The 112796-nt window shown below is 64.7% G+C and carries 104 protein-coding genes and 1 pseudogene (2 of these 105 running past the window's edge); 46 read left to right on the forward strand and 59 right to left on the reverse strand.

Annotated elements, in window-relative coordinates; translation table 11 throughout:
* The 5 genes from ABIB66_RS02090 to ABIB66_RS02110 form a co-directional block, all read right to left on the reverse strand.
* On the reverse strand, positions 1-691 hold the 5' portion of the coding sequence (locus ABIB66_RS02090; protein WP_354206920.1) for an anti-sigma factor family protein. It extends 71 nt beyond the left edge of the window; 691 of the gene's 762 nt are visible here — the first part of the coding sequence; its start codon is at positions 689-691; its stop codon lies off the left edge, out of view.
* The gene (locus tag ABIB66_RS02095) at positions 688-1236 is read right to left on the reverse strand and encodes a sigma-70 family RNA polymerase sigma factor (RefSeq protein ID WP_275170615.1); all 549 of its coding nucleotides are present in this window, start codon (positions 1234-1236) and stop codon (positions 688-690) included. Before ABIB66_RS02095 ends, ABIB66_RS02090 begins: the two co-directional genes overlap by 4 nt.
* Positions 1237-1393: 157 nt before the next feature.
* Positions 1394-1729: a cupredoxin domain-containing protein gene (locus tag ABIB66_RS02100; protein WP_354206918.1), complete on the reverse strand. Its 336-nt coding sequence runs from the start codon at positions 1727-1729 to the stop codon at positions 1394-1396.
* 23 nt (positions 1730-1752) lie between these two features.
* Positions 1753-2697 carry a metallophosphoesterase family protein gene (locus ABIB66_RS02105; RefSeq protein WP_354206916.1) on the reverse strand — a complete coding sequence of 315 codons (945 nt, stop codon included), beginning with the start codon at positions 2695-2697 and terminating at the stop codon, positions 1753-1755.
* 186 nt (positions 2698-2883) lie between these two features.
* Positions 2884-4503 (reverse strand): GMC family oxidoreductase, encoded by a 1620-nt coding sequence (locus tag ABIB66_RS02110; RefSeq protein WP_354206914.1) that lies wholly within the window; start codon positions 4501-4503, stop codon positions 2884-2886.
* Between the two features lie 201 nt (positions 4504-4704).
* On the opposite strand from ABIB66_RS02110, the gene ABIB66_RS02115 reads away from it, so the two are divergent.
* A complete protein-coding gene (locus tag ABIB66_RS02115; protein WP_354206912.1) occupies positions 4705-5877 on the forward strand; it encodes a M20 aminoacylase family protein in 1173 nt (390 codons plus the stop codon).
* Between the two features lie 74 nt (positions 5878-5951).
* On the opposite strand, the gene ABIB66_RS02120 is transcribed toward ABIB66_RS02115, so the two are convergent.
* From ABIB66_RS02120 to ABIB66_RS02130, 3 genes are all read right to left on the reverse strand, one after another.
* Positions 5952-7580, reverse strand: coding sequence for an inorganic phosphate transporter (locus tag ABIB66_RS02120; protein ID WP_354206910.1), 1629 nt, complete (start codon positions 7578-7580; stop codon positions 5952-5954).
* 97 nt (positions 7581-7677) lie between these two features.
* Positions 7678-9120 carry a UdgX family uracil-DNA binding protein gene (locus tag ABIB66_RS02125; RefSeq protein WP_354206908.1) on the reverse strand — a complete coding sequence of 481 codons (1443 nt, stop codon included), beginning with the start codon at positions 9118-9120 and terminating at the stop codon, positions 7678-7680.
* Complete coding sequence (locus ABIB66_RS02130) at positions 9120-10355, reverse strand: putative DNA modification/repair radical SAM protein (protein WP_354206906.1); 1236 nt, start codon at positions 10353-10355, stop codon at positions 9120-9122. The genes ABIB66_RS02125 and ABIB66_RS02130 overlap by 1 nt, the downstream gene beginning before the upstream one ends.
* 162 nt (positions 10356-10517) lie before the next feature.
* Here ABIB66_RS02130 and ABIB66_RS02135 point away from each other — a divergent pair, with 162 nt between their 5' ends.
* Genes ABIB66_RS02135 through ABIB66_RS02145 form a run of 3 tightly spaced genes read left to right on the forward strand, consistent with a single transcriptional unit; the run spans position 10518 to position 16160 of the window.
* The gene (locus ABIB66_RS02135) at positions 10518-11306 is read left to right on the forward strand and encodes an ImuA family protein (protein ID WP_354206904.1); all 789 of its coding nucleotides are present in this window, start codon (positions 10518-10520) and stop codon (positions 11304-11306) included.
* Positions 11203-12795 (forward strand): Y-family DNA polymerase, encoded by a 1593-nt coding sequence (locus tag ABIB66_RS02140; protein WP_354206902.1) that lies wholly within the window; start codon positions 11203-11205, stop codon positions 12793-12795. The genes ABIB66_RS02135 and ABIB66_RS02140 overlap by 104 nt, the downstream gene beginning before the upstream one ends.
* The gene (locus ABIB66_RS02145; protein ID WP_354206900.1) at positions 12792-16160 is read left to right on the forward strand and encodes an error-prone DNA polymerase; all 3369 of its coding nucleotides are present in this window, start codon (positions 12792-12794) and stop codon (positions 16158-16160) included. Before ABIB66_RS02140 ends, ABIB66_RS02145 begins: the two co-directional genes overlap by 4 nt.
* A 181-nt stretch (positions 16161-16341) precedes the next feature.
* Here the strand turns inward: ABIB66_RS02145 and ABIB66_RS02150 are convergent, their stop codons facing one another.
* Both ABIB66_RS02150 and ABIB66_RS02155 read right to left on the reverse strand, forming a co-directional pair.
* Positions 16342-17112, reverse strand: a complete 771-nt coding sequence (locus ABIB66_RS02150; RefSeq protein WP_354206898.1) for an SDR family NAD(P)-dependent oxidoreductase — start codon at positions 17110-17112, stop codon at positions 16342-16344.
* A gap of 176 nt (positions 17113-17288) precedes the next feature.
* On the reverse strand, positions 17289-17576 hold the full coding sequence (locus ABIB66_RS02155) for a hypothetical protein (protein WP_092024185.1): 288 nt from the start codon (positions 17574-17576) through the stop codon (positions 17289-17291).
* Positions 17577-17630: 54 nt separating this feature from the next.
* Here ABIB66_RS02155 and ABIB66_RS02160 point away from each other — a divergent pair, with 54 nt between their 5' ends.
* The 3 genes from ABIB66_RS02160 (at position 17631) to ABIB66_RS02170 (ending at position 23586) form a co-directional block, all read left to right on the forward strand.
* Positions 17631-19043, forward strand: a complete 1413-nt coding sequence (locus tag ABIB66_RS02160; RefSeq protein ID WP_354254070.1) for a CoA transferase — start codon at positions 17631-17633, stop codon at positions 19041-19043.
* Between the two features lie 145 nt (positions 19044-19188).
* Entirely contained in the window at positions 19189-20433 is a 1245-nt protein-coding gene (locus ABIB66_RS02165) for an efflux RND transporter periplasmic adaptor subunit (RefSeq protein WP_354056287.1), read from the forward strand.
* A 36-nt stretch (positions 20434-20469) separates the two neighbouring features.
* Positions 20470-23586 (forward strand): efflux RND transporter permease subunit, encoded by a 3117-nt coding sequence (locus ABIB66_RS02170; RefSeq protein WP_354206893.1) that lies wholly within the window; start codon positions 20470-20472, stop codon positions 23584-23586.
* Between the two features lie 2 nt (positions 23587-23588).
* Here the strand turns inward: ABIB66_RS02170 and ABIB66_RS02175 are convergent, their stop codons facing one another.
* The 5 genes from ABIB66_RS02175 to ABIB66_RS02195 form a co-directional block, all read right to left on the reverse strand.
* Positions 23589-24551 carry an amidohydrolase family protein gene (locus ABIB66_RS02175; protein WP_354254072.1) on the reverse strand — a complete coding sequence of 321 codons (963 nt, stop codon included), beginning with the start codon at positions 24549-24551 and terminating at the stop codon, positions 23589-23591.
* A gap of 53 nt (positions 24552-24604) precedes the next feature.
* Positions 24605-25162, reverse strand: a complete 558-nt coding sequence (locus ABIB66_RS02180; RefSeq protein WP_354206889.1) for a P-loop NTPase family protein — start codon at positions 25160-25162, stop codon at positions 24605-24607.
* A gap of 25 nt (positions 25163-25187) precedes the next feature.
* Complete coding sequence (locus ABIB66_RS02185; protein ID WP_502917387.1) at positions 25188-26618, reverse strand: TolC family outer membrane protein; 1431 nt, start codon at positions 26616-26618, stop codon at positions 25188-25190.
* 186 nt (positions 26619-26804) lie between these two features.
* Positions 26805-27584, reverse strand: coding sequence for an enoyl-CoA hydratase (locus tag ABIB66_RS02190; RefSeq protein WP_354206885.1), 780 nt, complete (start codon positions 27582-27584; stop codon positions 26805-26807).
* 136 nt (positions 27585-27720) lie between these two features.
* Positions 27721-28404, reverse strand: coding sequence for a hypothetical protein (locus ABIB66_RS02195; RefSeq protein WP_275170640.1), 684 nt, complete (start codon positions 28402-28404; stop codon positions 27721-27723).
* Positions 28405-28696: 292 nt separating this feature from the next.
* Between ABIB66_RS02195 and ABIB66_RS02200 the strand changes: the two genes are divergently transcribed.
* Together ABIB66_RS02200 and ABIB66_RS02205 are read left to right on the forward strand one after the other, a co-directional pair.
* Positions 28697-29242, forward strand: coding sequence for a sigma-70 family RNA polymerase sigma factor (locus ABIB66_RS02200; RefSeq protein ID WP_354206883.1), 546 nt, complete (start codon positions 28697-28699; stop codon positions 29240-29242).
* A 2-nt stretch (positions 29243-29244) separates the two neighbouring features.
* Positions 29245-29883 (forward strand): NrsF family protein, encoded by a 639-nt coding sequence (locus ABIB66_RS02205; RefSeq protein ID WP_354206881.1) that lies wholly within the window; start codon positions 29245-29247, stop codon positions 29881-29883.
* A gap of 10 nt (positions 29884-29893) precedes the next feature.
* Here the strand turns inward: ABIB66_RS02205 and ABIB66_RS02210 are convergent, their stop codons facing one another.
* Positions 29894-30997 (reverse strand): DUF2336 domain-containing protein, encoded by a 1104-nt coding sequence (locus ABIB66_RS02210; protein ID WP_354206879.1) that lies wholly within the window; start codon positions 30995-30997, stop codon positions 29894-29896.
* Positions 30998-31060: 63 nt separating this feature from the next.
* Positions 31061-32218 carry a GGDEF domain-containing protein gene (locus ABIB66_RS02215; protein WP_354206877.1) on the reverse strand — a complete coding sequence of 386 codons (1158 nt, stop codon included), beginning with the start codon at positions 32216-32218 and terminating at the stop codon, positions 31061-31063.
* Positions 32219-32652: 434 nt separating this feature from the next.
* On the opposite strand from ABIB66_RS02215, the gene ABIB66_RS02220 reads away from it, so the two are divergent.
* The 4 genes from ABIB66_RS02220 to ABIB66_RS02235 all read left to right on the forward strand — a co-directional run bounded on the left by ABIB66_RS02220 (position 32653) and on the right by ABIB66_RS02235 (position 36785).
* Positions 32653-33222 (forward strand): sigma-70 family RNA polymerase sigma factor, encoded by a 570-nt coding sequence (locus ABIB66_RS02220; RefSeq protein ID WP_354206875.1) that lies wholly within the window; start codon positions 32653-32655, stop codon positions 33220-33222.
* A complete protein-coding gene (locus ABIB66_RS02225) occupies positions 33219-33914 on the forward strand; it encodes a hypothetical protein (protein WP_275170645.1) in 696 nt (231 codons plus the stop codon). Before ABIB66_RS02220 ends, ABIB66_RS02225 begins: the two co-directional genes overlap by 4 nt.
* 13 nt (positions 33915-33927) lie before the next feature.
* The gene (locus ABIB66_RS02230) at positions 33928-35634 is read left to right on the forward strand and encodes a S8 family serine peptidase (RefSeq protein ID WP_354206873.1); all 1707 of its coding nucleotides are present in this window, start codon (positions 33928-33930) and stop codon (positions 35632-35634) included.
* Between the two features lie 509 nt (positions 35635-36143).
* Complete coding sequence (locus ABIB66_RS02235; RefSeq protein ID WP_354207341.1) at positions 36144-36785, forward strand: TIGR03809 family protein; 642 nt, start codon at positions 36144-36146, stop codon at positions 36783-36785.
* Between the two features lie 30 nt (positions 36786-36815).
* Here ABIB66_RS02235 and ABIB66_RS02240 read toward each other — a convergent pair whose 3' ends face one another.
* The 16 genes from ABIB66_RS02240 to ABIB66_RS02315 all read right to left on the reverse strand — a co-directional run bounded on the left by ABIB66_RS02240 (position 36816) and on the right by ABIB66_RS02315 (position 51615).
* Positions 36816-38186, reverse strand: coding sequence for a TIGR03808 family TAT-translocated repetitive protein (locus ABIB66_RS02240; RefSeq protein WP_354206871.1), 1371 nt, complete (start codon positions 38184-38186; stop codon positions 36816-36818).
* 91 nt (positions 38187-38277) lie between these two features.
* Positions 38278-38931, reverse strand: coding sequence for a pyroglutamyl-peptidase I (locus tag ABIB66_RS02245; RefSeq protein ID WP_354206869.1), 654 nt, complete (start codon positions 38929-38931; stop codon positions 38278-38280).
* A complete protein-coding gene (gene meaB / locus ABIB66_RS02250) occupies positions 38928-39917 on the reverse strand; it encodes a methylmalonyl Co-A mutase-associated GTPase MeaB (RefSeq protein WP_354206867.1) in 990 nt (329 codons plus the stop codon). The genes ABIB66_RS02245 and meaB overlap by 4 nt, the downstream gene beginning before the upstream one ends.
* Before the next feature lie 51 nt (positions 39918-39968).
* A complete protein-coding gene (locus ABIB66_RS02255; RefSeq protein WP_354206865.1) occupies positions 39969-41483 on the reverse strand; it encodes a tripartite tricarboxylate transporter permease in 1515 nt (504 codons plus the stop codon).
* A 5-nt stretch (positions 41484-41488) separates the two neighbouring features.
* Positions 41489-41983 carry a tripartite tricarboxylate transporter TctB family protein gene (locus tag ABIB66_RS02260; RefSeq protein WP_354254074.1) on the reverse strand — a complete coding sequence of 165 codons (495 nt, stop codon included), beginning with the start codon at positions 41981-41983 and terminating at the stop codon, positions 41489-41491.
* Positions 41984-42157: 174 nt separating this feature from the next.
* Positions 42158-43150: a tripartite tricarboxylate transporter substrate binding protein gene (locus ABIB66_RS02265; protein WP_354206861.1), complete on the reverse strand. Its 993-nt coding sequence runs from the start codon at positions 43148-43150 to the stop codon at positions 42158-42160.
* A 128-nt stretch (positions 43151-43278) separates the two neighbouring features.
* A complete protein-coding gene (locus ABIB66_RS02270) occupies positions 43279-44049 on the reverse strand; it encodes an RsiV family protein (protein WP_354207339.1) in 771 nt (256 codons plus the stop codon).
* A gap of 53 nt (positions 44050-44102) precedes the next feature.
* Positions 44103-46259, reverse strand: coding sequence for a methylmalonyl-CoA mutase (scpA, locus tag ABIB66_RS02275; RefSeq protein ID WP_354206859.1), 2157 nt, complete (start codon positions 46257-46259; stop codon positions 44103-44105).
* On the reverse strand, positions 46256-46441 hold the full coding sequence (locus ABIB66_RS02280; protein WP_354206857.1) for a hypothetical protein: 186 nt from the start codon (positions 46439-46441) through the stop codon (positions 46256-46258). The genes scpA and ABIB66_RS02280 overlap by 4 nt, the downstream gene beginning before the upstream one ends.
* A 9-nt stretch (positions 46442-46450) precedes the next feature.
* Entirely contained in the window at positions 46451-46915 is a 465-nt protein-coding gene (locus tag ABIB66_RS02285; RefSeq protein ID WP_275170656.1) for a GFA family protein, read from the reverse strand.
* Positions 46912-48783 (reverse strand): methylmalonyl-CoA mutase family protein, encoded by a 1872-nt coding sequence (locus tag ABIB66_RS02290; RefSeq protein WP_354206854.1) that lies wholly within the window; start codon positions 48781-48783, stop codon positions 46912-46914. Before ABIB66_RS02290 ends, ABIB66_RS02285 begins: the two co-directional genes overlap by 4 nt.
* Positions 48784-48864: 81 nt before the next feature.
* The gene (folK, locus tag ABIB66_RS02295; RefSeq protein ID WP_354206852.1) at positions 48865-49356 is read right to left on the reverse strand and encodes a 2-amino-4-hydroxy-6-hydroxymethyldihydropteridine diphosphokinase; all 492 of its coding nucleotides are present in this window, start codon (positions 49354-49356) and stop codon (positions 48865-48867) included.
* A gap of 1 nt (position 49357) precedes the next feature.
* Positions 49358-49726, reverse strand: coding sequence for a dihydroneopterin aldolase (gene folB, locus ABIB66_RS02300; RefSeq protein ID WP_007608190.1), 369 nt, complete (start codon positions 49724-49726; stop codon positions 49358-49360).
* Positions 49723-50583, reverse strand: a complete 861-nt coding sequence (gene folP, locus ABIB66_RS02305) for a dihydropteroate synthase (RefSeq protein ID WP_354206850.1) — start codon at positions 50581-50583, stop codon at positions 49723-49725. Before folP ends, folB begins: the two co-directional genes overlap by 4 nt.
* Positions 50584-50815: 232 nt before the next feature.
* Positions 50816-51223 (reverse strand): DUF4332 domain-containing protein, encoded by a 408-nt coding sequence (locus tag ABIB66_RS02310; protein ID WP_007608193.1) that lies wholly within the window; start codon positions 51221-51223, stop codon positions 50816-50818.
* A gap of 26 nt (positions 51224-51249) precedes the next feature.
* Positions 51250-51615, reverse strand: coding sequence for a DUF2267 domain-containing protein (locus tag ABIB66_RS02315; RefSeq protein ID WP_247399217.1), 366 nt, complete (start codon positions 51613-51615; stop codon positions 51250-51252).
* A gap of 345 nt (positions 51616-51960) precedes the next feature.
* Here ABIB66_RS02315 and ABIB66_RS02320 point away from each other — a divergent pair, with 345 nt between their 5' ends.
* The 3 genes from ABIB66_RS02320 to ABIB66_RS02330 all read left to right on the forward strand — a co-directional run bounded on the left by ABIB66_RS02320 (position 51961) and on the right by ABIB66_RS02330 (position 56614).
* Positions 51961-53583 carry a helicase HerA-like domain-containing protein gene (locus tag ABIB66_RS02320; protein WP_354206847.1) on the forward strand — a complete coding sequence of 541 codons (1623 nt, stop codon included), beginning with the start codon at positions 51961-51963 and terminating at the stop codon, positions 53581-53583.
* A 254-nt stretch (positions 53584-53837) separates the two neighbouring features.
* Complete coding sequence (locus ABIB66_RS02325) at positions 53838-55166, forward strand: glycosyltransferase family 87 protein (RefSeq protein ID WP_354206845.1); 1329 nt, start codon at positions 53838-53840, stop codon at positions 55164-55166.
* A 53-nt stretch (positions 55167-55219) separates the two neighbouring features.
* A complete protein-coding gene (locus ABIB66_RS02330; RefSeq protein WP_354206843.1) occupies positions 55220-56614 on the forward strand; it encodes a M20/M25/M40 family metallo-hydrolase in 1395 nt (464 codons plus the stop codon).
* A 218-nt stretch (positions 56615-56832) separates the two neighbouring features.
* On the opposite strand, the gene ABIB66_RS02335 is transcribed toward ABIB66_RS02330, so the two are convergent.
* Positions 56833-57612, reverse strand: a complete 780-nt coding sequence (locus tag ABIB66_RS02335) for a class II aldolase/adducin family protein (RefSeq protein WP_275167785.1) — start codon at positions 57610-57612, stop codon at positions 56833-56835.
* Positions 57613-57798: 186 nt separating this feature from the next.
* Complete coding sequence (locus tag ABIB66_RS02340; protein ID WP_354206841.1) at positions 57799-59448, reverse strand: glycosyltransferase family 39 protein; 1650 nt, start codon at positions 59446-59448, stop codon at positions 57799-57801.
* A gap of 312 nt (positions 59449-59760) precedes the next feature.
* Between ABIB66_RS02340 and ABIB66_RS02345 the strand changes: the two genes are divergently transcribed.
* Entirely contained in the window at positions 59761-60633 is an 873-nt protein-coding gene (locus ABIB66_RS02345) for a DUF308 domain-containing protein (RefSeq protein ID WP_354206839.1), read from the forward strand.
* Positions 60634-60803: 170 nt separating this feature from the next.
* Entirely contained in the window at positions 60804-61220 is a 417-nt protein-coding gene (locus ABIB66_RS02350; RefSeq protein ID WP_354206837.1) for a Ros/MucR family transcriptional regulator, read from the forward strand.
* A gap of 5 nt (positions 61221-61225) precedes the next feature.
* On the opposite strand, the gene ABIB66_RS02355 is transcribed toward ABIB66_RS02350, so the two are convergent.
* Entirely contained in the window at positions 61226-61657 is a 432-nt protein-coding gene (locus ABIB66_RS02355) for a SufE family protein (protein ID WP_275167781.1), read from the reverse strand.
* Positions 61658-61725: 68 nt separating this feature from the next.
* Positions 61726-62151: a DUF5330 domain-containing protein gene (locus tag ABIB66_RS02360; RefSeq protein WP_354206834.1), complete on the reverse strand. Its 426-nt coding sequence runs from the start codon at positions 62149-62151 to the stop codon at positions 61726-61728.
* Positions 62152-62534: 383 nt separating this feature from the next.
* Here ABIB66_RS02360 and ABIB66_RS02365 point away from each other — a divergent pair, with 383 nt between their 5' ends.
* From ABIB66_RS02365 to ABIB66_RS02375, 3 genes are all read left to right on the forward strand, one after another.
* Positions 62535-64436 carry a PAS domain-containing sensor histidine kinase gene (locus tag ABIB66_RS02365; RefSeq protein ID WP_354206832.1) on the forward strand — a complete coding sequence of 634 codons (1902 nt, stop codon included), beginning with the start codon at positions 62535-62537 and terminating at the stop codon, positions 64434-64436.
* Positions 64429-65124, forward strand: a complete 696-nt coding sequence (locus tag ABIB66_RS02370) for a peptidoglycan-binding domain-containing protein (RefSeq protein WP_354206830.1) — start codon at positions 64429-64431, stop codon at positions 65122-65124. The genes ABIB66_RS02365 and ABIB66_RS02370 overlap by 8 nt, the downstream gene beginning before the upstream one ends.
* A gap of 69 nt (positions 65125-65193) precedes the next feature.
* Complete coding sequence (locus ABIB66_RS02375; RefSeq protein ID WP_275167775.1) at positions 65194-65538, forward strand: DUF1491 family protein; 345 nt, start codon at positions 65194-65196, stop codon at positions 65536-65538.
* A gap of 144 nt (positions 65539-65682) precedes the next feature.
* Here the strand turns inward: ABIB66_RS02375 and ABIB66_RS02380 are convergent, their stop codons facing one another.
* A complete protein-coding gene (locus ABIB66_RS02380) occupies positions 65683-66684 on the reverse strand; it encodes a DUF2336 domain-containing protein (RefSeq protein ID WP_354206828.1) in 1002 nt (333 codons plus the stop codon).
* A 253-nt stretch (positions 66685-66937) separates the two neighbouring features.
* Between ABIB66_RS02380 and ABIB66_RS02385 the strand changes: the two genes are divergently transcribed.
* Both ABIB66_RS02385 and ABIB66_RS02390 read left to right on the forward strand, forming a co-directional pair.
* Positions 66938-67126 carry a hypothetical protein gene (locus ABIB66_RS02385; protein ID WP_027516916.1) on the forward strand — a complete coding sequence of 63 codons (189 nt, stop codon included), beginning with the start codon at positions 66938-66940 and terminating at the stop codon, positions 67124-67126.
* A gap of 15 nt (positions 67127-67141) precedes the next feature.
* Positions 67142-67903: a hypothetical protein gene (locus ABIB66_RS02390; protein ID WP_354206826.1), complete on the forward strand. Its 762-nt coding sequence runs from the start codon at positions 67142-67144 to the stop codon at positions 67901-67903.
* Positions 67904-67997: 94 nt separating this feature from the next.
* Here the strand turns inward: ABIB66_RS02390 and ABIB66_RS02395 are convergent, their stop codons facing one another.
* The 3 genes from ABIB66_RS02395 to ABIB66_RS02405 form a co-directional block, all read right to left on the reverse strand.
* Positions 67998-68591 carry an amino acid synthesis family protein gene (locus ABIB66_RS02395; protein ID WP_275167772.1) on the reverse strand — a complete coding sequence of 198 codons (594 nt, stop codon included), beginning with the start codon at positions 68589-68591 and terminating at the stop codon, positions 67998-68000.
* A gap of 9 nt (positions 68592-68600) precedes the next feature.
* Positions 68601-69464 carry a fumarylacetoacetate hydrolase family protein gene (locus tag ABIB66_RS02400; protein WP_354206823.1) on the reverse strand — a complete coding sequence of 288 codons (864 nt, stop codon included), beginning with the start codon at positions 69462-69464 and terminating at the stop codon, positions 68601-68603.
* A 94-nt stretch (positions 69465-69558) separates the two neighbouring features.
* Positions 69559-70260 (reverse strand): GntR family transcriptional regulator, encoded by a 702-nt coding sequence (locus ABIB66_RS02405; RefSeq protein WP_354206821.1) that lies wholly within the window; start codon positions 70258-70260, stop codon positions 69559-69561.
* Between the two features lie 111 nt (positions 70261-70371).
* Between ABIB66_RS02405 and ABIB66_RS02410 the strand changes: the two genes are divergently transcribed.
* The 3 genes from ABIB66_RS02410 (at position 70372) to ABIB66_RS02420 (ending at position 73337) form a co-directional block, all read left to right on the forward strand.
* Entirely contained in the window at positions 70372-71364 is a 993-nt protein-coding gene (locus tag ABIB66_RS02410) for a zinc-dependent alcohol dehydrogenase family protein (RefSeq protein WP_354206819.1), read from the forward strand.
* Between the two features lie 16 nt (positions 71365-71380).
* Positions 71381-72286 carry a VOC family protein gene (locus tag ABIB66_RS02415; protein WP_354206817.1) on the forward strand — a complete coding sequence of 302 codons (906 nt, stop codon included), beginning with the start codon at positions 71381-71383 and terminating at the stop codon, positions 72284-72286.
* Between the two features lie 73 nt (positions 72287-72359).
* A complete protein-coding gene (locus tag ABIB66_RS02420) occupies positions 72360-73337 on the forward strand; it encodes a tripartite tricarboxylate transporter substrate binding protein (protein WP_354206815.1) in 978 nt (325 codons plus the stop codon).
* Between the two features lie 28 nt (positions 73338-73365).
* On the opposite strand, the gene arsC is transcribed toward ABIB66_RS02420, so the two are convergent.
* Genes arsC through ABIB66_RS02435 form a run of 3 tightly spaced genes read right to left on the reverse strand, consistent with a single transcriptional unit; the run spans position 73366 to position 74823 of the window.
* Positions 73366-73767: an arsenate reductase (glutaredoxin) gene (arsC, locus tag ABIB66_RS02425; protein ID WP_354206813.1), complete on the reverse strand. Its 402-nt coding sequence runs from the start codon at positions 73765-73767 to the stop codon at positions 73366-73368.
* Complete coding sequence (locus ABIB66_RS02430) at positions 73764-74468, reverse strand: aquaporin (RefSeq protein WP_354206811.1); 705 nt, start codon at positions 74466-74468, stop codon at positions 73764-73766. The genes arsC and ABIB66_RS02430 overlap by 4 nt, the downstream gene beginning before the upstream one ends.
* Positions 74461-74823, reverse strand: coding sequence for an ArsR/SmtB family transcription factor (locus tag ABIB66_RS02435; RefSeq protein ID WP_354206809.1), 363 nt, complete (start codon positions 74821-74823; stop codon positions 74461-74463). Before ABIB66_RS02435 ends, ABIB66_RS02430 begins: the two co-directional genes overlap by 8 nt.
* Positions 74824-74947: 124 nt before the next feature.
* On the opposite strand from ABIB66_RS02435, the gene ABIB66_RS02440 reads away from it, so the two are divergent.
* The 3 genes from ABIB66_RS02440 to ABIB66_RS02450 all read left to right on the forward strand — a co-directional run bounded on the left by ABIB66_RS02440 (position 74948) and on the right by ABIB66_RS02450 (position 77986).
* Entirely contained in the window at positions 74948-75265 is a 318-nt protein-coding gene (locus ABIB66_RS02440; RefSeq protein WP_354056201.1) for an ArsR/SmtB family transcription factor, read from the forward strand.
* Between the two features lie 53 nt (positions 75266-75318).
* Positions 75319-76689 carry an NAD(P)-binding domain-containing protein gene (locus ABIB66_RS02445; RefSeq protein WP_354206805.1) on the forward strand — a complete coding sequence of 457 codons (1371 nt, stop codon included), beginning with the start codon at positions 75319-75321 and terminating at the stop codon, positions 76687-76689.
* 115 nt (positions 76690-76804) lie between these two features.
* Positions 76805-77986, forward strand: a complete 1182-nt coding sequence (locus ABIB66_RS02450; protein WP_354206803.1) for an MFS transporter — start codon at positions 76805-76807, stop codon at positions 77984-77986.
* A 21-nt stretch (positions 77987-78007) separates the two neighbouring features.
* Here the strand turns inward: ABIB66_RS02450 and ABIB66_RS02455 are convergent, their stop codons facing one another.
* A complete protein-coding gene (locus ABIB66_RS02455; protein WP_354207336.1) occupies positions 78008-79060 on the reverse strand; it encodes a Cj0069 family protein in 1053 nt (350 codons plus the stop codon).
* 524 nt (positions 79061-79584) lie between these two features.
* Here ABIB66_RS02455 and ABIB66_RS02460 point away from each other — a divergent pair.
* The 3 genes and pseudogenes from ABIB66_RS02460 (at position 79585) to ABIB66_RS02470 (ending at position 81682) form a co-directional block, all read left to right on the forward strand.
* Positions 79585-80489 (forward strand): annotated as a pseudogene (locus tag ABIB66_RS02460) (DUF1259 domain-containing protein).
* A 15-nt stretch (positions 80490-80504) separates the two neighbouring features.
* Entirely contained in the window at positions 80505-81152 is a 648-nt protein-coding gene (locus ABIB66_RS02465) for a hypothetical protein (protein ID WP_354206801.1), read from the forward strand.
* Positions 81153-81181: 29 nt separating this feature from the next.
* Positions 81182-81682, forward strand: coding sequence for a GlcG/HbpS family heme-binding protein (locus tag ABIB66_RS02470; protein WP_354206799.1), 501 nt, complete (start codon positions 81182-81184; stop codon positions 81680-81682).
* 101 nt (positions 81683-81783) lie between these two features.
* Here the strand turns inward: ABIB66_RS02470 and ABIB66_RS02475 are convergent, their stop codons facing one another.
* Positions 81784-82023 carry a YjiS-like domain-containing protein gene (locus ABIB66_RS02475; protein WP_354206797.1) on the reverse strand — a complete coding sequence of 80 codons (240 nt, stop codon included), beginning with the start codon at positions 82021-82023 and terminating at the stop codon, positions 81784-81786.
* 358 nt (positions 82024-82381) lie between these two features.
* The gene (locus ABIB66_RS02480; RefSeq protein WP_354206795.1) at positions 82382-82558 is read right to left on the reverse strand and encodes a hypothetical protein; all 177 of its coding nucleotides are present in this window, start codon (positions 82556-82558) and stop codon (positions 82382-82384) included.
* 301 nt (positions 82559-82859) lie between these two features.
* Between ABIB66_RS02480 and ABIB66_RS02485 the strand changes: the two genes are divergently transcribed.
* The 4 genes from ABIB66_RS02485 (at position 82860) to ABIB66_RS02500 (ending at position 88694) form a co-directional block, all read left to right on the forward strand.
* The gene (locus ABIB66_RS02485) at positions 82860-83252 is read left to right on the forward strand and encodes a FixH family protein (protein ID WP_354206793.1); all 393 of its coding nucleotides are present in this window, start codon (positions 82860-82862) and stop codon (positions 83250-83252) included.
* Positions 83253-83336: 84 nt separating this feature from the next.
* Positions 83337-84761: an efflux RND transporter periplasmic adaptor subunit gene (locus ABIB66_RS02490; RefSeq protein WP_354206791.1), complete on the forward strand. Its 1425-nt coding sequence runs from the start codon at positions 83337-83339 to the stop codon at positions 84759-84761.
* Positions 84758-87928, forward strand: coding sequence for an efflux RND transporter permease subunit (locus tag ABIB66_RS02495; RefSeq protein ID WP_354254078.1), 3171 nt, complete (start codon positions 84758-84760; stop codon positions 87926-87928). Before ABIB66_RS02490 ends, ABIB66_RS02495 begins: the two co-directional genes overlap by 4 nt.
* A 322-nt stretch (positions 87929-88250) precedes the next feature.
* Positions 88251-88694, forward strand: a complete 444-nt coding sequence (locus ABIB66_RS02500) for a hypothetical protein (protein WP_354206787.1) — start codon at positions 88251-88253, stop codon at positions 88692-88694.
* A gap of 471 nt (positions 88695-89165) precedes the next feature.
* On the opposite strand, the gene ABIB66_RS02505 is transcribed toward ABIB66_RS02500, so the two are convergent.
* From ABIB66_RS02505 to ABIB66_RS02515, 3 genes are read right to left on the reverse strand one after another with little or no spacing between them, the layout of a single operon-like run.
* Positions 89166-89750, reverse strand: coding sequence for a DUF1254 domain-containing protein (locus tag ABIB66_RS02505; protein WP_275167754.1), 585 nt, complete (start codon positions 89748-89750; stop codon positions 89166-89168).
* The gene (locus ABIB66_RS02510) at positions 89747-90325 is read right to left on the reverse strand and encodes a DUF1214 domain-containing protein (RefSeq protein WP_007593444.1); all 579 of its coding nucleotides are present in this window, start codon (positions 90323-90325) and stop codon (positions 89747-89749) included. Before ABIB66_RS02510 ends, ABIB66_RS02505 begins: the two co-directional genes overlap by 4 nt.
* A gap of 25 nt (positions 90326-90350) precedes the next feature.
* Positions 90351-92639, reverse strand: a complete 2289-nt coding sequence (locus ABIB66_RS02515; protein WP_275167753.1) for a transglycosylase domain-containing protein — start codon at positions 92637-92639, stop codon at positions 90351-90353.
* Between the two features lie 294 nt (positions 92640-92933).
* Here ABIB66_RS02515 and ABIB66_RS02520 point away from each other — a divergent pair, with 294 nt between their 5' ends.
* Positions 92934-93449 carry a YcgN family cysteine cluster protein gene (locus tag ABIB66_RS02520; protein WP_275167752.1) on the forward strand — a complete coding sequence of 172 codons (516 nt, stop codon included), beginning with the start codon at positions 92934-92936 and terminating at the stop codon, positions 93447-93449.
* A gap of 155 nt (positions 93450-93604) precedes the next feature.
* The gene (locus ABIB66_RS02525) at positions 93605-95185 is read left to right on the forward strand and encodes an MDR family MFS transporter (RefSeq protein WP_354254080.1); all 1581 of its coding nucleotides are present in this window, start codon (positions 93605-93607) and stop codon (positions 95183-95185) included.
* A 6-nt stretch (positions 95186-95191) separates the two neighbouring features.
* On the opposite strand, the gene ABIB66_RS02530 is transcribed toward ABIB66_RS02525, so the two are convergent.
* Positions 95192-97693 (reverse strand): GAF domain-containing sensor histidine kinase, encoded by a 2502-nt coding sequence (locus tag ABIB66_RS02530; protein WP_354206782.1) that lies wholly within the window; start codon positions 97691-97693, stop codon positions 95192-95194.
* Between the two features lie 114 nt (positions 97694-97807).
* Positions 97808-99532: a thiamine pyrophosphate-requiring protein gene (locus ABIB66_RS02535; RefSeq protein WP_354254219.1), complete on the reverse strand. Its 1725-nt coding sequence runs from the start codon at positions 99530-99532 to the stop codon at positions 97808-97810.
* 350 nt (positions 99533-99882) lie between these two features.
* Between ABIB66_RS02535 and ABIB66_RS02540 the strand changes: the two genes are divergently transcribed.
* Together ABIB66_RS02540 and ABIB66_RS02545 are read left to right on the forward strand one after the other, a co-directional pair.
* A complete protein-coding gene (locus tag ABIB66_RS02540) occupies positions 99883-100119 on the forward strand; it encodes a hypothetical protein (protein WP_354206780.1) in 237 nt (78 codons plus the stop codon).
* 155 nt (positions 100120-100274) lie between these two features.
* Positions 100275-101720, forward strand: coding sequence for a hypothetical protein (locus ABIB66_RS02545; protein WP_354254082.1), 1446 nt, complete (start codon positions 100275-100277; stop codon positions 101718-101720).
* 1 nt (position 101721) lies between these two features.
* On the opposite strand, the gene ABIB66_RS02550 is transcribed toward ABIB66_RS02545, so the two are convergent.
* From ABIB66_RS02550 to ku, 7 genes are all read right to left on the reverse strand, one after another.
* Entirely contained in the window at positions 101722-102405 is a 684-nt protein-coding gene (locus ABIB66_RS02550) for a class I SAM-dependent methyltransferase (protein WP_354206776.1), read from the reverse strand.
* Between the two features lie 8 nt (positions 102406-102413).
* Complete coding sequence (locus ABIB66_RS02555; protein ID WP_354206774.1) at positions 102414-103409, reverse strand: glycosyltransferase family 2 protein; 996 nt, start codon at positions 103407-103409, stop codon at positions 102414-102416.
* 175 nt (positions 103410-103584) lie between these two features.
* Positions 103585-105147: a hypothetical protein gene (locus ABIB66_RS02560; RefSeq protein ID WP_354206772.1), complete on the reverse strand. Its 1563-nt coding sequence runs from the start codon at positions 105145-105147 to the stop codon at positions 103585-103587.
* A 181-nt stretch (positions 105148-105328) separates the two neighbouring features.
* The gene (locus ABIB66_RS02565; protein WP_275167744.1) at positions 105329-105493 is read right to left on the reverse strand and encodes a Flp family type IVb pilin; all 165 of its coding nucleotides are present in this window, start codon (positions 105491-105493) and stop codon (positions 105329-105331) included.
* 190 nt (positions 105494-105683) lie between these two features.
* Positions 105684-105866, reverse strand: a complete 183-nt coding sequence (locus ABIB66_RS02570; RefSeq protein ID WP_354206769.1) for a hypothetical protein — start codon at positions 105864-105866, stop codon at positions 105684-105686.
* A gap of 172 nt (positions 105867-106038) precedes the next feature.
* A complete protein-coding gene (locus ABIB66_RS02575) occupies positions 106039-106275 on the reverse strand; it encodes a hypothetical protein (protein WP_354206767.1) in 237 nt (78 codons plus the stop codon).
* A 58-nt stretch (positions 106276-106333) separates the two neighbouring features.
* Entirely contained in the window at positions 106334-107317 is a 984-nt protein-coding gene (gene ku / locus ABIB66_RS02580; RefSeq protein ID WP_354206765.1) for a non-homologous end joining protein Ku, read from the reverse strand.
* Positions 107318-107551: 234 nt separating this feature from the next.
* On the opposite strand from ku, the gene ABIB66_RS02585 reads away from it, so the two are divergent.
* The 6 genes from ABIB66_RS02585 to ccmI all read left to right on the forward strand — a co-directional run.
* Positions 107552-107707 carry a hypothetical protein gene (locus ABIB66_RS02585; RefSeq protein WP_007593402.1) on the forward strand — a complete coding sequence of 52 codons (156 nt, stop codon included), beginning with the start codon at positions 107552-107554 and terminating at the stop codon, positions 107705-107707.
* A 230-nt stretch (positions 107708-107937) separates the two neighbouring features.
* Positions 107938-108609, forward strand: a complete 672-nt coding sequence (locus ABIB66_RS02590; RefSeq protein WP_247349962.1) for a response regulator transcription factor — start codon at positions 107938-107940, stop codon at positions 108607-108609.
* 120 nt (positions 108610-108729) lie between these two features.
* The gene (locus ABIB66_RS02595) at positions 108730-110106 is read left to right on the forward strand and encodes an ATP-binding protein (protein WP_275167741.1); all 1377 of its coding nucleotides are present in this window, start codon (positions 108730-108732) and stop codon (positions 110104-110106) included.
* Between the two features lie 160 nt (positions 110107-110266).
* A complete protein-coding gene (locus ABIB66_RS02600; RefSeq protein WP_354206763.1) occupies positions 110267-111667 on the forward strand; it encodes a hypothetical protein in 1401 nt (466 codons plus the stop codon).
* Positions 111668-111767: 100 nt separating this feature from the next.
* Positions 111768-112037: a hypothetical protein gene (locus tag ABIB66_RS02605; protein WP_354057503.1), complete on the forward strand. Its 270-nt coding sequence runs from the start codon at positions 111768-111770 to the stop codon at positions 112035-112037.
* 131 nt (positions 112038-112168) lie between these two features.
* Positions 112169-112796: the 5' portion of a c-type cytochrome biogenesis protein CcmI gene (gene ccmI / locus ABIB66_RS02610; RefSeq protein WP_354206761.1), read on the forward strand. It continues 488 nt past the right edge of the window; 628 of the gene's 1116 nt are visible here — the first part of the coding sequence; its start codon is at positions 112169-112171; its stop codon lies beyond the right edge, outside the window.

The following is a 112796-nucleotide window of genomic DNA, read 5'->3' on the forward strand; positions in this document are numbered from 1 at the left end:
GATCGCTGACGGCCCAGAAGTTCAGGCCGCGATTGCCCCAGCGCCGGCAGTTGAAGCCCTGCATGGTTTCGGTCTTGGGCGCGCGGTATTCTGCGTTCGATGTCTGCGACACGAACAGATTGACCACGTGCTGCCGGCGCTTGTAGACGACCGCTCCGATGGCGCGTGCGTCGATATAGTCGAGCCTGCCGCCGACCAGCGTAAAACCTTGTGCGGTGAGGTCGATCACGGGCGGGGCGACGTCGAGCTTGCCGTTGAACCAGGGCTTCACCGTGTGCTGGTCGGTCGAGAGCACGTCGATGAGGTGGCCGGCCTGGAGCGAGCGCAGATGCGCGGAGACGACCTCCGACAGGATGCGCTGCTGGTCGTCCTGGCGCAGCACCAATGCGACAACGCCGGATGCGGCGAGCGCGGAGACTGCCGAGCCCATCGCAAAGCCGCGCAGCACGGAGCGGCGGCTCGGCTGTTGACGCTGCGGCAGCGAGGCCTCGATACGCGCACGCAGGCTCGCCGGCGCGGTGTAGCGCAAATTGGCGTCCGCGAGCACGCGCTGCATCTCGCGCTGTGCCGAAAGCTCCGCAGCGCAGGCCGGGCAGCCGGCGATATGGGCTTCGACCTCGCGCGCATGGCCGGCATCGAGCTCGTTATCGAGCAGCGCGTGAAGCAGGATCCTTGCTTCGTCGCAGGTCATCTTGCTTGCTCCTCATCCGCCGTCCAGGCCGCGCGCAGCATGGCGCGCGCGCGGGCGAGGCGGGACATCACGGTGCCGACGGGTGCACCGACGGCCTCGGCGATTTCACGATAGGACAGGTTGTTGATCTCCCGCAGCACGAATGTTTCCTTGAACGGTTCGGCGAGCGCATCGATCAGCTTGCGGATCGCGCCCGCATCGCGGCTGCGCAGCACTTCGGTTTCGGGGCTGGCCTCGGTCTCCTGCCAGATCGGCGTCTGCTCGGCAGCGCCGGGGGTATCCTCGATCGCGCCGTGCCTGTGCGCGCGGCGTGCATATTCGGCATTGCAGACGTTACGCAGGATCGCAAATAGCCAGGGCTTCATTGCCGGCCCGCGATAGCTGTCGAAATGCTTCAGCGCGCGCAGATAGCACTCCTGCACCGCGTCCTCTGCATCGGAGGCGTCACGCAAGAGATAGCGCGCGAGCGTGTAGACGTCGTCGAGATAGGGCAGCGCCGCCTCACGGAAGCGTTGCGCCTTCTGCAAATCGTCGTTAGCGGGCATCGCTCCTCGCTTTGCCTCTTGTTTTGCTCGTTGATTCGTCTCGTCGCTGTTCGTTTCGTCCCTGTTCGTCTTGTCTCTGTGTGTGACCGAAGGCACACGAGCCCGGCCGGCGTGGGACCACCGGCCGGGCAAGACGTTGATGCCTTGGTTCGAGATGTTACTCAACCTTGATCATCCCCGTCATGTGCGGGTGCAGAGAACAAAAATATTTGTAGTCGCCCGCATTGGTGAAGGTGAACGAAAACTTGTCGTCAGTGTCCAGGGTCTTGGACCTGAATTTGCCGGCCGACACCACGGTGTGGGGGATGTCGTCCCGGTTGGTCCAGGTCACGGTGGTGCCGACCTTGATCCTGAGCTCGGCCGGCTGGAAGACGAAATTGTCGATATGCACCTCCATGTCTTCGGCATGGGCGGTTGTGGCGGGTAACAGCATGGCCGCGGCCAAAGCGAGACCGAAGGCGGCACCGAAGTCGCGGCGATTGAGAGTCTTCATTGTCAGCTTCCGTTAGCCTTGCATCAACCCTGGAGCGGCGTGTCGATGATCGCGAGCCGCTGCTCGTTCTGCTTGAAGTTGATGCTGGCAACGCCAAGCATCGCGCGGAGCTTTGCGTCCTCGACCTTCATCGGTCCGGGCGAGGGGGCAGCTCCCGGCGCCGGCTGCGGGAAGGCGGTCGAGCGCGCGGTATGGAACGTGACGTTGCCCTCGACCTTCTGCATCACCTGGTGAATGTGGCCGTTCAGCACGGTGACCGAACCGAAGCCTTTCACCTGTTCCAGCGCGCGGGCGCCGTCCTCAGTGCCCCAGCCCCATTCGGGGTAGACGGTCCAGAGCGGGATGTGGGCGAACAGCACGATCGGCGTCGACTTCGGCTTGCCGCGCAGATCGTCCTCGAGCCAGGCCAGCTGCTCGGCGCCGAGATTGCCGAGGCCTCCGGCCTTGAGGTCGACGACATTGACGAGGCCGATGAAGTGCACGCCGCCGGCATCGAACGAATACCAGCCCGCGCCCTTGGTGCCGCGGCCGTAGCGCTCGCGATAGAACTTCACGTCCTCGTCGAGGAAGTCATGCTCGCCGGGCACGTAGTGCACGTCGAGCTTGCTCTGCGAGATGATGCGGTCGGCATTGTCGAACTCGGCGGCCTTGGAGAGATGCGTGATGTCGCCAGTGTGGATCATGAACGACGGCTTGACCGGCATCGCGTTGATCTTGTTGACGGCTTCCTCCAGCGTGCCGAGCGCGTTGGGATTGGCCGGCTTGTCGAAGCCGACATGGCTGTCGCTGATCTGGAGGAAGGTCATTCCGGGCGCAGCCGCGGTCGCGGCCTGCGCGGAATCGATGATGCCGAGCGAGCGCGGGACGCCACCGGTGATGGTCCAAAGCACCCCGGTGCCGGCCCAAGTCATGCATTCCAGCACCTTGCGGCGGCTTAAGCCGTCCTCGCCGTGATCGTGTCCGCTCATCGCGCAGCTCCACTTCGCCCGGAATTGGGCTTCGGGGAGGTGATTGGGGGACCGGGGGTCTTATTCCCGGACGCGATGACGTTTTCGTGAGGTGGTTGGACGCGTAGCCGGTATGGAGCGTAGCGGAATGCGGGACCAATCGAGCGTCCTTTCCCGGATTTCGCTGCGCCCCATCAAGCTACGCATTCACTTCGCATCCTCCAAAATCATCGTCGCGCCCTTCTCGGCGATCATCGCGGTCGGCGTGTTGGTGTTGCCCGACGTGATGGTCGGCATGATCGAGGCATCGATAATGCGAAGGCCGCCGAGACCGTAGAAGCGCAGGCGTTCGTCGACTACCGCCATGGGATCGCTCACCGCGCCCATCTTCGCGGTCCCGACGGGATGGAAGATGGTGGTGCCGATGTCGCCGGCAGCCTTGGCGAGTGAGGCATCGTCGTCGCCGACGGCGGGGCCGGGCAGATATTCGCTCGGACGATATTTTGCCAGCGCCTTCTGCTGCATCAGGCGGCGCGTGGTGCGGATGGCGTCGGCGCCGACCTGGCGGTCGTCATCCGTTGAAAGGTAATTCGGCGCGATGATCGGCTTCTCGTCCGGCGCCGCCGAACGCAGACGTACGGTGCCGCGCGATGTCGGCTGGAGATTGCAGGCGCTCACCGTGATCGCGGGGAAGCGGTGTAGAGGATCGCCGAACTTGTCGAGCGACAGCGGCTGCACGTGGAACTGGATGTTGGCGCGTGCGCGCGTCGCATCGGAGCGGGTGAAGATGCCGAGCTGCGACGGCGCCATCGTCAGCGGCCCGCGACGGCGTAAGGCGTAGTCGAGGCCCATCAAGCCGCGTCGAACCAGATTGTAATAGGTCTCGTTCAATGTGCGCACGCCCTCGACCTTGTAGATCGCGCGCTGCTGGAGATGATCCTGCAAATTGCGACCGATGCCGGGCTTGTCCATCACGATGTCGATGCCGAGCGGGGACAGCCAGTCGGCGGGCCCGATGCCGGAGCGATGCAGCACCTGCACCGAGCCGATCGCGCCTGCCGAGAGGACTACCTCGCGTTTCGCACGCGCCTCGATGATCTCGCCATTCTGGATGAAGCGCACGCCGACAGCGCGGCCCTGGTCGATGATCAGACGATCAACCAGCACATGCTTTTCGAGCCGTAGGTTCGGGCGGTTCAGTGCCGGCTTGAGGAAGCCACGCGCCGACGACCAGCGCCGGCCGCGCTTCTGATTAACGTGGAAATAGCTGGTGCCTTCGTTGTCGCCGGTATTGAAATCCGGGATGCGCTTGATGCCCATCTCTTCGGCCGCATCGCCCACCGCATCGAGGACGTCCCAGGACAGCCGCGGCGCCTCGATGCGCCAGCCGCCCCCGGTGCCATGATGCTCGCTCGCGCCGAGGAAGTGATCCTCGAGCCGCTTGAACAGCGGCAGCACGTCGTCATAACCCCAGCCGGTCATGCCGAGCTGGCGCCAGTGATCGTAATCGGCGGCCTGTCCTCGCATCGAAATCATGGCGTTGATCGCCGACGAGCCGCCGATCACCTTGCCACGGGGATAGGCGAGCGAGCGGCCGTTGAGGCCGGGCTCGGCCTCGGTCCTGAACATCCAGTCCGAGCGCGGATTGCCGATGGCGAAGAGATAGCCGACGGGAATGTGGAACCAGATCCAGTTGTCGTCGCCGCCCGCTTCGAGGATGAGGACGCGATTGCTGGAATTGGCCGACAGCCGGTTGGCGACGATGCAGCCGGCCGTGCCAGCCCCAACGACAATGTAGTCAAACTCACCTTCGAGCCGCCTTGGCATTCTGCTTCCACCCAATAGGAGTCATGCCCGGGCTTGTCCCGGGCATCCACGCGCTTTCCGTTCTAATAGTCAGACGTGGATGGCCGGGACAAGCCCGGCCATGACGAGAGGACAGAGCTACCCCAGACTCCCCGCCAGTTGGGTGGACTGGCGCTTGCATGGTAGACAGGCCTGCATTTTCAACAAAGCTTGAGACCCTCCATGCCCATCGTGAACCGCGTCGCCGACCTTCAACCCGATATTCAGGCCTGGCGCCGGGACATCCACCAGCATCCGGAGCTGCTCTACGACGTCCACCGCACCGCAGCATTCGTCGCGGACCGCCTGCGCGAATTCGGCTGCGATGAGGTCGTGACCGGCATCGGCCAGACCGGCGTGGTCGGCGTGATCAAGGGCAGCAAGCCGGCCGGCGGGGGCCTCAAGACCATCGGCCTGCGCGCCGATATGGATGCGCTCCCGGTCGAGGAGCAGACCAACCTGCCTTACGCGTCGAAGACTCCCGGCAAGATGCACGCCTGCGGCCATGACGGCCACACCGCGATGCTGCTCGGTGCTGCCCGTTATCTCGCCGAAACCCGCAACTTCGCCGGCGATGCGGTGGTGATCTTCCAGCCGGCCGAGGAGGGTGGCGCCGGCGGCTTGGCGATGGTCAAGGACGGAATGATGGAGCGCTTCGGCATCGAGCAGGTCTACGGCATGCACAACGGCCCGGGCATTCCGGTGGGCTCGTTCGCGATCCGGCCGGGTCCGATCATGGCGGCGACCGACGAGGTCGATATCATGATCGAGGGTCTCGGCGGCCATGCCGCGCGGCCGCACAAATGTGTCGATTCCGTTCTGGTCGGCGCGCAAGTGATCACGGCGCTGCAGTCGATCGTCGCGCGCAGCGTCGATCCGCTGGAATCGGCCGTGATCTCGATCTGCGAGTTCCACGCGGGCAATGCCCGCAATGTTATTCCGCAAACCGCGACACTGAGGGGCACCATCCGCACGCTGTCGCCGGAGGTGCGCAAGCTGGTCGAGAAGCGCGTGCACGAGGTTGTCGCGGGCGTGGCGCAGATCACCGGCGCCAAGATTGATCTGCACTACAAGCGGAATTATCCCGTGGTGAACAATCACGCCGCGGAGACCGAGATCGCGCGTCGCATCGCGGGGCAAGTTGCGGGCGAGGCCAACGTGCTCGAGATGCCGCCGCTGATGGGCGGCGAGGATTTCGCCTATATGCTTGAAGCGCGCCCCGGCGCCTTCATCTTCTGCGGCAACGGCGACAGCGCCGGCCTGCATCACCCCGCCTACAATTTCGATGACGAGGCGATCGTTTACGGCACGTCGTACTGGGTCAAGCTGGTCGAGCAATCGCTCGCGGCATCGTAAGGTCAAGCCGAAAGCACACATGAAAAGAGCCCGTGCACCGCACGGGCCCTTTGTCTTCGAGCGACGTGATCGGCTCAGAAGATCCGCGAGAAGATCACGTACAGCGTACCCGACAACAGGATGGCGACGGGCAAGGTCAGCACCCAGGCCATCACCATGTTCCTGATGGTGGCGACCTGAAGACCCGAACCGTTCGCGGCCATGGTGCCGGCGACGCCGGACGACAGCACGTGGGTGGTCGAGACCGGCAGGCCGAACACGTCGGCGGCGCCGATCGTGGCGGCGGCGACGAGCTCGGCGGAAGCGCCCTGCGCGTAGGTGAGGTGAGTCTTGCCGATCTTCTCACCGACGGTCACGACGATGCGCTTCCAGCCGATCATGGTGCCGAGGCCGAGCGCGATGGCGACCGCGACCTTCACCCAGGTCGGGATGAACTTGGTCGCGCTGTCGAGTCCGCCCTTGTAGGCGTTCAAGGTCGCGACCTCTTGCTTGCTGAGGTCGTTTTCCTTGTCCTTCATCAGGAAGCGGATCGCTTCCGAGGTCAGGTACATGTCGTTGCGGGTGTTGCCGACGACTTCCGCCGGCACCTTGTTCAGCGAACCGTATTTCGCGACCTGCTCGCCGACATCCTTCACCAGCACTGAGAGCGAAGGATAGGTGCCTTCGCTGATGTGATGCGAGGTGACGTACTGCGTCACCGCAGGACGGGGATCGCCGATGATCGCATGGCCCGCGCCCTTGGCCGCAACCACCTTGGAGGCGGCTTCCGAGATCTTCGCGAACTGGGCGACTTGCGACTCCGGCAATGCGCGGTTGAGCGCATAGGCCGTCGGCACGGTACCGATCAGGATCAGCATGATCAGGCCCATGCCCTTCTGGCCGTCGTTCGAACCGTGGGCGAAGCTGACACCGGTGCAGGTCAGGATCAGCAGGCCGCGAATCCAGATCGGCGGAGCTTTGTTACCCTCAGGGGCGGCATAGAGCGCCGGGTTCTTGACGATCAGCTTGAGCAGCAGCAGCAGGCCGGCGGCGCAGACGAAGCCGACCAGCGGCGACAGCAGGAGCGCATAGCCGATCTCCGTGGCCTTGCCCCAGTCCACGCCCGAGGTGCCGTCGCGGCCGCGCATCAGCGCGTTTGCGACGCCGACGCCGATGATCGAGCCGATCAGCGTGTGCGAGGAGGAGGCCGGCAGGCCGAAATACCAGGTGCCGAGGTTCCAAAGGATTGCGGCGATCAGTAGCGCGAACACCATCGCGAAACCGGCGCTGGAGCCGACCTGAAGGATCAACTCGACCGGCAGCAGCGAGACGATGCCGAAGGCCACGGCGCCAGACGAGAGTAGCACGCCGAGGAAGTTGAAGAAGCCCGACCACATCACCGCGACTTCGGCCGGCAGCGAATGGGTGTAGATAACGGTGGCCACCGCGTTGGCGGTGTCGTGGAAGCCGTTGACGAATTCGAAGCCGAGCGCGATCAGGAGCGCGACAAACAAGAGGATGTAGGGCAGGTAGCTCGTGACACGCGTGCCGGTCGCATCGACATCCGAATAGATGCTGTAGGCCACATAGAGCAGGCCCGCGGCGAGGATGCCGAAGAACAGGATCATCGTGAGCGGGTTGAAGCCCTTGTCGAGATTTGGCCGCGAGGCCGGCTGGATCGGCGCGGGATCGGCTACTGCGCGGTCGAATGCTACATCGGTCATGTCAGGACGCCCCTTAACTTTCAGGTAAGGGTATTGTCCGCGATGGATTTGAAGGCTGGATGACAAGCAGCGGTTGAAAGCCGATTTCCGCCGCTATTTACGCCGCCCGCGCGGCTTTCTTCTGCAAACCGGCGACGATCTTCAGGTCTTCGACAAAGCGCTGATATTCCAGCACCTTGGCTTCCGGATCGGGCAACCGTAGCAGATAGGACGGGTGCACCGTCACCAGCGCCTTGTGACCGTCAGGAAGATCGATCAGCCGGCCGCGGGTCTTGCCGATCGGGGTGATCTTGCCGAACACGCTTTGCGCGGCGGTCGCGCCCATCGCTACGATGAGATCGGGCTGGATGACGGAGACTTCCCGCTCATACCACTGTCGGCAGGCCTTTATCTCCGGCGTATTCGGCTTCTGATGCAGGCGGATTTTGCCGCGCGGCACGAATTTGAAGTGTTTCACCGCGTTGGTGACATAGACCTTCTTGCGGTCGACGCCGGCCTCCTGCAGTGCCCGGTCGAGCATCTGGCCGGCCGGACCGACGAAGGGATGGCCGGCGAGGTCTTCCTTGTCGCCGGGCTGTTCGCCGACCAGCATGATATTGGCGGATTTCGGACCTTCGCCGAACACGGTCTGGGTCGCGTCCTTGTAGAGATGGCAGGCGCGGCAGTGGGCGGCCTCCTCGCGGAGCGCTTCGAGATCGTCGGTAGCGGTCTTGCGTTTCATCGGAGCCTCCGGCCGCTTTTGAGGCTTGTGCGGATCGGTTGCGGCATTGGCGATCATGGCGCCGGTCATGCGTTCGGCATCCTCGATCAGAGGCTTAATGATCGAAGCCTCGGGCAGGTTCCTCCAATATTTCTTCGGCATCTCCGTTTGCATCGCCTTCACCTTCAGGCGGGCCGGATTGAAGATGCTGGCATAGTAGCGCCGCCAGGTTTCCTCCAGCCGGTCTTCGCTCGGCGCCTCGCTCTTGCTGACGCCTGATGTGAACGAGAGCGCATGGCCATCCCAATGCGCGCACAGATCCGGCGTCAGGATCGACCAGGGCATGTCGGCAAAGCGCTTGGCGAAGAACGGCGCGGCGAGCTCGACGATATGATGCTCCGGCTCGAACCACGCAACGTAGTGGGCTTCGCGTTCCCTGCCGATCTCGCGGAAGCGCACGAAGGCATGCATCTTGTGCTCGTCGCGGTAGATCGCCTTTGCCATGACCGTGACTTGCGCGACATCGGCATCGGTCGCGACCTCGATGAGGTCGTGATTGTCCTTCAGCCGAAACAGCAGGCGATAGAGGATGGCGAAACGCTCGGGATCGCGATGCAGGATCGCGGCCTTGGCGAGCTCGACGAATTTTGCAGGCACGTTGAAGGTGCCGTCGCCACCGGCCGGCAGCGGAGACGGCGAGGGCGGCGCGAACAGCTCCGCTTCGCCGCCCCGCACGGCCCAGGTGATGTCGGCCGGCTTCATTTGGTGAAGCACGAGGCTACGTGCGGCTTTGCGCCAGCCATCGAAATCGGTTTCGTTCTCGAGGGTGATGTACTGCATCAGAAGCCAAATCCCAGTTGTGTTGCCTTCGGCTTGAACCGTTCGATCAGCCGTGCCTCGTCGAGACGATGCGGCGTGGGCCGGTGATCGCTGAGGACGATGAACGGCAGCGCTTTATTCCGGGGCACATGCAGCCGCGCGAGATCGGCGACGCGGATCGTGGTCGTGCGGCGCGCCGCGATGATGCGCTCGACCGCTTTGGTGCCGAAGCCTGGCACGCGCAACAATTCCTCGCGGCTGGCGCGGTTGACGTCGAGCGGGAAGCGGTCGCGGTGGCGCAGCGCCCAGGCGAGTTTTGGATCGATGTCGAGCGGCAGCATCGCGCTGTCGTCGATGATCTCGCCGACGTCGAAGCCGTAGAACCGCATCAGCCAGTCGGCCTGGTAGAGACGGTGCTCGCGCAGCAAGGGCGGCGCGCGCAGAGGCAGCGCGCGGCTGGCGTCGGGGATCGGGCTGAACGCGGAATAATAGACGCGCCTCAGCCGGTATGAACCGTAGAGATTGGCGCTGGTGTGAAGGATGGTGTGGTCGGAGGCCGCGTCGGCGCCGACGATCATCTGCGTGCTTTGGCCAGCCGGCGCGAAGCGCTGCGGCTTGGCTTTCGTCTTCGCGCTGCGGCTTTCCTCGGCCTCGTCCAGCTTCAGCCGCAGCCGGCCCATGGTACGGCGGATCGCGCGCACGTCCTTCTCGGGCGCGAATTGCTGCAGGCTCGTCTCCTGCGGCATTTCGATGTTGATGGAGAGACGGTCGGCATATTTGCCGGCCTCGGAGATCAATGCATCGTCAGCCTCGGGGATCGTCTTGAGATGGATGTAGCCGCGGAAGTGATGCTCCTCCCGTAGTTTGCGCGCGACGCTCACCACCTGCTCCATGGTGTAGTCGGGGTTGCGGATGATGCCGGAGGAGAGAAACAGCCCTTCGATGTAATTGCGCCGGTAAAAGTCGAGCGTCAGCTTGACCACTTCGTCGATGGTGAAGCGGGCACGCGGCACGTTGGAGGAGGCCCTGTTGACGCAATAGAGGCAGTCGTAATTGCAGGCGTTGGTCAGCAGCACCTTGAGCAGCGAGATACAGCGGCCGTCCGGCGCGTAGGAATGGCAGATACCCATGCCGGGCGCGGTCGAGCCCATGCCCTTGCCGTCGCTGGAAGCCCGCCGCTCGGTGCCGCTGGAGGCGCAGGACGCATCATACTTGGCAGCGTCCGCCAGGATTTCCAGCTTGCGTTGCACGTCCATATTGGAATCCCTTTGATTCAGCTCATGAATCCCGAGGCCCGCCAATTCGATTGACTCCCGGGGCGTCGTTAGCTTTATATTAGAACATATCATGAACAAATGAGCTAGCCGCTGGTTCTCTTTTTGAGAGCCACCGGCAATCACCCTTGAGGAGCGGCGTATATGAGCGGCGCACGAACAAGCGCGCTTGCAGCCTTGCGCGGCCAGATCGAGCGCATCGAGATGGCGGAGGTCGTGCATCATCGCGACCGCGTCGCGCTGGGCCACCGCGAGGCCGACAGCGCGCTGAAGGGCGGGCTCGCGCGCGCGGCAATCCACGAGGTGTTTTGCGAGGGACGTCAGGGCGCGGCCGCGACGGGCTTTGTCACCGGACTTGCGGGGCGCGTGACGACACGCAAGCCGCTGCTGTGGGTGCGGCAGGATTTTTCAGAAATTGAAACCGGCGCGCTGTCGATGAGCGGGCTCGCCGAGATCGGCCTCGATCCGCGCCGCATGGTGATGGTGCGCGCCGCCGACGTGGAGAGTGCACTGCGCACGTCGGCCGATGCGCTCGCCTGCGACGCGCTGGGCGCCGTCGTGCTCGAGCTCTGGGGTGAGACCAGGCAGTTCGATCTCGTGGCGAGCCGCAAGCTGACACTGGCTGCGCAGTCTTCGGGCGTGACTGGCCTGTTGCTGCGGATGGCCGCGCAACCTTTGCCCTCGACCGCCGAGACCAGATGGATGCTTCGCGCGGCGCATTCGCCGCCGGGGGCGGTGTGGAGTGCCTGGGGCGCGCCGCGCTTCGATGCCGAGCTCCTGCGCAATCGTCATGGCCCGTGCGGCCGGTGGATCATGGAATGGAAATGTGATGAGTGCCAGTTCTCTGAATCGTCGGCGTGTTCTCAGCCTGTGGCTGCCGCGCCTGCCCATCGATCGGATCCAGCGGTTCTTCGGCAACGTCGGGCTGGGTAGAACCAATGATCCGAGCATTGTCGTCATCAAGGACAGCAACGCGCTGGTGATCCATGCGCTGGACGAGGCCGCCGAGCGCCTCGGTCTGTATATCGGCCAGCCCCTGGCCAATGCCCGGGCGATGTGTCCGGATCTAAAGGTGTTCGACGCCGATGCCGTGGCCGATGCCAAGACGATTAGCGACATCGCCGACTGGTGCGACCGCTTCACGCCGCTGGTGGCGCTCGATCCGCCGCACGGGCTGTTCCTCGACATCACCGGCTGCGCGCATCTGTTCGGCGGCGAGGCTGCGCTGTTGCAAACCCTTGTCCGTGCCCTCGACCGCCAGGGCTTTGCCGTCAGCGCGGCGATCGCCGGCACCTCGGTCTGCGCGCGTACGCTGACGCGGCAATCTTCAGGGACCATCGTTGCCGATGGTGGGGAGGCGGCGGCAATCAGCCGATTTCCGGTGTCCGCGCTTGGTGCGGGTGAGGCCATCAGCACCGGCCTGCGACGCGCCGGCCTGAAAACCATCGGCGATGTCGCCTCGCGCACGCCGAGCGAAATCACGGCGCGGTTCGGCGCGCGGTTCTCCACGCTGCTCGCGCATGCGCTGGGGCAGGGCGATGCGCCGATCAATCCACGAAAGCCGCTGCCCGATTACATCGTGGAGAAACGCTTTGCCGAGCCGATCGCGACCGACACCATGATCGCGATGACGCTGTCGCGCCTCGCGGACACGTTGATCGCGTCGATGGAGAAGCAGGGCAAGGGCGCGCGACGGCTGGAGGCCACCTTCTTCCGTACCGACGGCGCGGTGCGTGCGATCATGGTCGAGACCGGACGTCCCGTGACGCAAAGCAAAGTCATCGACCGGCTGTTCCGCGAGCGTCTCGATGCGCTTGCCGATCCGCTCGATCCCGGCTTCGGCTTCGACATGGTGCGGCTGTCGGCAAGCCGCACCGAGATCGTGGTGCAAGAGCAGCGCGATCTCGACGCCCATGTCCACGACAATGATGAGCTTGCCGCGCTGATCGACCGCATCGCCGCGCGCATCGGCGGAAAGCGCGTCGTCGTGCATCTGCCTGAGGATACCCATATCCCCGAATGTGCGGTGCTGGCCGCGCCGGCACAACATCATCTCGCCGTGGCCATGCAGGCCGAATGGCCTGCGCGCACCGAGACCGAGCCGCCATTGCGTCCGTTGCGGCTGTTCGACAAGCCTGAGCCGATCAATGTGCCGTTCGCGACCGTGCCCGACGGGCCGCCGCATCAATTCACCTGGCGTCGCGCGCTGCATGCGGTGGTGCGGGTGGAAGGCCCCGAGCGCATCGCCATGGAATGGTGGCGGCAGGACGGCAAGCAACTGACGCGGGACTATTTCCGTATCGAGGATGCCGAGGGCCTTCGCTTCTGGATCTTTCGCGACGGTCTTTACGAGGGGGAGTGCTTCGACGGCGACGGCAAGCCCGTTCCTCCCGGTTGGTATGTGCACGGTCTCTTCGCATGAACACGCCCGCCTATGCCGAGATCGGCATCACCACGAATTTCTCCTTCCTGCGCGGCGGCTCGGATCCGCGCGCCTATGTGCATCAGGCCAGCATCCTCGGCATTCCCGCGATCGGTATCGCCGACCACAACACGCTCGCCGGCGTGGTGCGGGCCTACAAGGAGCTCGACAATGACGAGGTGCTGCACAAGCCAAAACTGCTGATCGGCACGCGCATCGTCTTCATCGATGGTACGCCCGATATTCTGGTCTATCCGCGCGACCGCGCCGCCTATGGCCGGCTGTGTCAGCTTCTCACCAGGGGCAAGCGCGGCGACGACATCACGCGGATCGCGAAGGGCGAATGCCATCTCACCTTCGCCGACCTCCTTGCGTTTTCCGAAGGCCAGCTCCTGATCCTGACGCTGCCGCATCGCTTCGATACGGCGCAAGCGCAGGACACCCTCGCCAAGCTGAAGGCAAGTCGCGCCGAGGGCGTGTGGCTGGCGGCGAGCCTGGTCTATCGCGGCGACGACCGCCGTCGCCTCGCGCAGCTCGATGATCTCGCCGCAAAAGCAAAAGTGCCGCTGCTCGCGACCAACGAGGTGCTCTATCACCATCCCGCGCGCCGTCTCCTCCAGGACGTGCTGACCTGCATCCGGGAGAAAACCACGATCGAGGCAGTCGGCCGGAAGCTGGAAGCCAATGCAGAGCGGTTTCTGAAGACGCCCAGGGAGATGGCGCGGCTGTTCCGCGATTTTCCCGAGGCTATCGCGGAGACCATGCGCTTTACGGACAAGATCACCTTCTCGCTCGATCAGCTCAAATACCAGTATCCGGATGAGCCGGTGCCGCCGGGGAAGACCGCGCAAGGGCATCTGGAGGATCTGACCTGGGCCGGTGTCGACAAATATTTCGGCGGCAAGATCGACGACAAGCTGCGCGCCACCCTGAAGAAAGAACTCGCGTTGATCGCCGAGCTGAAATACGCGCATTACTTTCTCACCGTGCACGACATCGTGCATTACGCGCGCAGCCAGAACATTTTGTGCCAGGGGCGGGGATCGGCGGCGAATTCGGCGGTCTGTTACGTGCTCGGCATCACCTCGGTCGACCCGACCAAGGTCGATCTGCTGTTTGAGCGCTTCATCTCCAAGGAGCGGCTGGAGCCGCCCGACATCGACGTTGATTTCGAGCATTCGCGGCGCGAGGAGGTGATGCAATATGTCTATCGCCGTTACGGTCGCCATCGCGCCGCGATCATCGCCACCGTCATTCATTATCGCCCGCGCAGCGCCATCCGCGACGTCGGCAAGGCGCTGGGCCTGACCGAGGACGTCACCGCCGCACTCGCCGACACCGTCTGGGGAAGCTGGGGCAAGGGCCTCAACGACATGCAGGTCAGGCAGGCCGGCCTCGATCCGCAAAATTCCATGATCAACCTCGCGGTCGAGCTCGCGACCGAGCTGATCGAATTCCCGCGCCATCTGTCCCAGCATGTCGGCGGCTATGTGCTCACGCAAGACCGGCTCGACACCTATGTGCCGATCGGAAATGCCGCGATGGATGATCGCACCTTCATCGAATGGGACAAGGACGATATCGACGCGCTCAGCATGATGAAGGTCGACGTGCTCGCGCTGGGCATGCTGACCTGCATCCGCAAGTGCTTTGATCTGATCGAGCAGCACAAGGGCGAACGCTGGATGCTGGCGAGCGTCCCGCAGGATGATTCCAAAGTCTACGACATGCTGTGCGACGGGGAATCGCTCGGCGTGTTCCAGGTCGAGAGTCGCGCGCAGATGAACATGTTGCCCCGGCTGAGGCCACGGACCTTCTATGATCTCGTGATCGAGGTCGCGATCGTGCGGCCGGGCCCGATCCAGGGCGACATGGTGCATCCCTATTTGCGGCGGCGGAACGGCTTGGAAAAAGTGAATTATCCATCGCCGTCACCGGAGCATGGCGACAAGGACGAGCTCTACAGAGTGCTGCACAAGACACTCGGCGTGCCCTTGTTCCAGGAACAGGCGATGCGGATCGCGATCGAAGCCGCGAAGTTCACGGCCGAGGAGGCCAACGGCCTGCGCCGTGCGATGGCAACGTTCCGCAATGTCGGCACCATCGGCAAGTTCGAAGACAAGATGATCGGCAACATGATCGCGCGCGGCTATGCGCCTGATTTTGCCAGAAACTGTTTCGAACAGATCAAGGGCTTTGGCAGTTACGGTTTTCCGGAGAGCCATGCCGCAAGCTTCGCGCAGCTTGTCTATATCTCCTCATGGCTGAAGCATTACCATCCTGATGCATTCTGCTGCGGCCTTCTGAACTCGCAGCCGATGGGCTTTTACGCCCCGGCGCAGATCGTCAGCGACGCCCGCAAGAACGGCGTCGAGGTGCGCGACATCGACGTGTCCCACAGCTTTGCGCAGAATACGCTGGAAGAAGGACGTGGCAAATATTGCGCCGTGCGCCTGGGCTTCCGCCAGATCGACGGTTTCCATTGGCTCGATGAGGATGAGGAAAGGCTGAAAAGAGGCGCGCCTCGGAATGAAAATGTGGAGAGAGCGCCCGACTGGGCCGACCGTATCGTCGCCGCCCGCAACCGCCGGCCTTTCACCTCTCTGGAAGACTTCGCGCGCGACACCGGACTGCCCAAGCGCGCGCTGATCCTGCTCGCCGATGCCGACGCGTTCCGTTCGCTCGGGCTCGACCGCCGCGAGGCGCTGTGGCAGGTGCGGCGCCTGCCCGATGACGTGCCACTGCCGCTGTTCGAGGTGGCCACCGCACGCGAGCAGCCGGACGAGCACGCCAGGCCGTTGCCGGTGATGCCGCGCGCCGAACAGGTGGTCGCGGACTACCAGACCATTCGCCTTTCGCTCAAGGGCCATCCGATGGAATTTTTGCGCGAGATGTTTACGCGCGAGCGCATCGTCGCCTGCAAGGACATCAATCATGACAACGAGCGGCGCCGCGTCCGCTGTGCCGGCGTCGTGCTGGTACGGCAGCGGCCGGGCAGCGCCAGCGGCGTCGTGTTCATGACACTGGAGGACGAAACCGGCATCGCCAATGTCGTGGTATGGCCGAAAATCATGGAGCAGTACCGGAAAGAGGTGATGGGCGCGCGCCTCATCCTGGTCGAGGGCTATATCCAGAGCAGTCCCGAAAAGGTGACGCACCTCATTGCCCAGCGCATGGTCGACCGCTCGCACGATCTGGTCGGCCTCGCCAACGACGCCCTCGGCCGCAAGCATCCGGTGCCGGCAGGCGCCGCCCCGATCGAACCGCTCAACGACGATCCCCGCGCCCACCCGGATGCGCCCGCGCAAAAACTTCGCCATCCCCGTAATGTCCGCATCCTGCCGCCGTCGCGGGATTTTCATTGAGGGTGTGGGCCGCGCCGCTCTCGCACCGTCACCCTGAGGTGGCCGCTTCTTCAGCGGCCCTCGAAGGGCGACGGCCCGGCTGCATCCGGGCCGTTCATCCTTCGAGGCTCTTCTTGCGATGCTTTGCATCGCAAGCTTCGCACCTCAGGATGACGGAAACGCAGGGACGCGCATGCCCGCCTCAAAAATTCACCCGGTTCGAGATCGCGCCGTCCACCACCAGATTGGAGCCCGTGGTGAACCCCGACACCGGGCTCGCCAGAAACACCGCTGCGCTCGCGATTTCCTGCGGCGTCGCCATGCGGCCGGTGGGGTTACGCTTCATCGCATCATTGTAGCGCTCGGGCATGTTCTGCTCGATCATCTCCCAGACACCGCCCTTGAAATAGACCGTGCCGGGCGAGACCACGTTGACGCGGATCTTCTTCTTTGCGTACTGCCGCGCCAGTCCCTTGGCCATGTGGATCAACGCCGCCTTGATCGGGCCGTAGGAGCTCGCCGTGTCCGCTTGCGCCGCGGAGATAGATGAGATGATCACGAAGGCGGCGTCGCCACCCTTGTCGCCGCTGGCCTCGAGGAACGGCCGCGCGGCGTCGAACGCGTGCACGGCGCCGAGTAGGTCGAGCCGAAAATTCTGCTCCCACGATGCGGCATCATGGCCCTGCGCCATCGCGCCCGCGTTGGAGAACAGCATGTCGATGCCGCCAAGCTCCTTTGCCGCGCCCTCGATCCAGGATTTCAGCGCCGCGCCGTCGGTGACATCGACCGGGCCGCCGGTCGCGCGGATCCCGCTGGCCTTCAACTCCGTAACGGTGGCGGCAACCTGATCGGCGTTGCGTGCACACACCGCGACATTGCTGCCTTCGCCGGCCAGCGTCACCGCAATCGCCCGCCCGATGCCGCGCGTGCCGCCGAGCACGATGGCGTTCTTGCCTTTGAGACCGAGATCCATTGTTTGGTTTTCCTTTTTTGTTGGTCGCAGCGAGTGTAGCTGTTTCGAGGGAAGCCCAAAAGCCTCCACATCGTCATTGCGAGGAGCCCTTGCGACGAAGCAATCCAGACTGCCACCGCGGAAAGACTCTGGATTGCTTCGTTTCGCTCGCAATGACGGTGTGGAAGCAGCGGCCCTCACTCCGGTGCCGCGCCCACCGGCGGGCCGCCGGGCGGGCGGTGCAGGAATGTCAGGGAGGCGTAGGCGCCGGCCCAGGAGCCGATCGCCGCGAAAGCCACATAGAACGCGTTTTCGGTGTAGCTGATCACCGCATAGGACGAGAGCATGTACCAGACCGCGCTCCAGTTCGCCGCAGGCACGCGCTTGCGCGCGATCACGGCCGAGGTGAACATGACATAGACCGCGTCGGTGGCCGCCGTTGCGATGAACACGGCGCCTGCAGTGAGAGGATCGATGGCGGCCATTGCATGTCCTTGTGTGCTAATGCGATGGTCGCAAACTAGAGGGAGAGAAGGGTCATGCAAAGCCCCGCCGAGATTCTCAGTGGCATCTGGACCTCCGCCGGCGGTGACGCCGCTGCGCTTGCGCGCGTGCGGCTAACGGGCGAGGAGCCGCAAATCCCGTCTTCGTTTCGCGTCGCAATTGCCGGGCAGACGACGATAGCAGCCGCCGGCCTCGCCGCCGCGGAAATCTGGAGATTGCGCGGCGGCGAGGCGCAGGACGTTAGCGTCGACCTGCGCCATGCCGTCGCCGAATGCCGCTCCGAGCGCTACTTGCGTGTCGAAGACAAGCCGCCGCCGCCCGCCTGGGACGCCATCGCCGGCGTGTACAGAACCGGCGACAACCGCTTCGTCCGCTGCCACACCAATTTCCCACATCATCGCGACGCCGTCTGCAAGGTCCTCGGCTGCGAGCCCGAGCGCGAGAAGGTGCAGGCCGCATTGATGCATTGGAAGGGCGAGGATTTCGAGACCGCGGCCTACGCCGCGGGCGGCGTCGTCGCCCTGATGCGTTCCTACGACGAATGGTCGGCGCTGCCGCAGGCCCGCGCGCTCGCCGAATTGCCGCTGGTCTCGATCGAGAAGATCGGCGAGGCTCCGCCAAAGCCGTGGCCGCAACGACTGCCAAAAGGCGATCGCCCACTCTCCGGCCTGCGCGTGCTCGATCTCTCTCGCGTCATCGCGGGCCCCGTCGCCGGCCGCACGCTCGCCGCGCACGGCGCGGATGTGCTGCTCGTGTCGGGCCCTGCGCTGCCGGCGATTCCGTGGCTGACCATCGACACCGGCCGCGGCAAGCTCACCACCTTCATCGAGCTAAAGAGCGAGGCCGGGCGTACGCAGTTGCGTGAGCTCTTGAGAGACGCCGATATCTTCTCGCAAGGCTATCGCCCGCGCGCGCTCGCCGCTCTCGGCTTTACGCCGGAGGACGCAGCGACAATTAATCCCGGCATCGTCTACGTAACGCTATCGGCCTATGGCCATGCCGGTCCCTGGGCGGAACGGCGGGGCTTCGATTCGCTGGTGCAGACCACGACGGGCTTCAACCATGCCGAGGGAGAGGCCGCCGGCATCGATGGACCGAAGGAATTGCCGGCGCAGATGCTCGACCACGCCACCGGCTATCTGATGGCGTTCGGCGCGATCATGGCCAAGGCCCGCCAGGCCCGCGAAGGCGGCAGCTGGCACGTGCGCGTGTCGCTGGCGCAGACCGGGCGCTGGCTGTGGAATCTCGGACGGCTCGAAAATGGCCTGAACACCCCGGATATTACGGGCGAGGCCGTACATGCTGCATTCATCGAGAGCATGCCATCTGGCTTCGGCACGTTGAAGGCGGTGCGCCATTCAGCGCTGCTGTCGAAGACGCCGGCGCAATGGAGCCGTCCGGCGATGCCGCTCGGCAGTCATCCGGCAGAGTGGCCGGTGACAAGCTGACGTGAAGCTGACGCGTCGCAAATATTTAACGCAAACCGAAAGGCGCCCGGCGTTTTTTAGGTTGTTTGAAATTACAATTCGGCACTATTAGCGCGACCGATGAGGCAGGCATCCGCCGGTATCATCGCAGACATGACCGGGCCCCATGGTAGTTGAAAATACCAAGCGATTGCAGGTGCTTACAAAACAACGGGTGATTACATCCGTAGTTTTACTAGCTCTTGCCGGTGCCGGGGCCTACGGCTTCCTCCATACTGGAGCCAAGGAGAAGAACCACTCCGAGATCTCCAGCCAGTCGCGCAGGAATGCGCAGAACTTCACGCCGACGCCGTCGGAATGGGCGACGCTGACGATCGAGCCGGTCAAGGCCAAGACCTTCCGCGCCGAGTATGTCACCGAGGGCAAGGTCGCAGTCGACGAGGACCGTTCGACGCCGGTGTTTTCGCCCTATGCCGGGCGGGTGACCAAGCTGCTCGCCAAGCCCGGCGAGGTGCTGAAGCAAGGTCAACCGCTGTTCACAATCGAGGCCGCCGACACCGTGCAGGCCCAGAACGATTTCATTGCGGCGATGAGCTCGCAGAACAAGGCGAAGTCGGCGATCGATCTTGCCGACATCCAGTTCAAGCGCGCCAAGGACCTCTATGAGGGCCATGCCATCCCCCTGAAGGACTATCAGCAGGCGGAAGCGACCCAGGTTCAGGCGCAGAACGACATGCGCTCCTCGACGACAGCGCTGGAAGCCGCGCGCAACAAGCTGCGGATTCTCGGCTTCACCGACGAGACGATCAAGGCGTTCCAGGACAAGGGCGTCATCAATCCGGAAGTCACGATCTATTCGCCGATCGCGGGCACGGTCGTGCAGCGTAAGATCGGCCCCGGCCAGTACGTCAATTCCGGCGCCAGCGATCCGGTCTTCGTGGTCGGCGACCTCTCCACGGTCTGGCTCACCGCCTTTGTGCGCGAGAGCGATGCGGCTGCCGTGTGCATCGGGCAGGACATTACCGTCAACGTCATGGCGCTGCCGGGCCGCCCCTTGACCGCCAAGGTCAACTACGTCGCCGCCGCGATCGATCCGAACACCCGCCGCCTGCTGGTCCGCGCCACCATCGACAACAAGGACGGCCTGCTGAAGCCCGAGATGTTCGCCAATGTCACGATCTATTCGTCCGGCGACCGCGCCGCGCCGGCGGTACCGAAGCAGGCCTTGATCTACGAAGCCGACAAGGTCCGCCTTTGGGTGGCACGCGAGGACAAGTCGGTCGAGCTGCGCGAGATCAAGATCGGTCTCATCAATGGCAATCTCGTCGAGGTCACCAGTAATCTGAAGCCCGGCGAGCAGGTGGTCACCAAAGGCAGCCTGTTCATCGACCGCGCGGCGTCCGGCAGCTGATCGACTGGCCGGGAAAAAGACAAGCTGAAGACCTGAATGGATCGCCTCGTCGCCCTTGCCGTCAACCGGCGCTTCCTGATGGTCGGGATGTTCGTCGCTGTGCTCATCGGCGGCCTGATCGCGTTCAACCAGCTCAACATCGAGGCTTATCCCGATCCGACCCCGCCGATGGTCGACATCGTGACGCAGAGTCCGGGCCTGTCGGCGGAGGAGATCGAGCGCTACATCACGATTCCGATCGAGACCCAGGTCGCGGGTCTGAAGAACCTGGCGACCATTCGCACCATCTCGCTCTACGGCCTCTCCGACGTTAAACTGCAGTTCTCCTTCGCCTACACCTATGACGAGGCGTTGCAGCAGGTCTTGAACCGCCTGGCGCAGCTCGCGCCGCTGCCCGGCAACGTGCAGCCGCAGATCTCGCCGCTCAGTCCAATTGGCGAAATCTTCCGCTACCGTCTCGTCGGCCCGCCGAACTACAGCGTGCTCGACCTCAAGACCATCCAGGACTGGATCCTCCAGCGGCGCTTCCGTTCGGTGCCGGGCGTAATCGACGTCACCGGGTGGGGCGGCAAGAGCAAGACCTACGAGCTCCAGGTCGATTTCAACAAGCTGGTCGCCAACGGCCTGACGCTGCCGCAGTTGCTCCAGGCGGTCGGCAATTCCAACGTCAATGTCGGCGGTAACACCGTCAATATCGGTCAGCAATCGGCCGTGGTGCGCGGCGTCGGCCTGATCCGCTCGATCGACGACCTCGCTAACACCATGGTCTCGCAGACCAACGGCAACCCGGTTCTGGTCAAGGACGTCGCCACCGTCACCGTCGGCCAGAAGCCACGTCTCGGCATTGCCGGCCTCGACGAGTCCGACGACATCGTGCAAGGCATCGTCCTGATGCGCCGTGGCGAGCAGAGCTCGCCAACCATCAAGCGCGTCCACCAACTCGTTCAAACCATCAACAACTCCAGCATCCTGCCGCCCGGCGTGCGTATCGAACGCATCTACGACCGCGGCGACCTGATCGACCTCACGACCCACACCGTGTTGCACAACATGGTGATCGGCATTCTGCTGATCGTGCTGCTGCAATGGATCTTTCTCGGCGATCTCCGCAGTGCGCTGATCGTCGGCGCCACCATTCCGTTCGCGCTGTTCTTCGCGGTGATCATCCTGGTGCTGCGCGGGGAATCGGCGAACCTGCTGTCGGTCGGCGCGATCGATTTCGGCCTGATCGTCGATGCCACCGTCATCATGGTGGAGGCGATCTTCCGGCGCCTGACGCAGACGACGCCGATGTCGGAATCCGAGCAGATGTCGTCCGAGACGCTTTTCGGCATGAAAAGCCACGCCATCCTCAGCGCGGCGGCCGACGTCTCCCGTTCGATCTTCTTCGCCGCGGCGATCATCATCGCGGCCTTTCTGCCGCTGTTCACGCTCTCCGGCGTCGAGGGCAACATCTTCGGGCCGATGGCCCGGACCTACGCCTACGCGCTGGCCGGCGGTCTGCTTGCGACCTTCACCGTCACTCCGGCGCTATCCGCGATCATCCTGCCCGCGCATGTCAGGGAGACCGAGACCAGGGTGATGCTGATCCTGCATCGGATCTACATGCCGGTGCTGAATTGGGCGGTTGCCAACCGCGGCATCATGCTCGGTGGCGCGTTCGGCCTCGTGCTGATGACGGTTGCGCTCAGCCGGTTGCTTGGCCTCGAATTCCTGCCGAAGCTGGAGGAGGGCAATCTCTGGATCCGCGCCACGCTGCCGCCGACCATCTCACTCCAGGAAGGCAACTCCTATGTCAACGAGATGCGCAAGCTGATCCGCGCGCGGCCTGAAGTGGAATCCGTGGTGTCGCAGCACGGCCGCCCCGATGACGGCACCGACGCCGCCGGCTTCTTCAACGCCGAGTTCTTCGCGCCGCTCAAGCCCGCCAGCCAATGGCCCGGCACCCGCGACAAGGAAGAGCTGACGGCGCAACTGCTCAAGCAGCTCGACGATCGCTTCCCCGGCGTCGAGTTCAACTTCTCGCAATATCTCCAGGACAACGTCTCCGAAGCCGTCTCCGGCGTGAAGGGCGAGAACTCGATCAAGCTGTTCGGCAGCGATCTCCAGGCGCTGACCGACACCGCCAACAAGATCAAGTCGGTGCTGGCAACCGTGCAGGGCGTCACCGACCTTGCGGTGTTCACCTCCCTCGGGCAGCCGACCATCCAGATCGACATCAACCGTGCCAAGGCCGCGCGCTACGGCCTCGCGCCGGGCGACATCAACGCCACCATCAAGGTCGCGATCGGCGGCGACACCGCGGGTGACATCTACGAGGCGGGAAGCGACCGCCACTTCCCGATCATCGTTCGTCTCGCGCCGGAATTCCGCAGGAGCGCCGAGGCGATCCAGAATTTGCGGATCGGCGCGCCCGGACCGAACGGCACCGTCACGCAGATCCCGCTGAGCGAGGTCGCCACCATCAGCCTCGTCTCGGGTGCGGCCTACATTTATCGCGAGCAGCAGGAACGCTATCTGCCGATCAAATTCTCGGTGCGTGAACGCGACCTCGGCAGCGCGATCCGCGAGGCGCAGCAGAAGATCGCCGATCAGGTGCAGCTGCCGCCCGGCGCGCACATGGATTGGGTCGGCGAATTCGGCAATCTCCAGGACGCGATCCGGCGATTGTCGATCGTGGTGCCGATCTCGCTCGCGCTGATCGGCGTCCTGCTCTGGTTCAATTTCGGCTCGATGACCGACACGCTGCTCGCCATGAGCGTGATCCCGATGGCGATCTTCGGCGGCGTGCTCGGTCTCTTGATCACCGGCACCGCCTTTAGCGTCTCGGCGGCGATCGGCTTCATCGCGCTGTTCGGCATCGCCGTGATGGACGGCATCATCATCCTGTCGCAGTTCAACCAGCTCATCGAAGAGGGCATGGACCGCATGAGCGCGGTGATACGCACCGGCGAATTGCAGCTTCGGCCGGTGCTGATGACCTGCGTCGTCGCCGGCATCGGCTTGTTGCCGGCCGCGCTGTCGGAAGGCATCGGCTCGCAGGTGCAGAAGCCGCTCGCGGTGGTCGTGGTGACAGGCATGATGCTGGCACCGATCGTGATCCTGGTGACGCTGCCGGTGCTGATCTCCTTCTTCTCCCGCCGCGCACGCTGACGTCAAAACCCGTAGAGTCGCGCCGGGTTATCGACCAGGATATTCTTGCGCACATCCGCATCCGGCGCCCACACCGGAAGCTGGTTGAGCAGGCGGCCGTCGTCGATCTGATAAAGGGGCGCGATGTCGGTGGCCTTGCGTCCCTCGACACGGCTCGAATCCGGATGCGGCCAGTCCGTGCCCCAGACGATGCGATCCGCATTCGCCGCGATCAGCGCGCGGGCATACGGCACCATGTCCTGATAATCGGGTGCGAGCTTCGACGAGCGGTAGGCGCCGGAAATCTTGACATAGGCCTTGCCGGATTTCACGAGCGCGACCAAATCGGCAAATCCCGGCTGCTCCAGCCCGAGCGAAGCATCAAGGCCGCCGAAATGGTCGAACACGACGGGGACCGGCGCCGTCTCGACGAGGTCCTTGATCGCCGAGATCATGGGGAGCGTGGTGTACAGCTGTACGTGCCAGCCGCGCGCCTTCATGCGCTCGACTGCGGCGGTGAAGCGCGGCCGGCCGACATTGGGGTCGTTAACGCCGCCGGTCGCGAGATTGAGGCGGACACCGCGAAAGCCGTCTGCTTGCATCGTGTCGAGCTGGGCCTCGGTCGTTTTGTCGTCGATCACGGCCACCCCGCGCGCGGCCGCGCCGCGCGCCTTCATGCCGAACAGGGTGGAGGAGTTATCGGTGCCATAGACGCTCGGCGTCACGATAACCACGCGCTCGATATGCAGCGCCTTGTGCAGCGCGGCCATTTCTTCGGGGCTCGCCGGCTCGGGCGTATAGACGCGTCCGGCAAAAAACGGAAATTTCTCGACGTCGCCGTGGATGTGGGTGTGACAGTCGCAGGCGTGGGCCGGGACGTCGAAATTGACCGGCGTCGCGGGCTGCGCGGCACGAGCGTGGGCTTTGTCGGACATGGCAACTCCGGCGGCAAGGGAGGCAAGCAGGATGCTGCGTCGGCTGAGCATGGTTTTCTCTCCCCGTTTTTATTATCTGGCAGTGGCGTCGCGACAGTATCACATCAGCCCGGCAGTCGCTGCGCTTCGCTGCATAGCTGCTCGACGAGGTCCGCAAGCGGGCGTGAGCCGTCGACGCGCACGACCGGGCAGGGCAGCTTCGCGAGCCACGCCTCATCTTTTGCGAGACTGCGGCCGTCGCGATCGCCGGCTTCGTAGTGCGAGGCCCAATCGACGAACGACTCCACCTCCTCATGACGCCAGCCGCCCCGTGCGACGGCATCCGCTCCGAAATGCGTAGCCTCGCGGCCACGCAGCCGCTGCAAGCGAAGCTCGCGCGGCGTCGTCACAAAGACGACGAGATCGAAGACTGGGATGAGCTCGTCGCCCCAGCCGGTGACGGTTCCGCTCAGCACCCAATCGAGCCGCGGCAGAAACATCTCGCGCATCAGCCGCAAACGCTCGGCGGCGGGGCGCGTGGTCTGGTAGGGCGGCGCGGTCGGCAGCCAGAAATAATCATCGCTGTCGTGATGCGGCAGCGCAAGCCGGCCAGCGAGCGCGCGGCCGATCGTCGTCACGCCGGAGCCTGAAGCTCCCATCAGATGGATGCGGCAGCTTTTCATCGGCAGCAAGCTAGACGATTTGAAACTACTGCCCGGACGGCGTGCGCAGGCCGTGCCAGGCGTCGCGGACCTGATGGTAGTGTACCTCGGGCAGATAGTCCGGCGTATTCAGGCTCAAGGTTTTGACGTCGAGATGGCCGACGGCGCTGAGCAGCGTGTAGGAGGCGATCACGCGGTCGCGATTGGCGCCGATCAGGCGGGCCTTGGCCTGGATCAAATCGGCCTGCGAGTTCAGCACATCCACTGTCGTGCGCTGTCCGCCGGCGGCCTCGCGCTGCACGCCCTGGAGCGCGACGGTCGCCGCCTTCACTTCGGACTCCGAGGCCGAGACCGCGACCTTGGCACCTTCATTGGCAACCCACGCGCTGACCGCCGCGGTGCGCGCCTGGTTGCGCACCTGGTCGAGCACGAGCCGGCTCTGCGCCGTGATTTCCTTGGCCTGCCGGGTCTGTGCGGCGGCCTGGCCGCCGTCGTAGATCGGCACGGTGACATTGGCGACGATCGAGGCCTGATCTTCGGCGAAGGTGCCGAGCGTCGGGTCGTTGTTGCGGCTCTTGCTGGCGCTGCCCTGGACGCTGGCGCTCGGCAGCAGCGCGCCTTCGGCGACGCGGATGTTGGTGGAGGCGACATCGACGTCGAAGCCCGCCGCCATCACCGCCGGGTGCTGGCGGATCGCCATCGTCAGCGCGTCTTCGCGGCTCTTCGGCAGATAGCGGTCGACGACTTCGGCGACCCGAAGCTGCGACGGAGCATTGCCGATCACTTGCGCGTAGATCGCTTGGCTCACCGCCAGCGCGACTTCGGCGGCGTTGAGATCGGAAAGCCCGCGGTTGAGCCGCGCCTCGGCCTGGGCGCTGTCGGTCGGCGTGACGTCGCCGGCGTTGAGGCGCCGCTGGGTGACCGAAAGCGTTTCGCGCAGGAAGGCGACGTTGGAGCGCTGCGCCTCGACCAGCGACTGGTTGGCGAGCACATTGGTATAGGCGGTGACCGCGTCGAGCAGCACGCCCTGGCCGACGTTGCGCAGCGCCTCGCGGCCCGACTGTACCTGGAGTTCAGCGGCCCGCACGTTGTTGGCGGTGCGGAAACCGTTGAACAGGGTCTGCGACACGGTGACGCCGATGATCCATGGCTTCAGATTGGCGGTCTGGATGGTGTTGTTGGGCAGCAGATTGCGGACCGATTGCAGCCCGGCGCTGAGGCTTGCCTCGATCTGTGGCCGGTAGCCGGCGAGGGCCTGCGGCACGTTCTCGTCGGTGGCGCGCTGCCGCGCACGCTCGGCATTGAGCTGCGGATTGGTCTGGTAGGCTTTGGCGAGCGCCTCCGGGAGCGCTTCCGCCCGTGCAGCGGAGGGCAGGGCGCAACAGAGCGCCACCGTGGTCCATGTCGCGAGCAGAGGAGCCACGCCCGATCGATGCCGCGTCATCACGCGACCAGCTCTGGCGGCACGCCCAATCATGTAATCCGCAAATCCCGGCTGTCCGCCCCCGCCGACGGCGGCTCTCTTAACTGTTTAACCAGCCGAGGTCTCGCAGGCAAACTGCCGCGGGGGAAACCCCCATGTATTCCGTGCTTGTTGCAGGTACATCACAGGGATTCTGCGGGAAAGCGGCAGAGCCTTACACCAGCCTGACCGCTCCCCTCCTTACCGGTTCTTGTTCACCGGTTTGCGCTTCTCGATGAACGCCGCCATGCCTTCGGAGCGGTCCTCCAGCGCGAAGGTCGCGTGGAACAGGTTGCGCTCGACGCTCATGCCCTCGGCGAGCGTGGTCTCGAAGGCGCGGTTGACCGCTTCCTTGGCCATCGCGACCGCGGGCCGCGACATCGCGGCGATCTTCTCGGCCGCGGCCATCACCTCGTCCATCAGCTTGTCGGCCGGCACGATGCGGCTGACGAGGCCGCTGCGCTCGGCTTCGGCTGCATCCATCATGCGGCCGGTGAGGCAAAGGTCCATCGCCTTGGACTTGCCGATCGCACGGGTCAGGCGCTGGGTGCCGCCGATGCCGGGGATGGTGCCGAGCGTGATTTCGGGTTGACCAAATTTGGCGGTGTCGGCGGCGATGATGAAGTCGCACATCATCGCGAGCTCGCAGCCGCCGCCCAGCGCATAGCCCGCGACTGCGGCGATCGTCGGCTTGCGGCAGCGCGCGATCCGATCGCCGCCGATCGCGGCAAAATCCTCCGAGAACATGTCGATGAAGGCTTTCGGCTGCATCTCCTTGATGTCGGCGCCGGCGGCAAATGCCTTCTCGCTGCCGGTCACGACGATGGAGCCGATGGCGTCATCCGCTTCGAGATCGTCGACTGCCGCGGCGATCTCGCGGAAGACGCCGAAGGAGAGTGCGTTGAGCAGCTTCGGCCGGTTCAGCTTGATGATGCCGACCGCGCCTTTGCTTTCGACGATGATGTGTTCGAACGTGCTCATGCTCCACCCACGCTTTTGGTTGAGCGGGCAATGTGCCCGCTCGTGCGGTGGGCTTCAAGAGGCGCCAAGGCCATCGGAGCAGGAGCGCCCGGGACACGCGGCGAGGTCCGCGTTCCGGACGGCTATCAGGCCACAATCAGGCCATGAACATGCGCGCGGCCGAGGCCAGCGTCAGCAGCGTGCCGACGCCGATGAAGATTTTTCCGATCAGGGAGCTCTGGTCCCAGGCCGAACTCTGTTGGCTGCTTGCCATCACCGGTGCCGGACGCGGCTGCGCCTCGGTTGCGGCAATCACCGCCTTCGGCGCCGGCGCGTTGTCCCGTTGCAGGGCGCGGTCGATGTCGTTGAGCTGATCGGGTGGGACGACTTGGCTCTCGGCGTTCGGGGCGGCGGTATTATCGGCCGCTGCCTGGACGTTGTCGTTGGCGCGGCCCGTCATTGCGGAAGCGGCAGCTGCTGTCGGTGTTTCGGCGGCCGCGAGCTGCGCATTGGCGTTCGCAACTTCCGGCGGCATCTGGCTCGACGCCGGCATGTCACGATTGTCGGCCTTCGCCTCGTCGGCGGTTGCCGCGGCGTCCTTCTTGTCGGCCTTGTCGTCGGATTTCTGCGCCGTCTTGGTGCTGTCGCGGTGGCGCGACGTGTGACGCCGCTGCTGCTTGCTAGGCTTGACCGCGTCGGCCTGTTTGCCTGCACTGTCCGACTTGCTGCTTGCGGCTGAACCCGGCGCCGCCTGTGCAACGCCCCCGAACAGCACGAAAAGCCCGGCCAAGAAAAACCCGGCCAGGAGAATCACGGCCGCGCGCCCGCTGGCTTTCATCATGTTGACGATCTCCCCAAATTCCGCCCGTCCCGGGACCGAACAGAGACCCTGGGGCGTGACCACAGCGGGGCAGAAAATGGGAATCTTCGGGCCACACTGGGCAAAAGCGCGGCAAACCGCTGCCGTCGCGACTGGCCACGGGGTGCGAACGGGACCGATCGGTGTTAAGAGCCGTCGCAAATCCTGACGGCCGCTTCGGTCGCGTGGCCAGGCACAGATCACGAATTCGTGATCTTGCCGCTGCCGGCGTAACAAACTGAAAGAGCGGCCGAATTGCATGGTGAGGGCGCGCGTGCGCGGACGTGAGGACGAGTGGACCGGCCTGATGCGGTCGGCCATGGCAGGCGATGACGCGGCGTATCATCGCCTGTTGAAGGCGGTCACGCCTGTGCTGCGCGCTGCCGCGAGGCGTGGCCTGGCGCGGGCCGGGCAGCCTCCCGACCAGGCTGAGGATATCGTGCAGGAGATTCTGTTGGCGGTGCATCTGAAGCGGCACACTTGGGACAGCGAAGCCCCCTTCGCCCCGTGGCTGTTTGCGATCGGCCGCAACAAGCTGATCGACATGCTGCGGCGACGGGGCAGGCGGATCTTCGTCAATATCGACGATTTCGCCGAGATCCTGCCGGGCGAGGCGCCGCAGGAGACGGCTTCGGCAGGCGAAGTCGCCAGCCAGCTCAAGACGCTGCCGCAACGCCAGCGCGACGTGTTGCAGTCGATCGCGGTCGACAGCACCTCGATCAAGGACACGGCGGTGAAATATTCGATGAGCGAGGGCGCGGTGCGGGTCGCGCTGCATCGCGGACTTGCGGCGCTGACTGCCAAACTGCGGGAGCAGTAGTCATGGATACCGATCAACTCATTCGCTCGCTCGCGGCCGACAACGCCCATCGTCCGCCGCGCGTCGGCGCGGTGCTGACCATGGCGCTGCTGGTCGCCGCGCCCCTGTCGATCCTGATCTTCGCCACTTTCCTGGGTGTGCGTCACGACGTGATGAGTGCGATGCGCAACCCGTTCTTCGACATGAAGTTCGCGGTCACGCTGTCGCTCGCGATCCCGGCGATCATCGTCAGCCTGCATCTGTCGCGTCCCGAAGCCTTGCTGCGTGGCTGGGGCTGGCTGCTGCTGCTGCCCGTCGGGCTGCTCGCGGTGGCGATCGGCAGCGAGGCGATGATGGCGCCGGCCATGCCGGTGACGATGCGATTGATGGGCAAGAATTCCAGGGTGTGCCTGTTCGCAATCCCTGCGATGTCGCTGCCGCTGCTTGCGGGGGCCTTGTTCGGCCTGCGCCACGGCGCGCCGTCGCACCCCGCGCTCGCCGGAGCGCTCGCCGGCCTGGTGTCGGCCGGGCTCGCCGCGACGCTGTACGCCTCGCACTGCACCGATGACTCACCGCTGTTCGTCGCGACCTGGTACACGCTCGCCACCGCGTTGGTGACGGCAATTGGCGCGCTGGCGGGGGCGAAGGTCCTACGCTACTAGCTCGCCCGCTTTACGCCGCCGGCGTCGCACCCTGCTGCATGCGGTGGAAGCGCAGCACCTGCTGCGCGGTCGAGCTGCGCAGCGCCTCGTAAGCGTCGCGCAGCGTCAGCATGTCGGTCTGCGAGCCGCCTGAGAGCTTCTCGCGCAGGGCGATGATGGCGCGGACGCTCGACCATTGCATGGCCGCGACCTTGGCGAGGATCATCACGCCCTCGACCCGGCTTTCGATCATCATGGTCTCGGCGGTCTCGACCGCGACGCCCGCAAGCGCCGCGAGCCCCGCATTGGTCTCGTCGAACTTGCCCTGCTCTGCGAAGGTGGCGACCTGGAGCTCGGTGAGGCGGCCGTCCTCGTGCAGCGACTTCACCAGCGCCCGTGCCCTCTCGGTCTGCCTGGTCATGGCGGCGGCGCGGATCCGCTGGGCCGCTTCCTGGACCACGCTGGACACGTCGTCCGCAAGCTCCGGATGCGCGGCCTCCAGCTTCCGGCGCACGGCCAAGGAGGCCTTCGCGACCAGCTTCAAATAATGATGGCGGGGCAGGTCAGGCCGCAGGCCGATGCAGCTGGCGAGGTCGTCGTCACGCTCGGCGCGGGTCACGAGGTCGGCGAGACTTCCCTCGGACAGTTGCGCGCCCGGATTGCTGACGGTTGATTGCACCACGTCCTCGTCGCCGCGGGTCACCAGCACGTCGCTCAGCGCTTCCGACAGCACCCGCCGCAGCGAGATCGCCTTGAGATGGGCCTGGCCCCTGGTACGCGCAATCTCGATCAGGGTCGCCTCGTCCAGCCGTTCGGATTTCGACAGCACGGGGCCGGAAACCTCGATCACCTCGTCGAGCGCGAGCGTGCGGATGATCTTCGGCGGCGCAGCCGCGATCGGTGCGAGGCGCTCGGCAAGCAGCGCCCTGGCGGATGTCTCGATCTGCTCGATCAGGCATTGGAACACGTCGTCGAACACACGAACGTGGTCGCCGGAATAATCCACCGCATTGCCCACGAAGAGATCGGTGACGCGGCGCAGCATCTCGACCCGGTGCGCAACGGTGCCGTGCGAGAGCGTGGTTTGCAATTCCTCGAGCAAATTCTCGGATGATTTTGCGGATTTGGATCTCATTGCCCTGTCCTGGAGCGGTCGGCCCGGCAGCGGCTTCTGTCGCGCCGGGAGAAAATGGATTGGTCAGCTCGTTGCAATGCGGTTGCGCCCTTGTGCCTTGGCGGAATAGAGCGCGCTGTCGGCGCGCACGAGAAAGGTATCGGCAGTATCGTTGTCGCGCAGCGTCACAACGCCCGCGGAAATGGTCACGCGCATACCTGGGGAGAATGCGCTCCAGTCCAGATCTGCGACGATGCCGCGCAGCCGATCGAGCATGCGTGACGCCGCATCGCCGTCCATCCCCGGCAGCAGCAGCAAGAATTCCTCTCCGCCGTAGCGGCCGAAGCAGTCGGCCGGGCGGATATTGGCGAAAATGGTGATCGCGAAGGTGCGCAGCACCTCGTCGCCGACGGGATGGCCATGGGCGTCGTTGATGCGCTTGAACCAGTCGAGGTCGATCAGTGCGATCGCGCAAGGCTTCGATGTCTGCCGCGATTTTTCGATCTCGGCGTCGAGAAGCCGCATGATGCAGCGGCGGTTGTAGGAGCCGGTGAGCTCGTCGAGCTCCGCCAGCTCCTCGATGCGCTGATAGGCGGCCTTCAGCTCGATGCTGCGCCGGTACAGGATCTTGCGCAGCGTGGCGCCGAACAGGCCGAGGAAGGCGCACTGGCCGATTACCAGCACGAAGCACAGCATCGAAGCGGCCCGTTGCAGCTGGGTCGCAACCGGCAGTCCGATTGGCAAGTCCGAGGCGAGGAAGACCAAGGCGAGCCCGCACGTGGCGAGACCCCAGGTGAGCATCGCCTGACTCGAGGTCATGCGAAGCGTGCCGAAGGCGAAGATCAGAAACAGCACGGCCAGGAACGCGACTCCGACTGTCGGCACCGCGAGCAGGAACAGCAGTTGCAGCGTCATATGCGCCGAGATCTGGAAGACGGTGAGGTAATGATCCTCGAACCGGTCGGCGAAGCCCGCTTCCGACAGCACGGTGAAGGTACCGATGATCAGAAGGCCGCTGAGCCAGAACAGTGACGGAACGCCCATGGAGATCACGCCGTCAAAGGCGTAGAGCAGCAGGACGGAGGCGCCGAGCGAGTAGCTCGCCACCTGGCCGACATACATCTGGCGCCGCTGCCGGATCCGGCGCGCCAGGACTTCGGGTGCCGCTGCCTCGGTCGTCAGGGCGAGATCCGCGGCCTCAGCGGCATTCCTCTCGGGAAAGGACGTCGCAGCCGTGCTCATGGTCCCGCCAATGGTGGATGTCAGCGCAAAAATCTACGTCCCAAGCCTTTAGGTTTGGTATCCTTCGAAACCGAATCCACGCTGTGCAGCGCGGCAGCGCGGGATGTCGACCGCTCCAGGAATTTGCCGGCGATTAGGCATCGTGTGCGACGCGTTCGAGCCAAAGCAGGGCTTCGGAAGACATATGTCGTGCTAGGCTGCTAAGGTTCCATGCACGTCGGACCGTCTATGCTGGGACGGCATTGCGCAGGAAAGTGCTTCATTACTATGTTACCGTTCTTGAGCGAGGCGCCCAGCCGCGGGTGGCAACAGGAAATTTCGCGTATGTGGGGTAGATCACACAGCCCCCCGTATGACTGCGGTAGGTTGAAGAATTTTACCCCTCCCGTCGAACCGTCTGCCGCATCGACCCGACCAACCTTGCGAGACGGCCTTTGAGCGTGACACAAGCGGCTTCGGACGAGATCCTGATCGCCAGGATCGCTCAAGGCGACCGGCTCGCCATGCAGGTGCTGTACGGGCGGCACCATGTCAGGGTGTATCGGTTCGGCCTCCGGCTCGTGCGGGACGAGCAGACGGCAGAAGACCTCATCAGTGAGGTATTTCTCGACGTCTGGCGTCAAGCCGGCAAGTTCGAGGGCCGATCCGCCGTTTCCACCTGGCTGCTGGCCATTACCCGATTCAAGGCCCTGTCTGCGCTCCGGCGCAGGAAGGATTTTGAGTTGGACGACGACGCCGCGAACGCGATCGAGGATACGTCCGACAATCCGGAAACGGCGGTGCAGAAGAAGGATACCAGTGAAGCGTTGCGGGAGTGTCTGACGGGCCTCTCGCCGGATCATCGGGAAATCGTCGATCTCGTCTACTACCACGAAAAATCCGTGGAAGAGGTGGCCGAAATCGTTGGCATCCCGGAGAACACTGTGAAGACGCGCTTGTTCTATGCGCGCAAGAAATTGGCCGAACTGCTGAAGGCAGCCGGCATTGAGCGAGGCTGGCCATGATGGCTTTGAGCAAGAAGATGCTGGAGCAAGAGCCCGGTGAAATTGAACTGCTGCTGCCGTGGCACGCCGCCGGCACGCTGAACCCGCGCGATGCGCGCCGCGTCGACGAGGCGCTGGCGCGCGATCCGGAGCTCGCGAAGCAATACGCCGCGATCCGCGGCGAGTATGAAGAGACCATTCATCTGAACGAGAGCCTGGGTGCTCCGTCGGCGCGCGCGATGCAAAAGCTGTTCGCAGCGATCGACGCCGAGCCGGCGCGGGCGGCCGGTTCGCTGCCGCTGTCGGCGCGCATCGCCACCTTCTTTGCGAGCCTGTCGCCGCGCACTCTGGCCTGGTCGGCGAGCCTTGGCGCCATGGCGCTCGTGCTGCAAGCCGGAATCATCGGCGCCGTGTTGACGAAGACCCAGACTGCGACCTTCCAGACTGCTTCGCTCTCGACCAGCGCTCCGCTCACACGTGACCTCGGCACGAGCGTCCCGCCGGCGCGCGCGCTGGTGCGCTTTACGCCCGAGGCGCGCGTCGCCGACATTACGGCATTGCTCGACGGCTACCAGGCTTCGATCATCGGTGATGCCAAGGGCGGCATGTTCCGCCTCCAGTTCGACAAGGCGATGAGCCAGGACGAACTCGCCTCGCTGCTCGGCAAGATGCAGCGCGAGAAGTTCGTCAACCTCGCCGTCGCGGCGCCGTAGCGCTTCCAAGCCGATGACGCGCAAGTCCGAAAATGGAGTGAGAGCCGGGGCCTGGGCTTCGTCGGTCGCAGCCGCGCTTGTGCTCGCCGCCTGTCTCGGCGTCGAGGTTGCGCAGGCGCAGGCGATCATGCGCACGCCCACGATCAGCGTCCCCTCCCGAATGCCGACCATTTCACCTGGCATCGCCGCACGCGTCAGTCCCGGTGTTGCCGCCAGAGCGGTGGCTGTCGGCCGCGGTCCAGGTCCGATCGTGACGACGAGGATTTCGGCGCGGATAGGGCCGACGCCGGTGCTGCCTTATGCGCGCTACTCCCCGAACCTCTATCCCGCCTGTACCGCGGCCTATCGCGACGCCGCCGGCGAATGCCTGGCGCAGCAGAACGCGGGCGGCGATGGCTCGAGTAAATCGGGCAAGAAGACCGCCGGGAGGGGGCGCGGCAACAACACGCCCGTCGCCGCGGACTTGCGCACCTTTGCCAACGAATTCGTTGCCGAGATCGATGCCGGGCTGTCGTCGACGCAGGCCGATGAGCTTGCGCGCCGCCATGGCCTGACCCGCGTGTCCTCCGAGAATTTTCCGCTGATCGGGGCAACGTTCGGACTGTTCCGCATCACCGACGGCCGGCCCTCCGCGACGGTGCGGCGCGAATTCGCGGCGGACGGCAGCGTGCGCTCGGTCCAGCCGAATTTCCGCTACATGCTCCAGGACCAGAAATCGTCGGTGCCGACCGAGGGAGATCCCGCGCAATATGCGCTGGCCAAGCTCAGGCTGCCGCAGGCACATGCGCTGGCGCATGGCGCCAATGTGACGGTTGCCGTCATCGACTCCGGCATCGACGTCCAACATCCGGAACTTGCCAATTCCATTGCCGACAATTTCGATGCGCTCGGCATCGCCGAGGGCCCGCACATTCACGGCACCGGAATTGCCGGCGCCATCGTGGCGCATGCCAAGCTGATGGGCAGCGCGCCCGAGGCGCGCATCATCGCCATCCGCGCCTTCGGCGGCACCACCGGCGGGGCCGAGAGCTCGTCCTACATCATCTTGCGCTCGCTGAATTATGCCGCCGAGCATGGCGCGCAGATCGTCAACATGAGCTTTGCCGGCCCCAAAGACGCGGTGATCGAGCGGGCCATCGCCGCGACCGCCGCGCGTGGCCTGGTGCTGATCGCGGCCGCCGGCAATGCCGGCGCGAAGTCCCCGCCGCTCTATCCGGCCGCCAATCCCAACGTGATCGCGGTCAGCGCGACCGACCAGCAGGACAGGCTGTTCACCGCGTCCAACCGTGGCAACTACATCGCGGTCGCGGCCCCCGGCGTCGATATCTTCCTCCCCGCGCCTGACGGCAAATACCAGATGACGTCGGGTACTTCGTTCTCGGCCGCCTATGTCTCCGGCGTCGCGGCGCTGCTGCTCGAGCGCAACTACGCCTTGAAGCCGGAAGCGCTGCGCACGACGCTGGCGAAGACGGCGCGTGACCTCGGTTCACCCGGGCGCGACGATCTCTTCGGCGATGGCGAGGCCGACGCGTTTGCCGCGGTCATGGCCGTTCCCGCCGCCGGCGCGACGCCGGTCGCAGCCGCGTCCGGTACAACAAAACGTGAAGATATCGAGAAGCGTCGCGACGGGCCTGGCATCCGCGCATTAGAGCAACCTTCGTTGTCGAGCACCGAGGATAAAGCCATGGTTTCTCAGGCGGATAGTCCGGCGACGCGATAGCGACTGCGACAACTTTGCGCGCCGCGCGAAGGTCGAAAAATCAAACGCCGCATTGAACGTTCGGCCCGCTGCCACGACCAAATTATGTGGGAGCGGTTATCCCTCCCCATAAGTCATATCAGGCGCGAGCGCCCATCCACCCCAAGCGCCCATATGGCTCGACCCGTCCGGTTGTCCCCCCGGACGGGTCTTTTCTTTTCGGACGTCCGATTCCTCGAAGCCCTGCACGAGATCAGCTTCCGGTTGAGAGATCATGACTCCCTCATCCCCACCGCTCTGCCGGCACGCCGCAAGCGCGCTACGCTTGTGCGAAGCTTGACTCCAAATCCCATTGAATCTCCGCACGACTACGGAGTTTGGCGACGAAAACATCGTCGTTGCTGGACAAGTCAAAACTTTTCCACAAAATATTCACGTCGCGTCTAAATTGATTCGTGTGCGTTGCGTCGCGTCCGTATTTTCTCCTGACGGGCTGATTTATGACACATCGCCAAGAGGCTGTTCGCGACGTGGCCATTGGCCGCGACATTGCGGCACGCTGGTGCGCTCTCGCCGAGCAGCGGCTGGTGCATCTCTCCGAGATGTTCGAAACCGGGCGCTGGCGCCGCTATCACTCCGAGATCGCGTTTCTCGAAAACATCCAGGAAGCCAAGCTCGCGGTCCAGACCTGGCGCGCGCTTGCCACCGGCGCTGACGTCGCCACGGCGGCCGCGAGCGTGTCGCCCGCATTCGGCTGGTCGCCGGCGACAATGCCCCGCATGTTTCCGCGCGAGCAGCAGGCGCAGACCGTGCAACCGAAGGCCGTGCACATCGCCCCCGAGACCGCCGTGCCGGTCAGGCTCGATCCCAAGCCGGGCGTTCTCGCCGAAATCTCCGAAGCCCCGCCTACGCCGGTCGCCGCGCCGGCCCCGATGGCACCGCTCGAAGTGCCTGCTGCCATGGCGCCGCCCACCGCGCCCGTGGCAATGACAGGGCCCAAGGTGCCGCCCGCGATGGCAGCGCCCAAGGCGCTGGCCGCGATGGCGGCGCTTCTGCCGCAGTTCTCCCCGCCGGCGGCCGAAATTGTCGCCGCCCCCGAGCGCCTGGTTGAGTTCACCTTCAGCCTCGACGGCCTCGAAGCGAAGTACCCGCTGCTGCGGAACGCGTTCTAACGTTTGGGAGCCGGAGGCGAGGAACGGCAGCTACCGCCGCACCGCATTCCCGCCGACGACCAATTGCGCAAACCGCTGGGCGCCGTCCACCGACAGGTCGGACGTTACCGCGCGCGCGTGATCGAGGCCGACTACGGCGCCGCGCGGGGTTTCCGAGATCATGTTGTTGTTGACGAGCGCGGTGCCGGCGCCGGGCACGACGGACACGCCGACGCCGGCCATTGCCTTGCGGATCACGTTGCCCGTGATGGCGACGTCGCGGAGATATTTGCCCCAGCCGGCGACGATGCCGTAGGACGGCGCGTTCTCGATCACGTTGCCGGTGACCGATGAATCCGCCTCGATGTAGATGCCGATGCCGGCATCGTCATCCGGCGCGGTGCCGATCGGCCGCTTCGGGATCAGATTGCGGATGATGTTGCCCTGGACCACGGCGATGCGGCCGCCTTCGTTGAAATTGCAGACGGAGACGCCGACGGCGGCGCCGTCCACAATGTTGTTGGCGATCACCGCGGCCTCGAACGCGAATTCCGAATAGAGCGCGACCTCGCGCACGTCGCTGACGCTGTTGCCGGTGATGTGGATGTTCGAGGCCGAGTTGCCGCGCACGGCGGAGTAATCGCAGTTCTTGATGCGATTGCCGCGCACGATGACGTTGCCGGTGCGGAACGCGTTGATGGCGTTGCCGTACTGGCCGGAGCCGCCGGGGCCCGCCTTGATGTCCTCGATGCGGTTATCGGTGACCAGCGTGCCGTCATCGCCGATGGCCGTGCGCAGGATCTCGATGCCGTTGTCGTTGGTGCCGGTGATGGTGTTGTGGGAGACGCTGAGACCTCTGGCGTCGAACGACACCACCGCCGTCACCGCGATGTTGGTAAAGATGTTGCCCGAGATGTCGCCGGAGACTTGCTCGAGCCAGATGCCGCTGCCGCCGGACCCCGTGATCTCGCAACCGGTGATGCGGACGTCGCGCCCGCCGAGCACGTGGATCAGCCCGCGCCGCGTCGGCAGCGGAATGCCGCCACCGTCGAAGGTGAGACCGGTGAGCCCAATTGAATCGGAGCGGTCGCTCTGGATGGCCGAGGCCCCGCCAGTGAAGATGAGCTTGGTCGCGCCGCGCACGCCGATCAGTTGCGCGCCATTTGGCAAACGTAGCAACCCACTGCGGTAGATGCCGGGTGGCAGCGCCAGCGGCATCTGCGCTCGCGCGGCCTCGTCGATCGCACGCTGGAGCGCGCGGGTCTGATCCTCGCTGCTGCCGGGTCGCACGCCATATTGCGTGGCATCGCGGCCGAGCAGCGACGTCAGCGGCGCGGCACGCGCGGCGTCGGCTGGTATCGCGAGCGCGCCGGCGATGCCCGCGGTCGAAGCTCCGATGAGATGGCGGCGATTGAGGTCCATGACGCGTCCTCCGGCGGACGCGGGGGTCCGCAGCGGTTGGTAGCGCAGGGCGGCTGGTCGCGTGAGGATTGTTCGCGGTAGGGTTAAATGTTTACGCAGTCGTGTTCCGCGCCTTCCGTGCCAGCTGTACCATCTCCATCAGCATCGCTTCCCCGGCGTCCACCAGTTCCTCGAGCGTGATCCGCGGCGCGCCCTTGCGGCGCACGGCGCCACTGCGCGCGAGCAGGGGGATATGGATGAACGCCGCAAGCTGCGGCCCGCCGGCCCTGACGTTTTCGATCGCGCGCCAGCTTAGGTAGTTGCAGAGATAGGCGCCAGCATCGCGCGAGGGGCGCGCGTCGATGCCGGTGAGGCGCGCGGCGCGCAGCAGCCTTGCGGTGTGCGGGCCGAAAATCATCGCGTCCGCATGGCCGGCGATGCCGCGTTTGCTCGAGCGGGTGTTTGCGGCATCGGGCCACAGCATGGTGACGGCGTTGCGCGCGCGGCTCTCGATGCGCAGATAGGGCGTGCGTGCGGCGAGGCCGAACATCAGCAGAGCGTCGGGCTTCTCTTTCGCGAGCACCTCCGGCAATTGCCGGTCCACCGCAGCATAGGTGACCGGGAAGATGTGGCTGGAGATCGCGGCATCGTCGAGTGCGGGACGGCGTAATTGCGCCAGCCGGGCGACCAGCGGCTGGGTCGGATTGTAGGGCGCGCCGGGAAACGGGCCGAAGCCGGTGAGCAGAATGCGGAGCTTGTCGCTCATTGCAGCAACTCCAGGATCTTTTCGGCGGCGAGCGCCGGCGTGAGATGGCCGTCCGCCACTTCAGTCTCGATCTTCCGGACCTTGGTCCGCACCGACGCCTCGCTGCGCAACCGCGCCAGCATGCGCTGCTCCAGCATCGACCACATCCATTTCACCTGCTGCTGGCGGCGCCGTGCGGCGAAGTCGCCGGATGCATTCATCGCCTTGCGGTGATCGAGGACCTTTTGCCAGATCTTCGCGATGCCGTCGCCGGTCAGCGCCGAATAGGTTTCGACCGGCGGATGCCAATGTTCGGAGCGTGGCGTCAGGATATGCAGCGCGCCGCGATAATCGGCGGCGGTGATGTTGGCGCGCTTGAGATTGTCGCCGTCGGCCTTGTTGATCGCGATCATGTCGGCGAGCTCGACCAGACCCTTCTTGATCCCCTGGAGCTCGTCGCCGCCGCCCGGCAGCATCAGAGCCAGGAAGAAATCGGTCATGTCGCAGACCGCCGTCTCGGACTGGCCGATGCCGACGGTCTCGACCAGCACAACGTCGAAGCCGGCGGCTTCGCAGAGCAGCATCGCCTCGCGCGTTTTCGCGGCGACGCCGCCGAGCGTGCCGGAGGACGGCGAGGGGCGGATGAAGGCGTCGTCGGAGGCCGAGAGCCGGGCCATCCGCGTCTTGTCGCCGAGGATCGAGCCGCCGCTGCGCGCCGAGGATGGATCGACCGCGAGCACCGCGACCTTGTGGCCGTGCTCGATGAGATGGGTGCCGAGCGCGTCGATGGTGGTGGATTTGCCGACGCCGGGCGAGCCGGTGATGCCGACGCGGACCGCCCTGCCGGTGTCAGGCAAGAGCATCTGCACCAGCTCGCGCGCCAGCGCCTGATGGTCGCTGCGCCGGCTCTCGACCAGTGTGATGGCGCGCGCGAGCGCCGCGCGGCTGCCGGCGCGGAGATCATGGGCGAGGGATTTGATGTCCAGGGAAGGCTTTTTCTCAACCATGCCCTGCTTTACAACGCCCGCGCGGAGCAGGCGAGGGCCGCCCGCCCGATATCACCGGCCTGTCGCCGCCACCCCCGTCCGCACCGGTTTCAGCTTCCGCCACGCCCAGACCATCACCGGCCACAGCAGCGCCCCGATCGCCATGGCGGCGAGGATCGCGGCCACGGGGCGCTCGAAAAACGGCAAAATGCTGCCGTCCGACTTGATCAGCGACGTGACAAAAGCCTGCTCGACCATGGTGCCCATGACGATGCCGAGCACCATCGCGGCGACGGGATAGCCGTTCGCCTCCATGACATAGCCGATCACGCCGAAGGCGGCGACGGTGACGACGCCGAACATGTTGTTGCCGATCGCGAACGAGCCGACCGCGCAGCACAGCATGATGATTGGCATGATGGCGGCGCGCGGTGCCAGCAGGATGTAGGCGGCAACCCGGATCATGGCGATGCCGAGCGGGATCATCAAAATGTTCGCGATGATGAACATCAGGTAGATCGCGTACATGCTCGACGCTTTCTCGGTGAACAGCGTCGGTCCGGGGTTGAGCCCCTTCATGTAGAGCACGCCGATCGCGATCGCTGCGATGGTGTCGCCGGGGATGCCGAACAGCAATGATGGCACCCAGCCCGAGGCGATGCTGGCATTGTTGCTGGCGCCGGCCTCGACCAGGCCCTCGACATGGCCGGTGCCGAATTTCTCCGGTTCCTTGGAGAAGCGCTTCGACATCGCATAGGACACCCAGGCGGCCATGTCGGCGCCGGCGCCGGGCAGCACGCCGATGATGATGCCGACGATGTTTCCGCGCGTCATCTGCCAATGGTATTTCTTGGTCAGCTTCCACTGGCCGGCCATGATGCTTCCGAATTTGCGCCGCGGCAGCGGCGGCGGCTCGGGCGTCAGCATCGCGCGCATCACCTGGGCCACCGCGAACACGCCGACCAGCGCGGGGATCGGCTCGATGCCGCCGAACAGATCGGTGAGGCCGAAGGTGAAGCGCGGCACGCCGCCGGGATTTTCGATGCCGATGCAGGAGACCAGCAGGCCGAGGAACATGCCGGCGATCGCCTTCACCGGCGAGGAGCGCGCCACCAGCGTCGCGCACATCAGGCCGAGCAGCGCTAGCCAGAAATACTCGAAGGTCGAGAACGACAGCGCGATCTCGGCCAGCGGCGGCGCCAGGATCATCAGCGACAGCACGCCGGCAATGCCGCCGACGGCCGAGAACCACACGCCGGCCCCGAGCGCAAGCTCGGCCTGCCCCTTGCGTGTCATGGCGTAAGCCTCGTCCGCATAGGCGGCGGAGGCGGGCGTTCCCGGGATGCGCAGCAGCGCACCGGGAATGTCGCCGGAGAAGATCGCCATCGAGGACGCAGCCACGATGGTCGCAATCGCCGCGATCGGCGAGAGGTAGAAGGTGACGGGGACGAGCAGGGCGGTTGCCATCGTCGCCGACAGGCCCGGTAGCGAGCCGATCACGAGCCCGTACACGGAGGCTGCGAACATCGCGATGATGACCTCCCAGGTGGAGATCAGTGCGAACGCTTCGATCAGGGTTTTCATCATGGGGATCACCAGGGCGTCGGCAACAGGCCGGCGGGAAGCGGCACGCGCAGCAGCTTGCCGAAGATCAGGTGGATGGCGAAGGGCGCCAGCGCTGCGAGCGGCAGCGCCAGCTTCCACTTCGCCCCCAACGCCGTCGAGGTGACGTAGACCATGATCGCCGCGGTGATGATGAAGCCGAGCCGGTCGGCCGCCACTACGTAGAACAGCAGCAGCGCCGGCGGCAGCAGCGCGCGCAGGCCGTAGACCTTTCCTTGCGGCGGTGGGGCAGCCGCTGCCTGGTCATCCTCGAGCGGGATCAGCTCTTCCGTCTCCTCGAAGGTGTGACCGATACCGAACACGATTGCGAGCCCGCACAGCGCAAGTCCGATGCCGATCACGAGCGGAAATATGTTGGGGCCGACCGGCTGCCCGGGCACTGGCGGCAGCAGCCAGCCGCCATAGGCGGCTGCTGTGCCGAGCGCGACGAGAAACGATCCCGTGACGGAGTCGGGAAGGCGCATGGGAGAATCCTATGAGATTTCTTCTCCCTCGCCCCATTCTTACGGGGAGAGGGCTGGGGTGAGGGGCTGCGTCCACGAACGCGGTGAAAGCTGGACTCGCGGAGACTCCCCCTCACCCGAATTTGCGCTGCGCTCAATTCGACCTCTCCCCGCAAGCGGGGAGAGGTGACAAAATCACGCCTTGCTCAAACCCGCCGCCTTCATCGCTTCGCCCATTTGGGCGTCGCCCTTGTCCATGAAGCTTGCGAACTGGCCGGCATCGCCCCACACGGTGCCGAATCCGCGATTGCCCATGAAGTCCTTGAACTCGGCAGAGTCGTAGACCTTCTGCAGCGCCGCGGTGAGCTTCGTTGCGATCTCCGGCGGCAGGTTCTTCGGCCCGGCGATGCCGCGCCAGGCGCCGGTCGCGTAGTCGATGCCCATCGCCTCCTTAAGCGTCGGCACGTCCTTGAAGATCGGATTGCGGGCCGGCGCCATGATGGCAAGGCTCCTGGCCTTGCCGGCCTCGATGATGGCGCGGGCTTCCGGCACCGAGCAGGTGGTGAGGTCGAGGCCGCCGGCGGCGAGATCCTGCATCGCGGGTGCGGCGCCGTTCGACGGCACCCAGGCGACCTGGTTGGCGGGCAGGCCCATTGCCTGCATCCAGCCGACCAGCGCGAGGTGCCAAATGCCCCCTTGGCCGGTGCCGGAAGCCTTGAACTTGCCGGGAGGGGCCGCCTTGATGGCTTCGGCGAGTTCCTTCACCGTCTTGTAAGGCGAGGAGGAGGAGACCTGGATGCCCGGGGGGTCTTCGTTCATTAGCGCCAGCGGGGTGTAGCTCTTGGGCGCCAGTTCGGTCAGCCCCTGCCAGTGCATCATCGAGATTTCGACCGTGAGCATGCCGATGGTGTAGCCATCGGGCTGCGCGGTCGCGATCGCGGTATGGCCGACGACGCCGGAGCCGCCGGTGCGATTGACCACGTTGAAGGGCTGGCCGAGATCCTTCTCCAGCAGCGCTGCGACAATGCGCGCAGTCGCATCAGTGCCGCCACCCGCGCCCCAGGGCACGATGACGGTGACGGGCCGCGCCGGGTAGGCTTGCGCACGCGCGGGTGTGAGGCCGAATGCGGCGGATGCCGCGACTGCGGCAGATGAAGCCGCAAAGGTGCGGCGCGTAATCTTGGACATGAAAGCCTCCCAGCGGCGCCCATGATTTCGGGCGCTCTTGTCAATGGTGACATTCTAGTCGGCTTTGCAGCGCGGCCGCAAGGTAGCGCTACCAGCGGTGAGTGAGCTAGTCGCTGCTCAAAACACGATCACTGCGGTTCGTCCGCGTCGCTCTTCGGCCGCGCGCCGCCGAAGATACGGGTGCCTTCCGCGCTGAGATAAGGCTTCAGCGTTTCCCACGGCACGAACGCGACATATTCGCCCTCGGCGTAGGGACCGACCGCATAGGGCGGGTAGTGGAACGTGAGCCCGGAACTCTTGCCCGCGTCGGTTGACGGCGCGAGCGTCACCGCGCCGATCTTGAGCAGGCTCGGCTCCACGCTCTTGAACCATTCGTCGGTCGCGGTCTCGCCGGCGCCGCGCTTCTTCTTCTCGATTTTCAATGAGGCGATCACCGCCTTCATCATTGCCTTCATGACCGGGCCGTTGTCGGCGGTCTCGGTGAAGAACGGGCGGATGGAGATGCGCTTGTTCTCGGCCTTGTTCCACAGGATCGTGTTCACGTCGGAGTTGGGATGGGCGCCGCGGGTGTCCATGTAGTCGTTGCGGAGAATGCTGACATAGCGGTCAGCGACGACGGACCGGATCGTATATTTGCGCTCAAAGTCCCAGCCGCCGTCCCTGAAGAACTGCGGATCCTCTTTGCGCGAGGCGGCGGCTTCTGCCGCGTTCTTGTCGATCCACTTCTTGCCTTCCGCCAGGCAGTCGGCCGCCAGCGCTGCATCGAACTTGATCTTGTCGTCGAGGAAGACGCGGGCCTCGATGCTCTTGGTCTTGATGACCGCGTCGGGCTTGGGGTCGGCAGCATGGGCGGTCGCCAACAACGCGCTGCAGGCTGCGACCAAAGTTAGCGCGCGCATCAACGCTGGCGCGGAAAATATCACGCACTGTCCTTTCGAGGATCGATGGCGACCTACTCCGCCGCCTCGCTATGCCCGAGCCGGGCGTTCAGCTTGCGGATCAGCTCCTCGGCCGCGTCCGCGATCACCGTGCCCGGCGGGAAGATCGCTTCGGCGCCTGCCGCGTAGAGCGCGTCGTAATCCTGTGGCGGCACTACGCCGCCGACGATGATCATGATGTCATCGCGGCCCTGCTTCTTCAGCGCTGCCTTCAGCTCCGGCACGGCGGTGAGATGGGCGGCGGCGAGCGAGGAGACGCCGAGGATGTGGACGTCGTTCTCGACAGCTTGCCGCGCGGCTTCGTCGGCAGTCGCGAACAGCGGCCCGATATCGACGTCGAAGCCGATATCGGCGAAGGCCGACGCGATCACCTTCTGGCCGCGGTCGTGACCGTCCTGACCGATTTTTGCGACCAGGATGCGCGGACGGCGGCCTTCGGCCTCCTCGAAGGCGTCGATCAGCGCCTGAACCTTCTCGACCCGGTTGCCCATGCTGGACGCCTCCCGCTTGTAGACGCCGGTAATGGATTTGATCTCGGCGCGGTGCCGGCCGAACACCTTCTCCATCGCGTCCGAGATCTCGCCGACGGTTGCCTTCGCGCGCGCAGCGTCGATGGCGAGCGCCAACAGATTGCCGTTGCCTTCGCCGGCCGAGCGCGTCAGCGCGGCGAGCGCGGCCTCGACGTCCTTCTGGTTGCGTTCGGACTTCAGCCGCGTCAGCTTGTCGATCTGGAGCCGGCGGACATTGGTATTGTCGACCTTGAGGATATCGATTGGAGCTTCGTCGGTCGGCTTGTATTTGTTGACGCCGATCACCGCCTGCTTGCCGGCATCGATGCGGGCCTGGGTCTTGGCCGAGGCTTCCTCGATGCGCAGCTTTGGTAGGCCGGCCTCGATCGCCTTGGCCATGCCCCCGAGCTCCTCGACCTCCTGGATGTGGCTCCAGGCCTTTGCGGCGAGGTCGCGGGTGAGACGCTCGACATAATACGAGCCGCCCCAGGGGTCGATGATGCGGGTGGTGCCGCTCTCCTGCTGCAGAAAGAGCTGGGTGTTGCGGGCGATACGCGCGGAGAAATCGGTCGGCAGCGCCAGCGCCTCGTCGAGCGCGTTGGTGTGCAGCGACTGGGTGTGACCCTGCGTCGCCGCCATCGCTTCCACAGTCGTGCGCATCACGTTGTTGAAGACGTCCTGCGCGGTCAGCGACCAGCCGGATGTCTGGCAGTGCGTGCGCAGTGACAGCGAGCGCGGATCCTTCGGATTGAAGGGCTTTAGCAGCTTCGCCCAGAGCAGCCGCGCCGCGCGCATCTTGGCCACTTCCATGAAGAAGTTCATCCCGGTCGCCCAGAAGAACGACAGGCGCGGCGCGAAGCGGTCGACATCGAGGCCCGCCGCAAGTCCGGCGCGAAGATATTCGACGCCATCGGCCAGCGTATAGGCGAGCTCGAGGTCCTGCGTCGCCCCTGCCTCCTGCATGTGATAGCCGGAGATCGAGATCGAATTGTATTTCGGCATTTTTTGCGAGGTATACGCAAAAATGTCCGAGATGATCCGCATCGAAGGCGCGGGCGGATAGATGTAGGTGTTGCGCACCATGAACTCTTTCAGAATGTCGTTCTGAATGGTCCCTGAGAGCTTCTCCGGCGGCACGCCCTGTTCCTCGGCGGCCGCAACGTAGAGCGCGAGGATCGGCAGCACAGCGCCGTTCATGGTCATGGACACGCTCATCTGGTCGAGCGGAATCCCCGCAAACAGCGTGCGCATGTCGTAGATGGAATCGATGGCAACGCCGGCCATGCCGACGTCGCCGCCGACGCGTGGATGGTCGCTGTCATAGCCGCGATGAGTGGCGAGGTCGAAAGCGACCGAAAGGCCCTTCTGTCCCGCCGCGAGATTGCGGCGGTAGAACGCGTTGGAGTCCTCCGCCGTGGAGAAGCCGGCATATTGCCGCACGGTCCAGGGCTGGTTGACATACATGGTCGGGTAGGGGCCGCGCAGATAAGGCGCGATGCCCGGATAGGTCTCGAGGAAGTCGAGTCCGGCCAGATCGGCCTCACTATAAGCGGGCTTCACCAGAATGCCCTCGGGCGTCAGCCACGGCTCGGCGCTGCCGGTCGGGGCGCCGGTGGCGGCTCGCTCGAAGGCGACATCGGCGAAATTGGGAATGCGGGTCATTCCTCGGAATCCTCAAACCTGCGATTGCGCTCAATCAGTTCTTGCACATTTTTCTTGTAGACGGGATCGTCCAAGCGGCTCTGAGTAATTTGGCCGGTCCCGTCCCAGAGCAGCCGCGCGAACAGCTTTCCAATTTTCCATTCTGCCAGACCGAGCAACGTTTGTCCGAGCAGCTGAAACATGGCGGCGCCTCAATCATGATCCGGATGCTGATGGCTGACGATGGTCGCCATCTTTTCCGGTCCGTAATTCTGCTGCGTGGTCTGGCTCGGCAGATTGGCGATCCCGACCACCCAGCCGAGACGGGACTCGGAGCCGAACTGTCGCGTCGGCACCACGTGGTCGGGGCGGTCGAACGCGCCGGTCATGATCTCGATGCGGTCGCCGTCGATGCGGCCAAAGCTCAGCGGCGTGCCGCAGGCGGCGCAAAAGCCGCGCTCGGCGATGGAGGAGGAGCGGAAGAACGACGGCTGCCCCTTGGTCCAGGCGAAGTCCGTCTTGTTGATGTCGGCAAACGAGGCGAACGGTGCGCCGCTGGCCTTCTGGCACATCCGGCAGTGGCAGATCGAAACCCTGTTCGGCGCCGTCGTGACTCCAAAGCGCACTGCCCCGCATTGGCAGCCGCCGGTGAAAACTGGTTTGCTGGCTTCGGTCATGCCTGCTCCATCTGTCGATAGGCGTCTTGCAATGTCGCAAGCGCGTCGCCCCCGGCGAAGACAAAACCGGTGACGCCGGCTGCACGCAGCGCCGCCTCGGCATCGGTCGGGCGGCCTGCCAGATAGATAAGTCGGGCCCCGGCGGTTTGCAGGGCCTGTGCCGCCGCTTCGGCGTGTTCCGCATAGACCTTGTCGCTGGAACAAAGACAGGCGAGCCCGGCGCCCGAGGCCTTGAAGGCTGCAACTAACTGGGCCGGATCGGCGAAGCCCTCGCTGTCGACGGCCTGGATGCCGCCGGTCTCGAACAGGCTTTTGGCGAAGGTCGCGCGCGCCGTGAAATCGGCGGGCGTGCCGAGATTGGCCAAGAACACTTTCGGCCGCGCGCCGTGTGCCTTCAAGGCCGCATCGGATTTGTCCCGCAGCGCCTCGAACGGTTCCGCCAGCCGGATCGGCGGCAGCGCGTCGAACTTGTATTTTTGCTCGCCATAAGGCGCCAGCGCGATCGGCGTCGCCTTCAGCACCGCAGTCTCGTTCTCGTGCAGGTTCGGAAACTCGCTGGCGCCGGTCAGCACGTCGCGGCGTTTTGCGATGTTGGCGTCACGGGTTTTTCGCGCGGCCGCCACCTTGCTCTGGAACAGGCCTTGCTGAAGCGCAGCGAAGGCGCCGCCGGCTTTCTCGCTCTCCTGGAATAGCGCCCAGGCTGCGTCGCAGAGCTGGCCCGTCAGCGTTTCGATGCCGCCTGCGCCCGCCGCGGGATCGCTGACCTTGGCGAGGTTGCTCTCTTCCAGCAGCACAAGCTGCGTATTGCGCGCCGCGCGCCGCGCGAACGGATCGGGCAGGCCGAGCGCCAGCGTATGCGGCAGCACGGTGATCGCGTTGGAGCCGGCAAGGCCGGCCGCAAAGGTCGCCATGGTCGCGCGCAGCATGTTCACATAGGGATCGCGCTGCGTCAGCATGCGCCAGGCGGTGTCGGCGGCGATGAACAGCGGTTTTGGCGTGAGCCCGCACGCCGTCTCGATACGCGCCCACAGCAGCCGCAAGGCGCGAAATTTTGCCATGGTGAGAAACTGATCTGCATCCGCGGCAAGCCGCGCATAGACCATACCTTGCGCCTGCTCCAGCGGAACGCCGGCGCCTTCGATCGCGCGCAAATAGGCGGTGCCGCAGGCGAGCACGAAGGCGAGCTCCTGCACCTCCGAGCCACCGGCATCGTGGATCACGCGTCCGTCGGCCGATGCGAACGGCCCCTTGAAGCCGAGCGCGGCGAGGCCCTTGATGCCGTCGGTGATGGCCGGGACGATCTCATCCCAAGTATACGGGCTATGGCCCCACACGGCGCCGGCCGCGAGCGGGTCGAGCCCGAAGCGGATGTCGCAGGCCGCGGGATCGATGCCGTTGCTCTTCACATATTCCGCGACGTGGATCGCCGCCATCCGCGATTGCGGACCGATCTCGAGCTCCAGCCCGATGCCGGCATCGAGATGGATATCCCTCAAGATCTTTGCGACTGCGTCTGCGGTCGGTTCCAGCCCGAAACCGTGAGCGGCATTGCCGCCGGCGAACACCAGCGCAAGCCCTGTCGCGCCATTTTCCAGATCGGTCAGTGCCTGCGCATTCGCCGCACTTGCATCGGGATGGTCGATCCGCTGCATGATCTGCCAGGGCGCTGCCGCCGGCCGCCCCACGACGGGCGCAACGCCTTTGGCGCGCGGATAGAGCGGATCGATCTTGATTCCGTCATAGGTCTTGGCGACCAGCTTCTCGAACGGCGCGCCCTTCAGCACGCCATCGACCAGCTTGCGCCAGTCTTCGACGGTGGCCTTGGGAAAATCCGCCGCCAGCGGCAGGTCGTCAGTCGTGGAGGTCATGCGGCGAGGGGCTCCCGAAAATCTTGTTGTTCGCAGTCGAAATTGCCACGGCCGGCCGTCCCTGCAAACGGTTGTTTTTGATTAACCGGTATCCGGAAGCCGCTCAATGCCTTGCGTCGAGACGCTGGCTAGCCCATCGCGCACACGAATGCCGGCGATCACGCGGTCGGGCGCGATCTCGGCCAGCGGCACCAGCACAAAGGCGCGCTCGAACAGGCGCGGATGCGGCAGGGTCAGATCGGGCTTCTGAAACGACACATCGTCATACGCGATCATGTCGAGATCGAGCGTACGCGGCCCCCAACGCCGCTCCTTGTCGCGCGTGCGGCCGAATTTCTGCTCGACCTTCTGCATCACGAACAGCAGCGCGTGCGGATCGAGATCGGTCTCGATCTCGACGCAGGCGTTGATGAAGGGATCCTGGTCCTCGTCGCCCCAGGGCGGCGTCGCATAGTCCGACGAGCGGGCGATCATCGCGGCTTGCGCCATACCGCAGATATGGGCGATCGCCTTCTGGAACGTCGCGCGGACATCTCCGACATTGCCGCCGAGCGCGATCAGGACGCTTGCCATGTCAGGGGTGCCGCGAGCGCGTCAGCATGACGCCGACGTCGTCGAAGATCGCGGCGATCGGCGCATGCGGCTTGTGCACGGTGATCTTGACCGCACGGATGCGCGGGAAGTGCGACAGGATGGCGTCGGCCACCGCGCCGGCCGCGCGCTCCAGCAGCTTGTAATTGGTGTTCTTGAAGGCTGCCGTAGTAGTCGCCACGACGTCGGCGTAGGACACAGTATCGGAAAGCCGGTCAGAGCGCGAAGGCTCCGACAGGTCGGTATAGAGCTCGAGGTCGATGACGAAGCGCTGGCCGACCTCGGTCTCGTGCTCCATCACGCCGTGGCGGGCATGGATCGACAGGCCGCTCACGAAGATCGTATCGGTCATGGCTTGCTCTCGATTGCGTGCGCCACTCGCAGGGCCTGCAAGGTCTCGGCGACGTCATGGGTCCGGATGATTTTCGCGCCGCGCTGTGCAGCGATCAGATGCGCCGCGATCGAGCCGGCGAGCCGCTCTGTCGGCTCCGACGGCGACACCGAGGCGATGAAGCGTTTTCGCGAGGCACCAACGAGGATCGGCAGGCCGAACATGTCGAGCTCGCGAAGCCGCGCCAGCGCAATCATGCTCTGTTCGGCCGTCTTGCCGAAGCCGATGCCGGGATCGAGCACGATCTTGTCGCGGGCGATGCCGGCTTGTGCCGCGATATTCAGCGAGCGCTGAAAGAACGCCTTCATGTCGGCAATGATGTCGATGGCGGGATCGACGCTGTCGCGGTTGTGCATGACAATGACGGGGACGCTCCTCGCGGCCACTATCGGCGCCATGCCGGCATCGCGCTGCAGGCCCCAGACGTCGTTGGCGATCACTACGCCCTGGGTGAGCGCGAAGGCCACCACCTCCGCCTTCATGCTGTCGATCGAGACGGGCACGCCGAGCGCCACGATGTCCGACAGCACCGGGCTCAGCCGTGCCAGCTCGTCTTCCGCCGTGACCGGCCGGGCGCCCTTGTAGGGCCGGGTGGATTCGGCACCGATATCGATGATGTCGACCCCGGCCTCGATCATCGCCCGTGCCCGCGCGAGTGCCTGCTCGGGCGCGATGAATTCGCCGCCGTCGGAGAATGAATCCGGGGTGACGTTGAGCACGCCCATCACCGCCGGGATCGGCCGCTCCAGTAGCGTCCGCAGCACGTCAGGCCCGACTGAACCGGCCGCCGGGACGGATGGGGAGGGCGAGGCATTCATGCGGCCCGCTTTAGCGGTCGGGGAGGGGGGATTCAAGGCGGGATTGGGGGGCGATCCAGTTGCCCAATGTGCTCCGGGTCCCGTGAGGGCGCGATGCTCTTGCCCACACTCCGTCATTGCGAGCGCAGCGAAGCAATCCAGGCTGCCGCTGCGGAGAGACTCTGGATTGCTTCGCTGCGCTCGCAATGACCGGGAAGGAGCGGTGCTCTATCTGCCCAGACTTGTCCCTAGATCAATACGAAATCTTCGGCGGCAGCTTTTTCGCCTTGGCGATGATGTCGCCGACCGACTTCTCCGAGGGCAGGATGCGGAGCAGCTTTTTCTTTTCGTTGGCGTCCCGCATGCTCTGGGCAAGCCTTGCCGGATTTCGGTAGGCGAGCTCGCGCACGGTGGTGACGCCGGCGGCGCGGACCAGGCCGACCTTGGCCCGGCCCATGCCGGGGATGCGCATGTAGTCGGAGACGTTCGCCCATTCCAGCAGCAACTGCTCGCTGATGCCGGTCTTGGCGGAGAGCGCTTTGCGGCCCTTCACGGTCGAGGCCGCCTCGAGCAGCGCGTCGGTGGTGCGGATACCCTGCGCCTTCAACTTGTTGGCGGCAAAGGCCGACAGGCCCTCAATCTCGGAGATCGGATATGTCATGATACTCGATGTGAAATGCGCAGGCGTCAGGCGAACTGGCTGAGGCCCGGGGTCCCCGCGATGATCTTGCCCATCTGATCCGCTCCGATTTTGTCTCGGCCGAAGCGAAAAAGTTCACGGGCGATGTTCTGAATCTCGGACATGCCAAGTCCGAGGCCCATCAGGCGCGTGCCGACCGCCATCAGGCCGCCGCCCATCAGCCGCGACAGTCCCCCGCCGCTGCGGGACGCCTCGATTGCCGCTTCTGCACCTGGAATCTGGTCGATCAGTACCTGGACGCTGTCGGAAGGACCCTCGTTGCGGAGGAAGCCCAGGATAATGCCGACGGTCTTTTCGGCGACAGCACTATCTATGCTGGCGTTTGTCGCCAGCCGCCCGATTAGCTCGTCCATATGGCCGCCCCTCAGCCGGTTCACATGCCGGAGTATTGCTTTCGAAAATGATCTTGAGCCGGTGTGATGTGAAATACAAGCGATGAACGCCATCAACGTTCCGATTCATTCTCGAACGCGCGAGAAGTGTTGCAGTGATGCAAGAGCGGAGATGAAATCGGCAAAGAAATGCCGCGATGCGAACGCGTCGTTCCTACTTTCGGCGGATGTCACCCGCACATTTCCGGCGATGTCGATGCCCGGAGCGCGTTGAATGGTTTCAATCAGCGCACGACATGCGTTAAACTACGGAACTGGTGCATTCGAGTTTCGATATGCGAAACACGGCAGAGAGATCAGGGAATAATGACCGCACAGGACAGCAAGCTCGGCGATACCGACGACAAGATCTTCGTCGGTAAAGGAAACGAGCAGGCATGGCTGACGCTGGCGTTCGCCAATCGCCACGGCCTCGTCACGGGTGCAACCGGAACCGGCAAGACGGTCTCGCTGCAAGTCATGGCGGAAGGATTTGCGCGCGCCGGTGTTCCGGTGTTCGCGGCCGACATCAAGGGCGACCTCTCCGGCATCTCCGAGGTTGGCGTGCCCGCGGACTTCATCGTCAAGCGCGCCACCGAGATGGGGCTGACGTTCCAGCCCGACCAGTTCTCGACGGTGTTCTGGGACGTCTTCGGCGAGCAGGGCCACCCGGTGCGGGCGACCGTCACGGAAATGGGCCCGCTGCTGCTCGCACGTATGCTCGACCTGAACGACGTGCAGGAAGGCGTGCTCAACGTCGCCTTCCGCGTCGCCGACGACAATGGGCTGACGCTGATCGACATGAAGGATCTGCGCGCGCTGCTCGATGCCATCGTGCCCGATGCCGGCAAGAAGGGGGCGGATGCCGAGGAGAGTCCGCTTGCCGAGATCAAGAAGGCGGCGCAGGGTTTTGGCAACGTCACCAAGGCCACGGTCGGCACCATCCAGCGCCAGCTCCTGGTGCTGGAGAACCAGGGCGCCACCAAATTCTTCGGCGAGCCGGCGCTGACGCTGAAAGACTTCATGAAGACTGACCGTGACGGCCGCGGCATGGTCAACATCCTCGTCGCCGACAAGCTGCTGCAGAGCCCACGGCTTTACGCGACATTCCTGCTGTGGATGCTGTCGGAGCTGTTCGAGGAGCTGCCCGAGGCCGGTGATCTGCCCAAGCCGAAGCTGGTCTTCTTTTTCGACGAGGCGCATCTGTTGTTCAACGACGCGCCCAAGGCGCTGATGGACAAGATCGAGCAGGTGGTGCGCCTGATCCGCTCGAAAGGTGTCGGCGTTTATTTCGTGACGCAAAACCCGGTCGACGTACCCGATCGTGTGCTCGGACAATTGGGCAACCGGGTGCAGCACGCGTTGCGCGCCTTCACCCCGCGCGACCAGAAGGCGGTCGCCGCCGCGGCCCAGACCTTCCGGCCCAACCCGAAGCTCGACACTGCCAAGGTGATCATGGAGCTCGGCAAGGGCGAGGCGCTGGTGTCCTTTCTCGAAGGCAACGGCACGCCGGCGATGGTCGAGCGGGTGATGATCCGGCCGCCGTCGGCCCGGATCGGACCGATCACGCCGGAGGAGCGCAAGGCGATCATGGATGCAAGCCCGGTGAAGGGCAAATACGACACCGCCGTTGATGCAGAGTCCGCCTACGAGATGATCCAGAAGCGCATTGCCGGCACGGCTGCCACTGCGGATGCTTCGGCGGGTGGTGGAGGCGGCGGCATCCTCGGCCAGATCGGCTCTATGGTCGGCACCATCTTCGGCACCAACGTCAAGCGCGGCCGCCTCTCCACGGGCCAGGTCATCGCGCGTGACATGACCCGATCGGTCACCAATCAGGTGATCGGGGGGATGGCCGCCAACATCGGCAAGTCGGTCGCCGGCCAGCTTGGCGGCTCGATCGGCCGCACGCTGGTCCGCGGCGCGCTCGGTGGCTTGCTGCGCAGGTAGGCAGTCAAGCTAGATTTGAGGCACTAAAGCCTCCACAGCGTCGTGGCCGGGCTTGTCCCGGCAATCCACGCCTCACCTGCAGTTCGAAGAACGTGGATGCCAGGGCACAAGCACGGGCATGACGAGATTCCGCGGGTGTTGAGATGCGATTGCCCACACGCTGGGCGAGGCTGAACACCACAAATTCAGGTGATCAGGACTCTCCAAGCGTCCGTCGGTCTGCTAGGTGCTATGGCCCCTGACTGGACCACACCGTGACCTCACCTGAATCTTTCGTCCGACCCGGCGCATTCCGAAGCCTGTCGCTACGTGCGCCGCTCGACCTGCTCTTCCTGCTCTGCTGCTTCATCCTGGCTGCCGACGTCCTTGGTCCCGAGATCTTCGGTCACGGCAAGACCAAGGACTACGGCCTGTGGTACTGGGCCGGGCAGCAAGTCTTGAAGGGTGGGCCGCTCTATCCCGGCGACATCCGTGAGTACTTCGAGTTCATCTACCCACCGCTGCCGGCGATCCTGCTGGCGATCCCGAGCTGGTTCGGCAAGATCGCGCTCTACAGCGTGCTGTCGATCCTGAATATTGCGGCGTGGTGGTACACCGGGATGCTCTCCAATGCCATGACCGGTTCGGGCCGCAGGCCCGGCCCTTGGCTGGAGGCGCTGCCCGCTCTCGTCACCGTGACTTTCGTGTTCGACATGTTCGATCTTGGCCAGCCGAACCTCGTCCTGCTGGCGATGATGCTCTACGGCTTCTGGAGCTTGCAGCATCAGCGCTCCTGGCTCGCAGGCTTCATGTTCGCGCTCGCCACCGCCATCAAGGTGTTTCCAATTGCGGTGCTGCCCTATCTGGTCTGGCGGCGAAACTGGGGAGCCGCCGTCGCGACAGTCGCCTTCACCGGCATACTTCTCTATGTCGTGCCGGGCCCCATTCGCGGCTTCGAGCGCAACGCCGCCGAGGTCAAGACCTGGTATCAGGGCATGGTCGGATCGAGTTCGGAAAAAGGATTTGGCCAGCGCGACGAGCAGAACTGGTCGTGGGTGAACCAGTCACTCATTGCCGTCACGCACCGGCTGGTCCGGCCCATCAACTACAATCAGGAGGACCCCAGCAAGCCGCCGCGCACAATGAATGTCATCGACGTCGATTACAGGACGGCGAACTGGATCGTGCTGGCGCTGTCGGCGTTGCTCGGCCTAGGCTTCGTCGCGGTCATGCCACGGCAAGCGCTGCGTACGGCGCGCTCGGACGCCGAGGAGCTCGGCATCCTGTTCTGCCTGATGACGGTGGCGTCGCCCCTGGCGCGGCAATACTACTTCATGTGGCTGTTCTTCCCGATGACGGTGCTGATGCATCGTGCCGCCTTCGACGAGCGGGCCAACGTGCGCCTGGGAACCTGGCTCGCTCTTGGCGCCGCCGGCATCCTCATGCTGCTGGCGCTGCCGTGGTTTCCCAATGTCTTTCAGGCCTGGGGCAATAACCTCGTCGCCACGGCGATCCTCGCAGCTAGTCTCGCATGGCACATCCGGCATCCGCCGGTTGCGGCTGGCCCCGACGCCGCGGCAGCGCTAAAAGCCGATAGTTCTTGAGAAGACATCTTGAGCCCCGACGTCTTGGGATTCGAACGCAGGGAATACGACCAATGGCAAATGCGCAGCTTCAATCCGTGCTCGACCACATCGACAAGGAGTTCGACAACAGCCTGGAGCGCCTGTTCTCGCTGTTGCAGATCAAGTCGATCTCCGCTGATCCGGCCTTCGCGGCCGATTGCAAGGCAGCGGCCGAGCATCTTGCCAGGGACATCGCGAGCCTCGGCGTTGCGACTGAAGTGAGGTCGACCGCCGGCCATCCCGCGGTCGTCGGCAAGAGCGTCGCGGGCGGCCGGCCGCATGTGCTGTTCTACGGCCACTATGATGTGCAGCCGGTCGATCCGCTCGAGCTCTGGCACCGTCCGCCGTTCGAGCCCGTTGTGACCGACCATGCCGACGGCCGTAAGATCATCGTGGCGCGCGGCGCCGAGGACGACAAGGGCCAGGTCATGACCTTCGTCGAGGCCTGCCGCGCCTGGAAGAAGGTGACGGGATCGCTGCCGATCGACGTCACGTTCCTGATCGAAGGCGAGGAAGAAGTCGGCTCGAAGAACTTCGTGCCCTTCATCGAAGCCAACAAGGACGAGTTTAAGGCGGACTATGTCCTGGTCTGCGACACCGGCATGTGGGACCGCGACACGCCGGCGATCACGACCTCGCTGCGCGGCCTGCTCTACGAGGAGCTCAAGATCACCGCGGCCAATCGCGACCTGCATTCCGGCGTGTTCGGCGGCAGCGCGATGAACCCGATCCGGGTGCTGACCAAGATTCTCGGCGGGCTGTTCGACGATGACAACCGTATCACCATCCCCGGCTTCTATGACGGGGTGAAGGATACGCCGCCGGACATTCTCGCGCAGTGGAAGAAGCTCGACTTCACGCCGGACACGTTCCTCAAGCCTGTTGGGCTATCGATACCGGCCGGCGAGAAGGGCAGGCTCCTCGTCGAGCAGGCTTCCACGCGTCCGACCTGTGATGTCAACGGCATCTGGGGCGGTTATATCGGTGAGGGCTCGAAGACGGTGATCCCGTCGCACGCATCGGCCAAGGTGTCATTCCGATTGGTCGAAGGGCAGGATCCGCAAAAGATCCGCAAGGCGTTCCGTGCGTACGTGACGGCGCGCATTCCGGGAGACTGCAAGGTCGAGTTCGGCGACCACTCTGCCGGGCCTGCGATTGCGCTCGACTGGAACATGAAGCCGCTCGCCGCGGCCAAGACCGCGCTGACCGAGGAATGGGGCAAGGAGACCGTGCTGATGGGATCGGGCGCCTCGATCCCGATCGTTGCGGACTTCAAGCGTACGCTGGGGCTCGACTCGCTGCTCGTCGGTTTCGGCCTCGACGACGACAACATCCACTCGCCGAACGAGAAGTACGACCTCCGCAGCTTCCAGAAAGGCATCCGTTCCTGGGCGCGCATCCTCGCGGCGCTGGCCGAGGTGAAGTGACTGCGTAGGGTGGGTTAGCCCCGCGGCTGCGCGAAGCGCAGTCGCTGGGCGTAACCCACCAACTTCTTCCCGCGATCACGGAAGCATGGTGGGTTACGCTTCGCTAACCCACCCTACGAAGCGCACCAAATAAAAACGCCGCCCGGAATTGGGCGGCGTTTCATTCCAAAAGGCGTAGAGGTTCGTTGACCGCTACCCTACACCAAATCCGGAAAATCTCAAGACCGGTATCCCGGAAGCTCGCGGTCGAGCTTGCGCAACAGCGGCGGCCACACGAGGTTGGTCGCGCGTAATTCGGCACGGTCGCGGTTGGCGAGCAGCTCGGTGTTCTTGTCGATCGCGACATCGTCGACCGGATACACCGGCGTGCCCAGCGCGCGTGTACGCACCTGCATCGAGCAGGCGCGCTCGAGGTGGTACATGCGCTCGAAGGCCGAGGCGACCGAGCGGCCGACCGTCATCGTGCCGTGGTTGCGCAGCAGCATGTGGTTGTGGTCGCCGAGGTCCTTCTGCAGCCGCGGCCGCTCGTCGTGGTCGAGCGCGATGCCTTCATAGTCGTGATAGGCGAGGTCGTGGGTGACGAGCTGGGCGGTCTGGTTCAGCGGCAGCAGGCCTTCGGCGCTGCTCGAGACCGCGGTGCCGTCGAGGGTGTGGAGATGAAGCACGCACATCGCGTCCTCGCGCACCTCGTGGATCGCCGAGTGGATGGTGAAGCCGGCGGGGTTGATGCTGTACTCGCTCTCGGAGAGCTGGTTGCCGTGTAGATCGACCTTGACGAGGCTCGACGCCGTGATCTCGTCGAACATCAGCCCGTAGGGGTTGATGAGGAAATGATGGTCGGGGCCGGGCACGCGCGCGGAGATGTGGGTGTCGACCAAATCGTCCCAGCCGTAGAGTGAAACGAGGCGATAGCAGGCGGCGAGATTGACCCGTTGCTGCCACTCGGCCTCCGTCATGTTCGACGGCACTTCCTTCAGGCGCGCTTCCGCTGGCGACATGGCTGATCTCTCCGAACATCGTTGTTGCGGGGAGGGAGGGTAGTCTCGGTGGTAGCTGGCGGCAAGGCGCTGAAAGCGCGGCAGTCCAGCGTAGCCCGCATGGAGCGAAGCGGAATGCGGGACCGGTCCCTGGATTTCGCTTCGCTCCATCCGGGCTACGGCACTCCGGCTCGGGAGAGAAGAATCTTACGGCGCAGGGATCGAGAGCAGGCTGGAAATGCTGCTGCCGCGGATGTCGTAGACGCGGGCGAACACCACGTCGTCGCGCTTGATCTCGACCAGCACGGGCGCGGTGAGGCCCTTGCAGTAGAATTCACCGAGCGTCATGGCGAAATCGGCGGCATTGGAATCCCAACCGATGGTGAAGTCGGGGCCGAGCGCGACCTGGGCGGGACGCTGCGGACCGCACACGGCGACTTTCCACTTGCGGTTACGCGGCGGCACTTCCTGGCGTTCGACCAGCTGCTCGCGCAATTCGTCCGAGGCCTGCTTCAGCGCGAGACCCCAATAATCCAGCATGAAGCGGTCGTCGGCGCCGCGCACGGTGCCGGCGATGTGGTTGAAGTGGGTGTATTGATAGGGATGCAGCCGGATCATCTCGGCGAGCGAGAGCGCAAGGCCAAAGCAGAAGGTGGCGAGCACGACCGGCTGCCAGGTGCGGTGATTGGCGCGCAGGCGCTCCATGGCCCAGCCAAAGGCGACGCCGCCGAGCACCGCCATCGGCGGGATCACGAAGACGAAATGGCGGATGCCGTTGTACAGCGCCGGCCGCTTCACCATCGCGATCACCAGCGGCAGCGTCGCTGCGAGCGTGAGCATCAGCAGGATGGTTTTGCGGCGGGCGGGAACCTCGCGACGCGGCAGCAGTGCGAAGGTGCCGATGACGGCGCCGAACATCAGCACCAGCATCACCTCGGGCAACTGAAGTGCGAACAGCGTCGGCAGGTAGGACCAGGGCATGTCGGGCACGGATACGATCGCGCCGTCGAACATCTCCTTCCAGGGTTTCTCGAAGAAGTGCGAGAAGTAGGTCAGCGCCTCGAAGGGATTGCCGGGCTCCATGATCGACCACGGCCAGATCAGCCCCATCACGAGGTAGCCGAGCACGAGGCCAGGCAGGAGCACGTAGACGACATAGGCGAAGCGTCGGATCGACTCGCGCAGGCCCTCGCTGCGCAGTTCCTCCAGGAACAGCGGCATGAAGCCGATCACGGCATAGACCAGCGCAAGTCCGCCCAGGATGCGGGTGCCAAGCGAGAGGCCGGCACCAAGGCCGACGATCAAGATCGTGCGCGGCGAAGGCTGCGGATATTCCTCGGCGAGCCGGACGAGGCCCAGCATCAGGATGATCATGGCCACCGCGAAGGGCGCATCCTTCGGGTTCATGAACATGTGGCCGTAGAAGATCGGGCAGAGCGCGAGCAGCAAGAGTGAGGCAAGTCCCGCAAGGGGGCCCCCGATACGGCGGCCGAGCCGCCACGTCACCGCAAGTCCGACCACGCCGACGACGGCGCCGACCAGACGGCGCGTCTCGAACAGCTCGAGCGGAATCACCTTGTGCAGGAGGGCCGCGACCATGTCGAAGCCGCCGCCATACATGTAGAGATTGGCGAACGAGAGTGCCGCGGTGTCCTTGAAGCCGGAACCGAACATGCGCAGCAGCAGGTCGGCATATTCGGCGTGGGTGTAGTCGTCCCAGCCGAGCCCGTAGTCGCGGAAGGTCAAGCCAGCAATGACGGCGACCGCAGCCAGCACCAGCATGGCGAGATCGTCGCAAGTCCGTTCAACCGAGCGCCGCAGAGGCGTGTCGATCGCCGAAGTCGTGATGGATGTCATGGCTATTGGTGACCCGGAATCCCCTCTTGGCCCTGCTGGTGCGCGCGGGCCACTTCCCCGGAATCCCTATAGCGCAGTTCCATTACCAAGTAATTGGGCATTATGGCTAATTCCTGATGCAGCGCAGCAAATCCGACCAACTCCTGAGCAGCTTAAAAGTAGCGAGCCGTAGCTGAAGGGAATGTGAATAAGTCTCTGATTTCCTTTCCTTTAGGAACGCAGGCTATAATTCGACGTTGGCGTGGAACACCGGATGACGGTATCGTGGCGTGACGAGTGTCGCGTGTGGATGCGCGGCCGGGGGTGAGTTCGATGACCTTGGCTTTGTTGATCGCTGGGATTTTCGCCGTTTTGGCGGGCCTCCTTGCGATCCTGTTTGGCTTCACCGTCAGGGAATTCAGTCTCGGCAGTACCCTCATAATCTCCGGAACCATCGGCGTCTGCTCCGGACTGTTACTGGCCGGCCTCTACGTCGTGGTCGTGGAACTGAAGGGCATTGCCCGCCGGCTGGCAGGATCAATCGCACCATCGGACGTTCGGGTCAGGCCCGTGCTGCCGGGTCTCGGGATCCCTGGAACGCCCGGCCTCGCGCCTGACCCGGGCGCAGAGAAGATCGAGCCGGCGCCGCCATTGCCGGCCGCAGGACCGCCGCCCTGGCAGAACGAAGCAGCCGCGCGGGAGCGTCCACGCGTCGAGCCTCCGCCAGCGCCAGAAGCCCCGACGCCACCTGAGGTTCCGGAACCGCCGCGCCGGCGCAACCTGCTGTTCGCCTCGACCTCGCGCAAGGAGCGCGAGCGCGCGGAGGCGAAGACCGGCGAGGGCTTGCCGCCGCTGCCGCACGCTGAGCCCTCAGCGGAGCCTGCCGCCCCGGAGACGCCCCCTGCCAGCTTCGACGACGCCTGGCCGAAGCCGGACCGTGTGAGGTCTCCGGAGCCGCCGCCCGCCGCGCGGCGCCCGCCACCGCGCTCGCCATCGACCTTCGCGGAGGCCGCCCCGCCAGCTGCACCCGAACCGGCGGCAGCCGCCGAGCAGGCGCCCGTGACCGTGCTCAAATCCGGCATCGTCGACGGCATGGCCTATTCGCTCTATTCCGACGGCTCGATCGAAGCCCAGATGCCGGAGGGGATGATGCGCTTTGCCTCGATCGACGAGCTGCGCTCCCACCTCGACCAGCGGGGCGCTTGAGAGCGGGCGCAGACGAATCTGCAGCCAAGTAAAGCGCTGGCGTTCTTGTTGCTTCGTCAGTAAATCGGCCCATACTCCTAGTCGTTCCGTTTCAGCCGAACGTATTGTTGACACGGAATACTTTGGCGTCGTCAATCCCATGCGACGCAAAGTGGAGAAAGGTCGGGCCGATGTCGGATACCGGGGCTAAGAATTTCATTGAGCTGACGGCGAGCATCGTGTCGGCCTATCTCAGCAACAATCCGACGGCTGCGGCCGAGATTCCGAACCTGATCAGCCAGGTGCATGGCGCGCTGGTGCGCGTTTCGTCAGGCCGCACCGAGACGGCGCCGCTTGAGCCGGCGAAGCCGGCGGTCTCGCTGAAGAAGTCGATCGCGCCCGATTATCTGGTCTGTCTGGAAGACGGCAAGCGCTTCAAGTCGCTGAAGCGCCATCTGCGCACCCAGTACAACATGACGCCGGAGCAATATCGCGAGAAATGGGGCCTGCCGGCCGACTATCCCATGGTCGCGCCGAACTATGCGGTGGCCCGCTCGCAGCTTGCGAAGCAGATGGGACTGGGGCAGCAGCAGCGGAAGCGGAAGTAGAATTTCTACGACGCTGCCGCGAGCGCCTCTTTCGCGTCGGTCTTGATGCGCTCGACCATCGAGCGCAGGCCGTTGGAGCGCTGCGGCGTCAAATGATCGCGAAAGCCGAACTCGTCGAAGACGGCAATGGCGTCGGTCGCAAGAATCTCCTGCGGCGTGCGGCCGGAGTAAAGCGACAGTACGATCGCGACCAGCCCGCGCACGATGTGGGCGTCGCTGTCGCCGCGATATGTCAGGATCGGCGCGCCGCCATCGCGACGATCGATCAGCTTCTGAAGCCAGACCTGGCTGACACAGCCATTCACCTTGTTCTCGGCCGAATGCTCGGCCTCGGACATCGGTTCCAGGGTGCGGCCGAGCTCGATGACGTACCGATAGCGGTCGTCCCACTCATCCAGAAGCTCGAAATTATCCCTGATTTCGTCGATCGTCGTCATGCTGGCCCAAAGTTCCCGTTCAGGCCAATATAGGGACGCAAAGCGCCGAAATCGATAGGGTTTGGGCGCTAATTCGCTGTCGCGGGCGCCGGGCCGCGCCATTCCAGCGCGAGGTCGTCCTGGGACAGGGTGTCACGCGGCGCCTCGCTCGCAGCGAGATCGCCTTCGCCGGCCAGCGCGATCGAGCCGGTGTGGTCGGGCGCCTTCTTGTCGGTCTTGTCGAGCTGCTCTTTCTTGTCGTTGATGATCTGGTAGATCTTCTTCGCGCCGTCCTGCGCACGCTGGCCGATGATGGTCGCGGCCTGTCCGCCGACCTCGCAGGCTGCCGGCTGGCGCTTGCAGAACTGGGTCATGTCGGAGACGGCCGCGGTCGCAGCCTGCACCGCGTCGGCAGCGCCGATCTGCGGCAGCTTGTCCGATTCGGGCGTCTTGTCCCGCGGCAGGAGCACCAGCACCAGCCCGAGCCAGAATGTGATGCGAAGCAGAAAGCGCATCTTGCGACCTGTATGTTAGAGCCCGCCGCGGCGATCTCCGCGGATGTCGGACCTAGCAACTCTCGATAAATCGCAAGTGATTGCCTTCCGCTTAATTCGCGGAAAATTGACTCAAGAATCTTAGCAATCGACGGTGTCGTAAATTTTCGATTGACGTCCGCGCCGCGAACTCTGCCGGCCACCCGTCCACCATTTCGAAACCATGCGGATCACGGTGAAACCCTGTGTTCACCATCCCTGCCGATGACGTCGTCAAATCGCCTAAAAAGCCGTGCGATGACGCGGTGTCCGGCGGCGCGCCGCGCTGCCTTAGTGTTCGTTTAAGGTCGCTCTGACACGGTGGCTCAACGATAAGGAGGCGTTCCGGCGCGTCTTCCCGACGAATGAGCCGAAGCGCGAGACCCGTGACAGTTTTGAGTATCATCCGCGATTGTCTCGATGCGCTGCTGCATCCCTCCGCGCGTTACGACGCGCTGACGCGAGCGCGCCATCGTGCCTTCATGGCCCCGCGGCTGCTCGGCAGCCTGGCCGCCTTTGCCGCATTCCCGGTCTATCTCGCCATGCGCGGCGCGCCGAGCGCGATCGAGGTCGCGGCGTTCGCCTGGCTGATTGCGCCGATCCTGCTGTCCTGGTTCCTGTCGCGCACCGGCCGTTACGAAGGCGCGCATGTGCTGTCGTCGCTGGCGCTCTCAAGCCTGATCATGGCGGTTGCGGTGACGACCGGCGGCATCGAATCATTTGCCGCGATCTGGCTGGTCGTGATTCCTCTCGAAGCTGCGCTGTCGGCCTCGCGCCGCGTCGCGGCCTTTGCATCGCTGCTGGCGCTGTCCTGCGCCGGCATCCTGATCCTCGTCAGCCAGCTCGGCTGGCTGCCGATTGGCGACACCAGCGCCGCGGAACGCGGCGTGCTGATGGCGTTCGGCGTCGCCTCGGCGACGCTTTATGCCGCGGGCCTTGCCTTCGGTGCGGAATCGCTCGCGCGCACCAGCGTTGCGCTGCTGTCGCGCGAGGAAGAGCGTTACCGCCTCCTGGCGCGGAATATGAGCGACGTCATCTCGCGGCATCAGCGCAACGGCGCGGTGCAGTTCATTTCACCGGCGGTGGAAGCCATGCTCGGCGTGCCCGTCGCGCAACTGCTCGGCCACGGCCTGTTCGATCGCGTCCATGTCGCCGATCGCCCGGCTTATCTGACGGCGCTGTCCGATGCCGCGCGCGGCGACGTGCGCAGCGTCGAGTTCCGGTTGCGCCGGGAGCGTGCCGGCTCGGAGCGCGGCCAGGTTGATTTCATCTGGGTCGAGATGCGCTGCCGCCCGCTCGATCAGGATATGGGCCGCGATGTAACGCGCGAGGCCGATGTCGTCGCCGTGATGCGCGATGTCACCGACCGCAAGCTCGGGGAACAGGCGTTCGACGAGGCACGCAGCGCTGCAGAGGCGGCCGACGCCGCCAAGACGCGCTTCCTCGCCACCATGAGCCATGAGCTGCGCACGCCGCTCAACGCCATCATCGGCTTCTCCGAGATGATCACGCAGGAGCAGACCTTGATGCTGGGCGCGGCCCAGCGGAGGGAATACGCCCAGCTCATCAACGATTCCGGCCAGCATCTGCTCTCGGTCGTCAACGGCATCTTGGACATGTCCAAGATGGAATCGGGTAATTTCGAGATCGCGTCCGAGCCGTTCGCGCCGCGTGCATCATTGATGCATTGCTGCAATCTGCTGGCGCTGAAGGCGCGGGAGAACGGCGTCGATCTCGTCACCGATGCGCCGCAGGACCTGCCAGTCATGACCGGCGATCCGCGCGCCTTCAAGCAGATCGTGCTCAACCTCGTCGCCAACGCCGTCAAGTTCACCGAGCGCGGCGGTCAGGTCACCGTCACAGCCGCGGTCTCGGGCTCGCAGCTTGCGCTGCGCGTCAGCGACACCGGGATCGGCATCGCGCCTGACGATCTCGAGCGCATCGGCGCGCCGTTCTTCCAGGCCGGCAAGACCTATCAGCGCCGTCACGAAGGCACCGGCCTCGGACTTTCGATCGTGAAGAGCCTTGTGGCGTTGCATCTCGGCGAATTGACAGTACAAAGCAGGCTCGGCGAGGGCACTGCCGTCACCGTCAAGCTGCCGCTCGTGTACACGCCGCAGGCCAAAAGTTCTGAGGCCAAGATGTCCGACAGCAAGGCGAGCGAGAACAAGATCGCGACCTTGACGCCGGTGCTGCGCCAAGAACTTCAAGACCATGCTCACGACCAAGTTCAGGACCAACCCGCTCTGGTGAAGAAAAGTGCCTAAGAAGTCTGCCAAGGACGAAGCCGCTCCGCGCCGCCGTGGCGCCAAGGCTGCGGTCATCGATGTCGAGACCGAGCGCAATCTCGTGCTGCGCGTGCTGCTGCATAGCCCCAAGGATACGCTGGCCGGTCTCGTCGCCGTTGCCGCCATCGGCGCGATCGTTGCCAATGCGCTGTTCCTCCAGACCGGCCGGCATCCGGCGCCGATGTTCGGCACCGTGATCAATCTTCCCGCACCGTCCTCCCTGGCGCTGTCAAATCCCTTGCCCCGTCCGCGTCCCGTCGGCGCCGATACCTCGCCGCTCGAGCCGAGAGCGACGGAGTTTCGTGCCGAGCCCAGAGCTGCGGACAAGCCGCCGGAGAGGCCCGTCGATGCGACCGCATCGACGCCGCGCTCGGGCGACCCCATGACCAATCTGGTCAAGCAAACGATTTCGGCGCCGCCCTCCGTCGCGCGTCCGCCGGCGCCGATCCCCGTGCAGCAGAGCCCGGCCGCGCGGCGCATCGCCGGCGTGCAGCGCGCGCTGTCCGAATATGGCTACGGCAATTTGAAGATCACGGGCGCAATGGGCGCCGAGACCCAGTCCGCGATCCAGAAATTCGAGCGCGAGCACAAGATGCAGGTCACCGGCCAGCTCTCCGAGCGCCTGCTGCGCGAGCTCGGCGCCGCGATCGGCCACCCCGTCGAATAGTCGTTACGCTTCGCCGAGACCGAAGCCTCAAGGCTGGTGCTCATTACAGCACTGGCTTATCGTACGACCATGCGTTTGAAATCAAACATCTGGGTCTCAGCCTATCTGCGCCGGTGCCAGACCGAGGGCGTGTTCGGCGCGGTGCGCCGTCGCGGCGCGGAGGAGGCGGGTGCGGTGTTCGTGAAGGTTTCGCTGCTCGACGGCAATGCGATGCTCTACGTGCCCGCGCCGCAGACCTCTTATGACGACGGCCGGCCGGTCGATCGCTTCTTCGTGCCGTTTGCGCCGCAGCCGATGCCGGAGCCCGCGGTGGAGGAGCGCCTGACCAAGGAGATCCGCTTCGACTCCGACATCTGGATCGTCGAGACCGAAGACCGCGCCGGGCGGCATTTTCTCGAATTAGCGAAGACCTGATCAGGACGCTGTTGCGTCGTCATGGCCGGGCTTGTCCCGGCCATCCACGATCTTGGTTGCGCCACCGATGAACGTAGATGCCCGGGACAAGCCCGGGCATGACGAGCTTGTGGAGCAAGCGACGGTATCAGGTCGCACTCGCCTCTAGCGATCCGATGATCCGCTGGTGCCGATCCGCACCGCGGGCGCGGAGCCGGGCTGCACGCCCGGACGCGTCTGGCTTGCGCCTGCACGCGCGCGCTGGCGCTCGCTGTCGTGCAGCGACGGTTGGTACTTTGCACGGGTGACGGCAAGCGTCGAGCCGCGCCAGGCGGCCAGCATCACCAGCGCCGCGCGGTCGCTGAGGCGATCGTAAAGCCGCGACAGCCGGTACACGTCGGTCACGGAGTTGCCGATCTCCGGCTTGAAGAACAGCAGGATGCGCTGGAACACGGGGCTCGGCATGTCGAGTGCGCGCGCGGCGACCGCGAGCGCTTCGCCGCTTGCATCGTCGACGATCTGGGCTGCGACGCGCGAGGGCAGGATCAGGCTGTCGCCGAGCTCGAAGGTGAAATTCTCGACATCGCCCGCGATCGCCGCCATCTCGAGGATCTGGATCGCGCGCTTGGCGCGGACTGTCGGAATCCGCGGCGCGGCCTTCAGCGGCGTCTGCGCCAGATTGTGCAGGATCAGCGCGCGCTCGGAGGCGCCGGCGCGGAAGAACATGTCGTGGATATCGGCCGCGTCCTTTGGCTGCATCGCCATGTTCGAGGCCATGCGCAGCTCGGCGTCGGTTGGCGTGCGAGCCGGCAAGGGGGCAGGAGGGGGAGCAAGGGCGGGGGCAGGAGCGGGCGCCGGGATTTCGCGCGCGAGCGGAACCCTGCGGCCCTCCTGCGCGGCCGACAGACCGAGCTTCTGCATGATCGGGACGGGCGTCGACGGATAGATCGCAAGCCGCGCCTTGACGGCCGCGCGCGTCGCGTCGTCGACCTGGTCGATCAGTCGTGTGGCGAGCTCGACGAACTGGCGCTGCTCGTCATCGCTATGGGTGCTCGACTGGACATAGAGGTCGGTCAGCACGCGCAGCAGCGTCGGACGGACATCGACGCCTTCGCGACGGGAGAGGGTCATCAGCCCGTCGAATCCTGGAAACAACGACTTGGTCATGGAGAGATACGCGACCTGGAAGAGATACTCGCCGTCAGCCTATCGCGGGCTCCTTTAAAGGCTCGTTAAGGAAAACGAGGCGTGAAGCCGAACGCTTGCTTTGAAGCGTTCTCGTGCCGCAACGGGACGGCGGGTCCTACCCGTGCGGTTACGGTTCCGCCGGCACGTTTACACCCCGTTAACCATGAACTGATCTTAATGATCCCATGTTGCAGAGGCGCGCCGGGTCGCGCGGCAATTGAAGAGAGCTGATATGGGGACCATCATCGAATTTCCGGCCGGTCGCCGGGTGAGCGCGTCGGGGGACGTGGCTCCGCGCGCGGACATGGGCACGATTTTGATCCTTCCCGTGATCCGCATCGAGCGCGAGAGCGACGAAACCAGCGGCGATCACGGGCCGGAGCAGGGCACAGCGCCGGGGCGCCGTCGTCGTCGCCGTTAGCCTTCGGCCTTTGCAATGCCGGAGAACCTCCGCCAGATCCGGCCCGTCGTAACGGCCATCATGCTCGCAGTGCTGGGCGCGACGCTTGCCGCCTGTAGCGGCGGCGATTTCGGCCGGACCCGCGCCGACATGCGCAGCGACGACATGCATCGCTGGCTGGGCGCGGAAGTCACCTCCAGCATCGGCCTGAAGCCATCCCAATTCCAGCTCACCGACGAGGAGCGCCAGCTTCGCGACCTCGCCTATCCGCTGATCGAGCCGCCGCTGTCGCGGCCCGCCTGGAAGAGCGTGTTCGGCGACTACAAGGCGCTGCCCTCGCCCTGGCGGCAAAAGATCGTGTTCGACCGCACCATGTACGGACGCACGCTGATCGACGAGCCGCACCGTTCGCACTCCTCGCGCTATGCGCAGCTGATCGAGGACGTGCGCAACGACATCACCCGCTTCGAGCCGTTCTTCGCCTCCGCGATCCGCGTCATCGACCTCGACAAGAAGCGCAACGCCAGCATGGCGCGTGTCTCCTCCCTCTCGCCGAAGGAGAAGGAGGACGCGGTCGAGCGCATGCAGGAGAATTCGCTGATCATCCAGTGGGTGCAGCAGTGCCTCGAGCAGCGCGTCTCGTCCTATCGCTGGGGTCTGGAGCGGCTGGTGATCCAGGCGCCCGACGGCATGGCCGCCGATGCCGACCGCCTGATCGGCGAACTCGCCGCCCAGACCGCTAACCCGCCGGTCGCGGCCCAGCCGCCCTACGGTCGCGCGGTCGTCTCGAAGGGTTGATCATCTCACGGCTGCGCGCCGGCGCTTGATTGCGTCGGGTTTGGCGCGCTGCTTCTGCGGCTTTCCACAAAATTCTTCAGCACATCCGCGCCTTTCAGCGCTGTCCGTCGTGCACGGAGATCGCGGATGCCGCGAGGCCCCCGATGCGCGCGTGAGGTCGGCCGCCGGTCGCCATCACGAGCCCGAAGGCGATCTCGTCGCGCCGCGGTGAATCCCACAGCGTCATCTCCGCGGTGCCGAAATGGCTGCGGACATAGGCGGCGTGAATGTGCCCGAGCGGAACCATGAGCCGCGTGCCCGGACCGCCGATGGTCTTCGCCGCCGGAACGATCGCCTTGGGCTGACCGAGCACCTCGCGCATGCCCTGGCCGCCGGCCTCGTGCCAGACCGCGCCGTGCTCGAGCTCGCCGTCCCCGCCGACGATGATGCCCTTGCCATAGGCCTCGATCTGCGCGGCACCGCCGAGCTGCGCGATCAGCCGTGTCGCGAGCTCGCGCCCGAGCTCGCGCAAGGACGCCTGAAACGGCATCAGGTCGGGTTCGAAGCGGCCGGCGAACGGATTGCGGATCACCGCGACGGCCGTTCCGACCAGCAGCGGCTTCTCCAGGCGGGGGCCGCGCTCGTGCCAGATGGTCTCGACGCTGAGCGCGCTCTTGCGGATATCATGGGTCGCGTCTTGGGACGACATGCGCTGGCTCTATGCTTCGTCGACGACGGGATTGCGCAGCACGCCGATGTTCTCGATCTCGACCTCGACCACGTCGCCGGGCTTGAGGAAGACCGGCGGCTTGCGGGTGAAGCCGACGCCGGCCGGCGTGCCGGTGGCGATGACGTCGCCGGGGACGAGGTCGAAGATGGTCGAGCTGTACTCGATCAGCCGCGGGATCGAGAAGATCAGCATCGAGGTGTCGGACGACTGCACCACCGCGCCGTTGACGCGCGTCTCGAGCTTCAGCTTGGTGGGATCGCCGATCTCGTCCGGCGTCACTAGCCAAGGACCGAACGGGCCGGTGCCGACGAAGTTCTTGCCGGAGGCGATCTGCTGGGCGTGACGCTGCCAGTCGCGCACGCTGACGTCGTTGTAGATCGAGTAGCCCGCCACGTGATTCCAGGCGTCGGCCTGGTTGATGTGACGGCCACCCTTGCCGATGACGACGGCAAGCTCGCCCTCCCAGTCGAAATTGTCCGAGACCTTCGGCCGGATCACCGGCGCGTTGTGCGCGACCTGGGAGCGCCAGACCCGGAGGAAGATCGGCGGAAATTCCGTGATCTCGCGCTTCATCCCGAACGCCACGGCTTCGTTGTGGTGGTCGAGATAATTCCGCACGGCGCAGACGATCTTCTCCGGACGCGGGATCACCGGCAGATATTTGACGTCGCTCAGCGCCATCGTGGGCTTGTGCCCGGCAACGATGGCCTCGCGCCGCGCATAGTCGTCGCTGCCGAGGAAGTCCGCGAGAACAGGGTATTGGGGCAGGGCGCGACCGAGATCCACGACACCATTTTCGACAACGGCGCCCCAACTTTCCCGAGTTCCGTCCAAGAACGACAGTAGTTTCATGCTTTCGCCCCAAAGGTTGGCATTTTCGATCTTTTGCATTATTTTCGAAAATAGGTGGAGGCGCAAGCCCACCCCAATAAAAAGACGGTGCAGCCTATTCGGTATCGAGCAGGTGCGCGGCGTATGTTGCCACGTTGTCGGCAGTCGAGCGGATGTGCGTCTCGATCAGCTGCACCGCGAGGTCAGGATTGCGCGAGATCGCGGCCTGCATGATCGCCTGGTGCTCGCCGGCCTTGTCGCGCGGACGCGGCCGGAAATTGGCCGACAGATGCCGATAACGCTCGGCGCGGTCGAACAGCTCGGCGCGAATGGCGAGGAGTGTCGCGGAGCCGCAGGCTGACACCAATGCCTGGTGGAATTGGCGGTGGGCGATGTTCCATTCGGGATCACGCAGCGGATGTTCGGGATCGCGCTGCTCGATCCGCTTCAATCTGTGCAGTGTCGAGATGACGGCGATTTCCCAATCGTCGTTGCCCCGCTTGATGGCACGGCGGATCAATTCCACCTCGATCAGGACCCGCGCATCGGTGACCTCCACCAGATCCTGCCGGCTGACGGGGGCCACGCGAAATCCGCGCTGCTCCTGCGCGTCGACCAGGCCCTCGGCGGTAAGCGCCGTCAGTGCCTCGCGCAGCGTGGTGAAACTTACGCCGAATCGTTCGCGCAGGACGTCGAATCGCAGCGGCTCGCCCGGCGCCAGGCCGCAGGCAATGATCTCCTCGCGCAGCCGATGGGTGACGTCGGCGGCGATGGTCTTGCCGAATTCCTTGCGGGGGCGAATGGCGCTGTCGGACATCGTTTCTGTCATTGAATCGATAGCTCAACATGCCGCGCCAAAGACCATCTTGCAATAATTTTCGTAAAGGATATGATTTTCGAAAATACGGCTTGGGAGGCGTGTGACATCATGAGAGCGGTGCTGGTGCGTCAGCCGGGTGGTCCGGATGCACTCGAACTGGTCGAGCTTCCGGTGCCTGTGCCCGGACCCGGCCAGGTGCAAATCCGGGCCGAAGCGTTCGGGGTGGGGCAACCCGATGTGCTGATCCGGCGTGGCGTCTACAAATGGATGCCGCCGCTGCCGGCCAATCCCGGCAACGACGTCGCCGGCCGCATTGCCGCGCTCGGGCCCGGCATCGAGGGCCTTGCGATCGGCCAGAAGGTGCTGCTGAGCGCACGCGACCTGTCGCAGCGCGGCGGCTGCTACGCCGACTATGTGGTCGCTCCCGCGGACGCCATTCATCTGCTGCCCGACAATGTCGATCTGCAAGCGGCCGTGTGTCTGTCGAACTACCAGGTCGCCTACGCGCTGCTGCACGAGTGCCGCCATCCGCGCGCACCCGCGAGCGTGCTGGTGATCGGGGCTGCCGGTGGTGTCGGCACCGCGCTGGTGCAGCTCGCCAAGCTCGCACAGATGAATGTCATCGGTACGGTCTCCACCGACGAGAAGGCCGCATTCGCGCGGAGCAACCGCGCCGATCATGTCATCTACTACCGCCGCGAAGACGTGGTGGCGCGGACCCGCGAGCTGACCAATGGCGAGGGCGTCGGACTCGTGCTCGATCACGTCTGTGGGCCCGAGTTCACCGGCTATCTCGGCGCGCTCGGCAAATGGGGGACGCTGCTGTCGTACAACGCTTTCGCCGGATTGCCGGAAGAAAACCTGATGGCGGCGATGCGCGACCATCTCGACATCTGCCCGGCGATACGCTGCTTCTCCTTCCATATCTACGACCACGATCGCGACGGGCGTCGCGCGCTCATGCGCAACGTGATCGAGGCGCTCAGCCGCAACGCGATCAAGCCGGCGATCTCGGCGGTCCTGAAGCTCGACGAGGTCAGGCAGGCCCACACGCTGCTCGAGCAGGGCTCCGCGCTCGGCAAGATCATCATGACGCCATGAGGGGGTGGATCGCACGATGACGACACAAGCACCCATTGCACGCTTCACCCGGCTCCGGCACGCGAGCTTTGCCTCGCCCGATCCCGAGCGGTTGCTCGACTATTACCGCGCCGTGATCGGTCTTGGCCTCGTCGGCCGCGACGGCAACCGCATCTTTCTCGCCAACGATGCCGAGCAGCTTTCGCTGGTGATCGAACCCGGCGACGCGGCGCTGACGAGCATCGCCTTCGAGATATCGCCTGATGTCCAGATCGAGGCGCTCGGCGCCGCGCTGAAGCAGGCCGATCTGCGGCCCGAACTTCAGAGCGATCCGCTGCCTGGCGTTTCCAGGCTGCTGTCGTTCCGCGATCCCGAAGGCACGCGCTTCGAGTTGATCCAGGGCTGGACGCCGACGCCCGCGCAGGAACGGATCGGTGCGCTTGCCGTCACCAAGCTCGGCCATGTCGCCCTTCGCACGCCCGATCCGCGCGCGGCCTCGGAGTTCTACGCCAACGCCATGGGCCTGCGAGTCTCCGACTGGATCGAGGACCGCTTCGTCTTCATGCGCAGCGGCTATGAGCATCACACGCTGAACTTCGCGCGCGCGCCCGGCCGCGGCCTGCATCATGTTGCGTTCGAGCTGCGGGGGCCGACCCACATGCAGCAGGCGTGCGACCATCTCGCCCGGCACAAGCTCCCCGTGCTCTGGGGACCGGTACGTCACGGCCCCGGCCACAACACGGCGATTTACCACCGCAATCCCGACGAACATCTGGTCGAGCTGTTCCACGACCTCGACCGCATGACCGACGAAGAGCTCGGCTATTTCGAGCCGCGTCCCTGGCATCGCGATCGACCGCAGCGGCCAAAAGTCTGGGTCGGCCTGCCGCGCGACGTCTGGGGCATGCCGCCATCGCCTGAATGCACGGAGTTCGCCCGCTAGCGGACTCAAACTCGACTTGAACAACGCCGGCTCGTCGCGGCCAAGACATAACAATCAAAGGGAGGACGCATCCATGCGAAGGATGAAGCGGCTTGCTGCGGCGATTTTTCTGTTTGGCGGTTGTCTCGCAACCACTTCGGCTTCGGCGGACAATTATCCGTCGCGTCCGATCCGGCTGCTGCATGGATTTGCCGCCGGCGGCGCGGCCGACACGCTGTCGCGCATCATCGCCGACGGGCTCTCCAAGAAGCTCGGGCAGCCGATCATCGTTGAGGCCAAGCCTGGCGCCGGCGGCAACATCGCCGCCGATGCCATCGCGAAAGCGGCGCCCGACGGCTACACGATCGGGCTCGTCACCGGCGCTCACGCCATTTCCGCGGCGACCTACAAGAGCCTCGCCTACCAGCCGGCCGAGAGTTTCGAGATGATCTCGACGCTGGTCTATTACGCGCTCGTCATTGCCGTGCGGAGCGATTATCCGGCAAAATCGCTGGGCGAACTCGTCGCCATGGCAAAGCAGAAGCCCGGTGCGCTCAGCTTCGGATCGGTCGGTTTCGGCAGCACGCACCATCTTGCAGGAGAGCTGTTGAACGCAGCCGCCGGTGTCGAGATCGTGCACGTGCCCTATCGCGGCGATTCCCAATCCGTCACCGCGCTGCTCGGCGGAGAGGTTCCGGTGATCGTCGGCACGCCGGTCCTGCTCGCCGCGCAAATTCAAGGCGGTGCGATCCGCGGCCTGGCGGTGACCTCGCCGACGCGCACCGCATTGTTGCCTGACGTGCCGACGGTTCAGGAAGCCGGGATCAAGGGATATGACGTGCGCACCTGGGCCGGCCTGCTGGCCCCGAAGGGAACGCCGCCCGCCATAATGGTCGCACTCAATGCGGCGACGTTGGACGCTCTTAGGGATCCCGACCTCAAGCAACGTCTGGAGACCGCCGTCGGCGGCGAGGTCCGCGGCAGCTCGCCGGAGGAGATGAAGAAGCTGATCGAGACCGAGATCAGCAAATGGACCGGCGTGGTGGAGCGGGCAAAGATCCCGAAGATCTGATCCGAGGCAACACAGGCGCCCCGTAAGCCTATCGCGCCTCGACCACCTCGCCATCCTCCTTCACGAACCGGCCGACGGGCTGGTCCAGGAGATCGATGACCGCTTCCGAGGGCCGGCACAAGCGTGTGCCCTTGGGCGTCACCACGATCGGGCGGTTGATCAGGATGGGGTGCGCGAGCATCTGGTCGATCAGCTCGTCGTCGGACCATTTGGGGTCGTCGAGGCCGAACTCCTTGTAGGGGGTGCCTTTCTCGCGCAGCAGCGCGCGAACGGAGATGCCCAGGGCCTTGACGAGCTCGACCAGCCTTTCGCGGGATGGCGGCGTCTTCAGATACTCGACGACGACGGGCTCGACGCCGCTCTGCCGGATCATCGCCAGCGTGTTGCGCGAGGTGCCGCAGGCAGGGTTGTGATAGATCGTGACGCTCATCGGGTGGTCTCCGCGATTGGGACGGGGCCTCGCGCCTGGGGGCGTCCGAGCAGCCAGTTCATCAACAGCATGGCTGCAAAGGCTCCGCAGAGTTCAGCGAGGATGAAGCCGGGCAGGTCGGCGGGACGAATGCCCGCGAACGTATTCGTCAGCGACCTTGCGATGGCCACCGCCGGATTGGCGAATGAGGTCGAGGCCGTGAACCAGTAGGCCGCGGTAATGTAAAGGCCCACCAGCCAAGGCACCGCAGTCCGCTGGAAACGGATACCAGCCAGGATCGTCGCAACCAGACCGAAGGCGGCGACGGCTTCGGCGAACCATTGCGGTCCTCCGGTTCGCATCTTCGTCGAGAGATCGATCAGCGACAGTCCGAACATCAGATGCGCCGCGATCGTTCCCGCGATGCCGCCGGCGATCTGCGCGACGACGTAAAGTGCGGCGTCGTTCACCGGCAGCTCGCGCTTGCCGGTGAAGACGAGGGTAACCGCCGGATTGAAGTGTGCGCCGGAGATCGGACCGAGCACGGTGATCAGGACGACCAGAATGGCGCCGGTCGGCAACGTGTTGCAGAGAAGCGCAAGCGCGACATCCTTGGTCAGCGTCTCCGCCATGATGCCGGAGCCGACCACCGTGGCGACGAGAATGCCTGTGCCGAGCGCTTCGGCCGCGAGGCGGCGCGGAAGATCGAACTGATCAGGCACGGCTCCGCTCCTTTCGTCTCGGAGAGCAGCAGGCTTGGAGGCTCTCGACGACCGGCGCGCAAACTTCCGGCCGCCCTTCGCAGCAATCCCGCAGCAGGAAAACTGCCACGTCTCGAAACTCGCTGAGATTGGCGCGGTAGACGATCGAACGACTGCGCCGCTCGGAGGTGACGAGCCGCGCGCGCGTCAGGATCGACAAATGCGCCGAGAGCGTATTCTGAGGGACCTCCAACAGCCGTGCGAGATCGCCGGCCGCAAGCCCGTCGGGCTCGTGCCGGACCAGCGTCCGGAAGGCCTCCAGACGGGTCGCCTGGGCCAAGGCGGCGAGTGCCAGAACGGCTTCTTCGGTTTCCATATATCCAGACTTATGGAATTATGGCGACGCCGTCAATCCGGAATTTTTAACAATGGGCGAACATATTTCGAATATTCTAGAAATATGGTGACACTTAGACGTCAGCTGGCGCAGCATGCCCGCCATGAAGATCGATGACGCAGCAGCACGCCTTGAAGCCCTGGGCAACCGGACGCGACTCCAGATCTATCGTGCCCTGGTGCGGGCTGGGCACAAGGGCATGGCCGTCGGCCGCCTGCAGGACAAGCTGAAGATTCCGGCGTCGACGCTGTCGCATCACATCAAGACGCTGGTCTCGGTCGGGCTCGTCAGTCAGGTCCGGGAATCAACGACGCTGATCTGCCACGCGAACTTCGACGCGATGCGCGGCCTGGTCGATTTCCTGGCGGCGGAGTGCTGTGCCGACGAGGTCGGATGCAAGGACACGCAAACGGCGGCCTGATCATTTTTTCGGGTCAAGTTATTCGATGGTCCTAGAATGATGGGAGTAACGGCATGAGCGACGCAAAGACGGTAGCCATCATCGGGGCGGGCCCTGTCGGCCTCGCAGCAGCTGCGCACGTCCTGGAGCGTGGCATGTCGCCCATCGTTTTGGAGGCAGGATCCGAAGCGGGGCACGCGGTGCGCCAGTGGCAGCAGGTCCAGCTCTTCTCGCCGTGGGAATACAACGTTGACAAGGCCGCCGCGCGCCTGCTGGCGCCGACGGGATGGAATTCGCCGGACCCGAGCTCTTATCCGACCGCCGGCGAACTGCTCGATCGATATATGACGCCGCTTGCGACGCGAACGCCGCTGCGCGAGGCGATCCGGGCATCCAGCCGTGTCACGGCCATCAGCCGCGTCGGCTTCGACAAGGCGAAGACGAAAGGGCGCGAGCAGGCGCCTTTCGAAATCCGCTACCAGAACGGCAAAGGTCTTGAAGTGCTGCGCGCCGATGCCGTGATCGATACGTCAGGCACATGGTTCTCTCCCAATCCCGCCGGAGGGAATGGTCTGCCCGCGATCGGTGAACACGAATGCGCCGGCCACATCGCCTACGGCATGTCCGATGTCCGTGGTGCCGGTCGCGCCAGATATGCCGGGAAGACAGTTGCGGTGCTCGGCGCTGGCCACTCCGCGGTGGGCACGCTGATCGATCTCGTGCATCTCGCGGATGAGGCGCCGGGGACGCAAGCGATCTGGCTGTTGCGCGGCGCCGATCCCGCCAAGGCGTTTGGCGGCGGCCGGAATGACAAGCTCGCTGCGCGCGGAGAGCTCGGCAGCGCGTTCGCTGCGCTCGTTGCCACCGGGAAGATCAAGGTCGAAGCCGAATTCGGAGTCACGCGTCTCTCGGACTCCGAAGACCGCCTCGAGATCGCGGCCGGCTCGGGTTGCGGCGGACGAAGCGTGATCGTGGACGAGCTGATCGTCTCGACGGGCTTTCGTCCCGACTTTTCGTTCCTGTCCGAATTGCGCCTGCGGCTCGATCCCGCCATCGAGGCGCCGGTCGCGCTGGCGCCGCTGATCGATCCCAACGAGCATAGCTGCGGCACAGTGCGCCCGCACGGCGCGCGCGAGCTCTCGCACGATGAGCCGGGCTTCTACATGGCGGGCATGAAGTCGTATGGCCGCGCCCCGACCTTTCTCATGATGACAGGGTATGAGCAGGTGCGCTCGATTGCGGCCGATCTCGCCGGCGACAAGAAAGCCGCCGCAAGGGTGGAGCTCGTGCTGCCGGAGACCGGCGTCTGCACGCGCGGTGGCGTCGAGTCCACTGAAGCCGGATCGGGATGTTGCGGTGGGCCGGCAAAGCAGGAACCGACGGCGTGTTGCGCCGCCGACGAAGCGGCGAAGAAGGCCGGCGCTTCGGGGTGCGGTTGTTCATGAAGCTGGTTCTTGCAGGTGAAGGCGGAGAGATGCCCATTGTGGTTGGTGCGCCGTTTCAGCCCGGGGGCGGGAGGACAGCATTCGTAACCTGAGCGGCCGGTCCCTGATCGCGGTGATGTGCATCGGCCAGGTCGGCAATCTGCTGCCGCATGTGACGCTGTCCGCGAATTTGGCGCAGTATCTGATGCCGGCGTGGGGACTGTCGGCGGCCGAAGGCGGCTTGATGGCGAGCGGTTACGCGTTCGGCTACATGCTCGCCGTGCCGTTGCTGACGACGTTGACCGACCGGATCGACGCACGGCTCGTCCTGCTCTGGGGCTCGATCGTCAGCGGACTGGCGACCGCCGCGTTCGGAATCTTCGCGCAAGGGTTTTGGTCCGCGACCGCGATCTGGTCCCTGGCAGGGCTTGGATTTGCCGGCGCCTACATGCCGGGCCTGAAGGCGCTGACGGACCGGCTGCCCGCCGGCGACACCTCCCGCGCCGTCACGCTGTACACGTCGAGCTTCTCGGTCGGCGTCGGCCTCTCGTTCCTGGTCGCGCAAGTGATCGCCGACCGCTGGGGATGGCGGACGGCTTTCCTTGTCACCGGCTTCGGTCCTATCGCAATGGTCGTCGCGTGCCTTCTGATGCAGGCACAGCGGCCCGCTCCGAAGGCGGGACGTCTCCTGAACTTCGCGCCCGTCTTCGCCAATCGCGAGGCGCTCGGATATATCTTCGGCTACGGCGCCCATTGCTTCGAGCTCTACGGCATCCGCACCTGGCTGGTCGGCTTCTGGACCTTCGTCGTCGCCCACCAAGGCGCGCCGTCATGGTTGAGCCCCGTCGTGTTGAGCTTCTGCTTTGCGGTGATCTCGATGCCGGCCAGCATCCTCGGCAACGAGGCCGCGCTGAAATTCGGGCGCCATCGCGCGATCACGGTCGTGATGATCGCGTCGGCCTGCGTCGCGCTGGTCATCGGCCTCAACGCGACGGCACCGGCATGGGTGCTCGCGCTGCTGCTGCTCGTCTATGGCCTGACAGTGCCGGCGGATTCGGGCGCGTTGACCGCCGGCATGTCCGCCGCGGCTGTGTCCGAACATCGCGGCGCGACCCTGGCCCTGCATTCGACGGTCGGCTTCGGCCTGTCGGCTGTCGGTGCCTGGGGCACCGGCGCCGCGCTCGACGCAGCCGGCGGCCCGCAGAGCGCGACCGGCTGGCTGCTGGCGTTCAGCGTTCTTGCGGCCGGAATCGCGCTGGGGCCGTTGGCGCTGCTGTGGGCGCGGGCGCAACCGTCTCCGAGCCGCAGCGCGGGATGACGCTATGCGCCCGCCGGCGGTTCATTTGGCCGAACTCGCTCTTTGCGTCTGCGTAAGCCGCTGCTTCACCGTCCGCGCGATCGCTGCCGGGGCCTCCTCGGGTATCGCGAAGCATGAACTCGCGTTGATCTCGCACAGGACGTAGGTGTCGGCCCCAGTCGTGTCTTTCGGACCATACAGGAAGTCCGCGTCCCAGATGACCGGGAGCGAGCCTTCGTCGATCTCCAGTGTCTTCATCATTCCCGGGGTCCACTCATCTTCCATCAATCGACGCAGCCGCTGGAAGCGCGGGTCTGCGTTCGAGGTGTAGAGGCGCGGTCCCGCCTCGGAACGGGCGGCCGGCGAGTCGACCAGGGCTTTGACTTTGTGATAGCCGAAGCCGGCACAGCGATTGCCCGACATATAGCAGCGCACCACGCCTTCGCTCAAGCGTGGCTGGAATGGCTGATCGACCACGCTGCCATTTTCGAAATATTCGGCGCAGCGACCGAGAAAACTATCCAGCGTCAGTTCCTCGGAGCCATCTTTGGTCGCATCCAGCACCTTTATCATCGGGGAAGTCGGTAGCTTCTCGACCTTCCACACGCCTTGGCCGCCGTTGCCGCGGTTGCGCTTGATCACGCGCGGACCGGTGGCGAGCCATGTCGGCAACTCGGCGCGCATGGCCTCGGCGGTTTGATATAAAGCCGTGTCGCATCCCCACCCCATCGAGCGGGTACGATAGAGTACCTCCTTGGTGCCCATCTTGAGAATGACGTCCGGATGCGCGCTCACCCACGGTCCCCGCGCCGCAACGTCGCGAAGCAGGGGATCGAGCTCGACACGCGTCTTGCCCTGGTGGATCGGATCGACCCAGACGAGCACGCCGTCCGTCGCGAGCAATTGTTCACGGACGTCCTCGGCGAAGTTTTCGTCGTAGATCGCCGGGCGCGCCTCGATACCGACGGCGGCGAGTGCTTCGAAGACGCGGACGAAGCGGCTGTTTTGCGCCGTCGCATCCCGGCGCGCGGCAGCGTCTCCGCGTGAGAGGATAGCGACGGTGTGTTGGTGAGAAGGGTGTCGTTCGGTGTCCATGCGCAAGCTCCACGAATGGCGTGCTGCGCAGAGCTTGGACCGAGGCCTCACGGGGAGTCTGCTTTGTCCCCACGCAAAGGACACTAGCGAGCCCGTTCGCGAGTTTCAAGACGTGGCTGGCGCGGTTCCGCGGAGCGGTGAACTCTTTGTGACGGTCGCCCGCGGCTCCGGTGGGCAGGCCGATGCACGCGCCCGTTGACAGCTCCCACCTTCGGGTTTTTATTTGGGGCTCGGGGATGTGCGATCTCCCCGTGAGGCGACATGCCCAAGCATCGCGTCCTGATCACCAAGGGCGCAGCATGTTATCATACATTCCCTACTTCATCCGGCAGATAGGCTCGATTTTTCGGCTCGGCTCCCGTGCCGATCGCAGCACCGCTGCGCGCATTGATGCCCGCGCTTTGTCGCGCCTCGTGGGCGTGATGTGGGGGAAAGATCGCGAACCGGACTTCACCTGGGGCGGGTCGGTCGTCGACAGCGGCGACCGGGTCAAACAGCGAAACCAAAGCCTGAGGAGTAGCACAATGAAAAGAATCATCTGGGCCGTGGTCGGCATTGGTGTTTGTCTGCTTGCATTTCGCTTCGGCCCCTTCATCCCGGCATATGCCCAGGATGCCGAATGGCAGAAGGTGGACGAGACCCTGGGCCGCAAGCCCGCTGTCTCGGACGACGTCCGCCGCTACGGCTTTCCCCGCAGCGATCTCTCCGTGAAGTTGGACGGGGTTTCGATCAAGCCGGCGCTGGCACTCGGCGGTTGGGTTGCGTTCAAGCCGGCGCATGGCGGCGCAATGATCATGGGCGACCTTGTGCTGCTCGAGACCGAGATCAATCCCGTGATGGCGAAGATGATCGCGAGCGGGCTCGAGATCACAGCCGTGCACAATCATTTGCTGCGTGCGAGCCCGGCAACGTTCTACATGCACGTCGCCGGACAAGGCGACCCCGTCAAACTGGCCTCGGCAATCCATGATGCGCTGGCCGAAAGCAAGACCCCGTTGACGGTCACCGCACCGGCGAGCCCGCCACCCGTCATCGACCTTGACACGGCGAAACTCGACCAGATCATTGGAGTGAACGGGAAAGCGAATGGCGGCGTCTACCAGTTCAACGTGAAGCGGCGCGACCCTATCACGGAAGACGGCATGTGACCCCCGTCGCCGCGATGGGCGTTGCGATCGCCATCAATTTCCAGCCGACGGGCGCGGGGAAGGCCGCCATCACCGGCGACTTCGTGCTGACCAGCGACGAGGTGAACCCCGTCATCCTGGCGCTACGGACCTACGGCATCGAGGTGACGGCGCTGCACAGCCACATGCTGGACGAACAGCCGCGGCTCTTCTTCATGCATTTCTGGGCTAACGACGATGCCGTCAAGCTCGCTGAAGGCCTCCGTGCGGCGCTCGACAAGACGGCGAGCACGAAGGGCTGATGCATGGACAAGCTCATGGACAAGCTTGCGTTGGCTTCCATGCTGGCCTTGTTAGTGGGAGGGAACGCCGTGGCCGAGACCCTGAATTTCGACATCGCTGCTGCCGGAAGTTCGCCCGACGGGTGGACTTTGACGATGACCGGCAAGGGACAGCCGAAATGGACCGTTGAGGCCGAGGCCACGGCGCCCAGCAAGCCGAACGTTCTCAAGCAATCCGGACGGGCGACGTTTCCCCTCGCCATCAAGCGCGATAGCGCCATCCGCGACGGCTTCGTCGAGGTGAAATTCAAGGCCGTCGCCGGCTCCGAGGATCGCGCGGCGGGAGTTATTTGGCGTGCGAAGGATGCCGATAATTACTACGTGGTGCGGGCCAACGCACTGGAGGACAATGTCGTGCTGTACAAGACAATCAAGGGCGTTCGAATCTCACTTGAGATCGTGGGGCGCAAAGGCGGCTATGGCGTCAGCGCGCCGGTATCGTCCGGGCAATGGCACCTGCTGCGCTGCGACTTCGCGGGACATCGGTTCAAGGTGAGCTATGACGGAAAGCAATTGTTCGAGGTGGAAGACGCCACCATTCCGGACGCCGGGATGATCGGCCTGTGGACCAAGGCAGATAGCGTGACCCTGTTCGACGATCTGACATATGGTGAGACCAAATAGGCGTTTGGTGACCTATGCCGGAGATTGCCATGAACGTTCGATGCCTGTCGGTCGCGACGGCCCTGCTGATTGCGTCCATCTGCCCAGTACGGGCCGAGGAAAGTCTGGTCGCCTATAAATCGCTCGGTCCGGAACTGGCGCTCGATCTTGCGCGCGCTGCGTTGGCGAACTGCCGCACCCGTGGATACCAGGTTGCAGTCGCGGTCGTCGATCGCTTCGGCGTCATGCAAGTGATGTTGCGCGACCGCTTTGCAGGTCCTCACACCGTCCCAACGGCAACCGGCAAGGCGTGGACAGCTGCCTCGTTCAAGACCAGCACGACCGAACTGAATGCGATCAGCCAGCCAGGCATGATGCAGGCGGGCATTCGCAACCTTCCCGGAGCGGTCGTCATCGCCGGAGGACTGATCGTCGAAGCCGGCGGCTCCCTGGTCGGAGCGGTCGGCGTGTCCGGCGCTCCGGGCGGTGACGCGGACGAAGCGTGCGCGAAAGCCGGAATTGATGCCATACGCGACAAGCTGGACTTCTGAGAGCCTTTTCGTGAGCCTGGCGGCCGTCTGATCCACAGGGATGAGCAGACGCGCCGCCTTCGCACGCTCAGGTGTGACCGCTCATCGAGCGGATATGATAATCACCGATCGTCGCGCCAACCTGAGAAGTAACACCGTCGAGCTTCCCCAACGATTGTTCTCGATAAGCCGATGTCCGCGAGAAGCCGGTCGTCCAGTTCGAGAAGCTCGTCGTATTGGCGGCGCCGTGTGATGCCGTCCAGCAGCGCGAGCGTTAACTTCCAGAACCATCGAGGGTTTGGAGAAGGGCCGAAGGCTGCGCTGGATGTGCTGATTGAGCCAGTGGTGCTGTCGCAAGACATGTTTCACCTCCGTAATGGAGCGAAACAACGCTTGGCTCGAAAGCTGGTCGGGCGGTTGTGTTTGACCCGATGGCCGTTGCTATCATGCTCGTCTTTGCCCCACAAGAGATCCTGTTCGTGCTTGATCGTGAGCTGCCTCCGGGTGCTTGCGCTTCGGAACGCTCCGCTTGCGCCCGGGATCTGTCCGCCGACTTTTCACGGGCCGGTGCCGCTGACGCTGGTCGGACCGTCGGTCGTCCGCTGGGGGACGGACCCGGCCGCCGTTCCGGCCTCGGTCACGAACCCTTGACCAAGATCAATGACTGTTTTCGATGCTCGAATATGTTACTGAGGCGGTGTTCCGGCCCGAAAGTGAGATTTAATATTTGATGCAGTTCGTCCGTACCATCCAGGCATTCGCCATCGCCATATCCTTGGCGATGTTGCCGGTTGGCGCGTCCGCGGCGAACCTCGCAATCTCGTCGGACGACATGGCGACGACCATGCACATGAGCGGCGACGCGGATATGTCGATGGACGATTGTTGTCCCGACATGAAGGGAACGGGCTCCCACACTGGTGGCGGCAAGTGCGGAATGGGCTTCTGCTGCGTTGGCGGGATCATCGCGCTCGGTGATGTCAGGCCCGTCGCTTTTGCATATCTCGCCGTGGCTGCCAGCAAGTTGACCATTCCAGCCGATCAGGTTGTCTGCTTCCGCGGCGCCAGTCCTCCTTTCCGACCACCTCGAATCTGATCTCGCAAAGCCAGGGACGCGAGCGGCATGCCGGCTCGCGACGATGACTTGACGTGCGCTCTCCCGCGCCACGGCGATAGATCAATTCATGAGGACAGGACGATGCTTTCCAGATTCAGCACCGCGGCTCTCGCCGCCACCCTTTCGCTTGCCACTTCCGCCGCGCTTGCGGGCGCCGGCGACTACGCCTTCGACCCCGTCAATCCGCAGATGAAGAAGGGTGAAGACGTCACGCTCGCCGTTCGCTTGACGAACAAGCAGACCGGCAAGCCCGTGCCGGATGCGGTCGTCTTCAAGACCCGCGTCGACATGGCCCCGGACGGGATGGCCGAGATGGAGTCGCCGGTCGCACCGCTGCCCTCCAAGGAACCCGGTGTGTACGCCTTCAAGACGGACCTGCCGATGGCCGGCCGCTACCAGATCACGCTATCGGCGAAGGTGCAGGGCGAACCCGAGACCGTCATCGGCAAGGTGATCGTCACCGCGACGAAGTGAGCGTTCGGGCGCTGCCCGGCGGCGCCCGACATTCCCTTTTTTCATTCACATGGAAGCGCGCTCCCGGGCGCGCGGATACACCACATGAAAACGCTGCGTCTCCTGACTGCTCTTGCGCTGGGCGGCGGCCTGGCCCTGGCCGGCTACTGGCATTTGAGCCGTGCGCGCGGGCTCCTCGATGCCGAGATCATATCCGCTGCGGCTGCCGCCGAGCCAACTCCGCTCTATTACCGCCATCCGGGCGGCGCGCCGCTTTGGTCTGCTGGTCCGAAGAAGGACGAGCGCGGCCGGGACTACCTGCCGGTCTATGACGACGATCAGGCGGTCCGGGCCGTACCGAAGCCGCAGCAGGCGTCCTCGCGGAAAATCCTCTACTACCGCAATCCCATGGGGCTGCCCGACACCTCGCCGGTGCCGAAGAAGGATTCGATGGGGATGAATTATGTCCCCGTTTACGAAGGCGACGACACCGACGACGGCACCGTGAAGCTGTCGCCCGGCAAGATCCAGCGCACGGGCGTGAAGTCCGAGCCGGTCGAGCGCCGCTCGATCCGGGTCTCGGTGAAGGCGCCCGGCACGATCCAACTCGATGAACGCCGCGTGTCGGTGATCGCGATGCGCGCCGAAAGCTTCGTGCAGAAGGTCGCCGACGTGACCACCGGCACGCGCGTAAAGGCGGGCCAGCCGTTGATGGAAATCTACAGTTCGGCCGTCGCTTCCGCGGCGGCGGAGTATCTCGCGACGATCACCTCCAAGACGGTCGGCGGCGTTGAGACGTATGGCCGCGGCTCGCGACAGCGGCTGATCAATCTCGATGTTCCCGACGCGGTTATCGCGGAGATGGACAGGACGCACACCTCGCCCGTCACCATACGCTGGTCTGCGCCGCGCGACGGGATCGTGCTCGAGCGCGGCGCGATCGAAGGTATGCGGGCCAATCCCGGCGACGTGCTGTTCCGGATCGCGGACACCTCGGTCGTCTGGGCGCTGGTCGACGTGGCCGAGCGCGATCTCGGCGACGTTGCGGTGGGGCAGTCGGTCGCGGTACGCGCACGCAGTTTCCCGGGCCGAACCTTCACCGGGAAGATCGCCGTCGTCTATCCGCAGGTGAACCGCGACACGCGAACCGTTCGTGTCCGGATCGAGCTTGCCAACGCGGACGCGGTGCTGCTGCCGGACATGTACGTCGATGCCGACATCGACACGGCCGATGCCGCGCCCGTCCTGGCGATACAGGACAGTGCGGTGCTCGACACCGGCAGCCGGCAGAGCGTCCTCGTCGACACAGGGGAAGGGCGTTTCGAGCCGCGGGAGGTTAGGCTGGGCCGTCGCGGCGGCGGTTATGTCGAGGTGCGGGAGGGTCTCTCGGTCGGCGAGGCGGTGGTTACCTCCGCCAATTTTCTGATCGATGCGGAAAGCAACCTGAAAGCGGCGCTGAAGGGTTTTGGTGAGGCGGCGTCGCGAGCCACCGACGCCGGCCCTGGCAACGCAACGGGAGATCGCAAATGATTGCCCGCGTCATCGCCTGGTCGGCGCGCAATCTGTTGCTCGTGCTGTTCGGTACCGGCTTCGCTGCCGCCGCCGGCCTCTATGCCCTGGTTCACCTCCCGCTGGATGCGATCCCGGACCTCTCGGACACGCAGGTCATCGTTTACACCGAGTATGCCGGGCAGGCGCCGCAGGTGATCGAGGATCAGGTCACCTATCCGCTGACGACGGCGATGCTCACCGTGCCGAAATCGAAAGTCGTGCGCGGCTTCTCGTTCTTCGGCGTCTCTTTCGTCTACGTGATCTTCGAGGACGGCACCGACATCTACTGGGCCCGCTCGCGCGTGATGGAATTCCTCAACGGTGCGTCGTCCAGGCTTCCTGCCGGTGTCACCCCGACCATCGGGCCCGACGCGACCGGCGTCGGCTGGGTCTACCAATACGCCGTCATATCGAAGGAATTGAACCTGGCGGACACGCGCACGATCCAGGACTGGAATCTGAAGTTCGCGCTGGCCAAGGCCGATGGCGTCGCCGAGGTCGCCAGCATCGGCGGTTTCGTCAAGCAGTATAACGTGGTCCTCGACCCGCAGCGGATGCGCGACCGCGGCATCAGCATGCAAAAAATACGCGAGGCGATCCGCGCCAGCAACGCCGATGTCGGCGGGCGCACAGTCGAGCTCTCCGAGTTCGAATACGTCATCCGCGGCAGGGGCTACATCAAGAGCATCAACGATCTCGGCAACATCGTCCTGAAGACGAGCAACGGCACGCCGGTGTTGCTGCGGGACGTCGCCAACGTCGAGCTCGGACCGGACGAGCGGCGAGGCATCGCCGAATTGAACGGCGAGGGCGAGGTTGCAAGCGGGATCGTGCTGCAGCGGTTCGGCGTCAACGCACTCGACGTCATCGAAAACGTCAAGAAGCGCTTCGGGGAGATCGCGAGCAGCCTGCCGAAATCGGTCGAGATCGTGCCGGTCTACGACCGGTCGAACCTGATCTACGCGGCCATCGATACCCTCAAGAACACCCTGTTCGAGGAGAGCATCGTCGTTGGGCTCGTCTGCATCGTGTTCCTTCTGCATGTCCGCAGTGCGCTCGTCGCGATCTTGATGTTGCCGGTCGGTGTGCTGATGGCGTTCGGTGCCATGAAGCTGCTCGGGCTGGGATCGAACATCATGAGCCTCGGCGGTATCGCGATCGCGATCGGCGCCATGGTGGACGCCGCCATCGTCATGATCGAGAACGCACATAAGCACCTCGAACGGGCGAGGCCTCATCAGTCTCGCGTGCAGATTCTGATCGACGCAGCATCCGAGGTCGGGCCTGCGCTGTTCTTCAGCCTGCTGATCATCACCGTGTCGTTCATGCCGATCTTCACCCTGGAATCGCAGGAGGGGCGATTATTCAGCCCGCTGGCGTTCACGAAGACCTTCTCCATGGCCGCTGCGGCCCTGCTGTCCGTCACCCTGGTGCCGGCGCTGATGGTGATCTTCGTCCGCGGCAGGATTGTCCCGGAGAGCAGGAACGTCATCAATCGCTTCCTGATCTGGGTCTATCGTCCCGTGATCAAGGGAGTTCTGCGCGCCAAGACTCTGGTCATCCTGGCTTCGCTCGTCGTGCTTGCGGTGACAATCTGGCCGGCGCGCCAGCTCGGCACGGAGTTCATGCCGGCGCTGAACGAGGGAACGCTGCTCTACATGCCGACGACGCTGCCCGGCATTTCGGTCACCAAGGCAGCCGAGCTGATGCAGATGCAGGACCGCATCATCAAATCGTTCCCGGAAGTCGCTTCGGTCTACGGCAAGGCGGGGCGAGCCGCCACTGCGACCGATCCCGCGCCGACGGAGATGTTTGAAACAATCGTCAACCTCAAGCCGAAAGAGGCGTGGCGTTCCGGCCTTACCGTCGACGGCCTTGTTGCCGAGATGGACAAGGCGTTGCAATTTCCGGGCGTCTCCAACGCCTGGACCATGCCGATCAAGGCGCGCATCGATATGCTCTCCACCGGCATCCGCACGCCGGTCGGCGTCAAGGTCATGGGAACGGATCTCGGCGAGATCGACCGGCTCGCGAAGCAGATCGAACGCGTCATCAAAACCGTGCCCGGCACGTCGTCGGCCTACGCCGAACGCGGCATCGGCGGCTATTATCTCGAGATCGTTCCGGATCGCGAGGTGCTCGCCCGTTACGGCATATTGATCCAGGACGTTCAGGACACCATCGCTGCCGCGCTCGGTGGTCAGACAGTCACGACGACCGTGGAAGGCCGGCAGCGGTTCACGGTGAACATGCGCTATCCGCGTGACCTCCGCGACAATCCCAAGGCCATCGCCAGCGACATCCTGGTGCCGATGCCTTCGGGCGGCGCCGTGCCGCTCGGCGAGGTCGCCAAGGTCGAGCCGGCACGCGGGCCGACCTCGATCCGGACGGAGAACGGCCAGCTTGCCACCTACATCTACGTCGATATCCGGGATCGGGACATCGGGAGCTATGTCGCCGATGCGCAGCGCGCCGTCAGCGAAAGCATCAAGTTTCCGGCCGGCTATTACGTGATCTGGAGCGGCCAATACGAATATCTGCAGCGCGCCGCCGCCCGCCTGAAAATCGTCGTTCCGGTGACGCTCACGATCATCTTCCTGCTGCTGTACCTGAACTTCCGGGCGATGACCGAGACGCTCATCGTGATGCTGTCACTGCCGTTCGCGCTGGTCGGCGGCATCTGGATGATGTGGTGGCTCGGCTTCAACCTGTCCGTTGCGGTCGCGGTCGGCTTCATCGCTCTCGCCGGCGTTGCCGCCGAGACGGGCGTGGTGATGCTGATCTATCTCGATCACGCGCTGGTCGAGACAAAAGCCAGGTGTAGCGCTGACGGCAGGGTCTTTACCCGACGAGACCTTCACGATGCCATCATGGTGGGTGCGGTCGAGCGCGTGCGGCCCAAGATGATGACGGTGGTCGCGATCATGGCCGGTCTGCTGCCGATCATGTGGAGCACCGGGGCCGGATCGGAGATCATGCAGCGCATTGCGGTGCCCATGATCGGCGGCATGACGTCATCGACACTGCTGACGCTCGTCGTGATCCCCGCGATTTTCGGCCTGGTGAAGGGGCGGGGGCTTCCACCGGGCGAACGATCGGCTCTTGCCGATGAATGGACCATGCGCGTTCCGCAAGCCGCCGAATAGGTGGGCGGCGAAGGTCGTCGTTCTCGGCAACGTCTCCGCCAACAAAAAACCCGCGGCGGATTGCTCCGCGCGGGTGAACTTTCGATGATGCCATTCTGCCAGTGTTTTGCCCGACGTGTCAAAGGCGGAGGCGCGCTGCGCGGAGGATTCGCATCGCCGTCCGGTTTTCCACAACGCGAGGGGTAGTGGTGTTCGGCCGTTCCGGCCCCCCAACAATCGATAATTTGTCATCGCGAGCCGGGCCGTCTTCATAGGAGGGACGTTCCGCTCCGCCTGTCCACATGATCAAGCTGACCGCAACGCAAAGCATCACCCCGTACAAATGGGTGCATCCGACCGAAAAGCGGTAGGATTGGGCAAATACCGAGCAGCGCACAGCAACGCGCTAGCGATAGATCAGAGCTCCGACGCAAAGAACAAGCATCGTCAAGCTGAGCGCAATGGTAACGAGGGCGCGCTCGGCTCTGCTGGTAAGCTCTTCTTCGCTCATGACAACTTTCCCTGCCGCAAGGTCAACCTGCATGCCCTCACCTTGTTCCCCGCACGATCGGGATGCGTGAAGCTTGGTGGCTCCAACCTGATCATGCACGTTGCCGGAGGAAGTGCCGCCAACGTGAACCGCTCCCTGCCGGCTGTGTGCACTAGTGCGCCGACGGAAGCTTCCACCAATATCTACGTTCCGACGTCACCGCCCGATCAGTGGCTGTTATCGGTGATGAGAACGCTGCTTGCGCTCCCGCCTCCTCCGGAACGGATCGTGCAGTGAGCCAGCGGCGCAAGTTCAATGAATCGCACGAAGAGGGGCTTGCAGAAATGGCCGTTCGTCTTCGCTCAGGCGCGGAACTGCTCCCGCCAGGGCCAGTGAGAGATGCCGCCCTCAGACGCGCACGCTGGGCTGAAACAAGCTTGTCGTTAGATGATTGGCTCAACTCGCCAGGACTACAGCCACCGACCCGACGGTGACACCGCCCTGCAGGGATTCAGGCCATGTTCGGTGAGGCTCCAGCAAGAAAAAACCCGCGGCGGATTGCTCCGCGCGGGTGAACTTTCGATGCTGCCATTCTGCCAGTGTTTTGCCCGACGAGTCAAAGCCGAACAGCGCGACGGGCAGGGATGTATCGGTCCGGCAAACGCCTATTTGGTGCAACCAAAATGGCGAATAGTTTCAACACCCTCGCTACTGTGCATGGGGTTGTTTTCGCGCTTTTTGTTTTGCGGCCTGCCGAAGCGACGCGCTTTAGCGCCGTGCGCGCGGCGCTTCCGCCTTGGCCGGCGGGTCGGTCTGCGGACCGCAGCTCGCGGCCGCGAGCGAGCCTTGCGCCTGCGGCATCAGGCCGGGCTCTGGGGCGAGCGCCTTCATCACGATCAGGCCGGTGGTGCTGGGGGAATCGATGATCAGGCGGTCGGCGGCGGTGATCTCTTCGTCCTCGGGCAGCTCGTTGTGCTGCGGCTCGGTCATCAGGTCGAGCTCGATCACCTTCTTGCCGGCCGAGCGGTCGTTGATGGCGTAATAGGCGATCTCGTTGCGGGTGTAGAACGACACCGAGGTGTAGGCCTGACTGACGGGGACCGTCAGCTTGATCGGGCCGTTCGACAGATCGTAGCGGCAGATCGCTAGCGCAAAGGCCGGATCCATGAACGGCATCGGCGAGGTCTGCGGATCAGTGAGCGGAAGCTGCGTGACCGCGTTGAGCTTGGTCATCGGCGTCAGCCGCGAATAAGCGTCCTGGGTCGCGATCCGCGGCAGCGCCAGCACGCTGACGAGATGGACCACGAGGCCCAGCACCACGCCGGCAACGATGGTGAACAACAGCCGGATCATGAGCAGCCCGCCGTCGTGATGGTGGGCATCGGCGCATCGCGCTGGGTGCGCGTGGCAACGCCGACCGGGGTATCGTAGAGCCGCAGCATCAGCGCGTAGCGTTCGATGCCGCCGGTCGGCAGCCAGTTGCCGGCGCGCGAGCGCGAGGCGATGCGGATCTCGAACGAGCCGTCGGACTGCCGCACGATCTCCTGGCTGGTGAAGCCGTAGCGCTGCAGCGAATTGGGAACGAGATGACCCTTGCGGTCGTAGAGCGTCAGCGTCCAGAACCGCGCCGGCGGCGTCACGCCGGAGACCACGACGTCGCAGCGGCCGTCGAGCACCTTCTTCTTGTCGTCGGCGGTCGCGGTGAAGGCGACGCCGTCGCCGGTGCCGATCGGCAGCTCGCCGTTGCGCACGATGGTGGCGCGCGAATAGGGATCGACGTCGGCGGTGCCGGTGCGCGGACGCGCGGTCCAGGGGCCGATGGTCAGCGCGCCGATCTCGGTGCCGCGCGTCGTCGTCATCCAGGTCGCACCGACGCCCACCACGGTTGCGAGCAGAAGGGCCGTCAATGTGATCAGGATCAGCCGCACTTGTTTCGATCAGTTCTTGTTTCGATTAGTTCTTGCGCGGGGCGGATGCGTTCGCATTCTCTTCCGCATAGTTCTGCGGGAAGGCGAGCGCGCTCGTGGACGATGCCGGCTTGGCTTGCTTGGGATCGGTGGCGGCCGATTTGGTCGCGGTCCTGGCCGCGTCATCCAGCAGCTTCTCGACGCGCACCAAAACGTCGGCGCCGCGCTTGGTCAATACCGGCGGCGGACCGGGCTTGGTCTCCAGCACCTTCGGCGCCGCATTGGCCTGCGCGTTGGCGATCCGCTCGGGCGGCAGCTTCTGGCCCATGCCGATGCCGGCGATTTCCCGCACCTCGACGCCCTGATGCGCCGCGAGCATGATGTCGTGCCAGGTCTGCGCCGGCAGCGAGCCGCCGGTCATGCGGTTCGTCGGCGAATAGTCGTCATTGCCGTACCAGACCGCGCAGGTGAAATTGCCGGTGTAGCCGACGAACCAGGCGTCGCGATACGCATTGGTCGTGCCGGTCTTGCCCGCGGTCGGGATGCCGTCGAGGGCTGCGCGACGCGCCGTGCCTTCGCTAACGACGTGGCTCATCATGCCGGCCATGTCGGCGGCCACGGAGGCGGGGATCGCCTGGCGCGGCTTCGGCCCGTCGCGGTCCCAGCGCCAGACTGGATCGCCCGCGCCGGTGCGCACTTCCAGCACGGAATGCGGCGTCACCGCCTTGCCGCGGTTGGGGAAGGTCGCATACGCCACCGCGTGCTCGAGCACGGTGACTTCGTCCGAGCCGATCGGCAGCGACGGCGTGTCGGGCAGCGGCGCCTTGAGGCCGAAGCGGCGCGCGACCTCGACGATCTTGGCGCGGCCGACCTTGGCCGGGTTCTGCGCTTTGGGCTCGTTCTTCTGGCCGATCGCGATCGACAGCTTGACGGGTACCACGTTGATCGAACGCGTGATCGCCTGCGTCAGCGTCACCGAGCCGGAATAGGAATGGCCATAGTTCTGCGGGCACCAATTGCCGATGCAGACCGGGCCGTCGACCACGATCGAATTCGGCGTGAAGCCGTTGAGGAGCGCGGTGGTGTAGACGTAAGGCTTGAACGACGAGCCCGGCTGGCGATAGGCGTCGGTGGCGCGGTTGAACTGGCTGGCGCCGTAGTCGCGGCCTCCGACCATGGCGCGGATGCCGCCGTCGAGATCGGAGACGACGGTCGCGGCCTGGGTCGCATGATAGTCGCGGCCGAACTGGCGCAGCTGGTTCTCGACCGCGTCTTCCGCCGCCTTCTGCACATTGGTATCGATCGCGAGTCGGACCACGAAGACGCGCTCGGTGTAGGATTTCGGGAAGGTGTCGACCAGCTTGCGCATCTCGTCGAAGGCGTAGTCGAGATAATAATTCGGCGACGCCTCGTAGCGGCGGTCGACCGCGAAGGCGGGATTGCGGCGGGCGCCGAACACCTGGCCCTCGGTCATGAAGCCGGCGTCGACGAGATTGTCGAGCACCACGTTGGCGCGCGCGCGGGCAGCGGGCAGGTTGATGTGGGGCGCGTATTTGGTCGGCGCCTTGAACAGGCCGGCGAGCATCGCGGCTTCGGCGAGCGTCACGTCACGTGCCGATTTGTTGAAGTAGAAATGCGCGGCGCCGTCGACGCCGAAGGTGCCGCCGCCCATATAGGCGCGGTCGAGATACAGCTTGAGGATTTCGTTCTTGGTCAGGCGCCATTCCAGCCAGACCGCGAGGAAGGCTTCGTTGACCTTGCGCTCGATGGTGCGCTCGTTGCTCAGGAACAGGTTCTTGGCGAGCTGCTGGGTGATCGAGGAGCCGCCCTGGCGGACGCCGCCGGCCTGGGCGTTGGTGACGAGCGCGCGCGCGGTGCCGGCGATGTCGATGCCGAAATGCTCGTAGAAGCGGCGGTCCTCGGTCGCGAGCGTCGCCTTGATCAGCACGTCCGGAAAATCTTCCAGCGGGATCGAATCGTTGTGCTTGATGCCGCGGCTGCCGATCGGGTTGCCGTAGCGGTCGAGGAAGGTCACCGCGAGATCGGACTTCTTCAGCCAGTCCTCGTCCGCGGTCTCGCGGAACGCGGGGATGGCGAGGGTCAGCATCACGACCAGGCCGCCGAGGCCGAGGGTCGCAGCCTCCGACAGCGGCTCGATGAACACCCAGCGCTTCCACCGCCCGACATAGAAGCGGTCCATGAAGGTCGAGTAGCGCTCGTAGAGCTCGCGGATGCCCTTGGCCGAGGAGAACAGCGAGGAGTCGATGCGCGCATCGAGATCCAGGAAGAAATTCCGGATCCGGGCCTTCCAATGCGGTGGTATGATCTGGCGCACCTAGAACCCTTGCGGCTTGGTTCGAAAGCGTTCAAGCACCCGGCCGGGGCGGCATCGAGACGTCTTGCGGGAGTGTTGCGGCAAACCCAAGGCGCCCGGCCAGCGACGGTGGGGACTTGCTGTTCCTTCTAGCCGAGCAGGGCCTATAAACCAATGGTCACGCTTGCGATTTTGAACAACAGGCCTAATTGACCCCGGTTCACTACGGGCCTCACGCGGGCGTTGCTTGCAGCCCAGCGGCCGCACGCCCTAGATGGCACCAGCCGTAGCTCTTTCGAACTTTTGTTGAGGCGCATGACCGCAGCTCCCAAACGACCTTCAGGCCAGGAAGGATTCTTCTGGAAAACCAAGACGTTGGAAGAGATGTCGGGGCCCGAATGGGAGAGCCTGTGCGACGGCTGCGGCCGCTGCTGCCTGAACAAGCTCGAGGAAGAGGGCACCGGCGACATCTACTTCACCCATGTCGGCTGCAAGCTGCTCGATGGGGTGACCTGCGGCTGCAAGGACTATGCGAATCGTTCCGACAAGGTTCCGGACTGCGTCCGTCTGACCCCGGCCAATGTCCGCACCCTGAACTGGCTGCCGCCAAGCTGCGGCTACAAGCTCGTCGCGGAAGGGCGCGACCTCTATTGGTGGCATCCGCTGGTGTCAGGCGATCCCGACACGGTGCATGAGGCCGGCGTCTCCGTACGCGGACGGGTCGAAGGCAGCGAGGTGGAGATCCCGGACGAGGAGCTCGAGAACCACATCGTGCAATGGCCGGCGCAGCTGCCGAAACGGGCCCGCCTGAAGCGACGTCCGAAGGACTGATCCGCCGCACCAGCTAGATCACTTGTTCGGGATGACCGTCGGGTGGGATGCTCCCATGCGCCGCGGTGCCTGCCCGAGAAGAACTTTGCTGTCTACATTGGCTGCATAGAACGAATCCTTCGCGGCGTTGCGCCGCCTCATGGCCTCCGATCGAGATGAACAAGTTCGAGCGGCAGAACAGTTCTGCCGACACCCAGACATTGCCCGACGACATCGCCGAGGAATTGTCTCGCCTTCCGAGCGAGGTCTTGAGCGTCGATGACGCTCCCTCGCTCGCGCCGCCGGCGCCACTGTCGCAGGACGAGGTCCGCACCATCGTCATCAGCCTGATGCTGACGATGTTCCTGGCCGCACTGGACCAGACCATCGTCGCGACCGCGCTGCCGACCATCGGACGCCAGTTCCACGACGTCTCCAATCTCTCCTGGGTCATCACCGCCTATCTGCTCGCCTCGACCGCGGTCGCGCCGGTGTTCGGCACGCTCAGCGACATCTACGGCCGCCGTATGATGATCATCATCTCGCTCAGCCTGTTCGTCGCGGGTTCGGTGCTGTGCGCGATCGCGCCGAACCTGCCGATGCTGATTCTTGCACGCGGGCTCCAGGGGCTGGGTGGCGGCGGCATCATGCCTGTGGTGCAGACCGTGATCTCCGACGTCGTGAGCCCACGCGAGCGCGGCCAATATCAAGCCTATTTCTCCAGCGTCTGGATGGTCGGCGGCATTCTCGGCCCGGTCATCGGCGGCGTATTCGCAGAGCATCTGCACTGGTCGATGATCTTCTGGATCAATGTGCCGCTTGCAGCTGCTGCGATCGCGCTGCTGTTGCCCAGGATGAAGAAGATCCCGGTGTTCCACCGCAAGCGCAAGGTCGACTGGCTCGGCGGCGTGCTGCTGATGGCCTCCGCCGTCGTCTTCATGCTGGTGCTGACCTGGGGCGGCACGCGCTTCCCGTGGCTCTCGCCGACCGTGCTTGCGATGGTGGGCGGCGCAGTCGCACTCGCGGTCACCTTCGTGTGGCACGCGCGCCGCGCGGACGAGCCGTTCCTGCCGCTGCCGCTGCTCGGCGGATCGGTTGTGCCGTTCGGGCTTATGGCCGGCGGCTGCGCGCTCGGTGCGATCACGGGCCTCACGGTGCAACTGCCGCTCTATTACGAGGCGGTCTATCATCTCAGCGCCAGCGAAGCCGGCCTTGCGCTGATCCCGCTCGCGGCGGTCTCGACCGTCGGCGCAGCCGTCGCCGGTCGCACCATGGCGCGCGCCAAGCACTACAAGCGGGTCGCCATCGTCGGAACGTCCTGGGCTGCGCTGTGCGGCCTCGGCCTCACGTTGACGACGCTGCCGCTATGGGCGCTGCTGACGCTGATGGCTGCGTTTGCGCTTGGCCTCGGCACCACCTTTCCGGTCTGCGTGGTCTCGGTGCAGAATTCGGTCGCCCGTCCGCAGGTCGGCACCATCACCGGCGCGTTGAACTTCTTCCGCTCGCTGATGTCATCGTTCACGGTCGCGGCGTTCGCGGCCATCTTGCTTATTGCACTCGGCGCCGACGTTCCGCTCGCCGGCGAGCATTACGGCGCCGTCAATGCGATTCCCGCCGACGACATGCGGCATGCGTTCCGCTACGTCTTCGGCGCCGCCACCGCGCTGATGACCGGCGCCGCGCTCTGCCTGATCATGATGGAGGAGCGGCCGCTGGCCGGTCCCTCCACGACGCAACCCGTCGAGATGGCGGAGTAGGAACCGCTAGCCGCGGCCTCCATCCGGAAAGCTGCTGTTTCGCGGCAATCGAATCGTGAACTCGGTGAACTTGCCCGGCTCCGTCGCGACGTCGATGGTGCCGCCGTGCTGCTTCACCACGATGTCGTGGCTCATCGACAATCCGAGGCCGGTGCCTTCGCCGGCCGGCTTGGTGGTGAAGAACGGATCGAACATCTTTTCTTTCACTTCGTGCGGAATGCCGGCGCCGTTGTCGCGGATGCGGATCTCGATGCTGTCGCCCCGGTCGCGTGTTGCGGCGATCACCACCGGCTCGTAATCGGCGGCGCCGTCATCCGATTTGCGCTTGGCCACCGCGTGGAAGCCGTTCGAGATCAGGTTCAGCAGCACCCGGGTGATCTCCTGCGGAAACACTTCCGCTTGCCCGGCCGCCGGATCGAGCTCGCGCTTCAGCGTCACGTCGAACTGTGGCTTCTCGGCGCGGGCGCCGTGATAGGCAAGGTTGAGGCTCTCCTCGACCAGCGCGTTGATGTCGCTCAGCCGATGCTCGCCGCCGCCCTCGCGGGAATGCAGCAGCATGTTCTTGACGATGGAGTCGGCGCGCCTGCCGTGCTGCACGATTTTCGCGAGATTGTCCTTCAGGAGCCCGGTCAGCTCGTCGACTTCGCTGCGGACGTCGTCCGCGAGAGGGACAGGCGCGAGCGCCTGGTTCAGCTCGTCCGTGAGCTCGGCGGAGAGCGATGCAAAATTGTTGACGAAGTTGAGCGGGTTCTTGATCTCGTGCGCGATACCGGCCGTGAGCTGGCCGAGAGACGCCAGCTTCTCGGTCTGGACCAGCCGGTCCTGGGCAGCGCGCAAATCGTCGAGCGATTTGGCGAGGTCCCTGGTGCGATCCTGCACCTCGTTGAACAGGCGCGTGTTCTCGATGGCGATCACGGCCTGGTCGGCAAAGGTCTTGAGCAGCGCGATCGCCTTGTCCGGGAAAGGACCGGCCTCCGGCCGCGTCACGCCGATGGTGCCGATCGCGACGCCGTCGCGCAGCATCGGAATCACGAGGATGCTGCGATAGCCTCGCGTCCGCGCCAGCTCTCTCATGGCCTCCGTGAGGTCGGGCTCGTTCTGCATGTCGCTGCGGAATGCGAACTCTCCGCTCGTCGCCACCCGGCTGTGAATGCCGGATGCCGACAGCGGCGCCGGGAACGAGCTGAGCAGCTCTTCGTTGCCGGCTTCGTTGTCGGTGCTGAAGGCGGCCAGGTGCAGCAGACCGTCGACGACGCGCGTGACGGTGGAGGAATGTCCGCCGACCAGGGACTTGGCGCTGTCGGAGATCGCCTGGAACACCGGCGTCACATCCGCGGGCGAGGCCGCGATCACTTTGAGGATGTCGGCGGTCGCGGTCTGCCGTTCCAGCGCTTCCCTCGTGGTGTTGAACAGGCTGACATTCTTGATCGCGATCACCGCCTGGTCGGCGAAGGTCTGCAGCAGCCGCACATGATGCTCGCCGAACGCACCGGTCGCGCGCCGCGTGGCGATAATGACGCCGATGGCCTCGCCGTCGCTCATCAAGGGCGCGAACAGCATGCTGCGGTAGCCGCGGGCGCGCGCGATGTCGCGGGCTGCCGGTTCGACCTCGGTGTCGGGCAATTGCGCCGCCACACCACCGGCCACGAGCTGGTAGGGCGGGAACTGCGCGAATGGCACCGGGAACGAGGACTGCAGCACGCGATCGCCGGCCGGATCGGTCGGCGTGAACGCCGCAAGGTGCGCGGCGCCGCCGATGTAGCGCAACACCGCCGTAGAGAAGCCGCCGATCAGGCGGTTGGCGTTGGCGGCGATGGCATCGAATACCGGCTGCACGTCGGACGGGGAAGCGGCCATCACTTTCAGAATGTCGGCGGTGGCGGTCTGTCGTTCCAGCGTTTCGCGTGTCTCGTTGAACAACCGCGCATTCTCGATCGCGATCACCGCCTGGTCGGCAAAGGTCTGGAGCAGCTGGACGAGGTCGGCTGCGAACGCGCCGGGCTCGGCGCGCGTGACGCTGATCATGCCGACCGGCGCACCCCGATTCATCAGCGGCATGAACAGCACGCTGCGGAAGCCGCGCAGCCGCGCAAGGTTCCGGTTCAGCTCCGGGACCTCCGCGGCTTCGCTATCTGGAAACTGGATCGTCTCGCCGCCACGCACCAGCGCGAAGGTCGGAAAGTCGGCAATCTTGCGCGGGAACGACGCCTTGAGCCCTTCGTTCGCCTCGGGGCTGGTTGGTGTGAACGCCACGAGGTGGAGCTCGTCCTCGATGAACTGAAGCACGGTGGCGGAGAAGCCGCCGAGTAAGCGCCGGGAGCTGGACGCGATCGCCTCGAAGACCGGCCGGGCATCGGACGGAGAGGCCGCGATGGTGCGCAGAATCCCGGCACTGGCGCTCTGACGATCGCGCGCAGTCGCAAGCTCGCTTCGAAGCTGCGCGTTTTCGGCTGCTGCCGACTGCAACAGGCGCTCGAATTCCTCGATGTCGTCGGAAGGGGTGGTCATTCGCAATCCGGCTTGCTGCCGCCACATGCGCGGCACCAACGCGGATTATCACATCTCCTGCGGCCGGAGCCAGCGTCCGCGACAGCGAGTTTTGTGGCCAGAATCCGGCCAGTTTTACGTGCCCGGCCGCGACACCTCGGTCTCCTTGCTGGTGATGAACTCCAGCAGCACGGGAACGCCTTCCTGCGTCTTCTGGATGCCGCGCCTGATCGCGGGGATGATGTCCTCGGGTCTCGTCACCCGCTCGCCATAGCCGCCGAAGGCGCGTGCCATCGCGGCGTAGTCGCCGGAAATGTCGGTCGAGCGATATTTCTCGGTCGAGACCGGCATCACTTTCAATTCGATCGCCATCGAGAAATTGTTCAGCAGGATCGACATGATCGGAATGCGCTCGCGCACCGCGGTCTCGAAATCCATGCCGGTGAAGCCGATCGCCGCGTCGCCCCAGACATTGATGCAGAGCTTGTCGGGCTTTGCGAGTTTCGCGCCCATTGCGAGCCCAAGGCCGTAGCCGAGTTGCGTCGTCTTGCCCCAGCCGAGATAAGTGAGGGGCTCGACCGCCTTCCAGAACGGCGAGAGCTGGTCGCGCGGACTGCCTGCATCGTGGGTGATGATGGTGTTGCCGATGTCCACGGTATGTTGCAGGTCCCACAGCACCCGGTAGGGGCTCAAGGGCGCATCATTGCTGGTGAGCTTCGGCATCCATTTCGCCAGCCATACCTTGTGCGAGGCCGCGATCTCGGCTGCCACCGCCGATGTGTCGCGATCCGCGGTGACGGTCTTGCCGATCTCCTCCAGCAGCGCGTCGAGCACGAGCCCGGCATCGCCGACGAGGCCGATCCTGGCTTCCACATCCTTGTTGAGATGGTTCGGATCGAGCGTCGAGTGGATGATGGTTTTGTCTTTCGGCATCGCGATGCCGAAATTGGTCTCGGTGAAGGAGCAGCCAATGCCGAAAATGACGTCGGCGTCGGCCAGGAACTTCGGCACCGCGCGCGGCACCGCAAGGCCGCCGGAGCCAAGCGAGAGTGGATGCGTTTCCGGGAAGGACGATTTGCCCCCAAGGCTGGTGGTGACGGGAATGGCGAGCCGTTCGGCCAGCCGTTTCAATTGCGGCCAGGCCTGCGCGTAATGCACGCCCTGGCCGGCATAGATCACCGGGCGCTTGGCGTTGACGAGCAGGTGGGCCGCCTCCTTCACATGAACGGGGTCCGCGCCGTAGCGGGTGCGCAGCACAGGCGTGTAGTTCAGCGGCTCCGGTACATCTTCGTTCCACATGTCGGCGGGGATCTCGACGATGACAGGCCCGCCGCGGCCGTTTTTCAGCTTGGTGAAGGCGCGGCGAAAAATGTTGGCGACTTCCGCGGCGAGGATGATCGGTTCCGACGATTTCGAAAACGCCTTCATCGCCTCGCTGGAATTGAAGTTCGGCTCGATATGCGCAAGCCTGCGCTGATAGCCCATCGGCAGCACCAGCACGGGAACGGATTCGCCGTAGCATTGCGCGACGCCGCCCATCGCATTCTCCGCACCGGGGCCATGCTGCATGCAGAACGCGCCGATCGAGCGTCCCGATGTCACCCGCGAGATCGCATCCGCCATGTGGATGCCGACGCGCTCCTGCCGCACCATCACCGGCCGGATATCGGCCTTCGCCGCATGCTCGATCAGATGGTTGACCGGATAGCCGCAGAGGATCTCGATCCCCTCGCGCTTCATGATTTCCGCAATCGCGGTGCCGAGCTTCATGGCGTCTCTCTCCCTGGGGCAGGCCGGTTGGTCCGGCTGATTAGGGGAGAGAGGATCAGGAAATTGGCGTAGGGTAAAGCACAGCTCGATGCCCGCGGAGGTAGGTCAGCCATGCAGCAGGCTGCCGTAGCCCGGATGGAGCGCAACGCAATCCGGGGCCGTTCCACCGAAAAGACCAATGACGAATTTCGCTGCGCTCTATCCGCTACGACTGCTACTTGCAGCTTTGGCAGATCATCAGCTTGCGTTTCAACGCCTCGTCTTCTTGATCAATCAATTGCTCAGCGGCGCCTTTAGCACCCGAATCGGCTCTGGAGCCCTTCGCAGTGCGAGACCTCACCGGCGGGCCTAGCAGGCTCGAGGTGTCATTGCCGTCGCCGGCGCCTACGCTGAAGCCATCGTAGTCGACGGCCGGGTTCGGCGCCGATGGAAGCCCGCCGATGACCGGCGGCGAAGCCTCTCTGATGGATGCTGCCGGCGGAGGTCTGGAATTTTTAGCGCCCGCATGCGGCGGCGATGCATTGGGCGGAGAAAGCGAAACCGGCGGCGCGGCCGAAGTCTGTCCTCGCGCGCTGTCCTGCGACCAGCCGCCGACAAAGATGAGGCTGAAAGCCAAGAGCATCACGCTTCGCATCCGCATCCTTCAATCAGCTGTGGTTCGTCGTTTGACAGTGTGAAGAGTATCAGGACCCACATGGTCGTCAAAGCGCCGCAGTCCGGATTTTGCCGTCGGGAATATAGTTCATAAAGAGTGACCGGCCCGCCCGTACAGGGCCAGGCGCGGTGCGTGTCAAAGGAGAATTTAACGCTTGCGCCCTAACTTGCGCTCGCCATGAGTGACCAGGCCATCCAGAGCGAGGTTCAACCGTTTTCGGCGCGTGCGGCGCTCCCCTGGCTGGTGAGCCTTGGCGTCTATGTCATGCTGCTGATCCTTGGACCGCGGCTGCTCAATGATCCCGACAGCTATTCGCATATCGAGGTCGGGCGCTGGATCATCGCGCATGGCACGCTGCCGGCGAGCGACCCATTTTCCTTTTCGAGGTACGGCGCCCCCTGGATCACCTTCGAATGGCTCTCGGAGATCATCTACGCCGGCGCCTACGCGCTTGCCGGCTGGCAGGGCGTCCTCGTCGTCGCCGCCGCGGCAATAGCACTCGCCTTCGGCCTGTTCACGTTCTTCCTGCTGCGCGAGCTTTCGCCAATCCACACGCTGCTCATGGTGATCGCGGCCGTCATCCTGTTGGCGCCGCATATGCTGGCGCGGCCACACGTGCTGGTGCTGCCGTTGATGGTGACCTGGGCGGCTGCCCTGGTACGCTGCATGGATCGTGGTGGACCTCCGCCGTATTGGGCTCTTCCGCTGCTGGTCGTGTGGGCCAATCTGCACGGCAGTGTGGTGCTGGCGCTTGGACTGATCGGGCCGGCGGGGCTCGAGGCGCTGCTGCGCGAGAAGCGCAGCGAATGGCCACGCGTATTCCTGCGGTGGCTGCCATTCACCGCGCTTGCGGTCGTAGCGTCTTGCCTGACACCCTACGGGCCGGAACCGCTGCTGATGCCGCTGACCACACTCGGCCTGGGCCCCGCGCTCGGTTGGATTGCGGAATGGCGGCCGCAGGATTTCAGTCACATAGGCTTCTTCGAGTTGCTGCTGCTGGCCGCCATCTTCGCGCTCTCGCGTGGCGTGACGCTGCCGGTCGTGCGGACCCTGGTCGTGATCGGCTTGCTGCATTTCGCGCTGGCCCAGATCCGCAATGCGGATCTGCTGGCCATGCTGGCGCCGCTCTATCTGGCGGCTCCGCTGGGGCGGAAGTTCGGTGGACCGGTTGGGGAAGATGCCGCCGGCTCGTCGCGCGGCCTTAACCTAGTCGCGCTCGGTGTGTTGATCGTGGCGAGCGGGGCGACACTGGCCCGTGATATACGGCCGGCTCCAGCCATTACCCCTCAGGCTGCCATCGCTCAAGCCAAACTCGCCACGGCGGGACACGTGCTCAACGATTATTCCTTCGGCGGCTATTTGATCTTTGCCGGCATTCCCACCTTTATCGACGGTCGCGGTGAACTGTACGGCGGAGCGTTCATCAACCGCTACAATCGCGCCCTGGCGCTGGTCGATCTCGGCGACTTTCTCAAGTTGCTCGACGAATACAGCATCGCCGCGACGCTGCTTGCGCCAGGGACGCCGGCGATAGCGATGCTGGACCGGCTGCCCCAATGGCAGCGCGTCTACAGCGACGACGTGGCGGTCGTGCACAAGCGGCGGGACATGCCGCAAAGATAGATCAAGCGGTCCCGAAGGCGGCGTATTGGCCGCCGAGCGGCACGCCGCTCAGCGTGTGTTCGAGGCGCCGCGCCGGCTTGGTGTCCCAGGGCAGCAGCAGGAAATGGCGCGCACCGATCTCGCGCAGGCCGCCGGAAGCCATCAATTTTCGGGTTGTGCCGGCCCCGAGCAACACGGCGTCCCGGTCGAACTCACACCGCGCGACGGCAAGGCGCGTCAGCGGATTGTACGGATTGTGCTCGATGACGCAGACGAGTCCCCCGGGACGCGTCACGCGCCGCATCTCCGTGATGAATTGCGCCCATTCGGCTGGCACGACGTGGTGCATCACGCAGACGGCCGTGACCAGATCGAAGCTGGCATCGTCGAAAGGAAAGGTGCGGCCGTCAAACTCGCGGTAGTCGCCCCTGCCGTTGTCAGCGCGTGCCTGCGCCAGGCTGGCCGAAGAAACGTCGATACCGCTCAAGCGGCCGACCATGCCGTGCAGCAGGGGATGAAGGCTGCCGACGCCGCAGCCGACGTCCAGCATATCCGGCCTCTCCGTGTCGAGCCGCTGCGCGATCAGATTGCCCAGGAGATCGGCCTTGGCGCGCATGAAGAAATGATGCGGCAAGCCGGAAAAGTCGATCGAGGATTGGACCACGTCACGGTAGTTGTCGTGATAACCGTCGAAGAGTTCGGTCATGCGCTGGGTCACTGGTTGACGGCGTGGATCGCGGGTGCGGCCGCCGTCTCGTTGCGGTCGAAGCCGGCGCGGGTCTGCACGACGTAGAGCGGGCGACGTTTCACCTCGGCGTGGATGCGGCCGACGTAAAGCCCCACGATACCCGTCATCAGCATGTTCATTCCACACAGCAGGGACACGACGACCATCGTCGAGGACCAGCCGGTGACGAGATGACTATCGTTGCTGAGCCACAACAGGATCACCCAACCGCCGTAGAGCAGTGCGAGTCCCGAGACCGTCAATCCGCACCAGATTGCGAGCCGCAAGGGCAGATCGGAAAAGCCGAGCGCGGCGTTCATCGCGAGCCGCACCATCTTGAACAGCGGATACTTGGTCTCGCCCGCTGCACGCTCGAGGCGGTGGAAGGTGACCTCGGCCTGCCGGAAGCCGAGCCAGGCGATCATGCCGCGTACGAAGCGGTCCTGCTCCGGCATCTGCCGAAGCGCGTCGAGCACCTTGCGATCGATCAGGCGGAAGTCGCCGACATCGGCGGGGATGCCGACCGAGGACATTCTGCCGAGAAGTCGGTAGAAGAGATGAGCGGTCGCGCGCTTGAACCGGCTCTCGCCGTCGCGCGACAGTCGGCGGGCGTGGACGATGTCGTTGCCTTCCTTCCATTTTGCGATCAATTGCTCGATGACTTCGGGCGGATCCTGCAAGTCGGCATCCATGACGATGATCGCTTCACCTTCCGCGGCGTCCATGCCGGCGGTAATGGCGATCTGATGGCCGAAATTTCGCGACAGGCCGATATAGCGAAAGCGCGGGTCCCGCGTGGCGAGCGCCTGGAGCACGATCGAGCTGGAATCACTGCTGCCGTCGTCGACGAAGATTGCTTCTGCCGGCCCGTCGAGCCGGGACAAGACCAGGTCGAGCCTGCGCAGCAGCACCGGCAACACCGCTTCCTCGTTGAACACGGGGATGACGAGGCTGTAGCGGATCGACTGGAAATTGGCCGCCATGCGAGAGAGTCCAACTCGTTGCAGGAGCGGAAGTCTATGCCGGCGGTGGTTAAGGTCGCCTTGCCACAACCATTAAGGATATGGGTCACCGTGGCTGGCTTCCAATAAGCGGTGCGGGTGGTGACGCGCGATTAACCACGCTGGGCAGCCGCGGCTTTGGCCCAGGACTTGCGGTCTAGAACCTGCGGCGGATCTTGTAGAGAACAAATCGCTCCGAGGTGTCCAGCGCTTCCAGCAGATCCGGCAGCGGATTTGCGACCCGCGGCCCGAGGACGTAGAGATAGTCGTAATCCTGGTGCCAGGTGCGGACGAACGGCAGAACGCCAGCCGGCGGCCGGCTTGCCGCAATCGCGGTAAGCACGCCCAGCGGCACCGGCCCCCCGTAGGGAATGGCAAGACGGCGCACGTCTTCGCGGGGCCGCACGGGCTGCTTGCCCGCTTCCGTGAATAGATTGGGCACGAACGCGTTGGCATAGTGCACGGCGAGCGTAGGCGCATAATACATCGGATATGAGGTGAGGTCGGCGAAGGGCGGGTCTCCATTGTCGTCCGTGCTGGCGACGAGGATGCGCGAGCCGCGATCGATCTTGCGGAACGACTCGACGATGGCCGCATAGTCGGTGCGGTAAGGCAACCACACCGCGAGCACGACGGCGAGATTGATCAGTATGACGCCACTGATCGCGGCGAGCGCTGCCATTCTCCATGTCCGGCTGGGCAGCGTCAGCGAGCAGAAGGCCGGCAGGATCAGAGCCGCAGCGGGGATCACGCGAAGGTCGACGAACGAGGTTCCGAACAGCTTCGAGGGAATGACGACGTAGAGCAACGCGAAGCCGATCGCGAGCCAGATCCCGGCTGCTTCGAGCTTGAGGACGCCGCGTCTTGCGGTGAAAAACAGCGCGATCATCAACGCCAGCCCGGTCGCCGCCGCGACCGTCAGATTGTAACCGTTCATGATGCGCAGCGGCCAGATCGGCTTGAATTCGAGGAACCAGCTCGTTCCTTCGCTTCCGATCGATCCCGCGGTCATGCGCATGATCCCAAACAGGGCAAGCGCCGGTATGGCCAACGCGCCGAGCCGCGCGGCGGCGACACCGTACGATATTCGCCCATGGCGGATGCGTGAGAGCTCGTAGACCCCGAGCGTCGCGCCGTAGATGCCGAGGGAGAAGAAATGCGCCGCAAACAGCGCAGCGACGAACACCATGTTGACGACGAAACGCAGCGGCCATGGGCGTTCCGCAAGCATCAGATAGGCGGCGATGCCGCAGAGAGCGAGGCCCAGTCCGAACTCGAAATTCACGAAGCCCCAGCTGAACGGCAGACAGTAAAGGAAAGCGAGCGCCGCAAAGCCGGCGAGATGGACCCGTCCCTTCCGGGCCCATTCGAGCAAAAGCGCGCCCCCGACGATCAGCAATTGGCTCAGGAGCAGAAACAGCCGTGTGGCATTCTCGACGCTGATCAGCCGTGCCATCTGCGGGACCAGCAGATCCATTCCAAGGTTGGGATAGAATGCCCAGGCCACTTCGTAATGCGGATTGGCGTTGGGGGTGCCGTTCTGGCTCAGAATATACATCCGGGCGAGGTGATTGGGATAGTCGACCATCGCGGGGATAGGCGTCAGCAGCACCGGAAGAAACGACACGGCCGCCAGCACAGCAAGAACGGTGATCGCCACCGACCGGTCCGAGCCAAGACGAGCCCGGATTGTCGAGGTCGGCTTGTCGGAAGGAATCATGTCATCGGGCCGATGCAGTTTGAGCTTACGCTCTACGACGGCGCAGCCGCACGACACAACGCCATAATGCGAACTTCGCGAGAATCAAACAGGGGTCGCCGCCGCATCGGAAAGAGGAGCCCGTCACCCGGCGCGTTGCACGCGGACTCGTGCTGATGGGATTGCGGCCCGCCTATGCCGGCTACTTCACCGCCGCGCTGATCGAGTTGAATTTGCCGCTCAGGAGTGCGCTGCCCGTATTGTTCACGGCCGCGATGATCGCAAACGCGATCCCGGTGGCAATCAGACAATACTCGATGGCAGTGGCACCATTTTCATCGGCAAGAAATGACTTGAGCAAAGTCATCGTCAACTCCTGTTCATCCGTCCAACTTAGGCTGGTGCCGTTTTCGGAATGGTAAATTGATTCACTAATTTTCGTGGGCGCGTCAAAACGCAGGTGGATGGTCCTCACCTGCCGTTTGATATGGTGTCATCGATTGACTTAAGGTTTCGTCACCCAATTCGGACGCATTTGGCGATGTCGTCATCGCGTCTCAGGACGAGATCTGGCGTTCCGGCGCGGCCTTGCCGGGGCGTTTCAGCACTGCTGCCAGGCGTCCGACCAGATAGCTCATCGCCCACGGCTGCGCCCGCGCGGAGCGGCCGGCGGGGCTTTCTTCCTCGGCCGCGTCGTTGACGATGCCGATGTAGTTTTTTCTGGCGTCCTGCTGCTGCACGAGGCTGTGAATCCCGAGTCTAATCAGGGGCGAGCATGCTGGGCTGAGCGGGTACCGGCGGTTAATTTTGTCTTCCGTAGGATTACGTGCCGCCGCCGGCCGCAGGTGGACGCTGAAAGCGCGGGCTTGGCTTAACGGATTGTTGAGCCTGTTCTCGAGCGGGGCGCCGGGCTCACTTGCGCCGACCGTCCGCATTCAGCGCCCGTAACACCGCGATGCGGGCGAACATCATCCAGCCGCCGCCGGTCTCGGCTGCGTTGATCAGGGTTTCGATCGCGATCTGCCAGTGGCTCGCGTGCTGCGTATCCTCGGGCAGTCGCATGATGTGATCGGCAGCTTCTTGCAGCGTCCGCAGCTTGCGCCCGCCACTTAACGAAATGGGTTCGTCGAACGCGGTCGACCAGGGCATGTCAGGTCGGCCGATCGGCGAGGGGAGGCATCACGGCGCAGCCGCTGGTGCGATGCTGCTAGCCGGCCTTCTTCGCCCGCGCCTGCGCGCGCACCGGCTTGTCGGCCTTTTTGGGAGCGGCTTTCGCAGCAGCGTCCTTGCCGCCCTTGCCGGCAATCGGCAGCAGCATCTCGCGCTGGCCTTCGACGCGCTTCTTCGGCTTCTTGCCCTTGACCGTGTCCTTGGTCGCATCCCTGGCCACCTTCGCCGCGGGGCCTGCGTCCTTCTCGTTCGCGATGCTCTTCTTCAGCGCGTCCATGAGGTTGATGACGTTGCCGCCGGTCTTGGGCGCGGCTTTCGCGGTGATGGGCGCGCCGCTGCGCTTCTTGTTGATGAGGTCGATCAGCGCGGTCTCGTAATGGTCCTCGAACAGCTCGGGCTCGAACGCGCCGGACTTCTTCTCGACGATGTGCTTTGCAAGGTCGAGCATGTCCTTGGTCAGCTTCACGTCCTGGATGTCGTCAAAATAGTCCTTCTCGCCGCGCACCTCATAGGGGTAGCGCAGCAGCGTCCCCATCAGGCCGCTCCCGAGCGACTCCAGGGCGATGATGTGCTCGCGGTTGGTCAGCACCACGCGGCCGATCGCGACCTTGTCCATGCTCCGGATCGTCTCGCGGATCACCGCAAAGGCGTCGTGGCCGACCTTGCCATCGGGCACGAGATAATAGGGGCGGATCAGATAGCGGCTGTCGATGTCGGTCTTCGGTACGAACTCATCGATCTCGATCGTGTGGGTGGACTCCAGCGCGATGTCGTCGAGCTCGTCCTTGGTGACCTCGATATAGGTGTCGGTGTCGACCTTGTAGCCCTTGACGATGTCCTCCGAGGTCACCTCGTCACCGGTCTCGGCGTCGACCTTGAGGTACTTGATCCGGTGCCCGGTCTTGCGGTTGATCTGGTTGAACGAGACCTTCTCGGTATCCGAAGTGGCCGGATAGAGCGCGACCGGGCAGGTCACGAGCGACAAACGCAGAAAACCCTTCCAATTGGCGCGGGGGGCCATGGGCTACTCCAAACGCAACGGGGACAGAACACGAAGATACCATCGGGGAACAACGAATCATAGCAAGGCGGTTCGCTGAATCTTGCAACTGCGTTAACCGGCCGCCCGGCGCGCGGTTGCAGCCTGATCCGGCCGCAAAGGCCGGAACATCATATCGGATCATGCGTTGCCACGGGACATTCCGCCGCGAGGAGTCGCGGCCATCCGACGCGACGCCCAGAAATTGAGGTCACCATGGCAACCACGCGAGACCAACGTCAGATCGTGGAAACTCCAACCGAGGCGCGCCAGGGCGAGCCCGGGCCGTCGGTGGCGGCGCTGCTCGCCATATCCACCGGGCTCGCGATCCTGATCCTCGCCGTCATCTGGTTCGTGTTCTTCCGGACCTGATCGGCAGATCGACCGGACGGTTCGCACCTTCCGACTCGCCGCGTAACGCGGCACATTGCGCCCGCCATGCCGCCGGTTCGTCCGATGGCCTGGCGGGCGCAGTGCGTTGACCGCGAACAGGTCGGATATGACCAAAAAGTAACGCGGCCGGTTCCCCGTGTTCATATTCAGTTCACGCCGGAATTGCTCATCTGTGCGGGTGTTCATGCGGCCTAATCCTGGAGAGAAGCGTGCGCCTGCTCGTCGTTGAGGACGACCCCGATCTCAATCGCCAGCTTACCAAGGCGCTGACCGACGCCGGATATGTCGTCGATCGCGCCTTCGACGGGGAGGAGGGGCATTATCTCGGTGACAACGAGCCCTACGACGCCGTGGTGCTCGACATCGGCCTGCCGAAGAAGGACGGCATCTCGGTGCTGGAAGCCTGGCGGCGCAACGGCCGCACCATGCCGGTGCTGATCCTCACCGCGCGCGACCGCTGGAGCGACAAGGTCCAGGGCTTCGATGCCGGCGCCGACGATTATGTCGCAAAGCCGTTCCACCTGGAGGAGGTGCTGGCGCGCATCCGCGCGCTGCTGCGCCGCTCCACCGGCCATGCCCAGAGCGAGCTGAGCTGCGGCCCCGTCACGCTCGACACCAGGACCGGACGGGTCAGCGTATCAGGCAATCCCATCAAGATGACCTCGCACGAATATCGGCTTCTGGCCTACCTGATGCACCATTCGGGCCGCGTCGTGTCCCGCACCGAGCTGGTCGAGCATCTCTACGACCAGGACTTCGATCGCGACTCCAACACCATCGAGGTCTTCGTCGGCCGCATCCGCAAGAAGCTCGACGTCGACATCATCCAGACCGTCCGTGGCCTCGGCTATCTCCTGACCCCGCCGGCCCCTGGCGCTTGAAGCGCGGTGTCTCGAACTTCTTGTCTGGACGTATCTTGGCTTGACGGGCGGCCCGGCAGAGGCCTTGTTCGGGTAATGAGTTCCGACGCCATGTCACCCCGCGCCTCCGGGATCATTCCGATGCCCGCCAGCTCGCTCGCGAACCGCCTGTTCCTGTCGGCGACCGCGTGGCTCGTGGTGATCTTGGCCATCACCGGCGTGGTGCTGTCGTCGGTCTACAAGAACGCCACCGAGCGCGCCTTCGACCGCCGGCTCAATCTCTATCTTCGCACGCTGATCGCCGAGGTCGCCACCCCCGACGAGCCGCCGGATCGCCAGTTCCAGTCGCTCGGCGAGCCTCTGTTCGAGCTGCCGTTGTCCGGCTGGTACTGGCAGATCACGCGGACCGACACCGAAAAGCCGGAGGTGCGGTCCTCGCGCTCGCTTTGGGACAAGAAGCTGCCGAAGCTGGAAGAGCAGGGCACCGAGCTCACCGCCGCCGGCATCCGGATCGCTTATGTCGACGGTCCCGAGGGACAGAACCTGCGGATGGTGGAGCGGCCGGTCGATCTCGGCGCGGACGGCAAATTTCTCGTCAGTGTCGCCGGCGACGACACCGAGATTTTCGACGAGACGCGCAGTTTCGATTACTACCTCGGCGGCACCTTCACCGCACTCGGCATCGTGCTGCTGCTGACCACCGTGTTCCAGGTCCGCTTCGGTCTCGCGCCGCTCAAGCGCATCTCCGAATCCATCGCCGACATCCGGTCCGGGCGCGCGGAGCGACTCGAGGGCGAGTTCCCGGTCGAGATCGCGCCGCTGGCGCGCGAGACCAACGCGCTGATCGACGCCAATCGCGAGATCGTCGAGCGCGCACGCACCCACGTCGGCAATCTCGCCCACGCCATCAAGACGCCGCTCTCGGTCATCGTGAACGAGGCCGGCGCGCATGCCACCGATCCGTTCGCGGCAAAGGTGATGGAGCAGGCCGACGTGATGCGCGACCAGGTCGCCCATCATCTCGAGCGCGCGCGCATCGCGGCGCGGGTCTCGGTCGTCGCGACGGTGACGGAGGTGGCACCGGCCATCGAGGCACTGCGGCGGACCATGGAGAAGATTCACCGCGGCCGCGGCATCGTGGTCGAAGCCGAGGCCGATCCGTCGGCGAAATTTCGCGGCGAGCGGCAGGATCTGGAGGAGATGGTCGGCAATCTCGTCGACAACGCCTGCAAATGGGCGGCCTCGCGGGTCTTCATCGAAGTTCTGGTGGAAGCGCCCCATCAGACGAGCGCCGCTCCGCGGCTGCATATCGTCGTTGACGACGACGGCCGCGGTCTGTCGGAGGCCGAGCGCGCGCAGGTCTCACGGCGCGGCCAGCGGCTCGACGAGTCCAAGCCCGGATCGGGGCTTGGGCTGTCGATCGTGACCGAGCTCGCTGCGCTCTACGGCGGCAGCCTCTCACTTGGCCGCGCGCCGAGCGGGGGGCTGCGGGCGGAGCTGGTCCTCCCCGGAATATAATGCCTTGTTCCGACATGACTATTTGGCCTGCGGCACGTCGATCCCGACGAAACCAGGGGTATTCGGAGCGACTTCCTAAACGGCTTCTTAAGTGGGGCCCATCTATGATCGGGCAGGACGGATCCCACGTCCGCCATTTTACCGTTCATTACCCGGGCGCATGAGCCAGACATCGATCGAGCGGCTGAGGGAATATCTCGCGCAGCTCCCGCCGCAGGCGCAGGCACTGCTGATGCGGGAGTTCGAGCGTGCGCTCGAGCGCGGCCAGGACACGGCCGTGGCAACCCTCGTGCTCGACCAGCTGCGCAAGATCGTCCGCAAGACGGAAGCCGACGCGGCCCCACCGCCGCGTACGGACGATCTGTCGCGGCTACTGTTCCAGGTGCTGGAACCATTCCTGGTCGAAGCGGGCGCCCCGATCCGGGCCGGGCAGATCCGCCGCTCTTCGCTGGCTCCGATCTGGCAATGGCTCGGCCGCGACGGTGCTCCGGCCAAGCTGAGCGACTTCGAGGCGGCGCTAGCGCGCATGCCGGCCGACAGTGCCGGGCAGGTCGAAGCGCTGGCCTCGAAGCTCCAGGCGGTCGCCGCGGATGCCATCTTCGAGCTGACGGGGCCGGGCGGGGGTGACAAATCGCGTGCGCTCGCCCGCGTCGGTCCGCCCAACGTGGTCGAGGATCTCTATTCGACCGGGGCGGTGCTCGCGGTCCGCGACGCCATCGCCACCTTGAACGAGAAGCTGCCGCGCTCTTTGCGCGCCTTCAGCGATGCCCAGATCGCCTCGGTGACTGCCGCGCTCAACATTCCCGTCCTCCAGACGCCGCAGATGCTGCCCTTCGCGCTCTCCATCGTCATGCAGCGGATGACCGCGCCATGGCAGATCATCCGCCTCGCCATCAGGATTGCCGCGTCCGACGACGAGATCCGTGTCGCGGCAACGCCCTATGGCGTCGCCGTCACGATGGCGCTGCATGATCTGTCCTGCGTGGCCGCCATCCTGCGCATGGACATCAAGCGCGGCCATTTCGACAATGTCGCCGGCAATCTCAAGACGCTGCACGACGGCGTCCGTGGCCTGCGTACCGAGCTCGACCTGCGCAACGATTCCGCCTGGGGCAAGCAGTTGACCTCGATCCGGGCCGACATCTCCAACGCGCTGCAATCCGAGATCGACAGTGTGCCCGGCCGCGTCCGCCGCATCCTGCGCCAGCGCGCCGAGAAGGACATTCCGCCGGGCGCGCGGATCGACAGCACCGAGGTCGAGGAAGCCGTGGCGCTGATCGATTTCGTCGCGACCTGTCGCAATTATGCGAGCGAGCTTGCGATTAACGAGGTGACGCTGCGCACTTATTCCGACCTCCAGCAATATGTCGAGCGTTCGACCGAGCAGCTGGTGCAGTCGCTGCGTGGCGCCGATCACAAGGTCCGCACCTATCGGCAGCAGCAGGTGCAGGCCGCGATCCGCTTCTGCCAGGTGCTGTTCGGCGATGATTATGCCTCGCTGATGAGCCGCGCCGCGGAGAACGCGGCCACGGGCGAGCGCAAATCGTCGCGCGCGAGCTGATCCAGGCGCATATTTTTGTGATCACAATTTCAGGTTGACGGTGTCGGTGGCCGGCCCTACGGTCGCCGTGCAAGTTCTTGATATTTCTATCTGTGGGCGCATGAAATCCGTTATCAGTTCCATCGAAATCGAGAATCGCGTCGTCGTTGCCAAATATCAAAGGCTGATGGTCGGCGCGAAGGTGGTGCTGGTCGAGAAGGCAAGCGGTCGGCAGTTTCCTGAGACCGTCACCAGGGTAGCATCGCCCGTTCCCGTCGGGGCGTTGCGCATCAGATTGCCCGATGCAATCGAGCCGGGAACATACTTCCTGAAGGCCTTCAACGGGCATGGCGAGGACGCCGCTCAAAGTGCGGACTTCGAGATCGGCTAAGCCGTTGGATTTTCACCATTTCGGGACTTTGCGCGGTCGCGCCGAATTGACAATTGTCAATTGCCGCATCATCCGGCCGTGGTGTAAAGCCACCTGTGGGCGCGGCTTGCGCGCCGCCGGAAGCTTGCCAGATGACGCTATGGTTCGTGTTCGCGCTGATGACGGTCGCGGCGATCTTCGCCGTGCTTTTGCCGCTCGGCCGTAGCGGACGCGCGCAAAATCAGGGCAGCGAGGTCGCGGTCTACAAGGACCAACTCGCCGAGATCGAGCGTGATCTTGCCGCAGGGCTGATCGCAGCGCCCGAAGCCGAGGCCGCGCGCGTCGAGGTCAGCCGCAGGTTGCTCGCCGCGGCCGGCAGCGAGCAAGCAATGGCACCGAAATCCAGCGTCAAATGGCGCCGCGCGGCGGCCGTGCTGGCGCTTGCCGGCCTGCCGCTGGTTGCGATTGGTGTCTATGTGCCGCTCGGCTCGCCCAGGCTTCAGGACTTTCCGCTGGCGCAGCGGGAGCGCGGATCCGGGTCCGGCATGGCGCAGTCGCTCGAGAATCTGGTCGTGCAGGTCGAGCAACATCTGGAAAAGAATCCAACCGACGGACGCGGCTGGAACGTGATCGCGCCCGTGCTGGAACGGCTTGGTCGCTTCGACGACGCGGTGCGCGCCTATCGCAACTCGCTCGCCTATAATGGCGAGAGCGCGGAGCGCCGGTCCGATCTCGGCGAAGCGATGTCGGCCGCCGCCGGCGGCGTCGTGACCGCCGAAG

This window comes from Bradyrhizobium sp. F1.13.3, from assembly GCF_040548265.1.
Classification (GTDB): Bacteria; Pseudomonadota; Alphaproteobacteria; order Rhizobiales; family Xanthobacteraceae; genus Bradyrhizobium.

Bases quoted from the DNA above. Each gene is read 5' to 3' on its own strand.
- ABIB66_RS02095 (WP_275170615.1), bottom strand. From the start codon at position 1,236: ATGCCCGCTAACGACGATTTGCAGAAGGCGCAACGCTTCCGTGAGGCG.
- ABIB66_RS02100 (WP_354206918.1), bottom strand. From the start codon at position 1,729: ATGAAGACTCTCAATCGCCGCGACTTCGGTGCCGCCTTCGGTCTCGCT.
- ABIB66_RS02105 (WP_354206916.1), bottom strand. From the start codon at position 2,697: ATGAGCGGACACGATCACGGCGAGGACGGCTTAAGCCGCCGCAAGGTG.
- ABIB66_RS02110 (WP_354206914.1), bottom strand. From the start codon at position 4,503: ATGCCAAGGCGGCTCGAAGGTGAGTTTGACTACATTGTCGTTGGGGCT.
- ABIB66_RS02115 (WP_354206912.1), top strand. From the start codon at position 4,705: ATGCCCATCGTGAACCGCGTCGCCGACCTTCAACCCGATATTCAGGCC.
- ABIB66_RS02120 (WP_354206910.1), bottom strand. From the start codon at position 7,580: ATGACCGATGTAGCATTCGACCGCGCAGTAGCCGATCCCGCGCCGATC.
- ABIB66_RS02125 (WP_354206908.1), bottom strand. From the start codon at position 9,120: ATGCAGTACATCACCCTCGAGAACGAAACCGATTTCGATGGCTGGCGC.
- ABIB66_RS02130 (WP_354206906.1), bottom strand. From the start codon at position 10,355: ATGGACGTGCAACGCAAGCTGGAAATCCTGGCGGACGCTGCCAAGTAT.
- ABIB66_RS02135 (WP_354206904.1), top strand. From the start codon at position 10,518: ATGAGCGGCGCACGAACAAGCGCGCTTGCAGCCTTGCGCGGCCAGATC.
- ABIB66_RS02140 (WP_354206902.1), top strand. From the start codon at position 11,203: ATGAGTGCCAGTTCTCTGAATCGTCGGCGTGTTCTCAGCCTGTGGCTG.
- ABIB66_RS02145 (WP_354206900.1), top strand. From the start codon at position 12,792: ATGAACACGCCCGCCTATGCCGAGATCGGCATCACCACGAATTTCTCC.
- ABIB66_RS02150 (WP_354206898.1), bottom strand. From the start codon at position 17,112: ATGGATCTCGGTCTCAAAGGCAAGAACGCCATCGTGCTCGGCGGCACG.
- ABIB66_RS02155 (WP_092024185.1), bottom strand. From the start codon at position 17,576: ATGGCCGCCATCGATCCTCTCACTGCAGGCGCCGTGTTCATCGCAACG.
- ABIB66_RS02160 (WP_354254070.1), top strand. From the start codon at position 17,631: ATGCAAAGCCCCGCCGAGATTCTCAGTGGCATCTGGACCTCCGCCGGC.
- ABIB66_RS02165 (WP_354056287.1), top strand. From the start codon at position 19,189: ATGGTAGTTGAAAATACCAAGCGATTGCAGGTGCTTACAAAACAACGG.
- ABIB66_RS02170 (WP_354206893.1), top strand. From the start codon at position 20,470: ATGGATCGCCTCGTCGCCCTTGCCGTCAACCGGCGCTTCCTGATGGTC.
- ABIB66_RS02175 (WP_354254072.1), bottom strand. From the start codon at position 24,551: ATGCTCAGCCGACGCAGCATCCTGCTTGCCTCCCTTGCCGCCGGAGTT.
- ABIB66_RS02180 (WP_354206889.1), bottom strand. From the start codon at position 25,162: ATGAAAAGCTGCCGCATCCATCTGATGGGAGCTTCAGGCTCCGGCGTG.
- ABIB66_RS02185 (WP_502917387.1), bottom strand. From the start codon at position 26,618: ATGATTGGGCGTGCCGCCAGAGCTGGTCGCGTGATGACGCGGCATCGA.
- ABIB66_RS02190 (WP_354206885.1), bottom strand. From the start codon at position 27,584: ATGAGCACGTTCGAACACATCATCGTCGAAAGCAAAGGCGCGGTCGGC.
- ABIB66_RS02195 (WP_275170640.1), bottom strand. From the start codon at position 28,404: ATGATGAAAGCCAGCGGGCGCGCGGCCGTGATTCTCCTGGCCGGGTTT.
- ABIB66_RS02205 (WP_354206881.1), top strand. From the start codon at position 29,245: ATGGATACCGATCAACTCATTCGCTCGCTCGCGGCCGACAACGCCCAT.
- ABIB66_RS02210 (WP_354206879.1), bottom strand. From the start codon at position 30,997: ATGAGATCCAAATCCGCAAAATCATCCGAGAATTTGCTCGAGGAATTG.
- ABIB66_RS02215 (WP_354206877.1), bottom strand. From the start codon at position 32,218: ATGAGCACGGCTGCGACGTCCTTTCCCGAGAGGAATGCCGCTGAGGCC.
- ABIB66_RS02225 (WP_275170645.1), top strand. From the start codon at position 33,219: ATGATGGCTTTGAGCAAGAAGATGCTGGAGCAAGAGCCCGGTGAAATT.
- ABIB66_RS02230 (WP_354206873.1), top strand. From the start codon at position 33,928: ATGACGCGCAAGTCCGAAAATGGAGTGAGAGCCGGGGCCTGGGCTTCG.
- ABIB66_RS02240 (WP_354206871.1), bottom strand. From the start codon at position 38,186: ATGGACCTCAATCGCCGCCATCTCATCGGAGCTTCGACCGCGGGCATC.
- ABIB66_RS02245 (WP_354206869.1), bottom strand. From the start codon at position 38,931: ATGAGCGACAAGCTCCGCATTCTGCTCACCGGCTTCGGCCCGTTTCCC.
- meaB (WP_354206867.1), bottom strand. From the start codon at position 39,917: ATGGTTGAGAAAAAGCCTTCCCTGGACATCAAATCCCTCGCCCATGAT.
- ABIB66_RS02255 (WP_354206865.1), bottom strand. From the start codon at position 41,483: ATGATGAAAACCCTGATCGAAGCGTTCGCACTGATCTCCACCTGGGAG.
- ABIB66_RS02260 (WP_354254074.1), bottom strand. From the start codon at position 41,983: ATGCGCCTTCCCGACTCCGTCACGGGATCGTTTCTCGTCGCGCTCGGC.
- ABIB66_RS02265 (WP_354206861.1), bottom strand. From the start codon at position 43,150: ATGTCCAAGATTACGCGCCGCACCTTTGCGGCTTCATCTGCCGCAGTC.
- ABIB66_RS02270 (WP_354207339.1), bottom strand. From the start codon at position 44,049: ATGCGCGCGCTAACTTTGGTCGCAGCCTGCAGCGCGTTGTTGGCGACC.
- scpA (WP_354206859.1), bottom strand. From the start codon at position 46,259: ATGACCCGCATTCCCAATTTCGCCGATGTCGCCTTCGAGCGAGCCGCC.
- ABIB66_RS02280 (WP_354206857.1), bottom strand. From the start codon at position 46,441: ATGTTTCAGCTGCTCGGACAAACGTTGCTCGGTCTGGCAGAATGGAAA.
- ABIB66_RS02285 (WP_275170656.1), bottom strand. From the start codon at position 46,915: ATGACCGAAGCCAGCAAACCAGTTTTCACCGGCGGCTGCCAATGCGGG.
- ABIB66_RS02290 (WP_354206854.1), bottom strand. From the start codon at position 48,783: ATGACCTCCACGACTGACGACCTGCCGCTGGCGGCGGATTTTCCCAAG.
- folK (WP_354206852.1), bottom strand. From the start codon at position 49,356: ATGGCAAGCGTCCTGATCGCGCTCGGCGGCAATGTCGGAGATGTCCGC.
- folB (WP_007608190.1), bottom strand. From the start codon at position 49,726: ATGACCGATACGATCTTCGTGAGCGGCCTGTCGATCCATGCCCGCCAC.
- folP (WP_354206850.1), bottom strand. From the start codon at position 50,583: ATGAATGCCTCGCCCTCCCCATCCGTCCCGGCGGCCGGTTCAGTCGGG.
- ABIB66_RS02310 (WP_007608193.1), bottom strand. From the start codon at position 51,223: ATGACATATCCGATCTCCGAGATTGAGGGCCTGTCGGCCTTTGCCGCC.
- ABIB66_RS02315 (WP_247399217.1), bottom strand. From the start codon at position 51,615: ATGGACGAGCTAATCGGGCGGCTGGCGACAAACGCCAGCATAGATAGT.
- ABIB66_RS02320 (WP_354206847.1), top strand. From the start codon at position 51,961: ATGACCGCACAGGACAGCAAGCTCGGCGATACCGACGACAAGATCTTC.
- ABIB66_RS02330 (WP_354206843.1), top strand. From the start codon at position 55,220: ATGGCAAATGCGCAGCTTCAATCCGTGCTCGACCACATCGACAAGGAG.
- ABIB66_RS02335 (WP_275167785.1), bottom strand. From the start codon at position 57,612: ATGTCGCCAGCGGAAGCGCGCCTGAAGGAAGTGCCGTCGAACATGACG.
- ABIB66_RS02340 (WP_354206841.1), bottom strand. From the start codon at position 59,448: ATGACATCCATCACGACTTCGGCGATCGACACGCCTCTGCGGCGCTCG.
- ABIB66_RS02345 (WP_354206839.1), top strand. From the start codon at position 59,761: ATGACCTTGGCTTTGTTGATCGCTGGGATTTTCGCCGTTTTGGCGGGC.
- ABIB66_RS02350 (WP_354206837.1), top strand. From the start codon at position 60,804: ATGTCGGATACCGGGGCTAAGAATTTCATTGAGCTGACGGCGAGCATC.
- ABIB66_RS02355 (WP_275167781.1), bottom strand. From the start codon at position 61,657: ATGACGACGATCGACGAAATCAGGGATAATTTCGAGCTTCTGGATGAG.
- ABIB66_RS02360 (WP_354206834.1), bottom strand. From the start codon at position 62,151: ATGCGCTTTCTGCTTCGCATCACATTCTGGCTCGGGCTGGTGCTGGTG.
- ABIB66_RS02365 (WP_354206832.1), top strand. From the start codon at position 62,535: ATGAGCCGAAGCGCGAGACCCGTGACAGTTTTGAGTATCATCCGCGAT.
- ABIB66_RS02375 (WP_275167775.1), top strand. From the start codon at position 65,194: ATGCGTTTGAAATCAAACATCTGGGTCTCAGCCTATCTGCGCCGGTGC.
- ABIB66_RS02380 (WP_354206828.1), bottom strand. From the start codon at position 66,684: ATGACCAAGTCGTTGTTTCCAGGATTCGACGGGCTGATGACCCTCTCC.
- ABIB66_RS02385 (WP_027516916.1), top strand. From the start codon at position 66,938: ATGGGGACCATCATCGAATTTCCGGCCGGTCGCCGGGTGAGCGCGTCG.
- ABIB66_RS02390 (WP_354206826.1), top strand. From the start codon at position 67,142: ATGCCGGAGAACCTCCGCCAGATCCGGCCCGTCGTAACGGCCATCATG.
- ABIB66_RS02395 (WP_275167772.1), bottom strand. From the start codon at position 68,591: ATGTCGTCCCAAGACGCGACCCATGATATCCGCAAGAGCGCGCTCAGC.
- ABIB66_RS02400 (WP_354206823.1), bottom strand. From the start codon at position 69,464: ATGAAACTACTGTCGTTCTTGGACGGAACTCGGGAAAGTTGGGGCGCC.
- ABIB66_RS02405 (WP_354206821.1), bottom strand. From the start codon at position 70,260: ATGTCCGACAGCGCCATTCGCCCCCGCAAGGAATTCGGCAAGACCATC.
- ABIB66_RS02410 (WP_354206819.1), top strand. From the start codon at position 70,372: ATGAGAGCGGTGCTGGTGCGTCAGCCGGGTGGTCCGGATGCACTCGAA.
- ABIB66_RS02415 (WP_354206817.1), top strand. From the start codon at position 71,381: ATGACGACACAAGCACCCATTGCACGCTTCACCCGGCTCCGGCACGCG.
- ABIB66_RS02420 (WP_354206815.1), top strand. From the start codon at position 72,360: ATGCGAAGGATGAAGCGGCTTGCTGCGGCGATTTTTCTGTTTGGCGGT.
- arsC (WP_354206813.1), bottom strand. From the start codon at position 73,767: ATGAGCGTCACGATCTATCACAACCCTGCCTGCGGCACCTCGCGCAAC.
- ABIB66_RS02435 (WP_354206809.1), bottom strand. From the start codon at position 74,823: ATGGAAACCGAAGAAGCCGTTCTGGCACTCGCCGCCTTGGCCCAGGCG.
- ABIB66_RS02440 (WP_354056201.1), top strand. From the start codon at position 74,948: ATGAAGATCGATGACGCAGCAGCACGCCTTGAAGCCCTGGGCAACCGG.
- ABIB66_RS02445 (WP_354206805.1), top strand. From the start codon at position 75,319: ATGAGCGACGCAAAGACGGTAGCCATCATCGGGGCGGGCCCTGTCGGC.
- ABIB66_RS02450 (WP_354206803.1), top strand. From the start codon at position 76,805: ATGTGCATCGGCCAGGTCGGCAATCTGCTGCCGCATGTGACGCTGTCC.
- ABIB66_RS02455 (WP_354207336.1), bottom strand. From the start codon at position 79,060: ATGGACACCGAACGACACCCTTCTCACCAACACACCGTCGCTATCCTC.
- ABIB66_RS02465 (WP_354206801.1), top strand. From the start codon at position 80,505: ATGGACAAGCTTGCGTTGGCTTCCATGCTGGCCTTGTTAGTGGGAGGG.
- ABIB66_RS02470 (WP_354206799.1), top strand. From the start codon at position 81,182: ATGAACGTTCGATGCCTGTCGGTCGCGACGGCCCTGCTGATTGCGTCC.
- ABIB66_RS02475 (WP_354206797.1), bottom strand. From the start codon at position 82,023: ATGTCTTGCGACAGCACCACTGGCTCAATCAGCACATCCAGCGCAGCC.
- ABIB66_RS02480 (WP_354206795.1), bottom strand. From the start codon at position 82,558: ATGTCGGGACAACAATCGTCCATCGACATATCCGCGTCGCCGCTCATG.
- ABIB66_RS02485 (WP_354206793.1), top strand. From the start codon at position 82,860: ATGCTTTCCAGATTCAGCACCGCGGCTCTCGCCGCCACCCTTTCGCTT.
- ABIB66_RS02490 (WP_354206791.1), top strand. From the start codon at position 83,337: ATGAAAACGCTGCGTCTCCTGACTGCTCTTGCGCTGGGCGGCGGCCTG.
- ABIB66_RS02495 (WP_354254078.1), top strand. From the start codon at position 84,758: ATGATTGCCCGCGTCATCGCCTGGTCGGCGCGCAATCTGTTGCTCGTG.
- ABIB66_RS02500 (WP_354206787.1), top strand. From the start codon at position 88,251: ATGGGTGCATCCGACCGAAAAGCGGTAGGATTGGGCAAATACCGAGCA.
- ABIB66_RS02505 (WP_275167754.1), bottom strand. From the start codon at position 89,750: ATGATCCGGCTGTTGTTCACCATCGTTGCCGGCGTGGTGCTGGGCCTC.
- ABIB66_RS02520 (WP_275167752.1), top strand. From the start codon at position 92,934: ATGACCGCAGCTCCCAAACGACCTTCAGGCCAGGAAGGATTCTTCTGG.
- ABIB66_RS02525 (WP_354254080.1), top strand. From the start codon at position 93,605: ATGAACAAGTTCGAGCGGCAGAACAGTTCTGCCGACACCCAGACATTG.
- ABIB66_RS02530 (WP_354206782.1), bottom strand. From the start codon at position 97,693: ATGACCACCCCTTCCGACGACATCGAGGAATTCGAGCGCCTGTTGCAG.
- ABIB66_RS02540 (WP_354206780.1), top strand. From the start codon at position 99,883: ATGACCGGCGGCGAAGCCTCTCTGATGGATGCTGCCGGCGGAGGTCTG.
- ABIB66_RS02545 (WP_354254082.1), top strand. From the start codon at position 100,275: ATGAGTGACCAGGCCATCCAGAGCGAGGTTCAACCGTTTTCGGCGCGT.
- ABIB66_RS02550 (WP_354206776.1), bottom strand. From the start codon at position 102,405: ATGACCGAACTCTTCGACGGTTATCACGACAACTACCGTGACGTGGTC.
- ABIB66_RS02555 (WP_354206774.1), bottom strand. From the start codon at position 103,409: ATGGCGGCCAATTTCCAGTCGATCCGCTACAGCCTCGTCATCCCCGTG.
- ABIB66_RS02560 (WP_354206772.1), bottom strand. From the start codon at position 105,147: ATGATTCCTTCCGACAAGCCGACCTCGACAATCCGGGCTCGTCTTGGC.
- ABIB66_RS02565 (WP_275167744.1), bottom strand. From the start codon at position 105,493: ATGACTTTGCTCAAGTCATTTCTTGCCGATGAAAATGGTGCCACTGCC.
- ABIB66_RS02575 (WP_354206767.1), bottom strand. From the start codon at position 106,275: ATGCCCTGGTCGACCGCGTTCGACGAACCCATTTCGTTAAGTGGCGGG.
- ku (WP_354206765.1), bottom strand. From the start codon at position 107,317: ATGGCCCCCCGCGCCAATTGGAAGGGTTTTCTGCGTTTGTCGCTCGTG.
- ABIB66_RS02585 (WP_007593402.1), top strand. From the start codon at position 107,552: ATGGCAACCACGCGAGACCAACGTCAGATCGTGGAAACTCCAACCGAG.
- ABIB66_RS02595 (WP_275167741.1), top strand. From the start codon at position 108,730: ATGCCCGCCAGCTCGCTCGCGAACCGCCTGTTCCTGTCGGCGACCGCG.
- ABIB66_RS02600 (WP_354206763.1), top strand. From the start codon at position 110,267: ATGAGCCAGACATCGATCGAGCGGCTGAGGGAATATCTCGCGCAGCTC.
- ABIB66_RS02605 (WP_354057503.1), top strand. From the start codon at position 111,768: ATGAAATCCGTTATCAGTTCCATCGAAATCGAGAATCGCGTCGTCGTT.